Origin of the sequence: Rhizobium sp. GN54 (assembly GCF_021026345.1) — a bacterium.
In the GTDB taxonomy this organism is placed as follows: Bacteria; Pseudomonadota; Alphaproteobacteria; order Rhizobiales; family Rhizobiaceae; genus Mycoplana.
The window spans coordinates 1-114,776 of record NZ_JAJNCZ010000002.1 but is presented as its reverse complement, the minus strand read 5'-3'; the positions used below and the strand labels follow the sequence as shown (position 1 = coordinate 114,776).

98 protein-coding genes (1 of these 98 running past the window's edge) are annotated in these 114,776 nt (G+C 66.7%); 54 read left to right on the top strand and 44 right to left on the bottom strand.

The genetic code is table 11. From position 1 onward, the window contains the following. The 3 genes in view from LQK81_RS06605 to LQK81_RS06595 are tightly spaced (at most 15 nt apart) and all read right to left on the bottom strand, a layout consistent with a single transcriptional unit that may run on beyond the window. Positions 1–726 carry the 5' portion of a Zn-dependent hydrolase gene (locus tag LQK81_RS06605; protein WP_230804655.1) on the bottom strand. 585 nt of this gene lie to the left of the window's left edge, so 726 of the gene's 1,311 nt are visible here — the first part of the coding sequence; its start codon is at positions 724–726; the stop codon falls past the left edge of the window. Next, complete coding sequence (locus LQK81_RS06600) at positions 723–2,105, bottom strand: dihydroorotase (protein WP_230804653.1); 1,383 nt, start codon at positions 2,103–2,105, stop codon at positions 723–725. Before LQK81_RS06600 ends, LQK81_RS06605 begins: the two co-directional genes overlap by 4 nt. A 15-nt stretch (positions 2,106–2,120) precedes the next feature. Beyond that, a complete protein-coding gene (locus tag LQK81_RS06595; RefSeq protein WP_230804652.1) occupies positions 2,121–3,656 on the bottom strand; it encodes an aromatic amino acid lyase in 1,536 nt (511 codons plus the stop codon). 115 nt (positions 3,657–3,771) lie between these two features. Between LQK81_RS06595 and LQK81_RS06590 the strand changes: the two genes are divergently transcribed. After that, positions 3,772–5,046: a LysR family transcriptional regulator gene (locus LQK81_RS06590; RefSeq protein WP_230804651.1), complete on the top strand. Its 1,275-nt coding sequence runs from the start codon at positions 3,772–3,774 to the stop codon at positions 5,044–5,046. A 23-nt stretch (positions 5,047–5,069) separates the two neighbouring features. On the opposite strand, the gene LQK81_RS06585 is transcribed toward LQK81_RS06590, so the two are convergent. Continuing rightward, positions 5,070–6,272: an MFS transporter gene (locus LQK81_RS06585; RefSeq protein WP_230804649.1), complete on the bottom strand. Its 1,203-nt coding sequence runs from the start codon at positions 6,270–6,272 to the stop codon at positions 5,070–5,072. Between the two features lie 82 nt (positions 6,273–6,354). Here LQK81_RS06585 and LQK81_RS06580 point away from each other — a divergent pair, with 82 nt between their 5' ends. Next, positions 6,355–7,341, top strand: a complete 987-nt coding sequence (locus LQK81_RS06580) for an AraC family transcriptional regulator (RefSeq protein ID WP_230804647.1) — start codon at positions 6,355–6,357, stop codon at positions 7,339–7,341. A 58-nt stretch (positions 7,342–7,399) separates the two neighbouring features. On the opposite strand, the gene LQK81_RS06575 is transcribed toward LQK81_RS06580, so the two are convergent. Then, positions 7,400–8,374, bottom strand: coding sequence for a GlxA family transcriptional regulator (locus tag LQK81_RS06575; RefSeq protein ID WP_230804645.1), 975 nt, complete (start codon positions 8,372–8,374; stop codon positions 7,400–7,402). Positions 8,375–8,488: 114 nt separating this feature from the next. Between LQK81_RS06575 and LQK81_RS06570 the strand changes: the two genes are divergently transcribed. The 10 genes from LQK81_RS06570 (at position 8,489) to LQK81_RS06525 (ending at position 22,604) form a co-directional block, all read left to right on the top strand. Further along, positions 8,489–9,391, top strand: coding sequence for a 3-keto-5-aminohexanoate cleavage protein (locus LQK81_RS06570; protein WP_230804644.1), 903 nt, complete (start codon positions 8,489–8,491; stop codon positions 9,389–9,391). 186 nt (positions 9,392–9,577) lie between these two features. Next, a complete protein-coding gene (locus LQK81_RS06565; protein ID WP_230804643.1) occupies positions 9,578–11,068 on the top strand; it encodes a carnitine 3-dehydrogenase in 1,491 nt (496 codons plus the stop codon). A gap of 328 nt (positions 11,069–11,396) precedes the next feature. Next, positions 11,397–12,557: an acyl-CoA dehydrogenase family protein gene (locus LQK81_RS06560; protein ID WP_230804641.1), complete on the top strand. Its 1,161-nt coding sequence runs from the start codon at positions 11,397–11,399 to the stop codon at positions 12,555–12,557. A 312-nt stretch (positions 12,558–12,869) separates the two neighbouring features. Beyond that, positions 12,870–14,933 carry an acetate--CoA ligase family protein gene (locus LQK81_RS06555; RefSeq protein WP_230804639.1) on the top strand — a complete coding sequence of 688 codons (2,064 nt, stop codon included), beginning with the start codon at positions 12,870–12,872 and terminating at the stop codon, positions 14,931–14,933. A gap of 4 nt (positions 14,934–14,937) precedes the next feature. Beyond that, the gene (locus LQK81_RS06550) at positions 14,938–15,720 is read left to right on the top strand and encodes a carnitinyl-CoA dehydratase (RefSeq protein WP_230804637.1); all 783 of its coding nucleotides are present in this window, start codon (positions 14,938–14,940) and stop codon (positions 15,718–15,720) included. A 304-nt stretch (positions 15,721–16,024) separates the two neighbouring features. Further along, positions 16,025–17,614, top strand: coding sequence for an ABC transporter substrate-binding protein (locus tag LQK81_RS06545; RefSeq protein ID WP_230804636.1), 1,590 nt, complete (start codon positions 16,025–16,027; stop codon positions 17,612–17,614). Beyond that, positions 17,599–18,735 (top strand): ABC transporter permease, encoded by a 1,137-nt coding sequence (locus tag LQK81_RS06540; RefSeq protein ID WP_230805602.1) that lies wholly within the window; start codon positions 17,599–17,601, stop codon positions 18,733–18,735. Before LQK81_RS06545 ends, LQK81_RS06540 begins: the two co-directional genes overlap by 16 nt. Beyond that, complete coding sequence (locus LQK81_RS06535; RefSeq protein ID WP_230804634.1) at positions 18,732–19,559, top strand: ABC transporter permease; 828 nt, start codon at positions 18,732–18,734, stop codon at positions 19,557–19,559. The genes LQK81_RS06540 and LQK81_RS06535 overlap by 4 nt, the downstream gene beginning before the upstream one ends. Continuing rightward, positions 19,552–21,198 (top strand): ABC transporter ATP-binding protein, encoded by a 1,647-nt coding sequence (locus LQK81_RS06530; RefSeq protein ID WP_230804632.1) that lies wholly within the window; start codon positions 19,552–19,554, stop codon positions 21,196–21,198. Before LQK81_RS06535 ends, LQK81_RS06530 begins: the two co-directional genes overlap by 8 nt. A gap of 419 nt (positions 21,199–21,617) precedes the next feature. Next, entirely contained in the window at positions 21,618–22,604 is a 987-nt protein-coding gene (locus LQK81_RS06525) for a threo-3-hydroxy-L-aspartate ammonia-lyase (RefSeq protein ID WP_230804630.1), read from the top strand. 5 nt (positions 22,605–22,609) lie between these two features. Here the strand turns inward: LQK81_RS06525 and LQK81_RS06520 are convergent, their stop codons facing one another. Beyond that, positions 22,610–23,404, bottom strand: a complete 795-nt coding sequence (locus LQK81_RS06520; protein WP_230805600.1) for a helix-turn-helix domain-containing protein — start codon at positions 23,402–23,404, stop codon at positions 22,610–22,612. A gap of 126 nt (positions 23,405–23,530) precedes the next feature. On the opposite strand from LQK81_RS06520, the gene LQK81_RS06515 reads away from it, so the two are divergent. Beyond that, positions 23,531–25,120 carry an ABC transporter substrate-binding protein gene (locus LQK81_RS06515; protein ID WP_230804628.1) on the top strand — a complete coding sequence of 530 codons (1,590 nt, stop codon included), beginning with the start codon at positions 23,531–23,533 and terminating at the stop codon, positions 25,118–25,120. Positions 25,121–25,145: 25 nt separating this feature from the next. Next, positions 25,146–27,146 carry a CocE/NonD family hydrolase gene (locus tag LQK81_RS06510; protein ID WP_230804626.1) on the top strand — a complete coding sequence of 667 codons (2,001 nt, stop codon included), beginning with the start codon at positions 25,146–25,148 and terminating at the stop codon, positions 27,144–27,146. Between the two features lie 43 nt (positions 27,147–27,189). Here LQK81_RS06510 and LQK81_RS06505 read toward each other — a convergent pair whose 3' ends face one another. From LQK81_RS06505 to LQK81_RS06495, 3 genes are all read right to left on the bottom strand, one after another. After that, complete coding sequence (locus LQK81_RS06505) at positions 27,190–27,498, bottom strand: Atu4866 domain-containing protein (RefSeq protein ID WP_442967098.1); 309 nt, start codon at positions 27,496–27,498, stop codon at positions 27,190–27,192. Positions 27,499–27,556: 58 nt separating this feature from the next. Next, on the bottom strand, positions 27,557–27,964 hold the full coding sequence (locus LQK81_RS06500) for a carboxymuconolactone decarboxylase family protein (RefSeq protein WP_230805598.1): 408 nt from the start codon (positions 27,962–27,964) through the stop codon (positions 27,557–27,559). Between the two features lie 63 nt (positions 27,965–28,027). After that, the gene (locus LQK81_RS06495; protein WP_230804622.1) at positions 28,028–28,759 is read right to left on the bottom strand and encodes an SDR family oxidoreductase; all 732 of its coding nucleotides are present in this window, start codon (positions 28,757–28,759) and stop codon (positions 28,028–28,030) included. A gap of 171 nt (positions 28,760–28,930) precedes the next feature. On the opposite strand from LQK81_RS06495, the gene LQK81_RS06490 reads away from it, so the two are divergent. Further along, on the top strand, positions 28,931–29,839 hold the full coding sequence (locus LQK81_RS06490) for an AraC family transcriptional regulator (protein WP_230804620.1): 909 nt from the start codon (positions 28,931–28,933) through the stop codon (positions 29,837–29,839). Positions 29,840–30,320: 481 nt separating this feature from the next. Next, positions 30,321–30,788: an SRPBCC family protein gene (locus LQK81_RS06485; protein WP_230804618.1), complete on the top strand. Its 468-nt coding sequence runs from the start codon at positions 30,321–30,323 to the stop codon at positions 30,786–30,788. Positions 30,789–30,861: 73 nt separating this feature from the next. On the opposite strand, the gene LQK81_RS06480 is transcribed toward LQK81_RS06485, so the two are convergent. Further along, positions 30,862–31,788 carry an alpha/beta hydrolase gene (locus tag LQK81_RS06480; RefSeq protein ID WP_230804616.1) on the bottom strand — a complete coding sequence of 309 codons (927 nt, stop codon included), beginning with the start codon at positions 31,786–31,788 and terminating at the stop codon, positions 30,862–30,864. 105 nt (positions 31,789–31,893) lie between these two features. Between LQK81_RS06480 and LQK81_RS06475 the strand changes: the two genes are divergently transcribed. The 3 genes from LQK81_RS06475 to LQK81_RS06465 all read left to right on the top strand — a co-directional run bounded on the left by LQK81_RS06475 (position 31,894) and on the right by LQK81_RS06465 (position 34,579). After that, positions 31,894–32,802 carry a LysR family transcriptional regulator gene (locus LQK81_RS06475; protein ID WP_230804614.1) on the top strand — a complete coding sequence of 303 codons (909 nt, stop codon included), beginning with the start codon at positions 31,894–31,896 and terminating at the stop codon, positions 32,800–32,802. Positions 32,803–32,853: 51 nt separating this feature from the next. Beyond that, the gene (locus LQK81_RS06470) at positions 32,854–33,750 is read left to right on the top strand and encodes a LysR family transcriptional regulator (RefSeq protein ID WP_230804612.1); all 897 of its coding nucleotides are present in this window, start codon (positions 32,854–32,856) and stop codon (positions 33,748–33,750) included. A 211-nt stretch (positions 33,751–33,961) separates the two neighbouring features. After that, entirely contained in the window at positions 33,962–34,579 is a 618-nt protein-coding gene (locus LQK81_RS06465; RefSeq protein WP_230804606.1) for a pyridoxamine 5'-phosphate oxidase family protein, read from the top strand. A 30-nt stretch (positions 34,580–34,609) separates the two neighbouring features. Here the strand turns inward: LQK81_RS06465 and LQK81_RS06460 are convergent, their stop codons facing one another. Beyond that, positions 34,610–35,509: a LysR family transcriptional regulator ArgP gene (locus tag LQK81_RS06460; RefSeq protein WP_230804604.1), complete on the bottom strand. Its 900-nt coding sequence runs from the start codon at positions 35,507–35,509 to the stop codon at positions 34,610–34,612. A 105-nt stretch (positions 35,510–35,614) separates the two neighbouring features. Between LQK81_RS06460 and LQK81_RS06455 the strand changes: the two genes are divergently transcribed. From LQK81_RS06455 to LQK81_RS06405, 11 genes are all read left to right on the top strand, one after another. Then, positions 35,615–36,223: a LysE/ArgO family amino acid transporter gene (locus LQK81_RS06455; RefSeq protein WP_230804602.1), complete on the top strand. Its 609-nt coding sequence runs from the start codon at positions 35,615–35,617 to the stop codon at positions 36,221–36,223. Between the two features lie 140 nt (positions 36,224–36,363). After that, entirely contained in the window at positions 36,364–37,530 is a 1,167-nt protein-coding gene (locus LQK81_RS06450) for an ABC transporter substrate-binding protein (RefSeq protein WP_230804593.1), read from the top strand. Positions 37,531–37,868: 338 nt separating this feature from the next. After that, the gene (locus LQK81_RS06445; protein WP_230804591.1) at positions 37,869–38,885 is read left to right on the top strand and encodes an ABC transporter ATP-binding protein; all 1,017 of its coding nucleotides are present in this window, start codon (positions 37,869–37,871) and stop codon (positions 38,883–38,885) included. Next, complete coding sequence (locus LQK81_RS06440; RefSeq protein WP_230804589.1) at positions 38,882–39,832, top strand: ABC transporter permease; 951 nt, start codon at positions 38,882–38,884, stop codon at positions 39,830–39,832. The genes LQK81_RS06445 and LQK81_RS06440 overlap by 4 nt, the downstream gene beginning before the upstream one ends. Then, on the top strand, positions 39,822–40,637 hold the full coding sequence (locus LQK81_RS06435) for an ABC transporter permease (RefSeq protein WP_230804587.1): 816 nt from the start codon (positions 39,822–39,824) through the stop codon (positions 40,635–40,637). Before LQK81_RS06440 ends, LQK81_RS06435 begins: the two co-directional genes overlap by 11 nt. 31 nt (positions 40,638–40,668) lie before the next feature. Beyond that, positions 40,669–42,096 (top strand): gamma-aminobutyraldehyde dehydrogenase, encoded by a 1,428-nt coding sequence (locus tag LQK81_RS06430; protein ID WP_230804585.1) that lies wholly within the window; start codon positions 40,669–40,671, stop codon positions 42,094–42,096. 92 nt (positions 42,097–42,188) lie between these two features. Beyond that, positions 42,189–42,362, top strand: coding sequence for a DUF1328 domain-containing protein (locus tag LQK81_RS06425; protein WP_230804583.1), 174 nt, complete (start codon positions 42,189–42,191; stop codon positions 42,360–42,362). 175 nt (positions 42,363–42,537) lie between these two features. Beyond that, a complete protein-coding gene (locus LQK81_RS06420; RefSeq protein WP_230804580.1) occupies positions 42,538–44,724 on the top strand; it encodes a TonB-dependent siderophore receptor in 2,187 nt (728 codons plus the stop codon). A 101-nt stretch (positions 44,725–44,825) separates the two neighbouring features. Further along, on the top strand, positions 44,826–45,503 hold the full coding sequence (fhuF, locus tag LQK81_RS06415; protein ID WP_230805596.1) for a siderophore-iron reductase FhuF: 678 nt from the start codon (positions 44,826–44,828) through the stop codon (positions 45,501–45,503). A gap of 2 nt (positions 45,504–45,505) precedes the next feature. Further along, positions 45,506–46,606 (top strand): ABC transporter substrate-binding protein, encoded by a 1,101-nt coding sequence (locus tag LQK81_RS06410; protein WP_230804578.1) that lies wholly within the window; start codon positions 45,506–45,508, stop codon positions 46,604–46,606. A gap of 259 nt (positions 46,607–46,865) precedes the next feature. Next, a complete protein-coding gene (locus LQK81_RS06405) occupies positions 46,866–47,621 on the top strand; it encodes a class I SAM-dependent methyltransferase (protein ID WP_230804576.1) in 756 nt (251 codons plus the stop codon). Between the two features lie 49 nt (positions 47,622–47,670). On the opposite strand, the gene LQK81_RS06400 is transcribed toward LQK81_RS06405, so the two are convergent. Further along, complete coding sequence (locus LQK81_RS06400) at positions 47,671–48,069, bottom strand: hypothetical protein (protein WP_230804574.1); 399 nt, start codon at positions 48,067–48,069, stop codon at positions 47,671–47,673. Between LQK81_RS06400 and LQK81_RS06395 the strand changes: the two genes are divergently transcribed. Beyond that, complete coding sequence (locus LQK81_RS06395) at positions 48,047–48,568, top strand: hypothetical protein (RefSeq protein ID WP_230804572.1); 522 nt, start codon at positions 48,047–48,049, stop codon at positions 48,566–48,568. The genes LQK81_RS06400 and LQK81_RS06395 overlap by 23 nt on opposite strands. 38 nt (positions 48,569–48,606) lie before the next feature. Here LQK81_RS06395 and LQK81_RS06390 read toward each other — a convergent pair whose 3' ends face one another. From LQK81_RS06390 to LQK81_RS06370, 5 genes are all read right to left on the bottom strand, one after another. Next, positions 48,607–50,166 carry a trimethylamine methyltransferase family protein gene (locus LQK81_RS06390; protein ID WP_442967083.1) on the bottom strand — a complete coding sequence of 520 codons (1,560 nt, stop codon included), beginning with the start codon at positions 50,164–50,166 and terminating at the stop codon, positions 48,607–48,609. 314 nt (positions 50,167–50,480) lie between these two features. Beyond that, on the bottom strand, positions 50,481–51,710 hold the full coding sequence (locus LQK81_RS06385; RefSeq protein ID WP_230805592.1) for an aromatic ring-hydroxylating oxygenase subunit alpha: 1,230 nt from the start codon (positions 51,708–51,710) through the stop codon (positions 50,481–50,483). Between the two features lie 40 nt (positions 51,711–51,750). Beyond that, complete coding sequence (locus LQK81_RS06380) at positions 51,751–52,227, bottom strand: HXXEE domain-containing protein (RefSeq protein WP_230804571.1); 477 nt, start codon at positions 52,225–52,227, stop codon at positions 51,751–51,753. Positions 52,228–52,322: 95 nt separating this feature from the next. Beyond that, positions 52,323–54,770, bottom strand: a complete 2,448-nt coding sequence (locus LQK81_RS06375) for a GcvT family protein (protein ID WP_230804569.1) — start codon at positions 54,768–54,770, stop codon at positions 52,323–52,325. Beyond that, a complete protein-coding gene (locus LQK81_RS06370) occupies positions 54,767–57,217 on the bottom strand; it encodes a GcvT family protein (RefSeq protein WP_230804567.1) in 2,451 nt (816 codons plus the stop codon). Before LQK81_RS06370 ends, LQK81_RS06375 begins: the two co-directional genes overlap by 4 nt. Before the next feature lie 320 nt (positions 57,218–57,537). Here LQK81_RS06370 and LQK81_RS06365 point away from each other — a divergent pair, with 320 nt between their 5' ends. From LQK81_RS06365 to LQK81_RS06355, 3 genes are all read left to right on the top strand, one after another. Further along, positions 57,538–58,386 carry a LysR family transcriptional regulator gene (locus LQK81_RS06365; protein WP_230804561.1) on the top strand — a complete coding sequence of 283 codons (849 nt, stop codon included), beginning with the start codon at positions 57,538–57,540 and terminating at the stop codon, positions 58,384–58,386. A 108-nt stretch (positions 58,387–58,494) separates the two neighbouring features. Beyond that, positions 58,495–61,770: an adenylate/guanylate cyclase domain-containing protein gene (locus LQK81_RS06360; RefSeq protein WP_230804560.1), complete on the top strand. Its 3,276-nt coding sequence runs from the start codon at positions 58,495–58,497 to the stop codon at positions 61,768–61,770. 18 nt (positions 61,771–61,788) lie between these two features. After that, positions 61,789–62,469, top strand: a complete 681-nt coding sequence (locus tag LQK81_RS06355) for a redoxin family protein (RefSeq protein WP_230804559.1) — start codon at positions 61,789–61,791, stop codon at positions 62,467–62,469. A gap of 28 nt (positions 62,470–62,497) precedes the next feature. On the opposite strand, the gene LQK81_RS06350 is transcribed toward LQK81_RS06355, so the two are convergent. After that, on the bottom strand, positions 62,498–63,517 hold the full coding sequence (locus LQK81_RS06350) for a GlxA family transcriptional regulator (protein WP_230805590.1): 1,020 nt from the start codon (positions 63,515–63,517) through the stop codon (positions 62,498–62,500). A gap of 139 nt (positions 63,518–63,656) precedes the next feature. Here LQK81_RS06350 and LQK81_RS06345 point away from each other — a divergent pair, with 139 nt between their 5' ends. Next, positions 63,657–64,658 (top strand): alpha/beta fold hydrolase, encoded by a 1,002-nt coding sequence (locus LQK81_RS06345; RefSeq protein ID WP_230804553.1) that lies wholly within the window; start codon positions 63,657–63,659, stop codon positions 64,656–64,658. 178 nt (positions 64,659–64,836) lie between these two features. Beyond that, entirely contained in the window at positions 64,837–66,546 is a 1,710-nt protein-coding gene (locus LQK81_RS06340) for a glycoside hydrolase family 32 protein (RefSeq protein WP_230804551.1), read from the top strand. Between the two features lie 34 nt (positions 66,547–66,580). Here the strand turns inward: LQK81_RS06340 and LQK81_RS06335 are convergent, their stop codons facing one another. Then, positions 66,581–67,069, bottom strand: coding sequence for an anthrone oxygenase family protein (locus LQK81_RS06335; protein WP_230804549.1), 489 nt, complete (start codon positions 67,067–67,069; stop codon positions 66,581–66,583). Between the two features lie 229 nt (positions 67,070–67,298). On the opposite strand from LQK81_RS06335, the gene LQK81_RS06330 reads away from it, so the two are divergent. Then, entirely contained in the window at positions 67,299–68,096 is a 798-nt protein-coding gene (locus tag LQK81_RS06330; RefSeq protein WP_442967081.1) for a DUF1194 domain-containing protein, read from the top strand. Between the two features lie 170 nt (positions 68,097–68,266). Next, complete coding sequence (locus LQK81_RS06325) at positions 68,267–69,457, top strand: aromatic ring-hydroxylating oxygenase subunit alpha (protein WP_230804547.1); 1,191 nt, start codon at positions 68,267–68,269, stop codon at positions 69,455–69,457. 145 nt (positions 69,458–69,602) lie between these two features. Here the strand turns inward: LQK81_RS06325 and LQK81_RS06320 are convergent, their stop codons facing one another. Then, positions 69,603–71,027, bottom strand: a complete 1,425-nt coding sequence (locus LQK81_RS06320) for an aminotransferase (RefSeq protein ID WP_230804544.1) — start codon at positions 71,025–71,027, stop codon at positions 69,603–69,605. 254 nt (positions 71,028–71,281) lie between these two features. Between LQK81_RS06320 and LQK81_RS06315 the strand changes: the two genes are divergently transcribed. From LQK81_RS06315 to LQK81_RS06305, 3 genes are read left to right on the top strand one after another with little or no spacing between them, the layout of a single operon-like run. After that, positions 71,282–72,199 carry an ABC transporter permease gene (locus LQK81_RS06315; RefSeq protein ID WP_442967080.1) on the top strand — a complete coding sequence of 306 codons (918 nt, stop codon included), beginning with the start codon at positions 71,282–71,284 and terminating at the stop codon, positions 72,197–72,199. Beyond that, positions 72,199–73,014 (top strand): ABC transporter permease, encoded by an 816-nt coding sequence (locus LQK81_RS06310; protein WP_230804542.1) that lies wholly within the window; start codon positions 72,199–72,201, stop codon positions 73,012–73,014. Before LQK81_RS06315 ends, LQK81_RS06310 begins: the two co-directional genes overlap by 1 nt. Before the next feature lie 27 nt (positions 73,015–73,041). Then, positions 73,042–74,133 (top strand): ABC transporter ATP-binding protein, encoded by a 1,092-nt coding sequence (locus tag LQK81_RS06305; protein WP_230805584.1) that lies wholly within the window; start codon positions 73,042–73,044, stop codon positions 74,131–74,133. Between the two features lie 102 nt (positions 74,134–74,235). On the opposite strand, the gene LQK81_RS06300 is transcribed toward LQK81_RS06305, so the two are convergent. From LQK81_RS06300 to LQK81_RS06285, 4 genes are read right to left on the bottom strand one after another with little or no spacing between them, the layout of a single operon-like run. Further along, positions 74,236–75,498 (bottom strand): flavin monoamine oxidase family protein, encoded by a 1,263-nt coding sequence (locus tag LQK81_RS06300; protein ID WP_230804540.1) that lies wholly within the window; start codon positions 75,496–75,498, stop codon positions 74,236–74,238. After that, positions 75,498–76,577, bottom strand: coding sequence for an ABC transporter substrate-binding protein (locus LQK81_RS06295; protein WP_442967079.1), 1,080 nt, complete (start codon positions 76,575–76,577; stop codon positions 75,498–75,500). The genes LQK81_RS06300 and LQK81_RS06295 overlap by 1 nt, the downstream gene beginning before the upstream one ends. A gap of 25 nt (positions 76,578–76,602) precedes the next feature. Further along, positions 76,603–77,280 (bottom strand): TetR family transcriptional regulator C-terminal domain-containing protein, encoded by a 678-nt coding sequence (locus tag LQK81_RS06290; protein WP_230804538.1) that lies wholly within the window; start codon positions 77,278–77,280, stop codon positions 76,603–76,605. A gap of 23 nt (positions 77,281–77,303) precedes the next feature. Continuing rightward, the gene (locus LQK81_RS06285) at positions 77,304–78,119 is read right to left on the bottom strand and encodes a methyltransferase domain-containing protein (RefSeq protein ID WP_230804537.1); all 816 of its coding nucleotides are present in this window, start codon (positions 78,117–78,119) and stop codon (positions 77,304–77,306) included. Between the two features lie 159 nt (positions 78,120–78,278). On the opposite strand from LQK81_RS06285, the gene LQK81_RS06280 reads away from it, so the two are divergent. From LQK81_RS06280 to LQK81_RS06265, 4 genes are all read left to right on the top strand, one after another. Continuing rightward, positions 78,279–79,898 carry a phytoene desaturase family protein gene (locus LQK81_RS06280; protein WP_230804529.1) on the top strand — a complete coding sequence of 540 codons (1,620 nt, stop codon included), beginning with the start codon at positions 78,279–78,281 and terminating at the stop codon, positions 79,896–79,898. Then, on the top strand, positions 79,885–81,486 hold the full coding sequence (locus tag LQK81_RS06275) for a phytoene desaturase family protein (RefSeq protein ID WP_230804527.1): 1,602 nt from the start codon (positions 79,885–79,887) through the stop codon (positions 81,484–81,486). Before LQK81_RS06280 ends, LQK81_RS06275 begins: the two co-directional genes overlap by 14 nt. After that, positions 81,483–82,721, top strand: a complete 1,239-nt coding sequence (locus LQK81_RS06270; RefSeq protein WP_230804525.1) for an aminomethyltransferase family protein — start codon at positions 81,483–81,485, stop codon at positions 82,719–82,721. Before LQK81_RS06275 ends, LQK81_RS06270 begins: the two co-directional genes overlap by 4 nt. 101 nt (positions 82,722–82,822) lie before the next feature. Beyond that, positions 82,823–83,062 carry a hypothetical protein gene (locus LQK81_RS06265; RefSeq protein ID WP_230804523.1) on the top strand — a complete coding sequence of 80 codons (240 nt, stop codon included), beginning with the start codon at positions 82,823–82,825 and terminating at the stop codon, positions 83,060–83,062. A gap of 11 nt (positions 83,063–83,073) precedes the next feature. On the opposite strand, the gene LQK81_RS06260 is transcribed toward LQK81_RS06265, so the two are convergent. From LQK81_RS06260 to LQK81_RS06220, 9 genes are all read right to left on the bottom strand, one after another. Next, a complete protein-coding gene (locus tag LQK81_RS06260; protein ID WP_230804521.1) occupies positions 83,074–83,685 on the bottom strand; it encodes a TetR family transcriptional regulator in 612 nt (203 codons plus the stop codon). Between the two features lie 48 nt (positions 83,686–83,733). After that, positions 83,734–86,871, bottom strand: a complete 3,138-nt coding sequence (locus LQK81_RS06255; RefSeq protein ID WP_230804519.1) for an efflux RND transporter permease subunit — start codon at positions 86,869–86,871, stop codon at positions 83,734–83,736. Between the two features lie 11 nt (positions 86,872–86,882). Then, positions 86,883–88,109 (bottom strand): efflux RND transporter periplasmic adaptor subunit, encoded by a 1,227-nt coding sequence (locus tag LQK81_RS06250; RefSeq protein ID WP_269064714.1) that lies wholly within the window; start codon positions 88,107–88,109, stop codon positions 86,883–86,885. A 204-nt stretch (positions 88,110–88,313) separates the two neighbouring features. Then, a complete protein-coding gene (locus LQK81_RS06245; protein ID WP_230804506.1) occupies positions 88,314–89,315 on the bottom strand; it encodes an ABC transporter ATP-binding protein in 1,002 nt (333 codons plus the stop codon). A 14-nt stretch (positions 89,316–89,329) separates the two neighbouring features. Continuing rightward, positions 89,330–90,391, bottom strand: coding sequence for a Gfo/Idh/MocA family protein (locus LQK81_RS06240; RefSeq protein ID WP_230804504.1), 1,062 nt, complete (start codon positions 90,389–90,391; stop codon positions 89,330–89,332). 183 nt (positions 90,392–90,574) lie between these two features. Next, positions 90,575–91,414, bottom strand: a complete 840-nt coding sequence (locus LQK81_RS06235; RefSeq protein ID WP_230804503.1) for a carbohydrate ABC transporter permease — start codon at positions 91,412–91,414, stop codon at positions 90,575–90,577. 11 nt (positions 91,415–91,425) lie between these two features. Beyond that, a complete protein-coding gene (locus LQK81_RS06230) occupies positions 91,426–92,376 on the bottom strand; it encodes a carbohydrate ABC transporter permease (RefSeq protein ID WP_230804501.1) in 951 nt (316 codons plus the stop codon). 347 nt (positions 92,377–92,723) lie between these two features. Continuing rightward, entirely contained in the window at positions 92,724–93,983 is a 1,260-nt protein-coding gene (locus LQK81_RS06225) for an ABC transporter substrate-binding protein (protein ID WP_230804499.1), read from the bottom strand. A gap of 39 nt (positions 93,984–94,022) precedes the next feature. Continuing rightward, positions 94,023–94,916, bottom strand: a complete 894-nt coding sequence (locus LQK81_RS06220) for an N-acetylmuramic acid 6-phosphate etherase (RefSeq protein ID WP_230804497.1) — start codon at positions 94,914–94,916, stop codon at positions 94,023–94,025. A gap of 198 nt (positions 94,917–95,114) precedes the next feature. Between LQK81_RS06220 and LQK81_RS06215 the strand changes: the two genes are divergently transcribed. Genes LQK81_RS06215 through nagA form a run of 4 tightly spaced genes read left to right on the top strand, consistent with a single transcriptional unit; the run spans position 95,115 to position 98,987 of the window. Beyond that, positions 95,115–96,002 (top strand): N-acetylglucosamine kinase, encoded by an 888-nt coding sequence (locus tag LQK81_RS06215; RefSeq protein WP_230804495.1) that lies wholly within the window; start codon positions 95,115–95,117, stop codon positions 96,000–96,002. Next, a complete protein-coding gene (locus LQK81_RS06210; RefSeq protein WP_230804493.1) occupies positions 95,999–96,763 on the top strand; it encodes a GntR family transcriptional regulator in 765 nt (254 codons plus the stop codon). Before LQK81_RS06215 ends, LQK81_RS06210 begins: the two co-directional genes overlap by 4 nt. 29 nt (positions 96,764–96,792) lie before the next feature. Continuing rightward, positions 96,793–97,815 (top strand): SIS domain-containing protein, encoded by a 1,023-nt coding sequence (locus tag LQK81_RS06205; RefSeq protein ID WP_230804491.1) that lies wholly within the window; start codon positions 96,793–96,795, stop codon positions 97,813–97,815. After that, positions 97,812–98,987: an N-acetylglucosamine-6-phosphate deacetylase gene (nagA, locus tag LQK81_RS06200; RefSeq protein ID WP_230804489.1), complete on the top strand. Its 1,176-nt coding sequence runs from the start codon at positions 97,812–97,814 to the stop codon at positions 98,985–98,987. Before LQK81_RS06205 ends, nagA begins: the two co-directional genes overlap by 4 nt. 31 nt (positions 98,988–99,018) lie before the next feature. Here the strand turns inward: nagA and LQK81_RS06195 are convergent, their stop codons facing one another. Next, complete coding sequence (locus LQK81_RS06195; protein ID WP_230804479.1) at positions 99,019–100,998, bottom strand: calcium-binding protein; 1,980 nt, start codon at positions 100,996–100,998, stop codon at positions 99,019–99,021. Positions 100,999–101,460: 462 nt separating this feature from the next. Between LQK81_RS06195 and LQK81_RS06190 the strand changes: the two genes are divergently transcribed. Further along, positions 101,461–102,513, top strand: coding sequence for a dipeptidase (locus LQK81_RS06190; protein ID WP_230804477.1), 1,053 nt, complete (start codon positions 101,461–101,463; stop codon positions 102,511–102,513). A 30-nt stretch (positions 102,514–102,543) separates the two neighbouring features. Here LQK81_RS06190 and LQK81_RS06185 read toward each other — a convergent pair whose 3' ends face one another. The 3 genes from LQK81_RS06185 to LQK81_RS06175 form a co-directional block, all read right to left on the bottom strand. Then, a complete protein-coding gene (locus tag LQK81_RS06185; RefSeq protein ID WP_230804476.1) occupies positions 102,544–103,044 on the bottom strand; it encodes a heme-degrading domain-containing protein in 501 nt (166 codons plus the stop codon). Between the two features lie 90 nt (positions 103,045–103,134). After that, a complete protein-coding gene (locus tag LQK81_RS06180; RefSeq protein ID WP_269064713.1) occupies positions 103,135–104,103 on the bottom strand; it encodes a formylglycine-generating enzyme family protein in 969 nt (322 codons plus the stop codon). Between the two features lie 127 nt (positions 104,104–104,230). Next, positions 104,231–104,782: a LysE family translocator gene (locus LQK81_RS06175; protein WP_230804473.1), complete on the bottom strand. Its 552-nt coding sequence runs from the start codon at positions 104,780–104,782 to the stop codon at positions 104,231–104,233. A 368-nt stretch (positions 104,783–105,150) separates the two neighbouring features. Here LQK81_RS06175 and LQK81_RS06170 point away from each other — a divergent pair, with 368 nt between their 5' ends. Then, complete coding sequence (locus LQK81_RS06170; RefSeq protein ID WP_230804471.1) at positions 105,151–105,792, top strand: alpha/beta hydrolase family protein; 642 nt, start codon at positions 105,151–105,153, stop codon at positions 105,790–105,792. A gap of 40 nt (positions 105,793–105,832) precedes the next feature. Here LQK81_RS06170 and LQK81_RS06165 read toward each other — a convergent pair whose 3' ends face one another. Genes LQK81_RS06165 through LQK81_RS06155 form a run of 3 tightly spaced genes read right to left on the bottom strand, consistent with a single transcriptional unit; the run spans position 105,833 to position 108,044 of the window. Then, positions 105,833–106,450, bottom strand: a complete 618-nt coding sequence (locus tag LQK81_RS06165) for a hypothetical protein (protein WP_230804469.1) — start codon at positions 106,448–106,450, stop codon at positions 105,833–105,835. A gap of 37 nt (positions 106,451–106,487) precedes the next feature. After that, entirely contained in the window at positions 106,488–107,351 is an 864-nt protein-coding gene (locus LQK81_RS06160) for a 3-deoxy-manno-octulosonate cytidylyltransferase (RefSeq protein WP_442967078.1), read from the bottom strand. A gap of 3 nt (positions 107,352–107,354) precedes the next feature. Then, positions 107,355–108,044 carry a glycosyltransferase gene (locus tag LQK81_RS06155; protein ID WP_230804467.1) on the bottom strand — a complete coding sequence of 230 codons (690 nt, stop codon included), beginning with the start codon at positions 108,042–108,044 and terminating at the stop codon, positions 107,355–107,357. Between the two features lie 298 nt (positions 108,045–108,342). Here LQK81_RS06155 and LQK81_RS06150 point away from each other — a divergent pair, with 298 nt between their 5' ends. After that, on the top strand, positions 108,343–109,296 hold the full coding sequence (locus LQK81_RS06150; protein ID WP_230804465.1) for a glycosyltransferase family 92 protein: 954 nt from the start codon (positions 108,343–108,345) through the stop codon (positions 109,294–109,296). Between the two features lie 19 nt (positions 109,297–109,315). Here the strand turns inward: LQK81_RS06150 and LQK81_RS06145 are convergent, their stop codons facing one another. Then, positions 109,316–110,035 (bottom strand): membrane-anchored protein, encoded by a 720-nt coding sequence (locus tag LQK81_RS06145; protein ID WP_230804463.1) that lies wholly within the window; start codon positions 110,033–110,035, stop codon positions 109,316–109,318. A 61-nt stretch (positions 110,036–110,096) separates the two neighbouring features. After that, positions 110,097–110,612 carry an acyltransferase gene (locus LQK81_RS06140; protein ID WP_230804462.1) on the bottom strand — a complete coding sequence of 172 codons (516 nt, stop codon included), beginning with the start codon at positions 110,610–110,612 and terminating at the stop codon, positions 110,097–110,099. Between LQK81_RS06140 and LQK81_RS06135 the strand changes: the two genes are divergently transcribed. Both LQK81_RS06135 and LQK81_RS06130 read left to right on the top strand, forming a co-directional pair. Next, the gene (locus LQK81_RS06135) at positions 110,605–111,168 is read left to right on the top strand and encodes a hypothetical protein (RefSeq protein WP_230804460.1); all 564 of its coding nucleotides are present in this window, start codon (positions 110,605–110,607) and stop codon (positions 111,166–111,168) included. The genes LQK81_RS06140 and LQK81_RS06135 overlap by 8 nt on opposite strands. Further along, a complete protein-coding gene (locus LQK81_RS06130) occupies positions 111,165–111,716 on the top strand; it encodes a DUF1643 domain-containing protein (RefSeq protein WP_230804458.1) in 552 nt (183 codons plus the stop codon). Before LQK81_RS06135 ends, LQK81_RS06130 begins: the two co-directional genes overlap by 4 nt. On the opposite strand, the gene LQK81_RS06125 is transcribed toward LQK81_RS06130, so the two are convergent. Together LQK81_RS06125 and LQK81_RS06120 are read right to left on the bottom strand one after the other, a co-directional pair. Beyond that, positions 111,676–113,565, bottom strand: a complete 1,890-nt coding sequence (locus tag LQK81_RS06125) for a bifunctional sugar phosphate isomerase/epimerase/4-hydroxyphenylpyruvate dioxygenase family protein (RefSeq protein ID WP_230804456.1) — start codon at positions 113,563–113,565, stop codon at positions 111,676–111,678. The two genes, LQK81_RS06130 and LQK81_RS06125, sit on opposite strands and share 41 nt — an antisense overlap. Positions 113,566–114,259: 694 nt before the next feature. Continuing rightward, positions 114,260–114,776 (bottom strand): M10 family metallopeptidase C-terminal domain-containing protein (locus LQK81_RS06120; protein ID WP_230804454.1); only part of this gene is annotated, 517 nt, incomplete at its 5' end.

Sequence of the window (114,776 nt, the reverse complement as noted above, 5' to 3'; positions counted from 1 at the left end):
GAGCGCATCGACGCGGCCGCCCATCGGCGTCGTCCCCGCATGGTCCGCCCGCCCGTCCACCACGATCTCGATGCGCGTGATGCCGGCAATTGCGGTGACGACGCCGATGTCGAACTTCTCTTCCTCCAGCACCCGCCCCTGCTCGATGTGAAGCTCCATGAAGGCCCGGATGTCGGTGCGCGCGCCGGCTGCAAGCTGCGCCGGGTCGCCGCCTGCCTGCCGGATGCCATCGGCCAGCGTCAACTCCCCGCTCTGGCGCGAAAGCCACTCCTCCGGCAGGACGCCGGCCATGCCGCGGCTGCCGATGCAGGAGACGCCGAAGATCGACACTTCCTCGGCGAGGAAATCGACGATCTCCAGGTCGTGGTCGAGCGCGACGCCCCGATCGGCAAGCGACCGCGCCACCTCCAGCGCCGCCGCCACGCCGGCGATGCCGTCGAAGCGCCCGCCGTCGGGAACGGTGTCGGAATGCGAGCCGAGCATGATCGTGCCGAGCCCGGGAACCTTGCCCGGCCGCCGGCCGATCAGGTTGCCGCCGGCGTCGATGCGGGTCTCCAGCCCCGCCGCCTCGAAGCGCTCGCGCAGGAAACCGCGGCCGGCCGGATAGAGCGGCGAGAACGCCCGCCGCGTATAGGGCCGGCCCGGTTCGGTGATCGCCGCAAGCCCGTCGATCACGGCGGCGATCCGGGCCGGATCGACCGGCAGGTTGATGCCTGGCGCGCTCATTGTCCTGCCCCCCGTGTTACGCGTGTCGGCAGCGGCCGCACGAAGGCGCCGGTGCCCGGTTCGGCCAGCACCCGCCGGCCGTCGAAGGCGAGCTTCCCGCGCAGGAATGTGCCGGCCACCCGCCAGGGCAGCCGGATGCCGTTATAGGGCGACCAGCCGACAACGTTGTGGCCGCTTTCGGCGGCGTCGTAGGTCCAGGGCTCGGGCGTCAGCACGGTGATGTCGGCATCCTTGCCCGGTTCCAGCGCCCCCTTCACATGGTTGAGACGGAAATGCCGCGCCGGGTTCAGGCTCATCAGCTCGGCCGCGCGCGTCAGCGGGATGCCGCGCTCGAGCGCGCCCTTGACGAACAGCGGCACCATCACCTCCAGCCCCGGCACGCCCGACGCGTTCGCAAGCATGTCGGGATTGGTCTTGCGGTCTTCCGACCAGCTGACGTGATCGGTGGAGACCAGCGTGACGTTGCCCTCCGCCACGTGCCGCCACAGTTTCTCCACCTCGGCGCGCGGGCGGATCGGCGGGTTGATCTTCGCCTTGCCGCCGAGCCGGCGCACGTCGTTTTCCTCGTCCAGCGTGAGATAGTGGATGCAGCACTCGATCGTGGCGCGATGGCCCTGCGCGCGGTAGCTGGCCGCGATCTCGTAGCCGCGGCCGAGCGAGCAGTGGACGACATGGGCCGGGCAGCCGGTCGCAGCACCGGTCTCGTAGACCTGGTTCGTGGCGAGAAGCTCGGTCAGCGGCGGTCGCGACAGGCCGTGGGCGCGCCAGTCGATGATGCCGAGCGCCCGCACCTTGTCGATCGCCGCCCGCACCGCCTCGTCGTCCTCGTTGTGGACGCCGGCCGAAAGTCCGGTCGGCGCGATCGCGCGGAAGCAGTCTTCGAGCAGGGCGGCCGGGATGCGCGGAAAGCGCTTTGGATCGGTGCCGAAGGTGGAGAACTTGAAGGCGGCGACGCCCGCCTCGACCATCTCGCCGATGCGCGCCGGCCCCTCCTCCGGGTCGATCGTTCCATAGAGCGCGAAATCGACCCGCGCCTGCTTTTCCGCATGCGCGACCTTGCGTGCGACGGCCTCGGCCGAGCAGACGAGGTTGCCCTCGTCATAGGGCATGTCGACGATCGTGGTGACGCCGCCGGCGGCGGCCGAGCGCGTCGACCAGACGAAATCCTCCTGGTCCTTCTGCGACAGCGAATGCACCTGCGCGTCGATCGCGCCGGGCAGGATCAGGGCCCCCTTCAGGTCATGGCGCTCGCGGGCGGCCGGCATCGCCCCCTGCCCGACATGGACGACCTTGCCGTCGCGAACGGCCACATGGCCGCCCTCGACGATGCGGTCGGGCAGGACCACCGTTCCTTTTACCACCAGATCGAATTCGGCCATCGGCGTCCCCTCTCTTCACGCCAGCGCAAAGAACGCGTCGAAATCGTCCATCGGCGCCGCCGCCGCGAAGGAGGCGAGCGCATCGGGACAGGCGAGGTCGCGATCCAGCGCCTCGATCTCGGCGGAAAGCAGGCGGTCCTTGCGATAGAATTCCGTCACCGTCCGCACCCGCGCGTAGGCGACCGCGGCGACGCCCTCCGGAGTGTCGCCGGCAAGGTCGATCGCCTGCGCCGACAACATGCCCTCCAGTGCCGCGAGCTGGCGCAGGTCGCGCACCTGGCTCTCCATCCGCTCCACGATCAGCGGCAGGAACGTCGCCTCCTCCTCCAGCCCGCCGGCGACGACGATCGACTGGGCGGAGATCGGCAGCGCCAGCGACTGGATGCGCATGTAGAGCTCGACCGCGAGCTTGACCAGCGGACCGAAGCCGGTCGCAGCCTCCCCGGGGGCGACGAGGTTGACCGGCAGGTTGCGGCGCACGCCGTTGGAGAGCAGCACGCAGCGGTTCAGCACGTTGCGGGCGAGATGGGCGAAGCCGGTCTGCGCCGCCTCGACATAGAGCGCCGTCGACAGCGGCAGCGAGCCGCCGGACGCCATCACGTACTCGTCGATCACTACCGGGTTGTCGTCGGTCTGGGCGGTCGCCTCGACGATGCGCTCGGCGGCGTTCATCAGCGTATCGAGGCAGGCGCCGAACACCTGCGCCGTCATCCGCAGGCTGAGCGGATCGTGGATGGCCGACGGCTTCGGCCAGGCGCAGGAGGCGGCCTGCGCCGAAAACCAGCGTCCGGCCAGCGCCTCGCCATGGCCGGAAAGCCTTGCGGCCACCCGCCAGGGGTCGGACGAGGCGCCGAGCGCCAGCGACGAGAGCAGCCCCGTCACCATCAGGTTGCGGATCGCCTTGGCCGCCTCGCGGGTGACGTCGGCCGCCGCCGCATGGGCGATCGCGTTGACGCTGAGCGCGGCCAGCGCATCGCGCGGCTGCATGCGGAACGGCTGCAGCCCGGCGCGGGAAAGGGCGACCGCCGCCGGCAGCCGCTCGCCCTGGAAGTAGGCCTCGCCCTCGCCGGTCAGCACGGACGCCACCTGCCCCATCAGGCCGATATCGGCGCAGCCCATCGAGCCGTGCCGGCGCACCACGGGGACGACGTCGCGTTCGAGCAGCGCCAGAAAGGCGCCGACCAGTTCCGGGCTGCAGCCGGAATAGCCTGACAGTGCCGTGTTGATGCGGATCGCCATCGCCTTGCGCACGATCGGCAGCGAGAACGGCTCACCGGTGCCGAAATGATGCGCCCGGACGAGGTTGTGGTTGAACTCCATCAGGTCGTCGACCGTCCAGAGCTTGTCCTTCATCGAGCCGACGCCGGTATTGGAACCGTAGACCGGCAGGCCCGAGGCGAGACGGTCGGCGATCACCTTGCGCGCCGCACCGATGCGCCCCATGCCCATCTCGCAGGCCTTCGGCCGGGTCGCTGCGTGGCCGATGGCCTCCAGCGCGGCAAAGCCCAGCGGTTCTCCTGTCAGATAGAAGGTCTCGGCGTTTGCAAGCATTGTCGTTCCCCTGTGCGGACAACTCTATGCAAGGTGGAAAAATCGGATACATCCCAATATCCGTACGGTAGATGCCATTATCCGAACAATCATGGCCGGCATCGGGAGCGCGCGAATGGATCTTGCCACACTCTGCCTCGTCGAGGCGACGCTGCGAACCGGCAGCGTGCGCGCGGCCGCAAGGCTGGAAGGCCGGCCCGCCTCCAGCGCCAGCGCGGCGCTGCGGCGGCTGGAGGCGGCGATCTCCATGCCGCTCGTGCGCCGGGAAGGCGCGATGCTGGTACCGACGCTCGATGCGCAGGCGCGCATGGATCGGCTGGCGGAAATCGCAGCGGCGGCGAAGGAACTGCTTCTCCCCGGCGCCGAACGCGCCGCCCGCCCGGCCGTCCCCTTGCCGCAAACCCCGCCCCGGCCGGTCCGCCCGATGCCGCAGATCCCGCTCGAGACCCTCGCCCGCTTCAGCGCGACGGTCGGCGCCGGCAGCATCCGCAGGGCCGCCCGCATGCTCGGGCTCGGACAGCCGCAACTGACCCGGCAACTCGCCCGGCTGGAACGGGAGATCGGCTTCCCCCTGCTCGTCCGCTCGCGCGGCGGCGTCACCTGCACGGACGCAGGCGTCGCGGTCCTTGCGCTCGCCGAGCGCATCGGAAACATCTGGGCGAACCTGTCGCAGGCTTCCGACGAGCGCTTCCGCAAGAGCGCGCGGACGTGGCGGCTCGGCTCCGTCATTCCCTTCGGCCACGAGAGCGACATTGCCCGCATGCTGGCCACCCTCGCGGCCGGCTGGCAAGGTAAGCACCCCCGCCAGCCGCTCTTCATCGCCTCGACCACGGCTGACGAGCTGATCTCCGGCCTGCAGGCCCGCCGGTTCGACCTCGCCCTTCTCGACGTCGATCGTTTTCCGGCCGAATTCGACGGCGCCCTCGTCAGCCGTTCGCCGCTGGCGCTCGCCGTCTCGAGGTCGGTGGTGAAGGACGGCGAAGAGGTTGCGGACCTGCTGCGCAGGCTGCCGGTCGCCGTCCCGAGCGCCAGGAGCGGCCTGCGCCAGATGACCGACCTCTATATCGCAAGCACGCTGTCTGCTGCCGAGCGGGCGAGGCTGACGCTGGTGGAGGTCGATTCCATCCCCGTCATCGTCAATCTCGTGCGCGAGCACGGCTATCTGTCGATCCTGCCCGAACAATCCGTCTCCCGCCTTGCCGACCCGCCGGCGCTGATCCGCCTCGACGCCCGCTTCCGGCAGACCCTGAACCTCGTCTGGCCCCGGAACGCGCTGTCGCGCCAGACGGCGCAGGCGGTGATGGAGATCCTGTCCGCGGTCGAGGGCGACCCCGCCGCACCGCCGCCCGGCAAAACTGCGCCGGACAGGCACGCCGCCCCGCGCAGGTGACACGCGGGGCGCAGTCTCTCCGGTCAGGCGACGGAAACGGCCGGCCGCGGCTTCACTCCGAGGAGGATGCCGATGGCGGCGGCGGCCAGCACCAGCCCGCTTGCCGTGAACACGCCCGTGGCTCCGCTGGTATCGAAGATCACCCCGCCGACGGCTGCGCCCATGGCGATGGCGAACTGGATGGCGGCGACGAGCAAGCCGCCGGCGCTCTCCGCCTCGTCGGGCACGGTGCGCGCCAGCCAGGTCGACCAGGCGACCGGGACCGCGCCGAACAGCAGGCCCCAGAGCGTGATCACCGCGGCGTCGAGGATCAGCGACGGCGCGCTCGCCGTCAGGACGAAGGCGATCGCGGCCATCAGCAGCGGCATCAGCGTCAAGGTCAGCCGCAGGCTGCGGCCGATCAGCAGGCCGGCGACGAGGGTTCCGACGAAGTTGGCAAGCCCGAAGCCGAGCAGGATCGACGAGACGGTCTCGATGCCGGCACCGACATCGGCTTCCAGGAACGGGCGCAGATAGGTGAAGAAGGCGAAGTGACCGCCGAAGACCAGGGTGGCGGCCAGGATTCCGAGCCCGACGCTCGGCCGGACGAGAACCCTGAGCGACGCCTTGAGGCTCGTGGCGCCCGCAGGCGCCAGCCGCGGCAGGGTCAGGAACTGCATTGCGAGTGCTGCCGCGCCGAGGCCTGCCGCCAGCACGAAGACCGTCCGCCAGCCCGCAAGCGCGCCGAGATAGCTGCCGACCGGTGCGGCCACGATCGTCGCCGCCGACACGCCGCTGAAGATCATCGACAGCGCCCGCGGCACCGATGCCGGCGGGACGAGGCGCATGGTCACCGCCGTCGCCATCGCCCAGAAGCCGCCGAGCGCGACCCCGAGCAGCACCCTGCCGACAAGGAGCGTCGCCATGCCCGGCGCAAACGCCACCATCAGGTTCGAGACGATCAGGAGCAGCGAGAAGAACAGCAGGAGGTGGCGCCGGTCCGTCCGGCGGGCCAGCGATGTGATCAGCAGGCTCGCGACCATGCCGACCACCGCGGTCGCCGTCACCGCCTGCCCCGCCGCACCCTCGGTGATGGCCAGTTCGGCTGCGATCGGCGTCAGAAGGCTCGCCGGCAGGAATTCCGCCGTCACGAGCCCGAAGACGCCGAGCGCCATGGAGAACACGGCGCCCCAGGCGGGCCGGTCGACGGCATCGCCGGTTTCGGAGGAATGGAAGGTGGGGTTCATGGGTTTGCCCTTGATTGAAGAATGATGCACTGCACAAACCCTAGGCTGGACGCTTCGGACGATCTATGGCACAAACACCGCAATGCTTGATCGTAAGTCCGAAAACACCAGCCCTGCCTCGCGCGGCGCCGTCCATCCCGACCTCGTCAGCGAGCTGCTGATGGGCATGCGGCTCGTCGGCCTCGACTATCGCCGCATCGAGGTGACGCCGCCCTTCGGCCTGGCTTTCGGGGAAGTCGAGGGCCGCGCCCAGTTTCATTTCGTCGCCTGCGGCCCGGTCCACCTGCGCACGCCGGCCGGCACCTTCCACACGATGAACACCGGCGATGCGGTGCTTCTGCCGCGCGGCGGCGGCCATGCCCTTGTCTCGCGCCCCGACAGCCAGTGCCAGGACGTCCGCGCGCTTTCGGCAGCACCCATTTGTGCCTCCGTCAGCGCCATCAGCGCCTGCAAGGGCGGATCGGAATGCACCGACGAGCGCGCGATCGTCTTCAGCGGCTGCATGGAATTCGACCTCGGCGGCCTTCACCCGCTGGTTTCCCTGATGCCGGAGGTGATGCTGGTCGGCACGCTGGTCGAGCGCTATCCGGAGATCCTGCCGATGCTGGAGGCGATGGAGCGCGAGGCGAAGGGCGCCCGCGCCGGCTTTGCCGGCATTCTGGCGCGACTCGCCGACGTGGTGGCCGCCTTCATCGTCAGGGCGTGGGTGGAATGCGGATGCGGCGATGCCACCGGCTGGGTCGCAGCCCTCCGCGACCCGCGCCTCGGGCGCGTCATCGTCGCGCTCCACAACGCGCCGGGGCGCGAATGGACCGTGGCCGAACTGGCCGAGATCATGGGCGCCTCGCGCTCGGTCTTCGCCGAACGGTTCCTGGAGGTCACCGGTGTGACGCCCGTGCGCTACCTGACGGAACTGCGCATGCGGCTGGCGACGCAATGGCTGTCGAAGGAGCGGATGCCGATAGAGGCCGTGGCACTGAGGCTCGGATACGGCTCGCAGGCCGCTTTCAGCCGCGCCTTCAAGCGCATCACCGGCCATCCGCCGGGAAGCCATGCACGCCCGCAATAGCGGTCATGCCCTGAGCCCGAAGCCGACAGCGGCCTGCCGCCCGCCTTTTCCCCAGTCCTCACCCCTTCCCCGCCGTCCGCAGCCGCCGGCGTGTTTCCGTCGGGCTCTCGTGATAGTGCGCGCGGTAGCTGCGGGAGAAGGCAGACGAGGAATTGAAGCCGGTGGCGGCGGCGATGTCGGCGAATTCGTGCCTGGTCTCGATCACCTTGCGCCGGGCCGCGTTCAGCCTGAGCGCCAGATAGTGCTGGTGCGGCGCCACCCCCATCGTCTCCTGGAACAGGTCCTGCAGGTGGCGGGCGGAAATGCCGATCCGGCGGGCGAGCCGCGTCAGCGTCACCGGCGCCTCCACCGTCTCCTCCATCAGCCGCACCGCCTGGCTGACCCGCTGGTCGGCCACCCGCATATTGCCGAGCGCAGGCACCTGCAGCAGCCCGCCGGTGCGCTCGTGCTCGTAGATGAAGATCCTGGACACCTCCAGCGCCAGCGAATAGCCCTGCCGTCTCCGGATGATCTCGAGCATCAGGTCGAGCGTCGGCAGCGAGCCGCCGCTGGTGATGCGCTTGCCGTCGATGACATAGCGTTCCGTCAGCACGTTGACCTGCGGATAGGCGGCGGCGAAATCCTCGCGATCCTCCCAGTGGATCGTCACCGAGTGGCCGTCGAGCAGGCAAGCCTGCGCCAGGAGCCAGCTCCCCGATTCGATCCCCGCCATCATCGTGCGGTGCCGGGCCGTACGCGACAGTTGCCGCCTGAGCGCAGGCGTGGCGCTCGCCTGCCACTGGTAGCTCGACAGGATGAACAGCGGCACCGTCTCCTGCTCGGGCCGGAACGGTCCGTCGACGGGAACGGGAATGCGGCTGCGCGTCTCGATCGCCGCACCATCCGGCGAGAAGAGCCGCCAGCGGTAGAGGTCCTGCCCGGAGAGCCGGTTTGCGGCGCGCAAGGGCTCTATGACGGAGGCGACGAGGATCAGGTTCGTCTCCGGCAGCACGAGAATGTCCAGTTCGAGCGTGTCCGACGACGGTTCGAGCATCGGCGCAACTCCTTCGCAATCTTCCTGAAGTGTAAAGAATGCCGCCGAAATTGAAAAGCACGTTGCATCGGCTTGGCTCGTAATGGCCGCAACGAACAAATACGGGAGAACGAAATGCCCCTGACCATGAATCGCGACGTCTTCATCACCTGCGCCGTGACCGGCTCGGGCGACACCGTCGGCAAGTCGAAGCACGTGCCGATCACGCCGAAGCAGATCGCAGAGGCCGCTGTGGAGGCCGCCAAGGCCGGTGCTGCCGTCATCCACTGTCACGTCCGCGATCCCGAGACAGGCGCGCCCTCGCGCCGCAACGACCTCTACAAGGAAGTGACCGACCGCATCCGTCAGGCCGAGGTCGACATCGTGCTCAACCTCACCGCCGGCATGGGCGGCGACATGATCTTCGGCGACGTCGAGAAGCCGTTGCCGCTGAAGGAACAGGGCACCGACATGGCCGGCGCCACCGAGCGCGTCTCCCACGTCGCCGAGTGCCTGCCGGAGATCTGCACGCTCGACTGCGGCACGATGAACTTCTCGCTCGGCGACTACGTGATGACGAACACGCCGTCGATGCTGCGCGCCATGGCAAAGCAGATGACCGACCTCGGCGTCCGCCCCGAGATCGAGGCCTTCGACACCGGGCATCTGTGGTTCGCCAAGCAACTGGTCGAGGAAGGCCTGATCCAGGATCCGGTGCTGATCCAGCTCTGCATGGGCATTCCGTGGGGCGCGCCCGACGACCTCAACACCTACATGGCGATGGTCAACAATGTGCCCGCCAACTGGACCTTCTCGGCCTTTTCGATCGGCCGCAACGCCATGGCCTATCCGGCCGCCGCCGTGCTCGCCGGCGGCAACGTTCGCGTCGGGCTGGAGGACAATCTCTATGTCGGCAAGGGCCAGCTCGCGACGAATGCCCAGCTCGTGGAGAAGGCCGTCACCGTCGTCGAAAACATGGGCGCCCGCATCATCGGCCCGGCCGAGGTGCGCGAGAAGCTGAAGCTGACCAAGCGATAAGAAAACACCCCTCCCAACCCTCCCCACAAGGGGGAGGGCTTAACCCGTGGCGCCGCCGGCGACACACAGCAGAACTGCTTCCACCAATTCGGGCCATCGATGCGGGCAAAGCGGATCGGCAGGTTAAGCCCCTCCCCCTTGTGGGGAGGGGTTGGGGAGGGGTCTTAATTGAGAGGGAACGACCACATGACCAAGATCACCAAGGCAGCCTGCATCGGCGGCGGCGTTATCGGCGGGGCCTGGGCGGCGCGGTTTGCGCTCGCCGGCATCGACGTCGCGATCTTCGACCCGCACCCGGAAGCCGAACGCATCATCGGCGAGGTGATGGCGAACGCCGAGCGGGCCTATGGCATGCTGACCATGGCGCCGCTGCCGCCGAAGGGCAGGCTCACCTTCGTCAAGAGCATCGAGGAAGCCGTGCAAGGCGCTGACTGGATTCAGGAAAGCGTGCCCGAGCGCGTCGACCTGAAGCGCGGCGTCCTCACCCAGATCGACGCGGCAGCAGACCCGAAGGCGCTGATCGGCTCGTCCACCTCGGGCATCATGCCGACCGACCTGCAGCGCGACATGAAGCATCCCGAGCGCATGTTCGTCGCCCACCCCTACAACCCCGTCTATCTGCTGCCGCTCGCCGAACTCGTCGGCGGCGAGAAGACGGCGCGCGCGACGCTGGAGGACGCGAAGGCCAAGCTCGCCACCATCGGCATGAAGGGCGTGATCATCAACAAGGAGATCGAGGCCTTCGTCGGCGATCGCCTGCTGGAGGCCGTCTGGCGCGAGGGCCTGTGGCTGATCAAGGACGACATCTGCGACACCGAGACCCTCGACGACGTGATCCGCTACTCCTTCGGCATCCGCTGGGCGCAGATGGGCATGTTCGAGACCTACCGCATCGCCGGCGGCGAGGCCGGCATGCGCCACTTCCTCGCCCAGTTCGGCCCCTGCCTCTCCTGGCCGTGGACGAAGCTGATGGACGTGGTCGACCTGGACGACGAACTGGTCAACAAGATCGCCGACCAGTCCGACGCCCAGTCCGGCGCCCGCGGCATCCGCGAGCTGGAGCGCATCCGCGACCAGAACCTCGTCGGCATCATGCACGCGCTGAAGGCCGGCGACGACGGCCGCGGCTGGGGCGCGGGCAAGCTCCTGACCGAATTCGAGGACTATCTCTGGGCGAACGCGAAAAAGCCGGAGGTCGATCTCGGCGAGGTGAAGCCGCTGAAAATCCTCGACACCAAGGTCTCCGCCGCCTGGGTCGACTATAACGGCCACATGACCGAGCACCGCTACCTGCAGGTCTTCGGCGACACCTCCGACGGCGTGCTGCGCCTGATCGGCGTCGACCTGGACTATGTCCGCGACGGCCACAGCTACTACACCGTCGAGACCCACATCCGCCATCTCGGCGAGGCCAAACTCGGCGACGCGCTCTACACCACCTGCCAGATCCTGTCCTCGGACGACAAGCGCCTGCAGTTCTTCTCGACCATCTACAATGCCGAGACCAACGAACCCGTCGCCACCGCCGAACAACTGATGCTGCACGTGGATAGCAAGGCCGGCAAGGCCGTCGCCGCTCCGGCGCCCGTACTCGACAAGGTAAAGGCGCTGACCGAAGCCCATGCCCGCCTGCCGGTGCCGGAAGGCGCGGGGCGGCATGTGGGGCAGAAGCGCTAGCCTTTCGTCCCTCCCCTTTGTGGGGAGGGTGGCCCGCAGGGCCGGGAGGGGTTGCCCCTCATCCGCCTGCCGGCACCTTCTCCCCGTGAACGGGGAGAAGGAACAAGTGGCAAACGCCCGGCGCTTCACGGGAGAACGAAGCACCGGCGGAGAGATTGTATACCACCCGGACCGGCCGAGGCTCACATGCCCGGCCGGATGGGACCGGGCGGCAGAGGACGAGACGCCGCGGCAAATCCCTTCTCCCCGCCAGCGGGGAGAAGGTGCCGGCAGGCGGATGAGGGGCAGCCCAGCAGGCGCCGCCCCCGAACAAACGAGGGAGAACAGCATGAACTTCGCACTGACGGACGAGCAGCAGATGATCGTCGACACGGTCCGCAGCTTCGTCGAGACCGAAATCTATCCGCACGAAAACGAGGTGGAGCGCACGGGTTTCGTGCCGCCGGAACTGGGCCAGGACATCGCCCGGAAGTGCAAGGAGATCGGCTTCTTCGGCTGCAACTTCCCCGAGGAAGTCGGCGGCGCCGGGCTCGACCACACCTCGTTTACCCTGGTCGAGCGCGAACTCGGCCGCGGCTCGATGGCGCTGACGGTGTTCTTCGGCCGCCCCTCCGGCATCCTGATGGGTTGCAACGCCGAGCAGCGCGAGAAATATCTGATCCCGGCGGTGCGCGGCGACAAGTTCGATGCGCTGGCCATGACCGAACCGGACGCCGGCTCCGACGTGCGCGGCATGAAGTGCTTCGCCAAGAAGGACGGCGACGACTGGATCGTCAATGGCACCAAGCACTTCATCTCCCACGCCAACATCGCCGACTTCGTCATCGTCTTCATTGCGACAGGCGAGGAACAGACGCCGCGCGGGCCGAAGAAGCTGATCACGAGCTTCCTCGTCGACCGCGGCACGCCGGGCTTCGAGATCCGCGAGGGCTACAACTCCGTCTCCCACCGCGGCTATAAGAACTGCATACTCTCCTTCGACGACTGCCGCCTGCCGTCGTCTCAGATCCTCGGCGAGGTCCATCGCGGCTTCGACCTCGCCAACGACTGGCTGTACGCGACCCGCATCACCGTCGCCGCCACCTCTGTCGGCCGCGCCCGGCGCGTCTTCGACTACGCCCTGTCCTACGCGGCCGAGCGCAAGCAGTTCGGCAAGCCGATCGGGGCCAACCAGGGCGTCTCCTTCAAGCTCGCCGACATGATTACGGAAATCGATGCCGCCGACCTTTTGACCCTGTCGGCCGCCTGGCGCCTCGACCAGGGCCTGCCGGCCAACCGCGAGATCGCCTCGGCCAAGGTCTTCGCCACCGAAATGCTGGCGCGGGTCACCGACGAGACGATCCAGATCTATGGCGGCATGGGCCTGATGGACGACCTGCCGCTCGCCCGCTTCTGGCGCGACGCCCGCGTCGAGCGCATCTGGGACGGCACTTCCGAAATCCAGCGCCACATCATCAGCCGCGACCTGCTGCGGCCGCTGGGGGCTTGAGGCGATGAGGATTGTGGCCTTCACCCCCCTCTGCCCTGCCGGGCATCTCCCCCTCAAGGGGGGAGATCGGCCGGAAGCGCGCGCCGCGTTCGTAATTGCCCCGGCGGGACCTGCCGCCCTCGCTGCGACATTGACAAGAACATCAGCAGAGCAAGCCACGCAGTTCCACTCATCCATACGGGAGATGTCCGCTACGAGCGCCACTCCCGCCCCACAGCGACCGCTGACGGCCAGGCACCGGGCGAGACCCGGCCTCCTCCGATCTCCCCCCTTGAGGGGGAGATGCCCGGCAGGGCAGAGGGGGGTATCGGCATGACCAGCATGACCCGCTCCCTCGACCGCCTCATCCGGCCCCGCTCCATCGCCGTCTTCGGCGGCAAGGAGGCGGGGCGCGTCATCGAACAGTGCGACAAGATGGGCTTTGCCGGCGCGATCTGGCCGGTCCATCCGACCAGGGACGAGATCCACGGCCGCCGCTGCTACCGCTCCGTCGCAGACCTCCCCGAGGCTCCCGACGCCTCTTTCGTCGGCGTCAACCGCAACCTGACGATCGAGATCATCCGCGACCTCGCCGCCCGCGGCGCCGGCGGTGCCGTTTGCTACGCCTCGGGCTTCCGCGAGGCGGTGACCGAGCTTGCCGACGGCGACGACCTGCAGAAATCCCTCGTCGAAGCCGCCGGCGACATGCCGATCCTCGGCCCCAACTGCTACGGCTTCATCAACATGCTTGACGGCGCCCTGCTCTGGCCCGACCAGCACGGCATGGTCAGGATCGACAAGGGCGTCGCCGTCCTCACCCAGTCCTCCAACATTGCCTGCAACATCTCCATGCAGCAGCGCGGGCTACCGCTCGCCTATATCCTGACGGCCGGCAACCAGGCCCAGACGGGGCTCTGCGACCTCGCCTGCGCCGTGCTCGAGGACCCGCGCGTCACCGCCGTCGGCCTGCACATCGAGGGCTTCGACAGCATCGATGCGCTGGAACGGCTCGCCCGCCGCGCCCGCGAACTGAAGAAGCCGGTGGTGACGCTGAAGGTCGGCAAGTCCGAGCAGGCGCAGCTTGCCACCGTCTCGCACACTGCCTCGCTCGCCGGCAACGACGCCGTCTCCACCGCACTTCTCTCCCGCCTCGGCATCGGCCGCGTCGAGACGCTGCCGGAACTGCTGGAGACGCTGAAGCTCCTGCACCTGCACGGCCCGCTCGCAAGCTTCGATATCTCCTCGATGAGTTGCTCGGGCGGCGAGGCCTCGCTGATGGCCGATGCCGGGGTGAAGCGGAAGGTGGTCTACCGGGCGCTGCACGAAGAACAGCGAAAGCCGCTGCGCGAGGCGCTCGGCCAGATGGTGACGATCGCAAACCCGCTCGACTACCACACCTTCGTCTGGGGCAACCGCGAGAAGCAGACCGAAGCCTTCACCGCGATGATGCGGGGTGGCTATGCGCTGAACCTGATCGTGCTCGATTTTCCCCGCCTCGACCGCTGCGACGCGAGCGACTGGGTGACGACCTGCCATGCCGTCATCGACGCCTCGCGGGCGTCGGGCGCACTCGCCGGCATCGTCGCCAGCATGGGCGAAAACATGCCCGAGGAGACCGCGCTGATGCTGATGGAAAACGGCGTCGTGCCCTTCTACGGCATCGAGGAGGCGCTGGCGGCAGCCGAGGCCGCAGCCACGATCGGCGCCCTCTGGGAGAAGCCCCTGCCCGCGCCGCTGGTCAGGGCTGGTACAGCCGCAGGCGAGCCGGTGACACTGACGGAGCACGAGGCCAAGACGGCGCTGGCAGCATACGACCTTCCCGTCCCCGAGGGCCGCGTGGCGGAGAATGCGGCACAGGCGGCGGAAGCCGCCGAAGCACTCGGCTTCCCGGTCGTGCTCAAGGGCCTTGGCGTCGCCCACAAGACCGAGGCCGGGGCGGTGAAGCTCAACCTGCAGACGCGGGAGGCGGTGCTGGAAGCCGCCGCCGCCATGGCCGGCGTCGCGTCCGGCTATCTCGTCGAGAAGATGGTCGGCCGCCCCGTCGCCGAGGTCATCGTCGGCGCGATGCGCGATCCTGTCGCCGGTCCGGTGCTGACGGTCGGTGCGGGCGGAATCCTGGTGGAATTGCTGGAAGATTCGGCCATTCTGACGCTTCCGACCGATGACAGGGCAATCCGCGAGGCGATTTCCGGCCTGAAGATCGCAAAACTGCTTCAGGGCTATCGCGGTGGCCCGCCCGGCGACGTCGACGCGCTCGTCGCAGCCGTCGCATCGGCGGCATCCTATGTCGTTTCAAACGCTTCAATTGTCGATGAACTCGATATCAATCCTATCATGGTGCTTGCTGACGGCGACGGGGTTGTCGCGGCAGACGCCCTGATCCGTCTGAGGAAGTGAGCCCATGACCGGACCGATCCGCAAGCGCCGCGAAGGCGGCATCCTCGAAGTCACGATCGATCGCCCGAAAGCCAACGCGATCGATCTGGTGACGAGCCGCATCATGGGCGAAATCTTCCGCGATTTCCGCGACGACGACAGCCTGCGCGTCGCCATCGTCACCGGCGCGGGCGAGAAATTCTTCTGCCCCGGCTGGGACCTGAAGGCGGCGGCGGCGGGCGACGCGGTGGACGGCGACTACGGCATCGGCGGCTTCGGCGGCATGCAGGAACTGCGCGACTTGAACAAGCCGATCATCGCGGCCGTCAACGGCATCTGTTGCGGCGGCGGTCTCGAGATCGCGCTCTCGACCGACCTGATCCTCGCAGCCGAGCACGCCACCTTCGCCCTCCCCGAGATCCGTTCCGGCACCGTCGCCGACGCCGCCTCGATCAAGCTTCCGAAGCGCATTCCCTACCACATCGCCATGGACATGCTTCTGACCGGCCGCTGGCTCGACGTGCAGGAGGCGCATCGCTGGGGCTTCGTCAACGAGATCCTGCCGGCAGACAAGCTTCTGGACCGGGCCTGGGAACTGGCAAGGCTGCTGGAGAGCGGCCCGCCGCTGGTCTATGCTGCGATCAAGGAAGTGGTGCGCGCGGCCGAGGGCGAGACGTTCCAGACGACGATGAACAGGATCACCCGCCGCCAGTTTCCGACGGTGGACGTCCTCTATTCGAGCGAGGACCAGCTCGAAGGCGCCCGCGCCTTCGCCGAGAAGCGAGATCCGGTGTGGAAGGGCCGCTGAGCGGCCTTTTCATCCACACCGCCATGCCCTGAAAATGCGTGCTCGCGCTTGTCGCGGGCATTTGCGTAAGTGCCGTTTATACACAAGCGAGGAAATTTAAGACGTTACATTTGTGCCATTTTCAGTAATCTTATCAATCAGCAAGCGGCCGCAAGCGACCGTGTACATGAAGGAGACCATTGACCACGCATGAGGCGCCGCCGCGCGCCACCGCACAGCCGCCGTTGCGACAGGACAGGCGGCAGACCAGAAATTCTACCAGACACAAGAAGGCCGCAAGCGGTCTAACGAAGGGAACAGGGGAATGACGGACTATACCGATTATCTCGCGCGCCAGGTGCTGCTGGGCAAGATGAACCGCCGCGAATTCATGGGTCGCGCCGCCGCCTTCGGCGTCACGCTCGCCGCCGCCGGCACAATGTTCGACACCGCCGCCAGGGCGCAGGAGCCCAAGCGCGGCGGCCATCTCAAGCTCGGGCTTGAAGGCGCGGCCGCAACCGATTCAAAAGACCCGGCAAAATCGCTTTCTCAGTTCACCTTCGTCGCCGGCCGCTGCTGGGGCGACATGCTGGTCGAATCCGAGCCGCTGACGGGCGCTCCGGTTCCGGCGCTGGCTGAATCCTGGGAGCCGTCCGCCGACGCCGCCACCTGGACCTTCAACATCCGCAAGGGCGTCAAGTTCCATGACGGCAAGGAACTGACGATCGACGACGTCATCAAGACCCTGCAGCGCCACACCGACGAGAAGTCGGAATCCGGCGCGCTCGGCGTGATGAAGTCGATCAAGGAGATCAAGGCCGACGGCGACAAGCTCGTCCTCGTACTGACCGAAGGCAACGCCGACCTGCCGCTGCTCCTGACCGACTACCACCTGGTCATCCAGCCGAACGGCGGCCTCGACGATCCGAACGCGATGATCGGCACCGGCCCCTACAAGGTCGCAAGCTTCGAGCCCGGCGTGCGCGCCACCTTCGAGAAGAACGCCGACGACTGGCGCTCCGACCGCGGCTTCGTCGACAGCGTCGAACTGATCGCCATGAACGACGCCACCGCGCGTATCGCCGCCCTGTCGTCGGGCCAGGTGCACTACATCAACCGCGTCGACCCCAAGACCGTCGACCTTTTGAAGCGCGCCCCCACGGTCGAGATCCTGAACACCTCCGGCCGCGGCCACTACGTGTTCATCATGCACTGCAACACCGCGCCCTTCGACAACAACGACCTCCGCCTGGCACTGAAATACGCCATGGACCGCGAGACGATGGTGCAGAAGATCCTCGGCGGCTACGGCAAGATCGGCAACGACTTCCCGATCAACGAGACCTATGCGCTCTTCCCCGAGGGTATCGAGCAGCGCGCCTACGATCCCGACAAGGCCGCCTTCCACTACAAGAAGTCCGGCCATGACGGCACGGTGCTGTTGCGCACCTCCGACGTCGCCTTCCCGGGCGCGGTCGATGCCGCGGTCCTCTACCAGGAAAGCGCCAAGAAGGCCGGCATCAATGTCGAGGTCAAGCGCGAGCCGGGCGATGGCTACTGGTCCAATGTCTGGAACGTCCAGCCGTTCTCGACCTCCTACTGGGGCGGCCGCCCGACCCAGGACCAGATGTACTCGACCGCCTATCTGTCGACCGCCGACTGGAACGACACCCGCTTCCTGCGTCCGGACTTCGACAAGATCCTGCTCGAGGCCCGCTCCGAGCTGGACGAGGCCAAGCGCAAGGAGATGTACCACACCATGGGCATGATGGTGCGCGACGAGGGCGGCCTGATCCTTCCGATGTTCAACGACTTCGTCAACGCCGCTTCCAAGCAGGTCAAGGGCTATGTCCATGACATCGGCAACGACATGTCCAACGGCTATGTCGCAACGCGCGTCTGGCTGGAATCCTGATGCCTGGCGGACCGGCACAAGATCAGGGCCCGGCAATGACGGAGGCTGCGGGTGGAAACCCGCAGCTTTCCGGTCTGGCCGGATCGGGTCCCACCACGCAGTCCCCGCCCGCCGCATCCCCGAATGACCAGGGCTCGTTCTCGCCCTGGGGGGGCTTTTCCAGGAGAAGCCCGCTCGCAGCACTGATCCTGCAGCGCCTCGCTCTCAGCGTCGCCCTTCTCTTCGCCGTGTCGCTGATGATCTTCGGCGGCGTCGAAGCCCTGCCCGGCGATTTCGCCACCACCTATCTCGGCCAGTCCGCGACCCCGCAGGCCGTCGAGAACATCCGCAAGGACCTCGGCCTCGACCAGCCGGCGACGACGCGCTACTTCCAGTGGCTGGGCGGCGCGCTGCAAGGCGATTTCGGCACCTCCTGGGCCTCGCGCAACTCCGTCAGCGAGCAGATCGGCAAGCGGCTCGGCAACTCGCTGTTCCTCGCCTTCTTCGCGGCCCTGATATCGATCCCGCTCGCGATCGGCCTCGGCATGCTCGCCGTGCAGTTCCGCGACCGCCTGGCCGACAAGGTCATCAACGTCTTCTCGCTGGCGGCGATCTCGCTGCCGGAATTCTTCGTGGGCTACCTGCTGATCCTGTTCTTCGCCGTGCAGATGGGCATCGCCACCTTCCCGGCCACCGTCTATGACGGCATGGGCTTCACCCAGCGCCTCTCGGCGATCGCCCTGCCGACCGCGACGCTGGTGCTGGTCGTCCTCGCCCACATGATGCGCATGACGCGTGCGGCGATCCTCAACGTCATGTCCTCGGCCTATGTCGAGACGGCGGAACTGAAGGGCCTCAGCGGGCTCCGCATCATCGCCAGGCACGCCGCCCCCAACGCCGTCGCCCCGGTCATCAATGTGATTGCGCTGAACCTCGCCTATCTCGTCGTCGGCGTCGTCGTGGTCGAAGTCGTGTTCGTCTATCCCGGCATGGGCCAGTACATGGTCGACGCGGTGACGGTGCGCGACATGCCGGTGGTGCAGGCCTGCGGCCTGATCTTCGCCGCCTTCTACATCTTCCTCAACATGACGGCGGACATTCTCGCCATCATCGCCAATCCGAGACTGAGGCACCCGCGATGAGACTGCGCGCCATTCCCCTAAGCGCATGGATCGGCATCGCGGGCATCGCGCTTGCCCTGTTCTGCGCCATCTTCGCCCCCTTCATCGCCCCCTACGGCGAGAGCGAGATCGTCGGCGACATCTGGGCGCCGATGGGCGGCGACTTCCTGTTCGGCACCGACAATCTCGGCCGCGACCTGCTCTCCCGGCTGATCTACGGCGCCCGCACGACGATCTTCGTGGCCCTCGCCGCGACCATCCTGTCCTTCAGCCTCGGCATGCTGCTCTCCTTCGTCGCCGCCGTCACCGGCGGGCTTGTCGACCAGTTGTTCTCCCGCTTCAACGACCTGATGATGGCGATCCCGACACTGATCTTCGCCCTCGTCGTGCTTGCCGTCCTGCCGCAGCAATTGTGGATCCTGATCCTCGTCATGGCGATCCTCGACAGTACCCGCGTCTACCGCATCGGCCGCGCCGTCGCGCTCGACGTCGCGGTGATGGAGTTCGTCGAGGCGGCGCGCCTGCGCGGCGAAGGCACGGGCTGGATCATCTTCCGGGAGATCCTGCCGAACACGCTGTCGCCGCTGCTCGCCGAATTCGGCCTGCGCTTCGCCTTCTCCATCCTGTTCCTGTCCACCCTCTCCTTCCTCGGTCTCGGCATCCAGCCGCCGGCCGCCGACTGGGGCGGCATGGTCAAGGACAACAAGGACGGCATCATCTTCGGCATCTCCGCAGCCCTCATCCCCGGGGCCGCGATCGCGCTCCTGACCATCTGCATCAACCTCGTCGTCGACTGGCTGATGAAACGCACCTCGAGCCTGAAGGGAGGACGCGGCGATGCCTGAACCATCAACGGCCAACCTGCTCTCCGTCCGCAATCTCAAGATAGAGGCGACGAGCTATCCGCCGGGCGAGCCGCCGAAGACCGTCACCCTCGTCGAGGGCGTCAACTTCGACGTCCAGAAGGGCAAGGTGCTGGGCCTGATCGGCGAATCCGGCGCCGGCAAGTCGACGATCGGCCTGACCGCGCTCGCCTATGGCCGCGGCGGCGTCCGCATCACCGGCGGCGAGGTCCTTCTCGACGGGCAGGACCTGCTCAAGCTCGACCATGCCGGCATCCGCAAGGTGCGCGGCGCCAGGGTCTGCTATGTCGCGCAATCGGCGGCGGCCGCCTTCAACCCCGCCCACCGGCTCGGCGAACAGGTGATCGAGGCCTCGCTCAGGCATGGCATCATGAGCCGGGCGGAGGCGGAGAAGCGCGCCCTCCATCTATTCAACGTTCTCGGCCTCCCCAATCCCGAGACCTTCGGCCAGCGCTACCCGCACCAGGTCTCTGGCGGCCAGTTGCAGCGCGCGATGACCGCCATGGCGCTCTGCCCGAACCCCGACCTGATCGTCTTCGACGAGCCGACGACGGCGCTTGACGTGACCACCCAGATCGACGTGCTCGCCGCGATCAAGCACGCGATCGAGGAGACGCATACCGCCGCCATCTACATCACCCACGACCTCGCCGTCGTCGCCCAGATCACCGACGATATCCTCGTGCTGCGCCACGGCAAGATGGTGGAATACGGCACGGTCAAACAGATCATCGAGGCGCCGACGCAGGACTATACGAAGGCGCTGGTCAACGTCCGCGGCACCGGCCGCGAAGAGGCGAAGGACCAGTCGGACACGCTGCTGAAGGTCGACAACGTCACCGCCGGCTATTCCAACGGCTTCAAGGTGCTGCGCGATGTCTCGCTGCACCTGCCGAAGGGCCAGACCCTCGCCGTCGTCGGCGAGAGCGGCTCGGGCAAGTCGACGCTCGCGCGCGTCATCACCGGCCTTTTGCCGCCGCAGGAGGGCGCTGTCACCTTCGACGGCAAGCCGCTGCCCCCCGCGCTCAAGGGCCGCAAGAACGAGGAACTGCGCCGGATCCAGATGATCTACCAGATGGCCGATACCGCGATGAACCCGCGCCAGACGGTGCGCAACATCGTCGGCCGGCCGCTGACCTTCTACTATGGCCTGCACGGCAAGCAGAAGACGGAACGCGTGCGCGAACTGCTCGACCAGATCGAGATGGGCGACCGCTTCCTCGATCGCTACCCGGCCGAGCTTTCCGGCGGCCAGAAGCAGCGCGTGGCGATCGCGCGTGCGCTCGCCGCCCGGCCCGATCTGATCCTCTGCGACGAGCCGACCTCGGCGCTCGACCCGCTGGTGGCCGAGGGCATCCTCAAGCTGCTTCTCAAGCTGCAGGAGGAAACGCAGGTCTCCTACATGTTCATCACCCACGATATTGCCACCGTGCGTGCGATCGCCGACAGCGTCGCGGTCATGCACCGCGGCCGGCTGGTGCGCTTCGGCCCGAAGTCGAAGGTGCTCTCGCCGCCCTTCGACGACTATACCGACCTGCTCCTGAAATCCGTCCCTGAGATGGAGATCGGTTGGCTGGAGAAGGTGTTGAAGACACGGCGGATGGAGAGCGCGGGGAACTGAGCTTCCGAATCGCTGGCGAGAACATCGCCCCGCATGCAGATCAACCCCGATCCGGAGAAGGTCGTGGCGCCGCCAGGAAGGCGAACCCCATGAGAGGTCCCCACGAGGTTGAGGGCTTGACCCGGCGCCGGCGCACACCCATCCGTCATGCCGGACTTGATCCGGCATCCAGCGCGCGCAAGTCCTTGCGTGAAAAAGGTTTTTTGCGCCGCCGACGCGGCGCGGCTGGATCCCGGCTCGGGGGCCGGGATGACGGAGGGAGAGGTTCGCCACGGAACTTCCTTCCCCCCTTGTGGGGAGATGGCCGGCAGGCCAGAGCGGGACTTGCCGCATGCGATCGCCTTGCCTTTTCGCCTCCGGCACTTGCCGGCGCGCTTGCGCCCCGGCACACTCCCCATCCTGCCACATGCGAGGACCTGATGAACGACGGCACCGGCCAGACCCCGCTTCACATCCCCACCTTCGACGACGTGCGCACGGCACAGGCGCGCATCGCAGGCATCGCGCACCGCACGCCGGTGCTCACCTCGCGGACGGCCGACGCCGCGGCCGGCGCCACCCTGTTCTTCAAGGCCGAGAACCTGCAACGGATCGGCGCCTTCAAGTTCCGCGGCGCCTATAACGCCATCGCCGCCCTCGCCCCGGAGGTGCGCCGGCACGGCGTCATCGCCTATTCCTCCGGCAACCACGCCCAGGCCATCGCCTATGCCGCGCAGTTGCAGGGCACCCCAGCCACCATCGTCATGCCGAAGGACGCGCCGGCGATGAAGATGGCGGCGACCAGGGGCTACGGCGCGGACGTCGTTCTCTACGACCGCTACACGGAGGACCGGCAGGCGATCAGCGACCGGCTGGCCCGCGAGCGCGGCGCGACCCTGATCCCGCCCTATGACCATCCCGACGTGATCGCCGGTCAGGGGACCGCGGCCCTCGAACTGATCGAGGAGACCGGCGAACTCGACATGCTGGTCGCCCCCCTCGGCGGCGGCGGCCTGCTCGCCGGCTCGGCCCTGTCGGCAAGGGCGCTGTCGCCGGGCTGCGCGATCTTCGGTGTCGAGCCCGAGGCCGGCAATGACGGCCAGCAGTCGCTCGCAAAGGGCGAGGTCGTGCATATCCCCGTGCCGCGGTCGATCGCCGACGGCGCGCTCTCCACCCATGTCGGCTACCACAACTTCCCGATCCTGCAGCGGACGGTGGACGGCATCGTCACCGTCACCGATGCGCAACTGGTCGAGACGATGCGCTTCTTCGCCGAGCGCATGAAGATCGTCGTCGAACCGACCGGCTGCCTCGCGGCCGCAGCCGTGCTGAACGGCACGATCCCCTGCGCGGGAAAACGCGTCGGCATCATCCTCAGCGGCGGCAATGTGGATGTGAAGAGCCTTGGCGCCTTTCTGGCCGGCTGAACCCTTCAATAATCCGTCGGCACCGTCAGCACTTCCGCCTCCGGCGTGTCGAGAAAACTGCGGACGGTGGCCGGCAACTGCCGTGAGGTAAACGGCAGCACGCCGCAGCGCGACAGCATCTGCCGCAGGTCCGGCTCCATCCCGATATGCCGCCAGATCATCCGCGAGGCATAGGGCAGGTTCTCCTTGCGCCAGGAGACGCCCATTGTGGTGCCGCGCAGGTAGACGCGCTGGTGCACCTCGAACGGCATCAGGATCGTCTGCGACAGCATCGGCTGCTGGCCGACGCTGCGCTCGGCGATGAAGATGCGGTTGCGCCAGAAGGTGACGAGGCCGACATATTTCGAGAACTGGTGGATCTCGTTGGCCGCATCGTGGATGCGCTCGATCGATTTCACCCGGATCGCCCCGCCCTCCTCGAAAATCCGCGCGCAGGAACAGACGACCAGCCCCGGCCAGGAGGGCGAGATATGATAGGTCTGGTAGTAGCCGACATGGCGGCGGAGTGCCGCGATATCGCCGGGAAAGCCGTCGAGCAGCCGGCCGGCCGTCGTGCGGTCCCGGTCGGGCCGCGTCAGCCGCGCGGCAAACAGTTTCGGCGGCAGGTCGAAGTCCTGCGGCGTCACGCCGAAGAAGGCGGCGATGCGCGCCGCATTATGCGCCGACGGCCGCGCCTCGCCGGCGATATAGCGGTTGAACTGCTGCCGGTTTATGCTGATCTCCCGGCAGATCTCGGAGATCGAACGTCGCGTCGCGCAGGCGAAGCGCAGGTTCTCGGTAAAGGAAGGGGGATCAGCCAGGGCACACCTCTGTCGAACGTCAACCGGCAGCGTAAACCAGCGTCAGTTCGCGTCAAGTCGCGAAATTGTCTGCCGCAGGCGAAGCGATAGGTTTCGATAAAGACATCCTGAGCGAGGGAACCCCAAATGACCGACTACACCAAGCGCCCCGACGGCCTGATCGTGCCGACCGCCATCAACCGCCGCAGCTTCCTCGCCGGCACCGCGGCGCTGGGCATCGCCGCCGGCCTCGGCGGCACCTTCGCGGCCTCCGACGCCCGCGCCCAGGAGCCCGTCCGCGGCGGTCATCTCAAGCTCGGCCTCAAGGGCGGTGCGGCCACCGACGTGCTCGACCCGGCCACCTACAGCGCCTCCGTCCTCTTCGTCATCGGCCGCCTCTGGGGCGACACCTTGGTCGAGACCGACCCGAAGACCGGCGCCGCCCTGCCCTCGATTGCCTCCTCCTGGGAACCGTCCGCCGACGCCTCGGTCTGGACCTTCAAGATCCGAGACGACATTTCCTTCCACGACGGCAGCAAGATGACCGTGGCGGACGTGGTCGCGACCCTGAAGCGCCACTCCGACGAGGGCGCGAAATCCGGCGCGCTCGGCCTGATGAGCTCGATCAAGACGATCGAGGAGAAGGCCGGCGACCTGGTCGTGACGCTCGCCGAGGGCAATGCCGACCTGCCGCTGCTTCTGACCGACTACCACCTGATCATCCAGCCGAACGGTGGCCTCGACAATCCGGCCGCAGCCGTCGGCACCGGCCCCTACAAGCTCTCCAACTACGAGGCCGGCGTGCGCGCCACCTTCGAGAAGAACGCGGCCGACTGGCGCTCGGACCGCGGCTTCGTCGACAGTGTCGAGATCATCGTCATGAACGATGCGACCGCCCGCATCGCCGCCCTCTCCTCCGGCCAGGTCCACTTCGTCAACAACATCGACCCGAAGACCGTCCCGCTCCTGAAGCGGGCGCCGCGCGTCGAGATCATCCGCAGCGCCGGCAAGGGCTTCTACTCGTTCCTGATGCACTGCGACACCGCCCCCTTCGACAACAACGACCTGCGGCTGGCGCTGAAATACGCGGTCGACCGCCAGGCGATCCTCGACCGCGTGCTCGGCGGCTACGGCACGCTCGGCAACGACTACCCGGTCAATTCCAACTATGCGCTGGCGCCTGACGACATCGAGCAGCGCGCCTACGATCCCGACAAGGCCGCCTTCCACTTCAAGAAATCGGGCCATGACCGGCCGATCCTGCTGCGCACCTCGGATGCCGCCTTCGCCGGCGCGGTCGATGCCGCGGTCATCTTCCAGGAAAGCGCGAAGAAGGCCGGCATCGAGATCGAGGTCCGCCGCGAGCCGGAGGACGGCTACTGGACCAACGTCTGGAACGTCCAGCCCTTCTGCGCCTCCTACTGGGGCGGCCGGCCGACGCAGGATTCGCGCTACTCCACCTCCTACCTCTCAACGGCGGAATGGAACGACACCCGCTTCAAGCGCGAGGACTTCGACAAGCTCTTGCTGCAGGCCCGCTCCGAGCTCGACGAGACCAAGCGCAAGGACCTCTACCGCACCATGGCGCTGATGGTCCGCGACGAGGGCGGCCTGATCCTGCCTGTGTTCAACGACTACGTCATGGCCGCCTCCACCTCGGTGAAGGGCATCGTCGACGACATCGGCAACGACATGTCGAACGGCTATATCGGCAGCCGCGCCTGGATCGAAGCATAAGGGTTTGACGAAGCAGATGAATGCCATGACCGAACGAAGCTTCAAAGTCATCGAGAACGAGTGGATCACGCTCAAGGACGGCACGCGGCTCGCCGCGCGCATCTGGATGCCGGAGGGTGCGGAGAATGATCCCGTGCCCGCGGTGTTCGAGTTCCTGCCCTACCGGAAGCGCGACGGAACCTGCGCGCGCGACGAATCCACCTATCCGGTCTTCGCCAGCGCCGGCATCGCCGGCGTGCGCGTCGACATCCGCGGCTCGGGCGAATCCGACGGGGTGATCGACGGCGAGTACACGCCGCTGGAACTCGCCAATGCCTGCGAGCTGATCGCCTGGATCGCAGCCCAGCCCTGGTCCAATGGATCCGTGGGCATGATGGGCATCTCCTGGGGCGGCTTCAACTGCCTGCAGGTCGCGGCCCTCAAGCCGCCGGCACTGAAGGCGGTCATCTCGATCGCCTCCACCGTCGACCGCTACAACGACGACATCCACTACAAGAACGGCACGCATCTCTCCGCCCAGCTCTCCTGGGCTGCAACCATGCTCGCCTACCAGTCGCGCTCGCCCGATCCCGAGATCGTCGGCGACCGCTGGAAGACGATGTGGCTGGAGCGGCTGGAGAATGAGCTGTTCTTCATGGAGGAATGGCTGAAGCACCAGCGCCGCGACGCCTTCTGGGAACACGGCTCGATCTGCGAGGATTTCGACGGCTTCGAGGTCCCCGCACTCGTCATCGCTGGGTGGGCCGACGGCTACCGCAACACGCCGCTGAAGGCCGTCGAAGGGCTCGGGCCGAAGGCCAAGGCGCTGATCGGCCCGTGGATCCACAAATATCCGCATTTCGCCTGGCCGAAGCCGCGCATGGATTTCCACGCCGAGGCCATCCAGTGGTGGAACCGCTGGCTGCGCGGCGAGGAGAACGGCGCGGAGAACTGGCCGCAGGTGCGCGCCTATATCCAGGACGGGCCGAAGCCGTCGATCCGGCGCGAGTTCGACCCCGGCACCTGGGTCGCCAAGAGCGAATGGAGCGCGCCCGAGATGGAGTGCTTCTATGTCGAGCAGTACGGCACGCTGGCCCCCGGCATGCCGATCGCCGGCGCCAAGGATCACGACCACTACCTGCGCTCGCCGCTCGATACCGGCACCATGTCCGGCGAGTGGTTCACGCTGAAGCCGGATGCCGAGATGGCGCTCGACCAGCGCCTCGACGACGCCGGCTCGCTGGTGCTGGAGACCGCACCGCTCGCCGAGGCGCACGACTATCTCGGTCAGCCTGTTCTGGATGTCGTACTGTCCTGCGAGGCCGAGATCGCCAACCTCTGCGCCCGCATCGTCGACGTGCACCCCGACGGCACCGCCACCCGCGTCTCCTTCGGCGTGCTCAACCTTGCCCATCGTGACGACAATGCCGAGCCGAAGCCGATGCGGAAGGGCGAGAGGACGGAAATCCGCCTCGTGCTCGACGCGATGGGCTACCGTTTCGGCCCCGGCCACCGCATCCGCCTGTCCCTGTCGACCGCCTACTGGCCGATGATCCTGCCGCCACCGGCCGATCCGGGTCTCACCATCGACCTCGCCTCGCTCGGCCTGGCGCTGCCGAAGCTCGGTCGCCACGAGACGGTCGAACTCCCGGAACCGGCCAACAAGGATCCGCTGCCGAAATACAACGAGCTGGAACCGGGCGAGACCGCCCGCGGCGTCGAGCGTGACCTGACCAACGGCCTGACCGAGTACACGATCTACGAGGACACTGGGCTTTCCGAGCATCCCGGCACCGGGCTCGCCACGCGGCAGGTGCGCGACGAGCTCTGGTCGATTGCCGAGAACGATCCGCTCTCGGCCACCGGCACCGCCACCTGGACCTGCGATATGCAGCGCCCCGGCTGGTTCGTCCGCACGATCTCGACGGCAACGATCGGATGCACCGCCACCGACTGGCTGATCTCCGCCAGCGTCCGCGCCTTCGAGGGCGAAGAGCAGATCTTCGAGAAGACCTTCGAAAAGAAAGTTCCGCGCGACTTCATGTAGGCCCGGCAGCCGCCCCGAACGGCGGCAACCACGCACCCCGCCTCTACCGCGCCGGCGCCTTGCCGTCGCGGTAGAGGATCATGCCGCCGTGATGCAGCACGCCGTCGATGAAATCGCCGTCGGCGGTGAAGCCGGTGTCGTCCCAGTATTCGATGTGGTCACCGGTCACCTCGTAGCGTCCCCGATAGGCGCTCTCGCGACTGCCGCGCGCCTCGTCGTAGCGGCCGTTCGCCAGGAGTTCGTGGCGGACGTGGCCGTCGCGCGTGATCCACATGCCGACATAGGGATGGCTGTGCCTGGGATCGGGGTTTGCGGTCATCTGGGCCGATCCTTTCTGGCCTGAGGCGAGCATTTCCGAAAGCGCGATTGCGCCCGCAGCGAGGAACCGGACAGCTCTCATGGCCTCCTCCTCACGGCTGCGCCTGGCGGCGTTCGGCGAAGAGTTCGGACAGCGTCTGCGACGCCGCGATCGCCTTCGGGAAGCCCGCCGGCACCGTCACCATGTAGACGACCTCCTTCAGTTCCTCTTCCGACACGCCGATGTTGAGCGCATAACCGGCATGGACCCGCATGAAGGTCCGCTCGCCGATCGCGGCGAAGGCGGCGACTGCGGCAAGCTGCCGGGTACGGTTGTCGAGGCCCGGGCGCGACCAGACATCGCCCAGCGCATAGGCCTCGGTCGCCTCGGCGAGGAAGGGAAACTCCTGTCGCATCCGCTCGAGCGTCGGCTGCGTCTCGCCGTTGTTCAGGCTGCGGACGACGGCGTCGCCGCGCTGCAGCCGCTCCCCGGTCGTATCCGCCGCAGCGGCAAGCGGCATGGCGCAGGCGAGGACCGCGGCGAGGTATTCGGTTCGGTTAAAGAGGCGCATGAGAAACTCCCTTCAGTAGCCGCCGGTCGGGCGGACGACGATTTCGCTGGTGGAGACGTTGGCCGGCTGGTCGATCGCGTGACGGATGGCAGCCGCGATCGCTTCCGGCTTTAGGGCGTTACTGCGGAAGGACACCATCGCTTCGGCCGCGGCCGGGTCGGTGATCGTGTCGGCGAGCTCGGATTCGACCACGCCCGGATAGACGCAGGTGACCCGGATCTTGTCGTTCTCCTGCCTGAGCCCGTCCGAGATCGCCCGCACCGCATATTTCGTCGCGCAGTAGACGGCAGCCGTCGGCACCACGTACAGGCCGCCGACCGACGAGACGTTGATGATATGGCCGAAGCCCTGCCCGTTCATCACCGGCAGCACGGCAGCGATCCCGTGCAGCACGCCGCGGATGTTGACGTCGATCATCCGGTCCCATTCCTCGACCTTGAGCGAGTTCATCGGCGACAGCGGCATGACGCCGGCATTGTTGATGATCACGTCGATGCGGCCATAGGCATCGAGGGCGGCGCGGGCGAAATCCTCCACGTCCTGGCGGCGCGTCACGTCGAGCGCCCGGATTGCGACGGTGCCGCCCGAGGCTTCCACCTGTTCCTTGAGTTCGGCAAGGCGGTCGGTCCTGCGGGCGCCGATCATCAGCCGGGCGCCCGCCTTGCCGAGCTCGCTTGCGAGTGCTGCGCCGATGCCGCTGCTGGCGCCGGTGATCAGGATCACCTTTTCCGAAATGCTGGTCATGTCTTCATCCCTTCCGGTTACAGCCCCGCTGCATCTGCGCCGCGGGTCAGGCAGAGGATGACGAAGCCGAGACACGGTGCGGTAGCATGGAGTTCCGCATTTCTTGCACGATCCTCCGAAAGCGCCTGCAGCCGCCTTGGCAGGACGGCCCGGTTGCGCGAAGGTGTTCCCATGAAGAACCTGCCGAACCTTGCGGAACTGAAGCATCTGATCGCACGGCATGCCCGGGGCGACGGCATCCACGGCACCGCCGTGCCGGCCCTGTCGCTGATCCGCTCGTCTGCGATATCCGAGCCGATCCACACGCTCTACGAGCCCTCCGTCTGCCTCGTCGCCGCTGGTCGCAAGCGGGCGCGCATCGGCAGCCGCGAGATCGTCTACGAGACCGGCGGCTGCCTCGTCGTCGGCATCGACCTTCCGATCATCGGTGCGGTAACCGAGGCCACGCCCGACGATCCCTACCTCTGCCTGAAGATCGACCTGGACCGCGGCCTGCTCGCCGAACTGCTGCTGGGCGGCGCCTCAGGATCGGGCCTCGCCCCGCCCGCACCCGAGTGCATGGAGGCGGCCGGCATCCATGCCGCGACGCCCGATCTGGTCGACGCGTCCGCCCGCCTCCTGCGGCTGCTCGATGCGCCGCAGGACATCGCCGTGCTCGCGCCGCTGATCGTCCGCGAGATCCACTACCGGCTGATGACCGGGCCGCAAGGGGCGATCCTGCGCCAGATCGCCAGCGGCGAAAGCCGCCTCGCCCAGGTCGGCCGCGCCGTCGCCTATCTCTGCGAGAACTATGCCGAACCCTTCCGGATCGAGGATCTTGCCCGCATCGCCGGCATGAGCGCCTCCTCCTTCCACGCCCATTTCCGCACGGCGACGGCGATGAGCCCGTTGCAGTTCCGCACCCGCCTGCGCATGCACGAGGCGCGGCGACTGATGGTCGCGGAAGGGCTGACGGCGGCCGAGGCCGGCTTCCGCGTCGGCTACGACAGCCCCTCGCAGTTCAGCCGCGATCACGCCCGCATCTATGACCGCCCGCCCCGGCGCGACCTGTCGCGCATGCAGTCGGGGCAGGCCTACTGAGGGAGTTGTGCAGCCGGCCGCCGATCACGCAGCGGGCACGCGGCTTGCACGAATTCGTGTCCGGCTGCGACTGCGGCCGTGAGCAGCCCGCCGCCTCTTCGCCACTTTTGAGGATCAGTTTCCAGCCTGCATCGCTTCAGGCAAGAAAGGGAATCGAGGCGAAGTCGAAGGCGTGGAGAAAGCCTGGACACCGGACAGCCGTTGCAGGGCAGCGCGAGAAGTGGCCGGCAGGCCCCGGAAAGATATTTCTTCGAACCAGGCTGGAAACAGAACGCAAAATCATTATCTGAGACGTCCGTGGACCGGCCGGTTACCGATGGCGATTCGTTCGCCCGGCGACGCACCACGGCTGTTGTTACTTCCTGCGATCCTGGCGCCGCACCCGGAACGTCGCAGGCACACAGCGATATTTTTGATCTGCGCAAGCATCGAGGCGGGGACCGTTCGTCCCGGCATCCCGATGCTGCGCGAGGAGTGACCTATGACGATCCTGCAGCGCGTGGCAGCGCGGGCGGAAAACGCGCTCTACCTTGAGCGCCGCTTCGACGCCCCGCCGGCGGTGGTATTCCAGCTGTGGACGGCGCCCGAGCGCGTCGCCCTCTGGTGGGGTCCGCGCGACTTCACCACCCATTCGATCGAGATGGACTTCCGCCCCGGCGGCACCTGGAGCGCCGCCATCCGTTCGCCCTTCGGCGAGGACACGCCGATGCTGGCGGTCTACCGCGAGATCGTCACGGACCAGCGTATCGCCTTCACGCTGATCCCGGACGACGGACACAAGACCAATGTCGTTGTGACCTTTGAGGCCGTGAAAAGCACCACGCGGCTTGCGATCCGTCAGTCGCCGCTGGCCGGCTCCGCCGAAGTCGAGGCCTATACGGAAGGCTGGCACGAATATATCGACCGGCTCGAATCCTACCTGCTCCGCCGCCACTGGGACAATCGCTGAGCGGCACCCGCCGCCGTCAGCTATTGCCGCCCCTGCGCGATCGTCAGCAGCCAGCCGAGATCGGTGATCCCGCTCATCGTCCGCCCCGTGCCGCAAAGTCCGAAACGGCCCGGCAGAGCGCCGCAAATCCGGCAGCCGCACCGTCGCTCATGTGGCGGGCCCGCAGCCAGGCATGGATCATCTGCGGCTCTTCGCGAAACCACACCTCGACGCCCGCCTCCGCAAGCCGGGCCGCATATTGCCGCGCATCGTCGCGCAACGGGTCGAAGAAGGCGCCGGTGATGAAGGCGGGCGGCAGGCCCGACAGGTCGGCATGCGCCAGCGGAAAGGCGTAGGGGTTGTCCACGGGCGCCTGATAGACGTCCCGGTAATAGAGCACGTCGGCGGTGGAAAGGCCCGGCGCCTCGGCCATCTCGACATAGGAACCGGCCGAAGTGTCGCCTCCGAGCGCCGGATAGACGAGCGCCTGGCCGGCGATCCCGGGCAGCCCCTCGTCGCGCGCCTTGAGCACGAGCCCGGCTGCGAGGTTCGCCCCGGCGCTGTCGCCGATGATCACCACCGGTCCCTTGCCGCGCAGGAGATAGGTCAGCACCTCGAAACAGTCGTCGAAGGCGGCGGGCCAGACGTGCTCGGGCGCCAGCCGGTAGTCGACGGAGACAAGTTCCGCGCCCGCGGCCTCGGCGATTTCGGCGCAGATCGCATCGTGGCTCTGCAGCGAGCCGACCACGAAGCCGCCGCCATGGATGTAGTAGAGCCGCGTTTGCGTGGTCACGCCGGCCGGACGGTAGCGCCGGGTCGGGATGCGGCCGAGCACCAGCGCCTCCTCGCGGATCATGCCCGCCGGCGACGGCCGGTCGAATTCCGCACAGAGCGCATCGTACCATTGCCGCTGCTGGGCGATCGTCGCATGCACGGCATCGGCCGGGTAGAACGCCTCGCAGCGGCTATGGAAGGCAAGGATGCCGGCTTCGGTCGGGGCGGGCTTGGCAGGTGCAGTCATGGTCTCTCTTCCCGTATGCTCATGCGGTAAAGCGGCGGTGCAACAGATGCGCGAGGAATGCGACCACCCCTTGCCTGCCGTCAAGGCCCTATATTAACTGCCCCCATGGCCTTCACGCTCCGTCAGTTGCAATATTTCGTCGCCGTCGCCGAACAGGGCTCGGTGACGCGCGCCGCCCAGATCCTCTCGATCTCGCAATCCTCGATCACCGAGGCGGTGAAGGAACTGGAGAACGACCTCGGCGTCGAGCTGTTCGATCGCCACCCCCGCGGCCTGACGACCACCCATAACGGCCACCAGTTCCTGCGCCACGCCACCAAGATCCTGGCCGGCGTCTCCGATGCCCGACGCTCGTTCTCCGACGACCGGACGACGGAGAAAGGCCAGCTCAATCTCGGCGTCACCTCGCTGGTCGCAGGCTACGTGCTCTCCGACCTGCTCGCCCGCTACCGCCGCGCCTTCCCCGGCGTCGAGGTCAGCGCCATCGAGGACAACGGCTCCTATCTCGAGCATCTTTTGATCGGCGGCGAACTGGACGTCGCCGTCATGGTCATCTCCAACCTGCGCGACCGCATGGCGCTGCAGGCCGAGATCATCGAGACCTCGCCCTATCGCCTCTGGCTGCCGCTCGGCCATCCGCTCGTCGCCGCCGAGATCATCTCGGTCGGCGACATCGCGAAGGAGCCGCTGATCATGCTGACGGTGGACGAGATCGAGGAGAACACCGGCAAGCTTTTGTCGGCACTGGGCGCCCGCCCCCATGTCGCCTTCCGCACGCGTTCCGTCGAGGCCGTCCGCAGCCTCGTCGCCACCGGCGCCGGCATCGCGCTGCTGCCCGATCTCGTCTACCGCCCGTGGTCGCTGGAAGGCGACCGCATCGAAAGCCGCGACGTTTCCGGCGCGCTGCCCGTCGTGCAGGTCGGCATGGTCTGGCGCAAGGGCTCCAGCCTGCCGCAGTCGGCACGCGACTTCGTCGGCGTGGCGGAAGCGCTGCGGAGCGGCCGGGGACGATAGCCGGCCGGGCAAATCGCGCTGGAACGGCCTTACTTCGACAGGGGAACCGAGATGGATCGCTGGCAGGCCATGAGAGTGTTTGTGAAGGTGGCGGAGACGGGCGGCTTTGCTGCGGCGGCCCGCCAGTTGCACATGAGCCCGCCCGCGGTCACGAGAACGATATCCGCGCTCGAGGACACGATCGGCGTCCGGCTTCTCACCCGCACGACGCGCGCGGTCAAGACGACGGAGGCCGGCAGCCGCTACCTCGAGGATTGCCGGCGGATCCTTGCCGAGATCGCCGATGCCGAGGCGTCGGCGGCCGGCCTCCACGCCAACCCGTCGGGCGTCCTCAGCGTTACCGGACCGGCCCTGTTCGGCCAGATGCATATCCTGCCGATCCTGCTCGAATATCTCGACCAGTATCCGGCTGTGACCGTGCACAGCGTGTTCGTCGACCGCACCGTCAACCTCATCGACGAGGGGATGGACGTCGCGATCCGGATCGGAAACCTGCCGGCCTCGGGCCTGAGCGCCGTCAAGGTCGGATCGATCCGGCGCGTCGTCTGCGGTGCGCCGTCCTACTTCGAGCGATACGGCGTTCCGCAGGTCCCCTCCGATCTGGCGGATCACCGGATCATCGCGCCCACCGCCGCCTGGGCCTCTCTCGACTGGCAGTTCGGGCAGGGGGCAAAGACGAGCGTCACCGTTCATCCGCGCCTGTTGTGCAACACCAACGACGCCGCGATTGCCGCCGCCGAACGGGGCTGGGGCCTGACACGCGTCCTCTCCTACCAGATAGGGCCGGCTCTTGAGGAGGGACGCCTCCAGGCGGTGCTCTCCGACTACGAGGAGAGCCCGATACCGGTCCACGTCGTGCATGCCGAGGGCCGGCGCGCCTCGGCCAAGGTCCGGGCTTTCGTCGATCTCGCCGTCGACCGCCTGCGCGCCAACCGCCTGTTCAACTGATCCCTGCAAGCCCCACCTCTCCGCAGGCCGCTTCCCGCGGCCCTGGCCCGGCGATTGTTCCGCTATCTGCAAGAATGCCTTCCACGGTTTGCGGATTAACGATGGCAGCCAATGGGGATACTCGTGCCGGCAACGTCATTCACCGACGGGCCGGGTTCGCGACGCGCTTTGGCAGAACGGATCGGCCTCGCCGAGCCGAAGGAAAGAAGCCATGTCCGGCGACCACGCCACATTCTCGAGCGATATCGCCTTCACCCCGTCGGTGAAGGCGATCCAGGAGCGCAAGGGGTCACGGCACGCCTATGCCCGGATGGAGACGGGCGGCTCCTGGCAGACGGAAATCACCAAGGACCTCGCCGGCTTCATCGAGAGCCGGTCCAGCGTCTACTTGGCGACGGCCAGCGCCGACGGTCAGCCCTATATCCAGCACCGCGGCGGTCCGGCGGGCTTTCTCAAGGTCCTCGACAGCAAGACCATCGGCTTTGCCGACTTTGCCGGCAACCGGCAGTACATCACTCAGGGAAACCTTGCGGAAAACCCGAAGGCCCACCTCTTCCTGATGGACTACGCCCGTCGGCAGCGCGTCAAGATCTGGGGCGAGGCGAAGGTCGTCGAAGGCGACGACGAGCTTGCCGACCGCCTGTTTCCACCCGGATATCGCGCCCGCGTCGAGCAGGTCGTCCTCTTTACCGTCATGGCGTGGGACGCCAATTGCCCCCAGCACATACCGCAGATGTTCGAGGCCGCCGACGTGCAGGCAGCCCTGGCCGAAAGGGAAAGCAGGATCGCCGAGCTCGAAGCCGAGATCGCGCGGCTGACGGAAAAATGACGCGCGGCGGGCGGACGCCGCGCGGCGGCCTCACTGGCGAAGACGCGATTTGGCCGTCGCGACCACTTCGCTCGTCAGGTCCATCAGCCGGTCCGCGGCGAGGCGATTGATCTGCCAGAACAGCGGCACGTCGAGCGGGCTGTCCGGCACCAGTTCCACGAGCCGGCCGGAGCGCAGATGCTCCCCGACGAGCGGCGCCGGGTTCATGCACCATCCCATGCCGGCCAGGCTGCCCTCCAAAAAGCCCTGCGTCGAGGGCAGCCAATGCGTCGGGAAGGCGAGGTCCTGGCCGAACGTCTGGCGGATCCAGCGGTTCTGCAGCCGGTCCTTCTGGTTGAAGGTCAGGGCGGGCGCATGCCGGATCGCCTCCGTCGTGACGCCGTCGGCGAAATAGCGGGACATGAATTCCGGATTGGCCACCGCGTGATAGCGCAGCGTCCCGAGCGACGTCCGCCGGCAGCCGGCGATCGGCTTTTCGAGGCTGGTGACGGCTGCCAGCACCCGGCCCCGTTGCAGCCATTCGGCCGTATGGTCCTCGTCGTCGATGGCGATGTTCAGAAGATGCGGGGACCGCCCGGAAAAATTCGACATGGCCGTCAGGAACCAGGTGCCGAGGCTGTCTGCGCTCGTCGCAATGTGCAGCGTCACCCGCTGCCGCGGCTCTTCGGGATCGGCCAGTGCGGGGAGGTGCTCCATCAACTCGCCTTCCAGCATGCCGATGTTTTCCATGTGCCGGCACAGCCAGCCCCCCTTCTCGGTCGCCGTGCACGGATTGCCCCTGACGATCAGGACCGCGCCGAGACGTTCCTCGAGCTGCTTGACCCGCTGCGAGATGGCGGACGGCGTCACGTTCAGGGCGGCGGCCGCCTTTTCGAAGCTGCCGGTCTGCACGACTGCGGCAACCGCGCGAAGCGCCGGATAATCGATCATCTCATTAGCTTTGCTTAATTGGAATTACCGTATTTAACTATCTTAAATCGGCATCGCCCGCTACAGGATCGCTCATGTTTCTGCCTTCGGGAGCTTTCCGGCACCATGAATTTTCCGATCTACATCACCGGCATGATGATGGGGCTGAGCCTGATCGTCGCGATCGGCGCGCAGAATGCGTTCGTGCTCCGGCAGGGATTGCGGCGCGAACACGTCTTCGCCGTCTGCCTCACCTGCGGGCTGTCCGATGCCATCCTGATCCTGATCGGGGTCACAAGCCTCGGACAGATCACCGCCATGCTGCCCTGGATCGATCCCGCCATGCGGTTCGCAGGCGCGGCCTTCCTCGTCTGGTATGGTGCAAGGAGCCTCTATTCCGCGCTCCGCTCCACCGGAGCGCTGACGGTCGGAGGCGAGCACGCCCAGGGCTTCTGGCCGACACTTGCCACCTGCCTTGCGCTCACCTGGCTCAATCCGCACGTCTACCTCGATACCGTCGTCCTTCTCGGCACCGTCGCCACCCGCTTTCCCGGCGACGAGATGTTGTTCGCCGCCGGCGCCATGTCCGCCTCGTTCCTGTTCTTCTTCGCGCTCGGCTATGGCGCCACCTGGCTGCGCCCGGTCTTCGCCCGGCCGGCGGCCTGGCGTATTCTGGATCTCACGATTGCCGTCGTCATGTGGATGATCGCCGGCAAGCTCCTGGGCGGGATCTAGTCCGCCTCCGCTCGTCCCATACCTTTCGGAATTTCCGATATCGACTTTCTGTTTAATGGATTTGCGAAAGCGGCAAAAAGGGGGCACGCTTCGTTCCGGGAACAATACCGCGCACAAGGCGGACAAACCGGGAGACCATCATGAAGCGATTCCTGCATTCCTGCACCGCGCTGACCCTTTCCTTTGCCTTTGCCTTCACCACCGCCGCCGTCGCCCAGCAGCCACTGAAGGAGCTCGGCGCCGGCGAAGGCGAGATCTCGATCGTCGCCTGGGCCGGCTATATCGAGCGCGGCGAGACCGACAAGGCCTATGACTGGGTCACCGCTTTCGAGGAGAAAACCGGCTGCAAGGTCTCGGTGAAGACCGCCGCCACCTCCGACGAAATGGTCGCGCTGATGAACGAAGGCGGCTTCGACCTCGTCACCGCCTCCGGCGACGCGTCGCTGCGCCTGATCGCGGGAAACCGCGTCCAGCCGATCAACACCGACCTGATCCCGAGCTGGAGCACCGTCGACGAGCGCCTGCAGAGCGCCCCCTGGAATACCGTCAAGGACGTCCACTACGGCACCCCCTATCTCTGGGGCCCGAACGTGCTGATGTACAACACCGACGCCTTTAAGGGCGAGGCGCCGAAGAGCTGGAACGTCGTGTTCGAGGAAATGACGCTGCCGGACGGCAAGTCCAACAAGGGCCGCATTCAGGCCTATGACGGCCCGATCCATGTCGCCGACGCCGCGCTCTTCCTGATGGCGCACAAGCCCGAACTCGGCATCAAGGATCCCTACGAGCTGAACGAGGACCAGTACAAGGCGGCACTCGACGTGTTGCGCGTCCAGCGCACGCTCATCGGCCGCTACTGGCACGACGCCATGATCCAGATCGACGACTTCAAGAACGAGGGCGTCGTCGCCTCCGGCTCGTGGCCGTTCCAGGTCAACCTGCTGAAGGCCGAGAAGGCACCGATCGCCTCGACCTTCCCCGAGGAAGGCGTCACCGGCTGGTCCGACACCACCATGCTGCATATCGACAGCGAGCACCCGAACTGCGCCTATATGTGGATGGAACATTCGCTCTCGCCCAAGGTCCAGGGCGATGCCGCCGCCTGGTTCGGCGCCGTTCCCTCGGTCCCGGCCGCCTGCAAGGGCAACGAGCTTCTGGGCGACGAAGGCTGCTCTACCAACGGCTTCGACAATTTCGAGAAGATCCGCTTCTGGAAGACGCCGGTCTCCAAATGCGACAGCCAGGGCGAGTGCGTCCCCTATCACCGCTGGGTGTCGGACTACATCGGCGTGATCGGCGGGCGCTGAGGCCGCTTCCACCTCCCCCTTAAGGGGGGAGGTAGGGAAAACGGCGGGCGGCTTCTCGCCTCGCTTCCCCGCGGATTTCTTGGCGGCCAGTGGCAGGGCAGTGTCCGCTTTCGGACTTCCGCATGGCCCCTCACCCTGCCCTCTCCCCGCACGCGGGGAGAGGGAACGAGGACGGTCGCGCTGCCCCGCACTCGAAGCCTGCAAAGAGATCGGGACGCCATCACGGATTTCCTTCTCCCCGCTTGCGGGGAGAAGGTGGCCGGCAGGCCGGGTGAGGGGCAGCCCGAACGTCCGCGTGCCGCGCCCCGGCCAAATGACAAGAGACAGGAGCATCCCCCATGACCACCGCCGTGCTGTTCGACAAGGTCTCCCGCCACTTCGGCCCCGTGCGTGCCGTCGACGGCGTGGACCTGGCCGTGGTGGAGGGCGAGTTCTTTGCGATGCTCGGTCCGTCCGGTTCGGGCAAGACAACCTGCCTGCGGCTGATGGCCGGCTTCGAGCAGCCGACCGGCGGCCATATCGAGATCTTCGGCGAGACGGCCGAGGGCGTGCCGCCCTACCGGCGCAACGTCAACACCGTCTTCCAGGACTACGCCCTGTTCCCGCATCTCTCCATTCTCGAGAACGTCGCCTACGGGCTGATGGTCAAGGGCGTCGGCAGGGAGGAGCGGCTGAAGGCGGCGGAGAATGCGCTGGCCATGGTCAAGCTTCCCGGCTACGGCACGCGCCGGCCCGGCCAGCTCTCCGGCGGCCAGCGCCAGCGTGTGGCGCTGGCCCGCGCGCTCGTCAACCGCCCGCGCGTGCTGCTCCTCGACGAACCGCTCGGCGCACTCGACCTGAAGCTGCGCGAACAGATGCAGGAGGAACTGAAGACGCTGCAGAAGTCGCTCGGCATCACCTTCGTCTTCGTCACCCATGACCAGGGCGAGGCGCTGTCGATGGCCGACCGCATCGCCGTGTTCAACGACGGCCGCATCCAGCAGCTCGGCACGCCCGAAGAGGTCTACAAGCGCCCGCAGACCCGCTTCGTCGCCGATTTCGTCGGCTCGTCCAACGTACTCGCGCCCGCCTTCGTCGAAAGCCTCGGCTACCCCGCCCGCTATGCGAGCCTGCGCCCCGAGGCGCTGTCGCTCGGCGACGGCACAGGCAGCGTCACGGGCGACCGCAAGCGCGTGACCGGCACGGTGGTCGCCACCGGCTTCCTCGGTGCGGCCAACCGGGTGACGGTCGAGGCCGGCTGCGGCACCCGCATCGCCGCCATGGTGCCCGCTTCCCAGGCGCTCCCCGAACAGGGCAGCGGCGTCACCCTCTCCTTCGCCGCCCGCGACCTGCACCTGATGGACGAAGCGGCATGAGCGCGATCACGCAGACCAGCATCATGGAAGGCCGCAGCGGCACCTTTGGCCGCCTGTCGGACTTCTTCTGGCGCAACCCGAAGATCCTGCTCTTCCTGATGCTCGCCCCGCCGCTGCTCTGGCTCGGCATCATCTATCTCGGCTCGCTGTTCGCGCTGCTCTTGCAGAGCTTCTTCTCGATCGACGAGTTTTCGGGCCTGATCAACTACGAGTTCACGCTCGCCACGTACCGGCAACTGCTGATCCCCTCGAATTTCGACATCATCCTGCGCACCGTCGTCATGGCGGCGCTGGTGACACTGGCCGCTGCCGTCATCGCCTTCCCGATCGCCTACTATGCCGCCCGCTATGCGAAGGGAAAATGGAAGGCGCTGTTCTATCTCGGCGTGATGCTGCCGCTCTGGTCGAGCTATCTCGTCAAGGTCTACGCCTGGAAGCTGATCCTCGCCAAGGAAGGCATCCTCACCTGGGTCTTCGCCAGGCTGCACCTGACCTGGCTGCTCGACGCCTGGCTGTCGCTGCCGATCGTCGGCGGAAACTCGCTGTCGATCAGCTATACCGGCACCTTCATCGTCTTCGTCTATGTCTGGCTGCCCTTCATGATCCTGCCGGTCCAGGCGGCATTGGAGCGCGTGCCCGGTAACCTGATCGAGGCCTCCGCCGATCTCGGCGGCCATCCGGCGCAGACCTTCCGCCACGTGCTGTTTCCCCTGGCGCTTCCCGGCATCATCGCCGGCTCCATCTTCACCTTCTCGCTGACGCTCGGCGACTACATCATCCCCCAGATCATCGGCTCGTCGCGGCTGTTCATCGGCCAGGCCGTCTACGCCCAGCAGGGCACGGCCGGCAACATCCCGCTCGCAGCAGCCTTCACCGTCGTCCCGATCGTCATCATGGGCTTCTACCTGTGGATGGCCAAGAAGCAGGGGGCCTTCGATGCGCTCTGACCGTTCCGCCGCAGCCCCCCTCGGCCTGAAGATCGCCGCCGCCGCCGGCCTTCTGTTCCTGCACGTGCCGATCCTGCTGATCTTCCTCTATGCCTTCACGACGGAGGAGAAGAGCTACCAGTTCCCGCCGCCGGGCTATACGCTGCAATGGCTCGCCGTCGCCTGGAACCGTCCCGACGTCTGGCAGGCGCTCGGCCTCTCGGTCCGGGTCGCCTCGATCGCGACCGCGGTCGCACTCGTGCTCGGTACGCTCTGCGCCGCCGCCGTCAGTCAGACGAAGTTCTTCGGCCGCGAGACGATCTCGCTGCTCGTCATCCTGCCGATCGCCCTGCCCGGCATCATCACCGGCATCGCGCTGCGCTCTGCCTTCTCCTTTGCCGAGATCCCGTTCTCCTTCTGGACGATCGTGCTCGGCCACGCCACCTTCTGCGTCGTGGTGGTCTACAACAATGCGGTGGCCCGCTTCCGCCGCGTCTCCGGCTCGCTGATCGAGGCCTCGATGGATCTCGGCGCCGATGGCTTCCAGACCTTCCGGTACGTGATCCTGCCCAATATCGGCACCGCCCTTCTCGCCGGCGGCATGCTCGCCTTTGCGCTGTCTTTCGATGAAGTGATCGTAACGACGTTCACCGCCGGCCAGCAGCAGACGCTGCCGATCTGGATGCTGGAGGAACTGGTGCGCCCGCGCCAGCGGCCGGTGACCAACGTGGTCGCCATGCTGGTGGTGCTCGTCACGCTGCTGCCGATCCTGGCGGCCTACTACCTCACCCGCGACGGTGACCAGGTCGCGGGCGCCGGCAAATAGAACAACGAACGGAGATCAAGGGAGAATCCTGATGGACACGCAGATGCTGATCGGCGGACGCTTCGAGGCCGGCACGGAGAGCGAGGAGCACATTCTCGACCCGAAGACCGGCGAGACGGTGGCCGACCTCCCGGAAGCCTCGCACACGCAGATCGACGCTGCCGTCGATGCCGCCGAGAAGGCCTATCTCGCCTGGTCGATGACCACCCCCGGCGAGCGCTCCGGCTATCTCCTGAAGATCGCCGACGCGATCGAGGCCGACGCAGACGGCTTCGCAGCCCTCGAGGCGCTGAACTGCGGCAAGCCGATCAATGCCGTCAAAAACGACGAGATCCCCGCGATCGTCGACTGCTGGCGCTTCTTCGCCGGCGCCGTCCGTTCGATGACGGCGACCGTTGCCGGCGAATACCTGCCCGGCCACACCTCGATGATCCGCCGCGATCCGATCGGCATCATCGGCTCGATCGCGCCGTGGAACTATCCGCTGATGATGATGGCCTGGAAGCTGGCGCCGGCGATCGCCGGCGGCAACACCGTCGTCTTCAAGCCCTCCGAGCAGACGCCGCTGACGGCGCTGAAGATGGCGACGCTCCTGGCCGGCATCCTGCCCGAAGGCGTCGTCAACGTCGTGCTCGGCCGCGGCGAGACCGTCGGCAACGCGCTGATCAACCATCCGAAGATCAACATGGTCTCGATCACCGGCGACGTCGCCACCGGCAAGAAGGTGCTGGCGGCAGCAGCGAAATCGGTCAAGCGCACCCATCTGGAGCTCGGCGGCAAGGCGCCGGTGATCGTCTATGACGACGCCGATCTCGAAGCTGTCGTGAACGGCATCCGCGCCTTCGGCTACTACAATGCCGGCCAGGACTGCACGGCCGCCTGCCGAATCTACGCGGAAAAGGGCATCTACGACAAGTTCGTCGCCGAGCTTTCCGCCGCCGTCGCCACCATCCGCTACAACCAGCCCGACGACACCGAGAACGAGATCGGCCCGCTGATCTCCAGGCGCCAGCGCGACCGCGTGGCGAGCTTCGTCGAGCGCGCCGCGGACGTGAAGCACATCGAGATCGTCACCGGCGGCGCACCCGGCAGCGACAAGGGCTTCTTCTTCCAGCCGACCGTGGTCGCCGGCGCCACGCAGGAGGACGAGATCGTCCGCCGCGAGGTGTTCGGCCCCGTCGTCTCCGTCACCCGCTTTGCCGGCGAGGAGCAGGCGATCGGCTGGGCCAACGACAGCGACTACGGCCTCGCCTCCTCTGTCTGGACGAAGGACATCTCCAGGGCGATGCGCGCCGCGGCCAGGCTCCAGTACGGCTGCACCTGGATCAACACGCACTTCATGCTGTGCAACGAGATGCCCCATGGCGGCGTCAAGCAATCTGGCTACGGCAAGGACATGTCGGTCTATGCGCTGGAGGACTACACCGCCGTTCGCCACGTCATGATCGCCCACGGCTGATCGTCTTGTGCGCCCGGTGGCCCTTCCACCGGGCGCAGGAACAAATCCCGTCTTCGCGCGTCTTATCTCCGGTTCAAGAGAGGACACTGCACATGCTGAAATGGGCCCTTATCTTCCTCGTCATTTCCCTGATCGCCGGTTTTCTCGGCTTTCGCGGCGTCTCCTCGGCAGCCGCCACGGTCGCCAAGGTGCTTTTCGCCATCGCCCTGATTCTGTTCCTCATTTTCCTCGTCCTTGCCCTGATGGCGGGCAGTGCCGTGGTCTAGCGGAGCACTGCCTATTGGCGAAACGGAATGGCCGCCACCACCATGGCGGCCATTTTTCGTTGCACGAGGGCAACACTGCCATAAACATGACATTATTTATCATATAAACCTTGCGCATCGCGAAAACATGATGAGAACAGTCATCTTATTGACCCAGTAACATCACGAGACCTCGATGCCCCAGACCTCTTCGCCGCTCCGCCGCACGCTCGTCCTCGCCCTTGCCGGAACCTCGCTGCTCGCCCTGTCGCTCACGGCGCACGCGCAAGACCAGGCCGCGGCGACCTCCACCGAGGGCGCGACGACACTGGAAGAGATCATCGTCGACGGCGGAAGCGGCGGCGTCATCACCGCCGATGGTTATGTCGGCAGGAGCAGCGCGACGGGCGCCAAGGTCGATACGCCCTTCCTGCAGACCCCGCAGTCGGTCTCCTCGGTCACCGCGCAACAGCTGAAGGACCGCAATCCGCAGACGCTGCTGGATGTGCTGGCCTACACGCCCAGCACCCGCACGACCGCCTACGGCTTCGACCCGCGCTTCGATTCCTTCACCGTGCGCGGCTTCGACGTGACCTATAACGGCGTCTTCCGCGACAACCTGCGCCAGCCGGGCGCCGGCTCCTCGCTGTTCAAGACCGAGCCCTACGGGCTCGAGGGCGTCTCGATCCTGCGCGGCCCTTCCTCCGCCCTCTACGGCGCCTCCGGTGCCGGTGGCCTCTACAACCTGATCACCAAGCGCCCGACCGAGGAGACGCTGCGCGAGGTCGAGCTGCAGTACGGCACCGACAACCGCTACCAGGGCCAGTTCGATTTCTCCGGCGCGGTCAACGACACCGATCCCTTCTACTATCGCCTGACCGGTCTGGCCCGCAGCGCCGACACCGAGCAGCCCGGCCTTCCCAACGACCGCCTCTACATCGCCCCGGCCTTCACCTGGAAGCCGGACGAGGACACGCGGCTGACCATTCTCGGCGAATATTCGCGCACCAAGACCGGCGGCACCGCGGCCTATTACTTCGACACCACCACCGGCAAGGTCACCGACTTCTTCGCCGGCAACCCGGCCTTCAACGATTCCGTCCAGAACCAGGGCCGCATCGGCTACGAGTTCGAGCACCGCTTCAACGAGACCTTCACCTTCCGCCAGAACGTCCGCGCCTCGACGCTGGACATCGAGGCCGACTGGGCCTTTGCCTATGCGCCGAACGCCGTCGATCCGACGCTGATCGATCGCAGCGCCGGCTCCTTCGAGGAGCGGCTTTCGGCCATCGTGATCGACAACCAGCTGGTCTCCGAGTTCGACACCGGCGCCTTCAGCCACACGCTCCTGACCGGCCTCGACCTGATGAAGCTGCGCTACAGGTCGTTCAACGGCTACGGCGTCTCGCCGCCGCTCGACACCAACGACCCGACCCGCGGCGATCCGATGGATCGCATTCCCTACACCGAGCGCGTCGACCAGGACCAGTGGCAGGTCGGCACCTATATCCAGGACCAGATCCGCTACGACGCCTGGACCCTGACGCTCGGCGGCCGCTATGACTGGGTCTCCACCGACACCGACACCACCGATCTCGTCGGCGGCACGGTCACCTCGCTCGACCAGAGCGACCGCGCCTTCTCCAAGCGCATCGGCCTGACCTACGAGTTCGACTTCGGCCTCGCGCCCTATGCCAGCTACTCGACCGCCTTTTCGCCGAACGCCGGCTACAACCAGGAGACCGGCGCCCCCTTCAAGCCGACCGAGAGCGAGCAGGAGGAGATCGGCGTGAAGTATCTCCTGCCCAACAGCAACACCATGCTGTCGGCTGCGATGTTCAACATCGACCAGGAGAACGGCCTCTACTACGAAGTGGTCGACCTGCCGACCGGCCCGGCCAACATCCAGGTCCAGCGCGGCAAGCTGCGCTCGCGCGGCTTCGAGTTCGAGGCCAATACCAGCCTCGACAACGGCCTGTCGCTGACCGCCTCCTACTCCTACACCCAGATGAAGATCGTCGAAGGCCCCGTCGGCACGGTCGACAACGACGTCTCCTCGGTGCCCCGCCACCAGGCCGCCCTCTGGGCCTTCTACACCATGCCCGAGGACACGTTCGCCGATGGTCTCGGCGTCGGCGCCGGCGCGCGCTTCATCGGCTCCAGCTACGGCAACGACGAGAACACGATGGAGAACGGCTCGCGCGTCCTCTTCGACGCCGCCCTGCGCTACGACTTCGCCGCGATCGACAAGAAGATGGAGGGCCTGGCCCTGCAGGTGAACGCCACCAACATCTTCGACCGCCGCGACCCCGTCTGCTCGGCCGGCTTCTGCTACAAGGACCAGGGCCGCACGGTCATCGGTTCGCTGAAATACACGTGGTGACGCAATTGGACGCAATCCCTCCCAGGGCTGACGAGACCGTCTTCGGGCCGCAAGGCCTGAAGGCGGTCTTTTCGGGCGAGCATGCCTGGTGCGGCGAGAAGATGATGCTCTCGTCGGACCTCGACCATGCCATGCCGATCCGCGACTTCTTCGAGAGCGGCACCTTTGCGACCGGCCTCGATACCTATGCGCAGAACCACGGGGTCGACCGCCGGGCGGTGGCGTCCTACTGGTCGCTCTATTATTTCTCCGCCCTGTCGATCCCCTATATCGTCGCGCGCAGGGCGGACCTCGCCTTGCCGATCGCCGTCGACGACATGACGATCGCGCTTGCCGACGACGGCCTGCCGCGCGCCTTCGGCCTGCCGCATGCCGGCGACTGGTGCGAGGGCGATGCTCCGCTCGATCTGGTCAGGCCGCTCGTCAGCGCCCATCTGGCCGAAGTGGTGGCTCACCTGAAGCGCTTCGGCGGCATGGCCCCGAAGCTCGGCTGGAACAACGCCGCCGTCTATATCGACTACGCGATCAACGCGACGGAGACCGCTCCCGCAGTCACCGCAAATGGCCGGGACGGCGACGATCACTGGTCGGCGCGCATGCTGTTCGAGGAGAAGACCTTCTCCGACGGCACCGCCAATCCTTTCCACGGCTGCCTGCGCCATGAGATGGCCGGGGCCGAGATTCAGTGTCGCCGCAAGGTCTGCTGCCTGCGCTACATGCTGCCGGGCATCCCGAGCTGCGGCGAGCTCTGCGCCCTGCCCGAACAGAGGAAGCACTGACCGTGTTGCGCATTCTCACCCTTCTTGTCGGCCTGCTAGTGTCTGCCGGCGCCTGTCTTGCCGAGGGACGTTTTCCGCTGACGGTGACCGACGCACTCGGCCGGGAGGTCACGATCCCGAGGAAGCCCGAGGCGATCCTGCTCGGCAGCGGCTTCAATCTGATCGCCCTCTCGCTCGTCCATCCCGATCCCGTCAGCCTTCTGGCCGGCTGGGCCGGCGACATGAAGGGCGACAATCCGGCGATCTACGAGGCGTTCCGCGAGAAGTTCCCCAAGATCGCCGACGTGCCGCTGATCGGCGACGGCACCGGCGACGGCTTCTCCTTCGAGACCATCCTGTCCCTGAAGGCCGATCTCGCCATCCTCGCCAACTGGCAGGCCGACACCGATCTCGGCCGCCAGGCGATCGCCTACCTCGAACAGATCGACGTCCCGGTGATCGTGGTCGACTTCAACAGCGATCCGCTGAAGAACACGCCCGACAACATGCGCCTGCTCGGCCGCGTGCTGGAGCGCGACGAGCAGGCGGAAGCCTTCGCGCGCTTCTACGAGGAGCACCTCCAGGTGATCCGCGAGCGCGTGGCGGCGACGCCGGAACCCGGCCCGACCGTGCTTATGGACGCGTTTCCGAACGACCAGGGCTGCTGCTACGCCTATGGCGTCGGCGGGCTCGGCGAATTCATCGGCCTGACCGGCAGCCGCAACATCGCGGCCGACCTGCCCCGCCAGGGCGGCATCGTCAGCATCGAATACCTCGTCGCCGCCAATCCGGAAGCCTATATCGCCACCGCCTCCCCGGGCGGCACCTACAGCGCCTTCTCCATCGGCCCCGGCGTCCCCGCCGAGGAGGCACGGCAGACGCTGCGCAACGCCACCGGGCGGCCGATCCTCGCCGATCTCGCCGCCATCCGGAACGGCCGCGTATACGGCCTGTGGAACTTCTTCAACGCCGTGCCCCTGAACATCCTCGCCGCCGAGGCCTTCGCCCACTGGCTGCGTCCGGACGTCTTCCCCGACATCGATCCGGAAAAAACGCTGGCCGAGATCAACACCCGCTTCGCCGCCGTCCCCTTCGAGGGCGCCTACTGGATCAGCCTGAAATAGCGGCCGGCGTCGCACCCGAAATTCCGATCACGCCAAGCTTACCATCAGCGATCGGCAGTCCGGCAACCGCATTGCAACGCTCGGACGGCCGGACGTTTTCGTGCCAGGCCAAGGAGAAGAGATAGCATTATTCAAATAACTCCACCGCGCCCCGGAGACCTATACTCCAAATTTGGTATGCCGCCCCGCGATCAAGCTGAATAGACACTTTGAATAATTCCTCGATAATCGACCGCGGCACCCGTCGGGAGGTTGTATGATGGCAACCATTGGCAGTCGCACCTCAAGCATAGCGTCGGACTGGAAATCCAACAGTTACTATCTGGCGGCAGAACAGGAGCGCTGGGTAGACGTGTTCTGGAATGCGGCCACGCCGTTCCGTCGGCTGTTCGATCATCTGGATGTGAGAAAAGTTGTTGACCTCGCCTGTGGCCATGGACGCCAGTCGGCTCGAATGCTCAGCCTGGAAAGCGTCGCTCCTGCGATCGAGAAAGTATATCTCCTCGACGTGAATCAGGAAAACATCGACGCCTGCACAGAGCGATTCCGAAATAGCGCCAATAATAGCAGAATCGAGATGAAGAAAATCTCCGGGGCTGACTTCCGGCCGCTCGAGGATTCTTCAATAACTGCAATATTTTGCTATGACGCAATGGTGCATTTCGAATACGACGCCGTTCTTTCCTACATCAACGATGCGGCGCGTATCCTTCAGCCGGGCGGGCGCGCTCTATTTCATCATTCCAACTTTGTCTCGGCACCCGGCGCCGACTACAAAGAGAACCCTCATTGGCGCAACTACATGAGCAAATCCCTCTTCGCACATGCCGCAAACAGGGCCGGGTTGAGCGTCCTGGACCAGGTGACAATCGAGTGGGACGGGGAACGTAATCTTGACTGCCTGTCCTTGCTTGAAAGGCCGAAAGACACAGACCGGATCCAGACGGCGCGACGGGAACGAAACCGCGACCTCTATGGGAAGATACGTCGGAAGCTGATGTCTCTTCGGAGGTGAAGCGGGAGCACAACGCGACACAGCCCTTACCCTTTGACGTCTGTCGCTGTCAGTTGGCCCGGCGCTCCATGACGCATTGCTGACATCCTTCATCGGCGATGCCGGGTTGACGGTGGTGCGCAGTAATCGCAGATGCCACCGGCGTCGTTACCTTCCACGAAGACCTGCCCGACCAAAGCCACACCAAACCTTGCGGTTCGACCCGTCGCCTCGCTGCTTCATCAACAGCTGTCATCTGCCAATACGAAGGCTTGACGCGGGTCGTCTTCCCCTCCTTCCGATCACAATCCTGCGAGAAAAGCTGCGCAACCGCCGCAAGTGCCGCGAATGTCGCGCTTGCCTCCTCCCCATCCCCAAGTGAATGGTTGCGAAGGCCTTTTGGCTTCACCCGCGTCACGCTATAGGAGATGACGAGGAGGATCTTGATGGTCTGGGCATTCGCTGTCATCGCTGTCGCCACGCTCTATCTCGCCTTGCGCTTCAAGCGCTTCCAGAGCTGGGTCGAGCCGGTGCTGACGATCACCGTCGCGATCGGCCTGGCCGCAGCAGCCCTCATCTGGCTGACCGACAGCCGCAGCGTCGTGCCGGAGCCGGTCGTTCCCCGCAACATGATCGCGCCCGAGGAGATCGTGCTCTCCGACATGCAGTTCGCCGTCGGCCAGCCGGTGACGAGCTACCGGGTCACCGGCACCATCACCAACAACAGCACCGCCACGCTCCAGTCGATGCTCCTGACGATCACGCTTGCCAACTGCCCCGGCGGCGCCTGCGTGCCGGTCGGCACCGACAGCGGCCTGGTCGTCGTCCGCGTGCTGCCGGGCCAGAGCAAGCCCTTCACCACCTTTGCCGTCTTCACCGGCAGCGACCTGCTGCAGATCACCGACCCGGAATGGACATGGACGGTCAGCGACGTACGGGCACTTCCGCGATCTGTCCCGGCCCAATGAGGCCGGGGGCATGAGCGGTCGAACCGGGGGCGTCCCGCTCAGAAATGGATCCTGAACTTCTCGCGCACCGCCCGGTCCACCTCCGCGTCGAACAGCGGCCCGCCGGCTTCGGCAAGGATGCGGTTCTTCCGCTCGATCGCCTTCGCGATCAGATCCGGTCTGCCGATCTCGGCCCATTCCTTCGGGCTCGTGCGGTCGGCGACAACAGGATAGATGTATTCGGTCTGCATCAGCGACAGGGTCTGCGGGTCACCGAGATAGTGCCCGGGTCCGCCGAGGCAGACCGAACGCATCGTCTCCAGCGAAACCGTGTCCTCGGTGACGTCGATGCCGCGGATGCAGCGCTGCACCTGGCCGAGCAGGTCGTCGCCGAGCACCAAGCTTTCCAGGCAGAAGCCGAGCAGCGAAGCATGCATGCCGACCGCCTCGTAGACCATGTTCAGCCCCGACAGCCCCGCCATGACGTTCGAGATCGCCTGCTCCCAGCCGGCCTGCATGTCGGGCAGCTTGGAATCGGCGATGCCGGCGGCGGCCCCGCCCGGCAGGCCGTAGAACTGGTGCATCTGCGCGCAGCCGGCCGTGAGCAGCGCCTGCTCGCCCGAGCCGCCGGACATGGCGCCGGTGCGCAGGTCCGAGACGAACGGCCAGGTGCCGAAGATCGCCGGATGGCCGGGCGCCATGGCGTTGACATAGACGACGCCCGCGAGGCACTCGGCGACTGCCTGCACGATCGCGGTCGCAAGCGGCGCCGGCGCCGTCGCACCCGCCTGCCCCGCCGACAGCAGCAGGATCGGCATGCCGGCCCGGATGCAGGCCTCCATGGTGATGCAGCTCTCCTCGGCGAACTTCATCGGCGGCACGACGAAGCAGTTGGAGTTGGAGACGAACGGCCGCGCCCGCCACTTGTCCTCCCCGCCGGCCATCATGTGGATCAGGTCGAAGCAGCCCTCGACATGCGAGGGATCGGAGAAGCTGGTGCCGACGTGCTTGGAAGTGCCCGCACAGCAGCCGTAGAGCGTGTTGATGTCCATCAGGAAATTGTCGGCCACGTCCCGGCACACCATCGCCCGCTGGAAGAAATGCACGTTGTCGAGGTGGTGGACGAGCTGGGCGGCGTTGAAGAGATCCTTTGCGGTGGACTCGCGATACTCCCGCTTTTCCACGTCGACGATGTGCACCGCAGCTCCCGCGGTGCCGTAGTAGACGCGCGTGCCGGTCAGTTCGAGATCGAATTTCGGGTCGCGGCCATAAAGCGTGATGTTGCGCGCGGCGACCGAGAGCATGTCCTCCACCAGCGCGCGCGGAAAGCGGATGCGCCCGTCCTCGCCGAGGACCGCGCCCGCGCCGGTCATGATCTCGACGCCGGACTTCGGCGCGTTGGCCAGCCCGATATTCTCCAGCGCATCAAGTGCTGCCTCGTGGATGCGGCGCACCCCCGCCTCGCTCAGCGGCCTGTACTGCCCGCCGGAAAGACCGGGGCGAACGGGGCGGACATTTTCCGCCAGCGGCGCCGCCCGCATGGCGACACGCGCGGCGCGACCGCCGGCCCGCCGGGACGCCGGCACTTCTGACGTCTTCGTTTCTTCGACCATGCTCATTGCGCCCTCCACATGCTGCGGCTTTGCGCGACCGAGGGGCGCGAAAGCGGATTCAGAACTTCAATTTCCCTGCGTAGTCCTTTGAATCGATTCCATTTCCCGAAGCGCATGACGCACTCCTGCTGCCTCCACCTCCGTCACCCCGGACTTGATCCGGGGTCCAGCCACGCCGCGTCTGCGGCGTGAGGAGGTGCACTTTCCGCGCGCAAGGACTTGCGCGCGCTGGATGCCGGATCAAGTCCGGCATGACGGTGGCTGAGGAGGCTGCCCGAGCTACAATCCACGAGCTTCTCATCACCCACAAAGCCCTCCCCTCACGCCCGGCTGATCTCGTCCAGATACCAGTCGATGTAGCGCAGCTCGTTCTGTTCCATCGGCGCGATCGGGCCGGGTTCGAAGTAGTGCGAGCGCACGCCGCGGGCAGTGTGCTCGATGATCGCCTTGTCCTCGTCGGTGGTGACCTTCCACAGCCAGGTCAGCCGGTCGAGGTCGTAGTCGCGCCCCGCCTCGGCCTTGCCGTCCACCAGCCAGATCAGCTCCATCTCGCAGGTCCCGGCCGTCTTCGGGATGAAGCGGTAGATCATGCCGTGGTCGGGGTAGCAGACGAGGAAAGTGGTGCCGCCGAGGTGGATCGAGGTGACCCCGCCGTCGAAATCGGTGAAGCGGCCCATCAGCGGCGCCACCGCGCCGCCGTCCTCGCTGCCGCTTTTTACCCCTTCATAGAGCGCGTAGCGGAAGGCGTGGATCGCCTCCTTGCCGTCCCCGGACGTCTGCCAGTGGTTGCCCGAGCCGACCTCGATGCCGAGCGAGCAGGTGCGCTGCTCCATCGCTAGGTTCATCGCCTCGATCATGTGCAGCGGCTGCTCCAGCGCATGGGTCTGCGAATATTCCGGATGCGCCGGGCCGCAATGGTAGCACTCGACGTAGTTTTCGACCGCGAGCTTCCAGTTGGCGTTGACGGCATAGCTCTTCCGGTGCGCGACCTTCGCGTTTGCCCAGCCGTACTGGCCGCAGGTCGCATGCAGCAGGTGCTCGACCTCGGTGAAATCAAGCGGCTCGGCCGCGAACGAGATGAACACGAGCCCCTCGACCACCCGCACGTGCAGCTTCTTCAGCCCGTGGTCCTCGCGCTTGAACTCCTTCGGCATCAGCCGCGCGGCGCGCAGGGCCCCGTCGTTGGAATAGGTCCAGGCATGATAGGGGCAGACGAAGACCCGGGCGTTGCCCTTGTCCTTCGTGCACACCTCGGCGCCACGGTGGCGGCAGACGTTGAGCAGCGCATGGATCGAGCCGTCGGCATGGCGCGTCAGGATCACCTGCTCGTCGGCGATGCGGAACAGCTCGAAATCATTGGCGTTCGCAATCACGCTCTCATGGGCGATGCAGTGCCAGTGGCGGCGGAAGACCCGTTCGAGATCCCGCTCGTAGATGTCCTGGTCGTGGTAGAAGGCGCGCGCCAGGCCATGGCCCGGCCGGTGCTCGGCCACGAGGCGGTCGATCCGGTCGCCGGAGGGCGTGTTGAGGTCCTTGAGATCGGTAACGATCACCTGAAAGCTCCATGAAGCGAGAAAGAGGAAGTCACTGTCATTTTTCAGCCTGCTGGAAATAGGCTCGCGCCTTCAGGTGCAGCATCACCACCGGATAGGCCATCAGCAGCGCCCCGCCGAGGAAGGCCGAGAGGCCCGTCGCGACATCGAGGTGCCCCTCCTCCGCCGCCTTCATGAAGATCGCCGTCCCGAGCGGCAGGAACAGCACCACCGCAGTGGCGAGCCCCGGCGAGAAGCGCCCCTTCGTCCGGATCACCGGCAGGATGTGGAAGAAGACGGCGTTGATCAGCATCAGCGCTGCGAAGATCAGGGGAATCAGCGGCACGGTGGGCGCCAGTTGCGCCTGGGCGATGCCGACCGCGATGACCACCGCATTGGTGACGTAGAAATCCGTCCATTCGACCGGCAACCCGATGACGCCCCGCGCCCAGTTGCGCCAGTCGAACGTGTGTTCCTCCATGATGTGGATGGCATAGGCCGCCATCGCCAGCCAGGCGAGATCCTGCAAGCTCATCGAAACCTCCAGTCAGGCCGCGTGCGGGCGGCAACCAAAATCGAAAATTTCCGTCTGCTGTCCTGAATGCCTGTCTGCCGTCTCGAACTCCTGCTCTACATGCGTACCCGCGCTGCCTTGGGGTCGTACATCGGCGCAAGCGACGCCTCCGCCTTCACCCGCACGCCGGCGATCTCGATCTCGTAGTCCGACGCCAGCACCTCGTCCTCGCTCTCGCCCTCGCAGGGCACGTAGCCCATGCCGACAGCGCCGCCGAGGAAATGGCCGTAATTGCCGGACGTGATCGTCGAGACGATCCTGCCGTCGCGCACCAGCGCCTCGTTGTGGAAGAGCAGCGGCTCCGGATCGGCGAGCCTGAACTGCACCATCCGGCGATTGAGCCCCTTGTCCTGCCGGCGCAATACCGCCTCGCGGCCGATGAAATCGCCCTTGCCCGTGCGCACCGCAAAGCCGAGCCCGGCCTCCAGCACATGGTCCTCGTCGGTGATGTCGTGGCCGAAATGGCGGAAGGCCTTCTCGATGCGGCAGCTGTCGAGCGTGTGCAGGCCGCAGAGCTTGAGGCCCACATCCGCACCCGCCGCCTCGAGCGCCTCGAACACATGCGCCGTCTGGTCGGTCGAGACGTAGAGCTCCCAGCCGAGTTCGCCGACATAGGTGACGCGGTGGGCGCGGGCGAGACCCATGCCGATCTCGATCTCGCGGGCGGTGCCGAACGGATGGCCGGCGTTGGAAAGGTCGTTCGGGCTGACCTGGCCCATCAGTTCGCGCGCCTTCGGCCCCATCACGCAGAGCACGCTCTCCGCCGCCGTCACGTCAGTGACGACGACGAACTCGTCCTTGAGGTGCTTGCGCAGCCAGGCGAGGTCGCGCTGCAGGGTCGCGCCGGGAACGACGAGCAGGAAGGCCGTCTCCGAAAGCCGCGTGACCGTCAGGTCGCTCTCGATGCCGCCGCGATCGTTCAGCATCTGGGTGTAGACGATCCGGCCGGCCGCCACGTCCATCTGGTTGGCGCACATCCGCTGCAGGAAGGCGAGCGCATCGCGCCCCTCCACACGAATCTTGCCAAAGGAGGTCATGTCGAACAGGCCGACGCCCTCGCGCACGGCCATGTGCTCCTCGCGCTGGTTTTCGAACCAGTTCTGCCGCTTCCAGCTGTACCTGTATTCCCGCTCCTGACCGTCTCTCGCAAACCAGTTGGCGCGCTCCCAGCCGGCGACCTCGCCGAAGACGGCACCGCGGGCCTTGAGGTGCTCGTGGATCGGCGAGCGGCGCACGCCGCGCGCGGTCGCCATCTGGCGATAGGGGAAATGGTCGGCATAGAGCAGGCCGAGCGTCTCCGATACACGATCCTTCAGATAGGCGCGATTTCGCTGGAACGGCTGCGCCCGGCGGATGTCGACTTCCCACAGGTCGAACGGCGGCTCGCCATCGTTCATCCATTGCGCCAGCGCCATGCCGGCGCCGCCGGAGGAGACGATCCCGATCGAATTGTAGCCGGCCGCCACCCAGTATCCCTTGATCTGCGGCGCTTCGCCCAGATAGTAGCGGTCGTCAGGCGTAAAGCTTTCCGGCCCGTTGAAGAAGGTGTGGATGCCGGCCGTTTCCAGCATCGGCATGCGGTTGACCGCCATCTCCAGGATCGGCTGGAAGTGGTCGAAATCCTCCGGCAGCTGGTCGAAGCAGAAGTCCTCGCGGATGCCGTCCATGCCCCAGGGCTTGGCCTTCAGCTCGAAGGCGCCGATCAGCATCTTGCCGGCGTCCTCCTTGTAGTAGGTGCATTCGTCCGGCACGCGCAGCACCGGAAGCTGCTTCAGCCCATCGATCGGCTCGGTGACGATGTAGAAGTGCTCGCAGGCATGCAGCGGCAGCGACACGCCCGACATGTCGGCGAGCGTCCGTCCCCACATGCCCGCCGCATTGACGACGTTCTCCGTCTCGATGGTGAAGCTCTCGCCGTCCCGCTCGCAGGTGACGCCCGCTACCCGGCCGTCCTTCGTGACCACGGAGGTCACCTTCACGCCCTCGATCACGGTCGCGCCGTTCTGGCGCGCGCCCTTCGCCAGCGCCATGGCGATGTTGGCCGGGTCGCACTGGCCGTCGAGCGGAAGATGCACCGCCGCCTTGATGTCGGCGGTGTTGAGGTGCGGATACATCGCCTTGACCTCGTCGACCGAGATCTCCCGCACATCGACGTCGAACGCGCGCGCCAGCGAGGCCTGGCGGTAGATCTCCTCCTTGCGCTCCTCGGTCAGCGCCACCGTCATCGAGCCGTTCTGGCGCATGCCGGTGCCGATGCCGGTCTCGGCCTCGAGCTTGACGTAGAGGTCGGCGGAGTACTTCGCCAGCCGCGTCATGTTCTGCGAGGCGCGCAGCTGGCCGATCAGGCCTGCCGCATGCCAGGTGGTGCCGCAGGTCAGCTGCTTGCGCTCCAGGAGAACGACGTCGGTCCAGCCGAGCTTGGCGAGATGATAGGCGACCGAGCAGCCGGAGACGCCGCCGCCGATGATGACCGCGCGGGCTTTGGTGGGGATGGGCTTGGTCATGCGCGCAGTCTTTCATTGCTGGGATCGAAGAGCGGGCCGTCCGGCTGGACGATGGCCTTGAAGCGGTCGCCGTAGATCTCGACCTCGATTTCGGTGCCGGGTTCAGCGAGGTCGGCGCGCAGCATACCGAGCGCGATCGACTTGCCGGTGCGGTAACCCCAGTTGCCCGACGTGGTCTCGCCTACCACCTTGCCGCCATGCCAGAGCGTCGACATGTAGGGCGCATCGCATTCGCCGGCGTCCACGGTGAGCAGCACGAAGCGCTTGGAAACACCCTGCTGCTTCTCCCGCTCCAGCGCCGCCTTGCCCTTGAAGTCGGGCTTGGACCAGTCGACGAAGCGTTCCAGCCCGCCCTGCAGCACGGTGTAATCGGTCGAGAGGTCGCCCTTCCAGGCGCGGTAGCCCTTCTCGATGCGTAAGGAGTCCAGCGCCTCCATGCCGAACGGCTTCAGCCCGTGCGCCTGCCCCGCCGCCCAGACGGCGTCGAAGATGGTCGCCGTATCCTCCACCTTGGTGTGGATCTCCCAGCCGAGTTCGCCGGGGAAGGAGACCCGCACCAGCTGGCACCAGCGGCCGGCGATCTGGCAGCTCTGATGCGTCAGCCAGCCCTTCGCAAGGTCGGCATCCGAGACCTCGGCGAGGATCGCCCGCGAATTCGGACCGGACAGGATCTGGCAGGAGAAATTGTCGGTGACGTCGTCGATGGTGAACGCCGCATCGCCGGGCAGGTGCTTCTTCAGCCATTCGAGATCGTGCCATTGCGCGGTCGCCGCCGTGATCAGGAAGAAGAAGTCCTCGTCCAGCATCATCACCGACATCTCGGTGACGATCCGTCCCTTGTCGTCGGCGAAGTAGGCGAGGCCGATGCGGCCAGGTTTCGGGACGCGGCCCGTAATGAGCGAGGACAGCCACGCCGTCGCTCCCTCGCCCTTGACCCGGTAGCGCGAGAAGCCGGGGAGGTCGAGGATGCCGGCGGCCTCGGTGACGGCACGGCATTCCGCCTCGATCCGCGGCCGCCAAGGGCCCTCGCGGTTCCAGGTCTGCGTCGCCTCCTCGGAGGTATCGTCGCCGGGGGCCGCATACCAGTTGGCGCGTTCCCAGCCGTTATAGGGCTTGAACTGGGCGCCGAGGGCCGCAATCCGGTCGTGGATCGGCGAGAGCTTGCGGTTGCGGCCGGCCGGCCAGGCGTGCTTCGGAAAATGCATCGCATATTCGTGGCCGTAGATCTCCATGCCCTTTTCGATGCAGTAGTCCTCAGCCGAAGCGAAGCTCGTGTAGCGGCGCGGGTCGCAGGACCACATATCCCATTCCGTCTCGCCCTCGGTGATCCATTCGGCCAGCACCTTGCCCGCGCCGCCCGCCTGGCAGATGCCGAAGGTGAAGACGCAGGCCTCGAACGCGTTCGGCACGCCCGGCATCGGTCCGATCAGCGGGTTTCCATCGGGCGCATAGGGGATCGGCCCGTTGATCATCCGCGACAGGCCGGCGGTGCCGAGGATCGGCACACGCTCGCAGGCATCGTTGAGATACCATTCCAGCCGGTCGAGATCGTCCGGAAACAGCTGGAACGAGAAATCGTCCGGCATCGGATCGTCCGGCGTTACCCAGTGCGCCTTGCAGTTCTTCTCGTAGGGACCGAGGTTCATCCCGGTCTTTTCCTGGCGCAGATAGTAGGAGCTGTCGACGTCGCGGAGCAGCGGCAGCTTGTGCCCGGCCTCCTTCGACCAGGCGGCGAGCTCGGGGATCTCCTCGAACAGGATGTACTGGTGGCTCATCACCATCATCGGCACGTCGCGGCCGAACCATTTGCCGACCTCGCGGGCATAGTAGCCGGCAGCGTTGACGACGACCTCGCAGCGGATCTCGCCCTGCGCGGTCGAGATCACCCATTCCTCGTTCTCGCGCCGTGCGCCGGTCGCCGGACAGAAACGGAAGATCTTCGCGCCTAGGTCGCGGGCCCCCTTCGCCAAGGCCTGCGTCAACTGCGCGGGGTCGATGTCGCCGTCATAGGGATCGTAGAGCGCGCCGGTCAGTTCGTGCGTCTCGAGGAAGGGATACCTGCCGCGCATCTCGTCGGGCGAAAGGATATCGAGGTCCATGCCCTGGTAGCGGCCCATGCCGACGACGCGCTTGAACTCCTGCAGCCGCTCCTTCGAATGCCCGAGCCGGATCGAGCCGGTGACGTGGTAGTTCATCGGATAGTCGACGAGACCGCCGAGCTCGCGGTAGAGCGAGGCCGAATAGCGCTGCATGTTCATGATCGACCAGGAGGACGAGAAGGTCGGCACGTTGCCGGCCGCATGCCAGGTCGAGCCGGCGGTCAGTTCGTTCTTTTCCAGGAGCACGCAGTCGGTCCATCCGGCCCGCGCCAGATGGTAGAGCGCCGACGCTCCGACTGCCCCTCCCCCGATGATCACGACACGCGCATGCGACGGCAGGTTCGACATTCTCTTCCCCTTGATTGCCAGCGATTTGTGGCAACCAAATCGACGCCCGGCAAGCGGCCAGAATCCGCTTTATTGATCGAAGAATTCGATTAGTGTCGGCGCTAGGAATTCACTTCGAATTTGGGGCGTGCCCCTCATCCGCCTGCCGGCACCTTCTCCCCGTGAACGGGGAGAAGGCCGCAAGTTGCGCGGCCGCTTCCCGAGGCAGCGTCAATGGCCGGGCGAGGCGTCGCGACAGCGTCCCTTCTCCCCGCCTGCGGGGAGAAGGTGCCGGCAGGCGGATGAGGGGCAAACTCCAGGGCAAGGCGCGGGCACAACCCATGCAGATCGAACTCATCGAGACCTATCTCGACCTGATGGAGAGCCGCAGCTTCAACCGCACCGCCGAGCGGCTGAACCTGACGCAATCCACCGTCTCACACCGGATGAAGGCGCTGGAGGCGGTGCTGGGCCGGCCGCTTTTCGCCCGCAACAAGGGCGGCACCCAGCCGACGGCTGCGGGCCTGCGCTTCCACGACCACGCCAAGGCGATCCAGCACCAGTGGCGCGAGGCGGCGCGTGCGGTGGAGAGCGCCGGCGCCTACGAGCGCTCGATGCGCATCGGCCTGCAGCACGACCTCGCCGCCCACTATGCCGGCGACTGGCTGGCGGCCATCCGCAAGGAACTGCCGGGCACCTCGATCTATCTCGAAATCGACTATTCCAAGCAGATGAACGGCGACCTCGCCGCCGGCGACCTGGACCTTGCGATCCTCTACACCCCCCACCATCTCCCGGACCTGCATTACGAGCGCATCGGCGAGGTGAACTACGAACTCGTCTCCAGCAAGGTGACGACACTCGCTGACGTGCGCCCGGAAGACTATATCCAGGCGGTCTATTCGCCGGCCTTCGACCGCCTGCACCGGCAGGCGCTGCCGCATCTTTCCACAGCACCGATCGCCAGCGGCGAGACGACGGCGATCATCGCACTCCTGACCAAGCTCGGCGGCTCCGCTTTCGTCATGGCGCCGGATGCGCGGCGGCTGACGCGGACAGGCGCGGTCAGCCGCGTCCAGGACGCCGAGCCGATCCCGCAGACCGTCCATGCCGCCGTCAACGTCCGCACCCGCCACGCCCACCAGCACCGCCGCATCATCGGCCTGCTGCAGGCACTCCTGAAAGACTGAGGCCGGGACGACCCGAAAGCCGCCCGATGCAATTGCAACGCCGCGCCCGCAGGCGCATGATCCGGTTGTCGGGATCACCGGTCCCGGCATTGCGACGGGGCGCGTGCGATGAATTGCCCGGCATGCGGTTTCAAGGTCGAGGGCGGCTTTGCCTTCTGCCCGAAATGCGGGGCGCCGCAGCAGAGGCGATGCACCTCCTGCGGCCAGGCCTGCCCGCCCGACTATGCCTTCTGCCCCAAATGCGGGACGGCCCTTGCCCCCGCGGCCCGGAATGCGGGGGCACCCGCCGACCGCCGCCAGGGTGGCAAGCCTGCCCGCCGGCCGGCAGCGCAGGACCAGCCCCCGCCTCGCCCGGATGCAGAAGCCGAGGCCGACCGGCGCATTGTCACCGCCCTCTTCGCCGATCTCTGTGGCTACACCACGCTTGGCGAGACGATCGATCCGGAAGTGCTGCAGGCGCTGCAGAACGAGATCTTCGAGGAACTGAGCGCTGCCGTCGCGGCCGAAGGCGGCTTTGTCGACAAGTTCGTCGGCGATGCCTTGCTGGCCCTGTTCGGCGCGCCCGTCGCCCACGAGCGCGACCCGGAGCGGGCGCTGCTGGCCGCCCTCGACATGCGGGCGCGGATGGGGCGCATCGCCGAACGCTGGCAGGCGCGCCTCGGCCAGCCGCTGGCGTTGCACATCGGCGTCAACACCGGTCCCGTCGTCGCCGGCGCGGTGGGCGCGGGCGGCAGCAAGTCCTATTCCGTCACCGGCGACACGGTGAACACCGCCCAGCGCCTGCAGGCCATGGCCGGCACCGGCGAAATATTGGTCGGCGCGCTCACCTGCCGGCTGACGCAGCACGCCTTCACCTTCGCAGCCCTCGGCACCATGCCGCTGCGCGGCAAGGCCGGCGAGACGCCGGTGTTCCGGCTGGAGGCGTCCCTCGACGCCCCGCCGCCGGCGCGCGGGCTTTCGAGCTTCGGCATCGACATCGCCATGATCGGCCGCGACGCCGAGCTTGCCGCCCTGCTGCGCTGCCTCGAGTCCGTCCGCGCCGGAGCGACCCAGCTGGTCCGCGTCGCCGGCGACGCCGGCATCGGCAAGACCCGCCTGGTCGAGACCTTCCTCGATCGCGTCCGCACCGGGCAGCCGGACATCACCATCCGGCAGACCGCCTGCTCCTCGCTCGGAGAACCGTCCTACGGCACGCTGGCGGCAGCCCTTCGCCGCGCCTACCAGATCGACCCGGCTGCCAGTCTGGAGCACACCCGCCCGCTTCTGCTCGCCGGGCTGAACGGGCTCGGCCTCTCCGGCGAGGAGATCGGGCGGCTGGAGCCCCTGTTCCTGTTCCTCCTCGGCTTCGGCGATCCGGACGAGGCGCTGCGGCACCTGGAGCCGGACCAGCTGCGCCGGCAGATCTTCCATGCCATGCGGATGCTGTTCGAGCGCCGGATGGAGCAGGCGCCGCTTCTGGTGGTGATCGAGGACCTCCACTGGGCCGACAGCGTCTCGATCGACGCGCTGCGCTTCATCATGGACCGGATCGAGAGCCGCCGGCTGATGCTCCTGGTCACCCATCGCCCCGGCTTCGAGACGGAAATGCTGAGTTCCGCCCGCGCCAGCCAGACGATGCTGCGGCTCAGGCCGCTGGCGCTCGAGGAGGCAAAGGCCCTGCTTAAGCAGGCGCTGGGCGGCGATGTCCTGCCCCACGGGCTGCGCGAGCGCATCGTCGAGCGGGCCGAGGGCAATCCGTTCTTCATCGAGGAGATCCTGCGCACGCTGATCGAGACCGGCGTGCTGCATCGGGAGGCCGCGGGCTGGGAGGTGACGACGTCAGCCGACGAGACCGGGACGCCGCTCGGCATCCAGGCAATGATGCTGGCCCGCATCGATCGCCTCCCCGCCGATGCCCGGCGTCTGGCCCAGGTCGCGGCCGTCATCGGCCACAGCTTCGACCTGGCACTCCTGAAGGCGCTGCCCTGTGGCGTCCACCACATCAGCGCAAGCCTGCGCCAGCTCGGCGAGGCCGACATCGTCGAGGAACTGGCGGACATTCCCTCCCAGACGGCACCGCGCTACGCCTTCCGCCAGAAGCTGCTGCAGGAGGTTTTCTACGACAACCTTCTGCTGCGCCGCCGCACCGAGCTGCACGGGGCGATCGGCGCCGTGCTCGAGAGCCGCTATGGCCCTTCGCCGGAACACATGAACCAGCTGATCGAGCTCGGCCATCACTTTGCCGCCTCGCCCGAAAAGGAAAAGGGCGTGCGCTACCTCACCGCCGCCGGCGACCTCGCCCGCATGGCCAACGCCAATGCCGATGCGCTGCGCCTCTATGCCCGCGCCCTTTCGGCCGCCGAGGCCGCAGGCGGCGACGGCTGGCGGGCGCCGGGCGAGCGCTATGCCGACCTCTGCCACCCGACCGGGCGGAGCGAGGAGGCGCGGCACCTCTACGACGAGCTTCTGGCCGCAGCCCGCGACAAGGGCGAGGTGACCACGGTGGCACGCCTGACGCGCAAGCTCGGGCAGCTCGCCTTCGATACCGGCGACCGCGAGCGGGCGACCGCCTGCTTTGCCGAGGCGGCGGGCCTTCTCGAAGGCGTCGACGCACCGATCGAGCTCGCCCACCTGATGCAGCGCCAGGGCCACCTTGCCTTCCGCGCCGGGGACTACAGGCGCGCAATGCTATGGGCCGACCGGGCGCTGGAATGCGCCAATCATCTCTCCTCGCATCCGGGCCCCGCGGAGAAGGCGGAGATCGCCCTCGCCATCGCTCGCGCCTTCAACACCAAGGGCGTCGCCCTCGCCCGCCTCGGCCAGACCCGCGACGCCGTGCAGATGGTCGAACGCAGCGTCGAGATTTCGCTGGCCGCAAGCCACCTCAACACCGCCTGCCGTGGCTATACGAACCTCGGGGCGCTCTACACCACCATCGATCCCGCCCGCGCGATCGACGTCTGCCGGCGCGGCTACGACATGGCGCAGCAGATCGGCGATCTCGGCCACCAGGCCCGCCTGCTCACCAACCTCGCCGTCGCCTATTGCACCTTCACCGACCGCTGCCTGAGCGAGGGCCTGCCGGCGATCGAGGAAGCGCTTTCGATCGACCGTGCGCTCGGCCTGCGCGACCACCTGCCGGTGCCGCTCCTGGTCCTCGGCCAGATCCGCCAGTGCCACGGCGCGACCGCAGCCGCCCGCGGTCATTACCTCGAGGCGCTGGACCTCGCGCGCGACAGCGCGGAGGCGCAGCTGTTGTTTCCGTGCTATGATGGACTGGCGACGCTCTGCCTCGATCTCAACGAATTGGGCGAGGCCGAACGGTATTTCGAGCTGGCGCGGCAGGTCTGCGCCAGACACGGCCTCGACCCTGACGCGCTCATCGTCCTGCCGTTTCTCGACTAGCCAGAGAGGAGCATAGCAATGGCAGAGCATGCAATGGAACGGCCGCTTCGCCCGGGGGATCGCGCTCCCAACGTCGTGCTCGACGCGATCAACCACGGGGGCAAGGTCGCACTCGAGGATTTCCGCGGACAATCGGCAGTGCTGGTGGGGCTCTATCGCGGGCTGCAATGTCCCTTCTGCCGCCGGCACATTGCCGCCACGGCCGAACTCGCCTCGTCGCTGCACGAGAAGGGCATCGACAGCCTGACCGTCGTCAACACCCCGATAGAGCGTGCACGGCTCTATTTCCGCTACCATCCGCTTCCCGGCGTGATCGCCGCGTCGGATCCCGACAGCATCGCCCATCGTGCCTTCGGCCTGCCCAACGCGCAGTACACCGAGGACGAGGACCAGTGGCCCTACAAGATCTCGATCCCGACGGTGATGGCGATGCGCGTGGAGATGCCCGGCGAACTGCCCGGGCCGATGAACCCCTTCGACGCCTCGACCTACCTCAACCGGCGCGACGGCTACGAGATGACGCCCGAGGACGACAGGACCGACGAGCGGGCGGGCGGGCAACTGGTGGGAGAATTCCTGCTTGACCGCGACGGCATCGTCCGCTGGTCCTTCACCGAAGTGGAGGGCGACGGGTCGAGCATGTTCGCAATCCCGAAGGCAGACGAACTGATGTCGGCGGCCTCACAGCTTCCCCACTAAAGCCCTTTCCTGACGCCCTGCCCGCCCTTCAGGCCGAAACCGTCTCCGCAGGTCCAGGCGGACGCTGTCCGCCTGCGATGGAGAACCGCATGCGGTACTCGCTCGGCGAGATCCCGAGGATCTTGCGGAAGATCTTGCGATAGGCGTTGCTGTCGTCGTAGCCGCTCTGCCAGGCCACCTGCTCGATGGAGAGATAGGAGCGCTCGAGCAGTTCGCGCGATTTCGCGATCCGGAGCCGCTGGGAATATTCGGTCGGGTTGATGCCGGTCGCCTTGTGGAAGCGGCGCAGGAACGTCCGCTCGCCGAGCCCCGCCTTCTCCGCCATCATCTGCAGAGTGATGCCCTTGGTGTTCGCGCCATGCAGCCAGTGCTGGATCTTCAGGATCACCTGGTCGCCATGGTCCATGCGCGGGGCGAACACGCTGTAGTAGCTCTGCTCGCGCGCACCCGGATCGACCACCATGAAGCGCGCCGTCTCCAGCATCACGGTGGAGCCCATGAAGCGGTCGACCAGCTTCAGCCCGAGGTTGATCCACGCCATCATGCCGCCGGTGGTGATGATGTCGCCCTCGTCGATCATCAGCTTGTCGGTATCGACATGCACCTGGGGAAAGCGCCGGGCGATCTGCTCGGCATGCGACCAGTGCGTCGTCAGCGCCCGTCCCTCGACCAGGCCGGATTCGGCCAGCAGGTAGGCGCCGCCGCAGACGGAGCTCATCACGGTCCCCTCGGCGTGCCGCTGCCGCAGCCACTCCGATATCTGCGAGAGGTCCCGCTTCACCTGCATCTCGATCTTCAGCGTCGGCGGCAGGATCAACGCCGAAAGCTGGCCTGGCGGCAGTTCCGGATGGCTGTCGAAGCCCCGCGTCACCGATCCGTCCAGACCGAGCTTCCAGTGGCTGGCGCGGATCTGCGGCGCATTCGTCTCGTGCTGTTCCCGGCTCTTCAGGTTGGCCACGTTGAACATGTCGGTCAGCCCGTAGACGGCCGACATCAGCGCCTCCTCGTGCACGACGATGCCGATCTCGGCCGGGTCCATGGCCGTCACGTTTGTCAATTCTGCCCCCATCGTTGTCAGCTTTGCCGGTCGAGCGGTTCGGCGAGCGGTTGTATCTATTCAAGCACAGCTTCGGAACGGAAGCCAAGAGTTGAAACAAAACAACGACCTGCTTGAAAGGAACGCAGTTATGGCAAAGGCAACCGCAACCACCGCAACAGCCACCGTTTCCCGCCGCAACATCCTCGCCGGCGCATTCGGGGCAGCCGCAACCGCCGCCGCGATCGGCGCAATCCAGTCTCCTGCAAAGGCAGCCGACACTGCCGCAACCGGGACGAAATCAGAAGGAGCAAGGACCATGGGCAGCACCATCATCACCCGCGACGGCGTCGAGATCTACTACAAGGACTGGGGCCCGAAGGACGGCCCGGTCGTCGTCCTCGCCCATGGCTGGCCGCTGTCGTCCGACAGCTGGGAGGCGCAGGCCTTCCACCTCGCCAGCAATGGCTTCCGCGTCATCACCCATGACCGCCGCGGTCACGGCCGCTCCAGCCAGCCCTGGGACGGCAACGACATGGACCATTATGCCGACGACCTGGCCGACGTGATCGAACAGCTGGACCTGAACGACATCTTCCTGGTCGGCTTCTCCACCGGCGGCGGCGAGATCACCCGCTACATCGGCCGCCACGGCACGGGCCGTGTCAAGAAGCTTGGCCTGATCTCAGCGGTGCCGCCGCTGATGGTCAAGACCGACAAGAACCCCGGCGGCCTGCCGAAGGAGGTGTTCGACGGCCTGCAGGCGGCGAGCCTCAAGGACCGCTCGCAGCTTTACAGGGACATCGCCTCGGGTCCGTTCTTCGGCTTCAACCGGCCGGGCGCCACCCCTTCGCAGGGCATGATCGACAGCTTCTGGCTGCAGGGCATGACGGGCGGCCACAAGAACACCTATGACAGCATCGTCGCCTTCTCGCAGACCGACTTCACCGAGGACCTGAAGAAGTTCGACGTGCCGACCATCATCATCCACGGCGAGGACGACCAGATCGTGCCGATCGACGCCGCCGGCCGCGCTTCCAAGAAACTGGTGCCGCAGGCGATCCTGAAGGTCTATCCGGGCGCCCCGCACGGCCTGACCGACACCCACAAGGACCAGTTGAACGCCGACCTTCTGGAGTTCGCCCGGTCCTGAAGACCAGGTCCCGACCGGTTGCCCGGGCACCCATGGATCCTTGACAGCCGACGCCGCCCGACCGGGCGGCGTTTCTGCGTGAACGGACCCGGTCGCAGCCCGCCCTGCCGGCTTCGGGGTTTCCGTTTCGCCTTGCGCTTCTATGTCTTGTCCCATGAACCAGACGAGAGAGAATGCGATGAACGACCGGACACCCGCCGAAACCGACACCATCCGCACCCTTGCGGTCGACCTTCCGGTCAACGCCACCTTCCACATCTGGCTGAAGGCCGTCGAGCCGGGCGGCATGGGCTCGGTCTCCTTCTCCAATACGCGCGGCAAGTTCGGCGAGGTGGCGAGCGCGAACGCCGAGGAATATGGCCTCAGGCTCTACCAGGTCTTCGGCGGTGGCCCGGTGGAGGTGAGTTACGACACGGCGACGACGGCCGTCTCGGTGATCTACTGGTTCACCGCCGCCGACGTGCTGGAGACCGGCATCACCGTCGTCCATACCAGCAAGAACAACGCCCCTCCGGACCTTCCCGGCGGCTATCACTTCCGCCCGCCCTTCGGCTGGATGAACGACCCGAACGGCTTTGGCCGCTTCGACGGCCGGCCGCATCTCTTCTACCAGCACTATTCGCACGGGTTGCGCTGGAACACGATGCACTGGGGCCATGCGGTCTCTTCCGACTACCTGCGCTGGCGCCACCTGCCGATCTTCCTCTTTCCCTCCGAGGACCTGATGGTCCGGCCCGACAAGCGCGGCGGCGCCTTTTCCGGCACCACCATCCCGCTGGTCGACGGCCCCGGCATCCGCGTCTTCTTCACCGAGCAGGTGGCCGACCGCCAGCCCGAGCAGCAGATCCAGCTGACGGCCACTTCCTCCGACCTGATCACCGCCGGACAGGCCGAGGTGATCCTGCCGAGCCGGCCGACCGGCCAGGGGCTGACGCTCGATTTCCGCGACCCCTATGTCTTCCGCGGACCGGACGGCTTGTGGAAGATGCTGCTCGGCAGCCAGAGCGACGACGGCGGCGTGATCCTGCTCTACGAGACGCACGACCCGACCGCCGCGGCCGGCTGGACCTATCTCGGCAAGCTGCTGGTGGAGGAGCGCTATCGCACCACCGCAATCGAATGCCCCTGCCTGCTGCCCCTGGACGGACCGGCGACCAGCCCCTCGACCCGCTGGGTGCTGATCTACGGGCTGATGCACAGCCGCGACGAGGCGACCGGCCGGCAGAACCTGACGATGGCCGACGTCGGCTGGTTCGACGGCCGCCACTTCTCCAAGGAGTTCGGCCAGGAACTCGACTTCGGCACCGACAATTACGCCTTCCAGGCCTTCCTCGACGGCGACCGCGTGGTGGGAATCGGCTGGCTCGCCAACTGGGCCGACGCGGACCCGGACATCGACTTCCCGACCGCCATGACCTTGCCGCGCGCGCTGCACCTCGTCGACGGCAAGCTGCTGACGCCGCCGATCGGCGCGGCCGAAAGCCTGCGCGCGCGCATCCTCGACCGGACGCGGCTTTCGGCCGGCGAAACGGTGACCTTCGACGGCGGCGCCGTCGAGATCCTGTTCGATCTCGCCGAGCCGGGCACGGCGTTCGAGCTGGCGCTCGACCATCCCGACGCCGAGATCGCCGTGTTCCGCGACCAGCACGGTCTCGGCATCCGCTACGAACGGCCGGGGCAGCCGCCGTCGCCGCACTACGTCGCCCGCGGCGCAAACCCGCGCCGGGTGCGCATCTTTCTCGACTACGGTTCGATCGAGGTCTTCGCCGACCGCGGCCGCTGGACCGGCACCAAGCGCATCGACGGCTTCAAGCCGATCCGTTCGGCCCGGATGACGGCGGCCGCAGGCGCCGTCGCGCAGGCGACGGTCTGGGCGCTCAAGCCTTGAGGCGGTGGCAACTGTTCTCGCATCCGGCCGGCTGTCAGGCGCCCGCCATCCGTCCGTAGGCGAGCACGAACAGAACGAGGCTTGCGAGCGAGGTCGCCGTGCGCACGTGGTTCCAGGCGGTCCAGGTCGCAAGGTAGCCGCCCCAGAGCGCGGCCGCCTCGGCGCTCTCCGGCGCTGCGGCGGCCAACGCATCGTTCATCGGCACATTCACGACGATCGTCACACCGATCGTGCCCGCGAGGAAGACGAGCGCCGCCGCCATGGCGAGCCCGCTTCCCGGCGTGCCCTGCAGGAAGGCGATGACGATGACGGCGAGCGCCACGACCGCCGTGCCGAGGAAGACGATGAAGAACAGCGGGCTCTGGATGACCTCGTTGATCGCGTTCATGGCCGTGATGCCGTCCGGCACCGGCAGGCGCGCGAGTGCGGCCATGATGCAGACGGAGAAGATGAAGAACAGGCCGGCGTTCAGGCCGGCGCCGACCGACGCGATCAGGACGAGATAGATCAGTACCGATGCCATTGGCGTCTCCTCGTTTCGGCTTGCGGGTCCGCGCGGCGAACCGTCGGTTCCGGCGCATAGGGATCGCATCACCGAGAGTTGAACGCAATTGCGATTCTGCCGGGACACCGGGCCGTGTTACAGTTCCGCAAGATATGGCTGACGCAGGACGATGTGTCGCGCATTTCCTGCCGGTTTCGTTTTCGCCCCACCGGGCGCCTGCGAACACGTCCGAAGGAGGGAATGCTGCATGCTGGCTGCCGCACTCGCCACGCTCCTGAGCATCACCGCCTATGGCGAGCCGACCGGCGTCGCCGCCGAAGCCGGCACCAGTGTCGATCTCGAACTGGTCCTCGCCGTCGACGTGTCCGGCTCGATGGACCTGGAGGAGGCGCAGATCCAGCGCGCCGGCTACGTGTCGGCGCTGATGCACCCGGAATTTTTGTCCGCGGTCCGCGAGGGATTCCAAGGGCGCATCGCTATCAGCTATTTCGAATGGGGCGGCACGATCAGCAAGAATTCCCAGATGCCGTGGATGCTGATCGAGACGGCGGCCGACGCCGAGCGCTTTGCCCGGATGATCAAGGAACGGCCCTTCGCCTCCATGCGCGGCACTTCCCTCTCGGCGGCCATCGCCTATGGCTCGACCCTCTTCGCCGGCAACGGCTATGCCGGCACCCGCCGGGTGATCGACGTGTCCGGAGACGGTCCGAACAATTACGGCGCCCCCGTCACGCCGGCGCGCGACGCCGCGACCGCGCTCGGCATCGTCGTCAACGGGCTCGCGATCATGATCCGCCCATCGGCCGCCTACGGCCCGCTCGACCGCTACTATGCCGATTGCGTCATCGGCGGCCCCGGCGCCTTCGTCGTCTCGGTGCAGGAGCCCGAGGATTTCGCGATCGCGATCCGCCGCAAGCTGATCCTCGAGGTCAGCGGCAACCGGCCGCCGGCAACCGTCATCCCCGTCGCCGGCGATGCCGATTGCATGATCGGCGAGAAGCTCCGGCCCGGCTTCGACCGCACCTATCCCGAACTCGACCGGTAGGGACTCGCCGGGTCCGCCGGGCGCACGGACAGGCGCCGGCAGGCCCCGGCCGGCCGGGCCACGACCTGCCGCATCGGCCGGAAATTCCTCCGAGAGGCCCGCAACCTATTCCTCTGCTTATGAAAACGTGCTTTAATTGAATGAACGTTCAGCAAAATATGGGGAAGACCATGAACGAGGTGATCCGTGACATCTCCATTCCGAACGACTGGGATCGCAGCGGACTGCCCGGCTGGTGCTACCACAGCGCCGCCCTGCTGGAGCTGGAAAAGCAGCATGTCTTCCGCGAGCACTGGCAGATCGCCTGCCACGTCTCCGACATTCCGGAGGCCGGCAACTACATCACCCTCGACATCGTCGGCGAGCGGGCTCTGGTCCTGCGCGACCAGGAAGGCGCGGTGAAGGCCTTCCACAATATCTGCCGCCACCGCGGCTCGCGGCTCGTCGCCGACGGGAGCGGCACCTGTCGCAACGCGCTCGTCTGTCCCTTCCACGGCTGGGTCTACAATCTTGACGGAACGCTTAGGGGCGCTGCCCGCCCCCGCTCCTTCCCGCCGATGGACAAGAACGAATTCGCGCTGAAGACGATCGAATGCGAGGTGTGGCAGGGCTTCGTCTTCATCCGCTTCGCCCCCGGGCCGCAGCCCTCCGTCGCCGAGATGATGCGCCCGTTCGAGGCCGAACTCTCCCACTACCGCCCGGCCGAAATGGTGCCGGTCGGGGAGATCCACACGCAGGAGACGCCGGTCAACTGGAAATCGGTGCGCGACGTCGACAACGAAGGCTACCACGTGGCCATGGCCCATCCGGCGCTGCAGGATCTCTACGGCTCAACCTACTACGACGAGCCCTTCGTCGACGGGCTCTGCCGGTCCTTCGCGACCTTCAACCCGCATGCCGGCCGCCGCTGGAGCGTCGGACGCTACGTCAAGATCGCGCCCGAAAACACCGCCCTGCCCGCGCACCTGCGCAAGGCGTGGATCTATTTCGGCCTGTTCCCGAACGCGGTGATTGCGGTGACGCCGGAGAGCCTGCAGTTCTACCAGGAATTCCCGCTCGCGGTCGGCCGCACCATGCTGCGCGGCGCCGTCTACCGCTACCGCGACGAGACCCGCGAGCAGGCCGCCGCCCGCTACCTCGCCGCCCGCATCGATCGCGACACCCAGGCCGAGGACGTGCAACTGACGATCTGGTCCAACGAGGCAATGACGTCTGCCGCCTTCGCCGGCTTCTACCTCTCCGACCTCGAATACGGCGTGCGCACCCACCACGATCACCTGCGCAAGGTCCTGCCGGTGATGACCCTTGCCGAGGCCCCGGAGGAAGGCGGCATGGCGGCGGTGAATGCCGGGATGCGGTGAGCGGCAACGATCGCCGCTTCGAGCGAGCGGGGCGCGGACGGCGCAGCAAGTCCACCCGGACAGACAACGGGAGCGGGCGACGACATGGCCTTGCGGCCAGGACGCCTGATCCGAGGATCATCGCCCGCCCCCGGAGGCCCCCGCCTCAACCCTTCCAGAGCCGCTCCCGCACAAGATCGTCCATCGTCAGTTCGATGCCGCGGCGCAGGATGTCGGCCATGTCGTCGATCTGGGCCTGCGTGATCGTCAGCGGCGGCGACATCACGCACATGTTGATCAGCGGCCGCACCAGCAGCCCCAGTTCCTGGCAGTGCCCGTCGATGCGCTTGCCCACCTCCAGGTCGAGCGTCAGCGGATTGTTGCTGACCCGGTCGGCCACGCATTCGACGCAGGCCATCAGCCCCATGCCGCGCACCTCGCCGACGAGCGGCAGGTCCTCCAGCGCCTTCAGCCGCGACTGGAAGTGGGCGGAGACGGCGCGGGCATGCTCCAGCAGGCCATCTTCGAGGATGTCGAGGTTCTTCAGGGCCACCGCGCAGCCGACCGGATGGCTGGAATAGGTCAGCCCGTGCGCGAACATCGCCTCGGAGTGGTTGGAGCGGCGCAGTTCCTCCAGGAGCCGCCCTGCGATCATCACCCCGCCGAGCGGGAAGTAGCCCGAGGTGACGCCCTTGGCGAAGGTGATCATGTCCGGGTCGAGCCCGAACACGTCTTCGGAGGCGAACACCTGCCCGAGCCGCCCGAAGGCCGTCACCACCTCGTCGGCGATGAAGAGGATATCGTGTTCCCGGCAGAGTTCGCGCATCCGCAAGAGATAGCCGTCCGGCGGCACGATGACGCCGCCCGAGGCCATGACCGGTTCGGCGACGAAGGCGCCGATGCGCTCGGCCCCGGCCGTCTCGATGAGAGTGCGGAACTCGGCGACGAGATAGTCGCAGAACTCCGCCGCCCCGACGCCGTCGGGCCGGCGGAACGGGTTCGGGCAGGTGAGCTTGACCACCTGCTCGCCGGCGCTGTCCATCCAGTCGTGGTCGCGCGGACGGCCGTTCAGCGAGGCCGACAGATAGGTCGAGCCATGATAGCCGCCCTGGCGGGAGACGATCAGCTTCTTCTCCCCCCGTCCCTTGACGTTGTTGGCGAACTGCATGAAGCGCAGCGCCGTCTCGACGGCCGACGAGCCGCCGGTCGTGTAGAACACGTGGTCGACGCCCTGCGGCGCATGATCGGCGAGCCGCTTCGACAGGATCGCAGAGGGCGCGTTCGTCGTGTACCAGGGCGAGTTGTAGGAGAGCTCCATCGCCTGCGCGGCCATGACGTCGGCGAGTTCCCGGCGCCGGTGGCCGGCATTGACGCACCACATGCCCGCCGGTCCGTCGATCAGCCTGCGGCCCGCCGCGTCGGTGACGTAGATCCCCTCGCCGGCCTCGAGCCGCCCGCGCGCTTCCGCCCCGATCGATCCCGATACCGGCCAGGGCTGCACGAGGTGCCCCTCGGCAAGGCGGGTCAGTTCGTCCTTTGCCTCTTCGCCTGCAGAGCCGGCTTCCAGGATCGTCTTCGGTATCGCAGCCATTCCCCACTCCGGACCAATATTGACAGTATACTCAGGCATTCAACATATTGAAACAAAACGAGTTTCAATAATATATTGAATGTTCGTTCAATCAATATCTCAGAAAAACCGCTTGATTTCAATGCCGGTTTGCGCTCATCTTCAATCCGGGAACAGCAACGAGCCGAAAAGGCGGTCGCGATGTCGCAAATGCAGGGGAGCGGGCGCTGTCCCGCACCGGTTCGCCACGATCAGCGCGCGAAACGAGCGAAACCATGAGTTCCGTGGCGATCGACTCGTCGCCGGGAGCGGTCAAGCCTGCGGCTCGCGGCCGGTGGATGCGCAGCGAGGAGGCCCGCGGTCTGGCGATGATCTCGCCGACCCTCCTCTATGCGCTCGCGCTGCTGCTCGTCCCGGTCACGCTCGTCGTCGCCTACAGTTTCTGGACGCAGAACTACCTCGAAATCGACCGCTCCTTCACCCTGGAGAACTATCGCCAGGCCCTGACCGAGCCGATCTACCGCGACCTGTTCATCCGCTCGCTGTGGATCTCGCTCGCAACCAGCGCGATCACCGTCGGCTTCTCCTATCCGGTCGCCTGGTTCATCTCCTTCCATGGCGGGGCGCACAGGAACCTCTGGCTCTTCCTGGTCACCATTCCCTGCTGGACCAGCTACCTGCTGCGCGTCATGTCGTGGAAGGTGATCCTCGGCTACGGCGGCGTGCTCAACACCGGCCTGATGTCGGCCGGCCTGATCGACCAGCCGATCACCTCGCTTCTCTACAACGCCAATGCCGTCGTCATCACCCTCGTCCACAGCTGGGCGGCCTTCGCCATCCTGCCGATCTACGTCTCCCTGCAGAAGATCGACCGCTCGCTGATCGAGGCGGCGCGCGATCTCGGCGACGGGCCGATGCGCGCCTTTCTGCGCGTCACCCTGCCGCTGTCCATGCCCGGTGTCGTCTCCGCCTTCCTGATCGTGATGATCCCCACCGTCGGCGACTATGTCACGCCCAAGCTGGTCGGCGGCAAGGACGGGGTGATGATCGCGACCGCCATCCAGGCGCAGTTCGGCAAGGGCGCCAACTGGCCGCTGGGCGCAGCACTCTCGGTCACCACCATGGTGCTCGTCTCCCTCGTCGCGGCCGCCGTCGTGCTGGCCCTGCGCCTCGTCGTCCGGAGGATCCGCTGATGCTGCTGCACAGGCTCCGCCTCCTCCCCTTCCTGCCCGTCTATGTGGCGGTCTATTTCCTCTTCCTCTACCTGCCGATCCTGCTCCTGCCGGTGTTCTCCTTCAACGACGCGGCCACCACGACGTTGCCGCTCGCCGGCTTCACGACCAAGTGGTACGCCTCGCTCTGGGGCAACACGGTGCTCCTGCAGGCGGCGCGCAACAGCCTGATCGTCGGCGTCTGCGTCTCGCTGATCAGCACCATCCTCGGCATCTGCGCCGCCCGCGCCATCACCCGCTACCGCTTCCGCGGCCAGCGCCCCGCCACGGGCCTGATCATGGCGTCGCTGTTCTTGCCCGAGATCATCGTCGCCGTGTCGCTCCTGATGATCGTTCTGCAGATGGGGCTGGAACTGTCGCTCGTGACCGTCATCCTCGGTCAGGTCGTCTTCTGCATCCCCTATTCCATGTCCGTGCTCGTCTCCGGATTCGAGGGCTTCGACCGCAGCCTCGAGGAAGCCTCCTACGACCTCGGCGAGACGGCGATCGGCACCTTCCGGCGCGTCACCCTGCCGGTCGTGGCGCCGGCGATCGTCTCCAGCCTGCTCGTCACCTTCACGATCTCGCTCGACGAGTTCATCCTCGCCTTCTTCCTTTCCGGCACCGAGCCGACGCTGCCGGTCTATATCTGGGGCCAGCTCCGCTTCGCCGCGAAGCTGCCCGGCGTGCTCGCGCTCGGCAGCCTGATGATCCTCGCCTCCGTCCTCCTTCTCACCGCAGCCGAGGTCATGCGCCGGCGGGCGGAGCGACGCACGCAAGCCACCCCCGCGCCCTGACAGGAGCCCGCCATGCCGGACCGCCCGATGATCTCGATCGAAAACGTCTCGCGATACTATGGCAGCTACCGCGCGCTCGACGACGTATCGCTGGAAATCGGCGCCGGCGAGTTCTTCTCGCTGCTCGGCCCCTCCGGCTGCGGCAAGACCACGCTGCTGCGCTCGATCGCGGGCTTCGACGTGCCGACGGCCGGCGAGATCAGGATCGACGGCACGCCGAGCACGCTCCTGCCCGCCAACAGGCGCCCCACCAACATGGTCTTCCAGAACTACGCGATCTTCCCCCATCTCGACGTCGGCGAGAACGTCGCCTACGGGCTGAAGCGGCTGAAGCTCGACGCCGCCGAGGAGCGCCGTCGCGTCGCCGACGCGCTCGACCAGGTCCGGCTGACGGGGCTCGACCGGCGCAAGGCGAACGAACTGTCCGGCGGCCAGCGCCAGCGCGTCGCGCTTGCCCGCGCGCTCGTCATGCGGCCGAAGGTGCTGCTTCTCGACGAGCCGCTGTCGGCACTGGACAAGAAGCTGCGCGAGCAGATGCAGGTGGAACTGCGCAGCCTGCAGAAGGCGGTCGGCATCACCTTCATCCTCGTCACCCACGACCAGTACGAGGCGCTGGCGCTGTCGGACCGCATCGCCGTGATGTTCGGCGGCAGGATCGCCCAGGTCGCCACCCCGAAGGAGATCTACCAGCGCCCCCGCACCCGCAGGGTCGCCGACTTCCTCGGCGGCATGAACTTCCTGCAGGCGAAGCTCACCTCCGAACGCAGCGACAGCGTCAGCGTCGAGACCGCCCGCTTCGGCACGATCAGGCTGGAGCGGCCGAAGGGCTTCGCACCCACCAACGGCCACGTCACAGTCGGCATCCGCCCGGAACGCCTGCGCCTGCTGTGGGACGACGAACGCGCGCCGCACGAACTCGTCGGCCGCGTCGAGAATCGCGCCTATTTCGGCGAGGTGACGCACCTGACGATCGGCGTCGACGGGCTGGAGCAGCCGCTCTCCATGATCGAGACCAACGACTACGGCGCCGACGACCTGCCGCTCGGCGCCGACATCAGGCTGGCCTACGATCCGGAGGCGTTCGTGCTGCTGGCGGAGGAAGGAGGCAGTAGGCAATAGGCAATAGGCAATAGGCAATAGGCAATAGGCAATAGATTGTCCGCGATTCCCGGAGTGCCAATGCTGCGGAACAACGGCGCTCTACTGCCCACTGCCTATTGGCTACTGCCTGCAACTCATCGCCTCCACCGCAGCCCTCCCCGCCACGATCGCTCCCTCGACATAGCAGGGAAACGACGGCGACAGTTCCGCGCAGGCGAAACGGATCGGGCCGAAGCCGGCGCGAAGGATGTCCTCGGCGTCCCGGGCCTGCATGTCGAAGATCGTGTCGCCATAGCCGCCGCCGCACCAGAGGTCGTCGGTCCAGTCGCGGACGATCAGATCAACGGCGTTTCCAGCCTCCGCGCCGAGGGCGGCGGCGAGTTTCTCAAGGATCGTTTCCCGCAATTGCGCTTCCGGCCCCTGCCGCCAGGACTGCGCCAGTGGTCCGGCGATGAAGACGACGAGGGTCGCACCCGGCCCGTCGCGGCTAACGTCGCAGGAGAACAGGCCGACCGGATCGCGCCAGGCCACCAGCCCGCTGAGCCCTTCGTCGCGCCAGAACGGCCTGCGGTAGCGGACGAGCGCCTTGATCACCGTGCCGCTGCGCCAGGCGCCGAGCGCGGCCGAGAGTTTCGGCGGCAGGCCGGGTTCGTAGGCGATGCGCGAGGCCATCACCGGCGGCACGGCGACGATCGCCTGCCGGGCGAAAATGCTTGCGCCGGCGGCACTGGCCTCGACGCCGTCCGGCCCGGTCGCGATCCGCGTCACCGGATGGCCGGTCCGCAGGCGGCTGCCGAGAGCGGCGGCCATGTCCTCGGCCAGCGAATGGATGGTCTCCCCGACGAAATACTCGATCTCGGTCTGCCGGTTGGTGATGCGCCGGTCGTTCGAGACCAGATACCAGAGCGGCAGTTCGCCGATCGGCCGACACCACAGGCCCTCGACGGTCGAGCGGAAGGCGAGTGCTGTGTCCGGGCTGACGGACTGCGCCGCCAGCCAGTCGGCGACCGTCAGCCCGGCGAGCGCCGGATCGGCCGGATTGAGCCCGCGCAGTTGCAGCCGCAGGGCGCGCGAGCGCGCATAGGCCTCGTCATCATCACGCCCGGGCGGCTGAACGACGCTTTCGCCCGCCATCGGCGTGTGCACCAGCGTCTTGCCGTAGCGGGCGAGGAGCGCGATGACGTTTTCCATGTCGTCGCAGACGAACTGCGCGCCGGTGTCGACGCGGGTCCCGTCATTGAACACGGCGGACTCGACCCGCCCGCCGACGCGAGCCGCAGCTTCCAGCACCACCACGTCCATGCCCCTGTCGAGCAGCGAGGCCACGGCCGAAAGGCCGGCAAAGCCGGCCCCGACGACAAGGACGTCATGACGCTGCGACATCAGTATCCCGATTTGATCTTCTCGAACTCGGCGATCATCTTCTGGCGCAACGCGTTCGGCAAGGGGGACTGGAACAGCGTATCGGCCATGAAGGCCTCGACGTCGCCGTAGCCCTTCTGCTTCAGGATGGCCGGATCGACGGACGCCATGCCCTTGGCGTTGGCGTGGCCGTAGCCCCAGGTCTCGACCATGTAGGGCGCGATGGCCGGATCGGTCAGCGCGTTGAGATAGTCGTAGGCCTGGTCGGCACTTCCCGTCCCCCCCTTCAGCCGCACGTAGCCGCACACCCAGGTGGACAGCCCCTCGACCGTGTCGCGCCTGATGTCGACCGGCACGCTTTCCGACTGCAGCGTCGCCGCCGTCTCGTTCCAGGCCCAGGCGAGGTCGATCTCGCCGGCCGCCATCGCCTGGCTCACCTCGGTGTTGTCGGTCCAGTAGAGCCTGACGTTCTGGTGCACCTCGCGCAGGAAATCGGAAGCCGCCTGGAACTGCTCGTCGGTCATCTTCGACCAATCCTTCAGCCCGATCGCGAGCGCCGCCAGCGCATAGGCATCGTCGACATTGTCGCCGATCGACACGCGATCCTTGAACTTCGGATCGGCAAAGGCCTTCAGCGAGGCCACCTCCTCCGGCTTGACGGTGTCGGTACGGTAGGTGAGCACGGTATTGCCCCATTCGAACGGGATCAGCCAGGCGGTGCCGTCATCGGAGGTCATCAGGCCCTTCATCGCCTTGAAGCCCGGCAGGACATCGTCCCAGTGGCTCAGCCTCGAGGTGTCCAGCGGTTCCAGCAGCCCAGCGTCGCGCCATTTCGCCACGCTCTGCGAACAGGGATGGGCGACATCGGCCTTGAAGCCGGCCCGCAGCTTCTGGAACGCCTCTTCCTCGTCGCCGAAGAAGGCGAAATCCGGCGGGCTTCCGTATTTCTCCATATAGGCGGGAAAGAAGGCCGGATCCTCGTAGCCCGACCAGTCGAACACCGTCAGCCCGTCGGCTGCGGCTGGCGGGGCGGTCGAGAGGGACAACGCCGCGGCCATGACGGCCGCGAGAAAAGCTCCGGCCCTGTTCGAGTTGCTCATGCGCATTCCCCCTTTTTCTGGTTGGCTATTTCGGTCCGTTTCTGGCGATGTGCTTCGGAAACAGCGCGACGATCGCCTCGATCGCCGCCTCGTGCGCCTGCTCGCGGGTGAGGCCGTTGCCCATCATCAGGCGCAGCCACAGCCCTTCCAGCATGCTGGAGACGGAAAGCGCCATCGGCTCGGCCGCATAGTCGTAGCCGCCCTCCGCCTTCAGCGCGGCGCAGAGCGAGATCACCATCTCCTGGTACTTGACGTCGCGCGCGCCGCAGAGCGCCTGGTAGGTCGGCCGCGACTTGGCCTCGCCCCAGAAGGCGCACCAGGCGGCCAGCTTGCGCTTGGTGCAGATCCGCCGGTCGAAATCGGCGGCGACGAGCGCCCAGAGCTGTTCGGCCGGCCGCGGCCCCGCCTTCTCCAGCGCCGAGTTCCAGTGGTTGGCATATTCGTCCGCCATCGCCTGCAGCGTGGCAACGAGCAGCTTTTCCTTGCTCTCGAAGTGGAAATTGACGATGCCGCGCGACAGCCCGGCCCCGTCGGCGACATCGGCCAGCGTCGTCTCGGCATAGCCGCGCCGGGCGAGCGAATCGATCGTCGCCTCGATCAGTTGCAGCCGCCTCGCCTCCTTGGAGGCCTTGCGGCCCTTCTTCTCGATGTCAGTCACGTCCTTCTGCGCCGCATTCGCCCGCATCTTCACCGCCGTTCTCATTTTGGGATTTCGCAGCGCCTCGTTCACGGAAGATCACCGGCCGGCTTGCTGCCGAAAAGATGAGTGGGGCAATGTTCGCCGCTGTCAAGCACCTTCTGCATGGCGATCCAGGTGCGGATATTCTTTGCGACATAGGCCTCGCCGACAGCGGCGACGGCAGCGGCATGCAAAGCGCCCTGCAGCCGCTCCAGCTCGGTGCGCGCCACCTCGCGGTACCAGCCGTTGCGATCGGTGGTCGAGACGTCGGCAAAGCCGGCCGCACCCATCGCCTGCAGGTAATGCGACGGAGAGGCCATGCCGAAGCTCAGCCCCTCGGCTTCGATATAGTCCTTCATCTCCTGCGACGGCTCGCCGTCATGGGAAATCAGCCAGTCGGAGGCGGCAAGCCTGCCGCCGGGCTTCAGCACGCGGAAGAGCTCGGCAAAGAGCGCCGCCTTGTCGGGCACATGCACCATCGCATCCTTGGAAAAGACGAGGTCGAACTCACAGTCGTCGAAGGGCAGCCGGCTGGGCGGCGTGGCGATGAAGCGGACCTGCGCCGTCAGCCCCTCGCGCACCGCTGCCGCCCGCGCCCGGTCGACCACCGGCTGCTCGACGTCGTAGCCGACGATCTCCGCCGGCCCGTGCGCCTTGGCGATGTGCAGCGTGACGCCGCCCGCGCCGCAGCCGAAATCGAGCACCGACTTCCCCGAAAGATCGATGCCCGCGAGCACGCGGTCCACCTCCTGCGAACCGCCGGGCGACAGATACCCCTCGCCCCATACGACCGCGAGGAAACGGATCGCCTCGTCGTCGTATTCCGGCTCGTGCTCCTGCCCGGCCTCGCCGTTCGCCGCCATGATCTCCCCTCGCAAGACCGTCCCGCGCCCTGTCATTCCCGACGCGAAATTCTAGCGCATTATCAGGCGATTGCAACATACTTGCTGAATATTCATTCAAAATATCTGGACAAGTTTTTGCGTTTGATGCAGCCTTTCGATCAATGAGGGAGAACGCGGATGCAACGATATGACGTCCTCGTGGTGGGCGGCGGCCACAACGGCCTGGTGACCGCCGGCTACCTGCAGCGCGCCGGCCTGAAGGTCGCAGTGCTGGAGAAGAACGGCTGGGTCGGCGGGGCTGCCACCAGCCGGGAGCTGACGCCGGGCTTCCTCTATTCCAACTGTTCCTATGTCTGCTCGCTGTTCCGCCCCGAGATCATGCGCGACCTCGACCTGCCGCGGCACGGCCTGCAGGTCGTCGCCTACGAGGGCGGCGCGGTGCTGACGCGCGACGGCGACTACCTCGCCTCCTACCGCGACCACGACAGCCACCGCCGCGAATTCGCCCGCTATTCGAAGCGCGACGCCGAGGCCTATGAGCGCTATGCCCGCGACGTCACCCGCCAGTGCCGCTTCATCCAGCCGCTTCTGATGCGCACCGCCCCCGATCCCTTCGGTTTTCGCCCGCGCGACATCGCCGAACTCGTTTACCTCGCAAGGAAATTCGGCGAGTTCAGCCCGGCCGAGATGGCGCAGACGCTGCGCTTCTGGACCATGTCGATCTCCGACTTCCTCGACGAATATTTCGAGACCGACGTGATCAAGGCCTATCTGGCGATCTCCGGCATCATCGGCACCGCTCTCGGCCCCATGTCTCCGGGCACCGCCTATGTGCTGCTGCATCACTACATGGGCGAGGTGGACGGCTCGGTCGGTGCCTGGGGCTATGCCCGTGGCGGCATGGGCGCGGTGACGCAGGCGCTGGCAAGTTCCTTCCTCGCCGCCGGCGGCACGATCCGCACCGACGCCGAGGTCGCAAGGATCTTCTCGCGCGGCGGCCGCACGACAGGCGTCGTTCTGGACAGCGGCGAAGAGATCCGCGCCAACCTCGTCGTCTCCAATGCCGACGTGAAACGCACCTTTCTGAAACTGGTCGACGAGGCCGACCTGCCCGAAGACTTCGTCCACCGGGTCAAGCACTTCAAGATGCGCGGCTCGTCCGGCAAGGTGAACATCGCGCTCGACAGCCTGCCGGAGTTCCCTGCCCTGCCGGAGGGCTCGTCCTGCATCCGCGGCGACCTGCATTTCACCGACAGCATCGAGCGCATGGAGCGCGCCTATGACGACTGGAAGGCAGGGCGCTGGTCGGCCGATCCCATGCTCGACACGATGATCCCGACGACGCTCGACCCGACCATGACCTCGCCCGGCAGGCACTTCATGAGTTGCTTCGTGCAGTACTGCCCGCCGAAGGTCGAGGGCCGCGACTGGACGGACGCCGACCGCACAGCCTTCGCCGAGACCGTCGTCGGCCAGATCGCCGACTATTCGCCCGGCTTCCGCGACCGCATTGTCCACATGGAGGTGCGCACCCCGCGCGAACTGGAGGCCGAGGTCGGGCTGACAGAGGGCAATATCTTCCAGGGCGAACTGACCTTCGACCAGCTCCTGTTCAACCGCCCGGTGCCCGGCTACGCGCAATACCGCAGCCCGATCGCCGGCCTCTATATCTGCGGCTCCTCCACCCACCCGGGCGGCGGCGTCATGGGCGCGCCCGGACGCAACGCCGCGATGGAGATCCTCCGCGACCTCAAGCGCAGCCCCGAGACGATGAGCAACGCCCATGACGTCATCTGACGCACCGCCGAGTTCCCCGAAAACCGCCGCGCAGAGCTATGACGCGATCGTCATCGGCGCCGGCCACAACGGCCTCGCCGCCGCCGCCAAGCTCGGCCGCAGCGGCCGCAGGGTTCTGGTGCTGGAGGCGGCGAATGCGCCGGGCGGCGCAATGCGCGGGCGCGAATTCGCCCCCGGCTTCCGCTCCGCCGGCCTCGCCCACCTCGTCAACCGGCTCGATCCAGAAGTCGCCCGCGACCTCGGGATCGCGCTTGCGGCGACGCCCGGCCCCGCCATGCCCACCGCCGTCCTCGACGGCGAGCGCGAGCCGGCGGTGCTCCGCGGCGCCTATGGCGAAACGATCGACGGCGTGACGGCGGACGAGGCGGCGGCCTTCTCCCGCCTGCGCGACAAGCTCACCTTCCAGGCCGGCATCCTCAAGCGTTTCCTGCGCCGCGCCCCGCCGCAACTCGGCGCGATCGGCATCGGCGACATCTCGACGTTGATGGCCGCCGGCTTCGGCGTCATCCGCAAGGGCCGCGCCGAGGGTCGCGATTTCCTGCGCATGCTCCTGATGAACGTCGCCGACGTCGCCGACGAATACCTCGAAGACGACCGGCTGAAGGGCCTGCTCGCCTTCGACGCCACGCTCGGCATTCACCTCGGGCCGCGCTCGCCGACATCGTTGCTCGGCCTCTACTATCGCCTCACCGGTGAAGCGGACGGCAAGGCGGGCGGCCAGTTCATCCCGCAGGGCGGCATGGCCGCGGTCGCTCCCGCTTTCCTCAAGGCGGCGGAGACGGCCGGCGTCACCATCCGCTGCGGCGCCCGCGTCGGCCGCATCCTCGCCGATCGCGGCAAGGCCGGCGGCGTCGTGCTGGCAGACGGCTCGGAGCTGTCCGCCCCGGTGGTCGTCTCGGCCATCCACCCGCAGGCGACGTTCCTGCAACTCGTCGATGCCGCAGAGACCGGCACAGGCTTCCTGCGCGCCATCCGCCACGTCCGCTCCGCCGGCAACGTCGCCAAGCTCGACCTGGCGCTCTCGCGCATGCCGAGCTTCGCCGGCCTCTCCGGCCGCGACCACGCCGGCCGCATCGTCATCGCCCGCTCGATGACCCATGTCGAAAACGCCTTCAACCCGGCCAAGTACGGCGAGTTCTCGCCCGATCCGGTGATGGAGATCGTGCTGCCGAGCCTGGCAGACAGCACGCTCGCGCCGGACGGCGCCTGCACGCTCTCGGCGCTGGTGCAATACGCACCCTACAAGCTCAAGGCGGGCTGGGAGACCGGCAAGCCCGCCTTCCTGCGGATCGTGATCGACATCCTCGAGCGCCACGCGCCGGGCCTCTCGGACACGATCCTCGCTGCCGAGCTTTCCACGCCCGCAGACATCGAGGCGGAATACAATCTTCCCGGCGGCCATTGGCATCATGGCGAATTGCAGGCCGACCAGTTGCTGGTCAACCGGCCGACGGGGGCGGCCTCCGGCTATGCCACGCCGATCGAGGGCCTGTATCTCGCCAGTGCCGGCGCCCACCCCGGCGGCGGCATCTCCGGCCTCGCCGGCTGGAACGCCGCCCGCCATATCCTTGCCGGAGACCGCCGATGAACGCCCTGACCAAGCCTGCAAACGCGGCCGAGGCGCGCCGCGCGGCGCGCGACCATATCGCCACCCCGCGGCTGGAAACGCCCTTCCATCCGCGGCTTTCCGCCCTCGACGCGGTCAACGACTGGTACAACTGGGCAGGCTGCAAGGCCCCGCATGCGCTCTTCGACGAGGAGCTCGAATATTTCGCAATCCGCTCGACGGCAGCGCTCTTCGACATCTCGCCGATGGTGAAATACCGGATCGACGGCCCTGACGCCGAACGCTATCTCAACCGGCTGACGCTGCGCGACGTGCGCAAGCTCGGCGTCGGCCGCGTGCACTACACCGCCTGGTGCGACGACGACGGCCACGTGCTGGACGACGGCACGCTGTTCCGGCTCGGCGACCAGGACTTCCGCCTCTGCTGCCAGGAGCGCCACCTGCCCTGGCTGCTCGACAGCGCCTTCGGCCTTGCCGTGGACATCCGCGAAGAGACCGAGGAAATCGCCGGCGTCGCCCTGCAGGGGCCGACGAGCTATGCCGTGCTCGCCAAAGCCGGCTTTTCCGGTGCCGAACGGCTGAAGCCCTTCGACATCGGAAGCTTTGCCCATGACGGAGGGACCGTCACGGTCTCGCGCACGGGCTTCACCGGCGACCTCGGCTACGAGCTGTTCGTCCCGCGCCAGGCCGCCCTGCCGCTCTGGGACCGTCTCTGGACGGCCGGCGCCGACCACGGCATCCGCGCCATCGGCTACGCCGCGCTCAATCGCACGCGCATCGAGGCCGGCTTCATCGTCGCCAATGCCGACTTCGTCACCGCCGAGGCAGCGCTTCGCGCCGACCGCGTGCGCCTGCCCGACGAGATCGGCCTCGACTGGCTGGTCGATCCGGACAAGCCGAACTTCAACGGCCGCCGCGCCATTCTCGACGCGCGCCGGAATCAAACTCTGAAGCATGTCCTCGTGGGCCTTGAAATCGAAGGGAATATTCCGGCCGAGCATGCTTTCGTCTATCACCGCGGCAAGCGCGAGGCGGGCCTCGTCACCGCCGCCATCTGGTCGCCCACCGCCAAGCGCAACGTCGCGATTGCCAGTCTCGACCGACCCTATGGCACGCGGTTCGTCGACGACCTCTGGGTGGAAATCTATGCGATGCGCGAACTGAAGTACCAGAAGATGATGAAGCGTGCGAAGATCGTCCCGCGACCCTTCGTGAAGCTGGCGCGACGCACGGCCACGCCGCCGGGACTGCGATAGCGTTTGGAAGGGCTGAAAGCGGAACGCCCCTCATCCGCCTGCGGGGTGAGGGGCAATCCTGTTGCAGCCCATCGGCCGAAGGCAAGGCAGGGACGACACCGATGGACGAAGAGACCCGCCACCACTGGAACCTCATCCGCACCGCGACAGGCATCGACTGGTCCGGGCGGACCCGCTATGCGGCGGCCATGTATTTCCACCAGAAGGGCGAGATGAGCGCTGAGGTGCTGGAGATCTACCGCATCTGCTCGCGGCTTGACGCGGAAGATCCGCTATCCGTCCTAAGGCGTTGGAATATCGGCAAGGAGTGGATCGACAGGATGACGGGTGAAGACGGCTGATACGAAGCGGATCAGGCCGCCCGCAGGCCGCGAATGAAGCGCGAAAGGCCGTCGCGGCCTTCGGCGGCGAGGTCGAAGCGGCGGCCGAACAGCAGCCATTCGACGCAAAGCCCCTTCATCATCCAGCAGAAGGAAGAGGCGAGCGCGCGCGGCGTCCAGCAGCGGTCGAGCTTGCCCATCTCGGCTGCCCGGGCGAAGGCCTTCTCAAGGATGCGCACATGCTCGTCGAAGACCTGCTGCTGCTGCGCCAGCACCGGCGCCAGTTCGCCGCCATAGTCGCAGCGCAGCAGGATCGACAGGATCCGCTGGCGCTGCTCGTCCTTCGCCAGCACCTCGAGCCATTCCGCCGCCATGCGCTCGATCACCGCGAACACGTCAACGCCTTCCACCTCGAGCTCGCGGGCGATCATGTCCTCCTGCGGCAGCGGCACGGACTTGTAGAGCTCCATGAAGAGATCGGACTTGTTGGCGAAATGCCAGTAGATGGCGCCGCGGGTCACGCCGGCGGCAAGCGCCACCTCTTCCATCGAGGCGTTGGAGACGCCCTTTTCGAAGAACACACGCTCCGCTGCATGGAGTATCTGCTGGCGCGTGGCTTCGGCGTGAGCTTTGGTCCTGCGCATGGTCCCCCCGTAGCCGGGAGCGCCCGCCTTGCGGCGGGCACTCGTTTCTCACTCGCCGGGCGCCGGCATTGGTTCCGCCGCCGGCTTTTCTTCCTTCGGCTTGCGGCCGAAGAGGTTCATGACGAACACGAAGAACACCGGGACGAAGAAGATGGCGAGAACGGTTGCCGAGATCATGCCGCCCATCACGCCCGTGCCGATCGCGTTCTGGCTGGCGGCGCTGGCGCCAGAGGCGATCGCCATCGGCAGCACGCCGAGGGTGAAGGCCAGCGAGGTCATCAGGATCGGGCGGAAACGCAGCCGGCAGGCCTCGATCGTCGCCTCGAGCAGGGGCTTGCCCTCCGCTCGCAGGTCCTTGGCGAACTCGATGATCAGGATCGCGTTCTTCGCCGACAGGCCGATGATGGTGATCAGGCCGACGAGGAAGTACACGTCGTTCGGCATGCCCCGCCAGGTCACCGCCAGCACCGAGCCGATGACGCCGAGCGGCACGACCAGCATGACCGACAGCGGGATCGACCAGCTTTCATAGAGCGCGGACAGAAGCAGGAACACGAACAGGATCGACAGCGCGATCAGCGCCGGCGCCTGCGAGCCGGACTGGATCTCCTGCAGCGACTGGCCCGTCCATTCGTAGCCGAAGCCGGTCGGCAGTTCGCCTGCCAGCCGCTCCATCTCGGCGATCGCGTCACCGGAGGAATAGCCGGGTGCGGCCTGGCCCGCGATGCGGATCGAGGGATAGCCGTTGTAGCCGACGATCTGCTGCGGCCCGCGGATCCACTCGACGGTGGCGAAGGACGACAGCGGCACCATGCCGCCGCTGGCGTTGCGGACGTTGAGGTTCAGGAGGTCGGCGGTCTGCATGCGCTTTTCCGCCCCCGCCTGCACCGTCACGCGCTGCATGCGGCCGGCATTCGGGAAATCGTTGACGTAGGACGAGCCGAGGTTCGCCGAGATCGTCGAGTTGATGTCGGCGAAGGTCACCCCGAAGGTGTTGGCCTTCTCGCGGTCGATCAGCAGGTTGACCTGCGCCGCGTCCGGCATGCCCTCGATGCGCAGGCCGGTCACGACCGGGCTCTTCGCGGCCGCGGCCATCAGCTGGTCGCGTGCGGCAGACAGCGCAGCCTGTCCCATACCGCCGCGGTCCTGCAGGCGGAAGGTGAAGCCGGTCGAGTTGCCAAGCCCCTGGATCGGCGGCGGCGACAGCGAGAACGTCAGCGCGTCCTTGATGCCGAAGAGCTGCATGTTGGCGCGGCCGGCAATCGCCTCGGCCGAATCTTCCGGCCCGCGTTCGGACCAGTCCTTCAGCGGAACGAAGGCAAGGCCGGCGTTCTGGCCGGTGCCGGAGAAGCTGTAGCCGGAGATGGCCACGATATCGGCGACTGCCTTCTCACCCAGGAAGATCTTCTCGACCTGCTGGATGACCTCGGCGGTCCGCGTGCCGCTCGCCTCGGACGGAGCCTGCATGTCGACGATCAGGTAGCCCTGGTCCTCGTTGGGAAGGAACGAGGTCGGAAGCTGCAGATAGGCATAGGCGAGACCGACGAGCAGCGCGAGATACACGACCATCAGCCGGCCGGAACGCCGCACGACCTTGCCGACCACGCCGGAATAGCCATGCGCGGTCCTGTCGAAGCCGCGGTTGAACCAGCCGAAGAAGCCGCGCTTCTCGTGGTGTCCCTGCGGGATCGGCTTGAGGAAGGTCGCGCACAGCGCCGGCGTCAGCGACAGCGCCAGGAAGCCCGAGAACAGGATCGACACCACCATGGTCAGACTGAACTGCTGGTAGATGATGCCGACGGCGCCCGGGAAGAACGCCATGGGAATGAACACAGCCGAAAGCACCAGCGTGATGCCGACGACGGCGCCGGTGATCTGGCCCATCGCCTTCTTCGTGGCTTCCTTCGGCGACAGCCCCTCCTCGGCCATGATGCGCTCGACGTTCTCGACCACGACGATCGCGTCGTCGACGAGGATGCCGATCGCGAGCACCATGGCGAACATGGTCAACACGTTGATCGAGAAGCCCGAGACGTACATCGCGGCACAGGTTCCGAGCAGCGCCACCGGCACCACGAGCGTCGGGATGATCGTGTAGCGGATGTTCTGCAGGAACAGGAACATCACGATGAACACCAGCCCGATCGCCTCGATCAGCGTGTGGATGACCTTCTCGATCGACACTTCGACGAAGGGCGTCGTGTCGTAGGGGATGCTGTATTCGACGCCGGCCGGGAAGAACTTCGCCAGCTCCTCCATCTTTGCGCGCACGCCGGCGGCCGTGGACATGGCGTTGCCCGTCGGCGACAGCTGCACGCCGATGGCGGCGGTGGGATTGCCGCTCAGGCGCGTCGAAAAGTTGTAGTCTTCACCGCCGACCTCGATGGCGGCGACGTCGCGCAGCCGCACCGACGAGCCGTCCGGATTGGCGCGCAGCACGATCGAGCCGAATTCCTCCGGCGAGGTCAGCTGGCCGCGGACGAGGACGGTCGCGGAGATCTGCTGGCCGATCGGGTTCGGCTGCGCACCGATCCGTCCCGCCGAGACCTGGGCGTTCTGCACCGAGATCGCGTTGTTGACGTCATCGACCGTCAGGTTGAGGCCGACCATCTTGTCGGGATCGAGCCAGACGCGCATCGAGCGCTGGGTGGAGAACAGCGTCGCACTGCCCACACCGGGGACGCGGCGGATTTCGCCCAGCACGTTGCGGCTCAGATAGTCTCCGAGGCCGATCGCGTCAGTGTTGCCGTCGGTCGACGACAGCGCCACCACCATGAGGAAGGATGTGCTGGCCTGCTCGACGCGCATGCCCTGCTGGGTCACGGCCTGCGGCAGACGCGGCTCGACGCGGGCGATGCGGTTCTGCACCTCGACCTGCGCCTCGCCGATATCCGTTCCCGGCGCGAACGTCACATTGATGGAGATACGGCCGGACGATTCCGAGGTCGATTCGAAGTAGATCAGCCCGGGCACGCCGTTCAGCTCTTCCTCGATCGGCCGCGTCACCGACTGGTAGATGTCCTCGGGCGACGCGCCCGGATAGTTGGTCGAGATCGAGATCTGCGGCGGCGCCACGTTCGGATACTGCGCCACCGGCAGCATCGGGATCGTGATCACGCCGGCCAGCATGATGAAAATGGCGACGACCCAGGCGAAGATCGGCCTGTCGATGAAAAATCTAGGCATTGTTCAGGACCTCAGTTCGCTTTCGCAGCCGGCTCTGCCGCCTCGCCGGCGGCCGCAGGGGCCTCGGCGGCCTCGGCCGGCTTCTCTGCCGGTGCCTGACCGGCCGGTTGCCAGTCGGCGGGTGCGACGGTGGCGCCGGGGCCGATCTTCTGGAAACCCTCGACCACGACCTTCTCGCCTGGCTGCAGCCCGCTCGTCACGATGAAACGCTGGTCGACCGCGCGACCGACATTGACGCGCCGGACCTCCAGGACATTCTCCGCATTGACGACGTAGAGCTGGGCCTGCCCGGCCGTGTCGCGCTGGACGGCCTGCTGCGGCACGAGGATCGCGTTCCTCTGGATGCCCTGCTGGATCTGGACGCGAACATACATGCCCGGCAGCAGATCGTTGTCGGGGTTCGGGAACTCGCCGCGCAGCGTCACCTGGCCGGTCGTCTCGTCGACGGCGGCTTCGGAGAACAGCAGCTTGCCGATATGGCCATAGGCGGTGCCGTCGTCGAACAGCAGCGTAACATCAGCAGAATCGTCGTTCATCAAGTCGCCGTCCTGAAGCGCCTTTCGCAGGCGGATCAGATCGGTGGCCGACTGGGTGAAGTCGGCGTAGACCGGGTCGAGCTGCTGGATCGTCGCCAGCGCCTCGCTGCTGCTGCTGCTGACGAGTGCGCCCTCGGTGATCAGCGCCCGGCCGATGCGGCCGGTGATCGGCGCCTTCACCTCGGAATATTCGAGGTTCAGCTTTGCCGTCGCAAGGCCGGCCTCGGCGATGGCGACGTCGGCGTCCGCCGCGGCAAGCTGCGCCACCGCGTCGTCGAACTGCTGCGCGGAGGCGACGTTCGACTTCTTCAACTGCTCCTGCCGGTCGGCCGCCTGCTTGGCCTGCAACTGCACGGCCTTCGCCCGCCGGAGCGTGCCCTCGGCGCTGTCGACCTGGACACGGAAAGGCTCCGGATCGATGCGGTAGAGCACCTCGCCCTCGGTGACGATCGATCCCTGCTCGAACACGCGCTCGACGACGATGCCGGAGATGCGCGGGCGGACCTCGGCGATGCGGGTCGCGGCGATGCGGCCCGGCAGCTCGTTCATGATCGGCGCTTCCTCGGACTTGGTGGTGACGACTGCGACCGGCGTCGGCGGCATCGCCGGCGCAGCGGCCTGCTTGTCCTCCTCCTTCTGGCATCCGGCCAAAAACAGCAGGCTGCCCAGTGTCGCAATTGCAATCGGTCTGATGATGCGCATCGGTTTTTCCACGAAACGAGGGAAGGCCAGCGGCCTCGAAAATGGTCAGGTCAAGGCCGGAAGGCCTTGAAAAGAATCGATGCGGAGAACCGTAAGTCCCCCGCATCGCCGTTATACAAACAGTTCTGTATGTTAATTCCTGTCCAAGCGCAATCCGATTTCGCACTGCACAATGGACCAATCACGAAATTGTGATGAGGGACCTCATCGTATCACTTTACCGTCAACCCCGAAACGATGGAGCTGCCCGGCATTGGCCGTGGCATGCACGATCTCGTCCGGCTCGTAGTGGTGTTCGCCGAACAGCCGCACGGTCAAGAGCCCGGCCTTGTCGCTGTCGAGATAGACGATCGTGTCGGCGCCAAGGTGCTCGACATGGACGATCCTGCCGCTCCACTCGCCGCTCTCGCGCGACAGCGCCATGTGTTCCGGGCGGATGCCGATCGTGGTCGCGTCGCTGCGTCCGAGCCTCGAAGCGTCGATGAAATTCATCGCCGGCGAGCCGATGAAACCGGCGACGAACAGGTTGGCCGGCTTGTTGTAGAGCTCCATCGGCGAACCGACCTGCTGGATGACGCCGCCGTCGAGGACGACGATCTTGTCGGCCAGCGTCATCGCCTCCACCTGGTCGTGGGTGACGTAGATCATCGTCGCCTTCAGTTCGCGGTGCAGCCGCGCGATCTCGAGGCGCGTATTGACGCGCAGGGCCGCGTCGAGGTTGGAGAGCGGCTCGTCGAACAGGAACAGCTTCGGCTCGCGCACGATGGCGCGCCCGATCGCCACGCGCTGGCGCTGCCCGCCCGAAAGCTCGGCCGGGCGCCGGTCGAGGTACTTCTCCAGCGACAGCATGGAAGACGCCTTCTTCGTCCGCGCCTCGATCTCCGCCTTCGGCGCGCCGGCCTGCTTGAGGCCGAGGCCCATATTGTCCTTCACGCTCAGATGCGGATAGAGCGCATAGGACTGAAACACCATGGCGATGCCGCGCCTGGCCGGCGGCACCGCGCCGACTTCCGCGCCGTCGATCAGGATATTGCCCGACGTCGCATCGTCGAGGCCGGCAATGATGCGCAGGAGCGTCGATTTTCCGCAGCCCGACGGTCCGACGAAGATGACGAACTCGCCATCGGCAACGTCGAGATCGATGCCCTTCAGCACATCGACCGGCCCGAAGGACTTGCGCACGGATTTCAGTTGCAGGGAGCCCATCGTCGTTCCTTCTTTTATAGTTTCACCGGCCGGCCGGTGCGCACGCTTTCATCGGCGGCAAGGCAGATCCTGAGCGACTGCACCGCATCGTCCATGTGCCGGCTCAGGTCGATGTCCTCGCGGATCGCCTTCAGCACATAGGCCTGCTCGCGGTCGCAGAGCTCCTGGTGGCCCGGCTCGCCGGCCATCTTCAGGTCCTCGTCGGCCTTCAGGAAGCGGCCGTCCGGCCCGGTCTCGGCATTGTGCAGGCGGATCACCGCCGTCTTGGTGTGCGTGTCGATATCGTCGGACTTGGCGTTCGGGTCCATGACGATCGATACCGACCCCTTCGGCGACATCACGTCTTTGACGAAGAAGGCCGTCTCCGAGATCATCGGCCCCCAGCCGGCCTCGTACCAGCCGAGCGAACCGTCGTCGTAGAGCACCTGCAGGTGGCCGTAGTTGTACATGTCCGGCGCGATCTCGTCGGAGAGCCTTAAGCCCATGCCGCGCACCTCGACCGGCCTCGCGTCGGTGATCTGGCACATGACATCCACATAATGCACCCCGCAATCGACGATCGGCGGCGTCGTCTGCATCAGCGCCTTGTGCGTCTCCCAGGTCGGGCCGCTCGACTGCTGGTTCAGGTTCATGCGGAACACGTAGGGGCCACCGAGTTTTCGCGCCTCGGCGATCAGCCGCATCCAGGAAGGATGATGGCGCAGGATATAGCCGACGACGAGCTTGCGGCCGTTAGCCCTGGCACAGGCGACGACGCGCTCGGCATCGGCCACCGTCGTCGCCAGCGGCTTCTCGACGAACACATGCGCGCCGGCCTCCATCGCCATCACCGCAAAATCGGCATGGCTGTCGGAATAGGTGTTGATCGAGCAGAGCTCGGGTTTCAGCGCCTTCAACGCCTCGGGGAACGACGGCAGGATCTCATAGCCGGAAAGTGCCTCCGGCAGCTCCACCTTCGAACGGTTGACGAGGCCCGCGATCTGGAAGCCCGGATTCTCGTGATAGGCGAGCGCATGGCTGCGCCCCATATTGCCGAGGCCGGCGGAAAGGACGCGGATGGGAGAAGTGGAGCACATACATTTATTCCTTCGCAAGAGACGTCGGCGCAGGCGCCCCCTCACCCGGCCTCCGCTGCGCTCGGCCACCCTCTCCCCGAGGGAAGAGGAGGATCGGAAGCGTTGCGGCGATCTCCCTCTTCTCCCCATCGGGGAGAAGGTTCACGAAGGGCGGATGAGGGGGAAGCTCCGGTCGGCAAACATTCATTTCACCGCTCCCGACGTGATGCCGCGGATCAGCTGCCGCGAGAAGGCGAGATAGAGGACGAGGACCGGCAGGATCGCCAGCGACAGGGCGGCCAGCACCGCGTTCCAATTGGTGACGAACTGGCCGATGAAGATCTGCGAGCCGAGCGTGACCGTTTTGTTCGCCTCGCCGGGCGCAAGGATCAGCGGGAACCACAGGTCGTTCCAGATCGGGATCATGGTGAAGACGGCCACCGTCGCCATGGCGGGCCGCACCAGCGGCAGCACCAGCCGGAAGAAGATGGAATACTCCGAAAGCCCGTCGATCCGCCCGGCATTCTTCAGGTCGTCGGAGACGGTGCGCATGAATTCCGACAGGATGAACACGGCGAGCGGCAGCCCCTGCGCGGTATAGACGAGGATCAGCGCCGTCAGCGTGTTGACGAGCCCGGTCGCCACCATCCCCTGCAGGATCGCCACCGTGCCAAGCCGGATCGGGATCATGATGCCGAGCGCAAGATAGAGCCCCATCAGCGTATTGCCGCGGAAACGATACTCCGACAGCGCAAACGCCGCCATCGCGCCGAACAGCAGTACGAGAAAGATCGAGACGATCGTGACGATCAGGCTGTTCTGGAAGTAGAGCGCGAAATCCCCCTGCCCCAGCACCGTGTGGTAGCCGACGAGATCGAAGGTCGCGGGCGTCGGGACCTGCATCGGGTTGCGGAAGATCGCGTTGCGGTTCTTGAACGAGTTGATGATCGTCAGGAACACCGGGAAGACCGCGATCAGCGTATAGGCGATCAGGGCGGCGTGGACGAAGGCGGTACGGGACAGCGAGGTGCGTGCCTTGGACATGGTCGGCTCCCTCAGAACTGGTAGCGGCGGATGCGCCGCTGGATGACGAAGAGATAGAGCGAGACGCCGGCGAGGATGATCAGGAACATCACCGTCGCGATCGTCGCCCCCATCGAACGGTCTCCCAGTTGCAGCTGGAAACCGAAGAAGGTGCGGTAGAGCAGCGTGCCGAGAATGTCCGTCGAGCCGTCCGGCCCGGCGAGAGCCCCCTGCACGGTGTAGACCAGGTCGAAGGCGTTGAAATTGCCGACGAAGGTCAGGATCGAGATGATGCCGATCGCCGGCAGGATCAACGGCAGCTTGATCTTGAAGAACTGCGCCCAGCCGGTGACCCCGTCGCATTCGGCCGCCTCGATCACCTCTTCCGGAATGCTGAGCAGCGCCGCATAGATCAGCATCATCGGAATGCCGACATATTGCCAGACCGAGATCAGCGAGACCGCGATCAGCGCCGAGCCGGGCCTTCCGAGCCATGGCGCGAACAGGGACTTCAGCCCGACGACGTCCATCAGATAGGGCGACACGCCCCAGATCGGCGACAGGATCAGCTTCCAGATGAAGCCGACGATGACGAAGGAGAGCAGTGTCGGCAGGAAAATGGCGGTGCGGTAGAAGGCGGCGCCGCGCAGCTTCGGCACCGACAGCAGGGCTGCGAGCGCGATCCCGATCGGGTTCTGCACCAGCATGTGGATGGCAAAGAAGATGAAGTTGTTCTTCAGTGCATTCCAGAAATCAGACGCCCAGCGGGCATCGCCGAACAGCGTCTTGAAGTTGGCGAGGCCGACGAAGGTGGACTGCCCGTCGACGGTGTTGAACAGCGAGAGCCTGAGCGTCTCGAACAGCGGCAGGATCATCACCGCGCTGTAGACGACGAGCGCCGGCAGCAGGAAGACGGCGATATGCCAGCGCCGCGGCCGGCGGACGGCTTCCAATTCGGCTTCTGAAACTGTGGCGTCCGTCATGGTTCCTGCCCGCTTGTCGACCGGTGGTTCGATGCGTTGCCCGCAACAGGCGGACGGACCTCACGCAGCCGGTCCCGCCGCGCGATGCCATGCCGGAAGCCCGGCAGATGACGTTCAGCTTACACGTTTTGGCGCGGATGGCGCGGCGTCCGGCCGCAATCGACAGCGAGCGAATTGCCCCTCATCCGCCTGCCGGCACCTTCTCCCCGCGAGCGGGGAGAAGGACGGTTGCCGCACGGTCCTCCGGTGATGGTCACGAAGGGATCGGCAATCGCTGAGCAAGTCCCCTCTCCCCGCTTGCGGGGAGAGGGCCAGGGTGAGGGGGCAAACCTGGCCCCGAACCACACTCACTTCGCCGGCTTGTACCAGCTGTCGAGGCCCTTCTGCAGCTTCTCGCCGGCCACTTCCGGCGTGTCGGTGCCGTTGATGACGTTGGCCGATTCCGTCCAGGTCTCGTTTTCCAGGTTCGGCGTGCCGCGCGACAGGATCTGGTAGGTCGAGCGGATCGTCGGCTTGCACTTCTCGCGCCAGGAGACGAATTCCTGCGCCAGCGGATCGGCCATCTTCACCGCCGTCGAGTTCAGGCTGAAGAAGCCCGGCAGCGAGTTGGCATAGATGTCGGCAAATTCCGGCGAGGCGACGAAGGTCAGGAACTTCTTCGCGGCATCCGCATTGGCGCTCTTGGCGTTCAGGCCGATGCCGATGTCGTTGTGGTCGGAGATGTAGCAGGTGTCGCCGGCAGCCTTCACCGGCGGCGGGAATGCGCCCATCTTGAACTGTGCCTGGGTGTTGAACAGGCCGATCTCCCAGGAACCGGCCGGGAAGATCGCGGCACGGCCGAGCGTGAACAGGTTCTGGCTGTCCGGATAGGTCTGTGCCTCGAAGCCGTCGCCGAGATAGTCCTTCCACTTGGCGAGCACGCGGTACGGCTCGACCCAGGGCTCGTCGGTCAGCTTCTGCTCGCCCTTGATCAGCGCCGCGCGGCCTTCCTCGCCCTTCCAGTAGGTCGGGCCAATGTTCTGGTAGCCCATGGTCGCGGCTTCCCAGAGGTCCTTCGTGCCCATGGCCATCGGGATGTAGTTGCCGTCGGCCTTGATCTTGTCAAGCACTGCGAAGAACTCGGCCTCCGTCGTCGGCACGGCGATGCCGAGCTGGTCGAAGGCGTCCTTGTTGTAGATGAAGCCGTGGATGACCGAGGCCATCGGCACGCAGAAGGTGGTGGCGCCGTCGTCGGTGGTCCAGGCGGACTTGGCGACGTCGGAGAAGTTCTCCATGCCGGAAAGATCGTTCAGGGCGGCCAGATGCCCCTTGTTGAACAGTTCCAGCGAGGCGTCGAACGGACGGCAGGTGATCAGGTCGCCGGCCGAGCCCGCGTCGAGCTTGGCGTTCAGCGCAGCGTTGTATTCGGTCGGCGCGGTCGGCGAAAACACCACCTTGATGCCCGGGTTCTTCGCCTCGAAGGCCGGGATGATCTTTTCCTGCCAGATCGCCAGGTCGTCGTTGCGCCAGCTCTCGATCGTCAACGTGGCGTCCTGTGCCTGGGCGAGGCCCGCCGTGCCGAGGACGCTCGTGGCAAGGAGCAGCCCCTTGATCAGATTGCGTGTCATGACATTCTCCCTTTTGTGCGCCTGTTTGGCGCGTTCCCGTTATTGGAAGGTCTTCAGGGCGCGCCGCAGGCTTTGCCCGGAATGATTGAGCGCGGCGTCGGCCGCGGCCTTGTCTTTTGCGCCGGCGGCGATCAGCACAGCCACCTTGACGGATCCTTCGGACTGTTCCAGCAACAGCCCCGCCGTCTCGACGTCGACACCGGCGATACCGGCGACGATGCGCGCCGCGCGGTCCTTCAGCTTGATGTTGTCCGCCTTGAGGTTGACCATGTAGCCGTCGTGCACATGGCCGAGCTGGATGCCGACGAGCGTCGAGAACATGTTGAAGGCGATCTTCTGCGCCGTCCCCGCCCCCATGCGCGTCGAGCCGGAAATCACTTCTGGCGGCGTCTGCAGCAGGATCGAGATGTCGGCATAGGCAAACAGCGGCGCGCCGGGATTGTTGGCGAGCGCGATCACCTTGGCATCGTGCTCGCGGGCGTGGTCGGCAATGGCGATCGCATAGGGCGTCGTGCCGCTGGCGGTGACGCAGATCACGCAGTCCCCCTTGCCGAGCCCCGCCTTTTCGGCGTCGGCGAGCGCAAGCGCCTCGTCATCCTCGTAGCCGCCGGCAAGATCCTCGAGGCTGGCGGCACCGCCGGCCAGCAGGATGACGATCCGGTCGCGCGCGATGCCGTAGGTGCCCGGAAGCTCCAGCGCGTCCGCCATTGCCATCAGCCCGGAACTGCCGGCGCCGACATAGACGAGCCGCCCGCCGGAACGCAGGGCGTCCGCCGCAAGCTTCGCCGCCTCGGCAATGTCCTCGATCGCCGCATCGACGGCGCCTGCGGCCTGCCGCTGGGCCGAAGACAGCACCTTGAGCACCTCGACCGGGCTGCGCTCGTCGAGGCCCTCCGCCTGTTCATGCCTGGCTTCGGTTCTGGCTGATGCCATGAAGTGTTCTCCCTTGGCGGGAATTTAAGGCCAAAAACATACCAATTGTCCATAGGAAATTAACGACCGCCGGTGGAAAAGTCGCGATTTATGATTTTATCATTTTATTTCAATCGCATAAAACACAACCAGGCAGACCCGACCGATTCCCCCTTGGTTAATGGTATTTTTTTGGTATTGTCAGCTTCGGAGGTCCCCATGGCAGATTTCATCATCGGCATAGATGGCGGCGGCACCAGTTGCCGCGCGGCGGTCGCAGATCCGCAGGGAAAGATCCTCGGCCGCGGCAAGAGCGGCTCCGCCAACATCCTGACCGATCCGAACAGCGCCATCCAGAGCATCACCGAGGCGGCGCAGGCGGCCTTCCGCGATGCGAAGCTGCCTATGGACGGGGTGAAGGAGGCCGCAGCCTTCCTCGGCCTCGCCGGCACCAATGTCGGTAACCTCACGCAATATGTGCGCGAGCGCCTGCCCTTCCGCCACACCGACATCGATTCCGACGGCCTGATCGCCCTGCAGGGCGCGATCGGCGATGCCGAGGGCTCCGTCGCGATCCTCGGCACCGGCACCATCTTCATGGCCCGCAAGGCCGGCAAGGTCCACTATATCGGCGGCTGGGGCTTCACCATCGGCGACCTCGGCGGTGGCGCCCGCCTCGGCCATGCGCTGCTGCAGGAGGCGCTGCTGGCCCATGACGGCATCCGCCCGGGCTCGGCCGTCACCGACGCCGTCCTCAACGAATTCCGCCACGACCCGACCGCCATGGTCGAGTTCGCCCGCCATTCCAAGCCCGGCGATTTCGGCCGCTACGCCCCCCTCGTCTTCCAGCATGCGGAGCAGGAGGACCCCGGTGCGCTGGCGCTGCTCGGCCAGGCGGCGCGCTCCGTCAACGAGGCGCTCGACGCGATCACCCGCATCGGCGGCCACGAGCGGCTCTGCCTGCTCGGCGGCCTCGCCCCCCTCTATCCGGCCTGGCTGGAACCCCGCCACCGCAAGATCCTGGTTGAGCCCCAGGCCGATGCCCTTTCCGGCGCCGTAGCACTCGCGGCCAAGCGCCACCGGACGAGAGCCGGAGGCGCCGCATGACGGCATTGCTGGCCGCGATCCTGTCGCCCGAGCGCCTGCAGGCCGGCGGATCCGGCCCGCTGTACCTGAAGCTGCGCCAGACGCTGGAGGATGCGATCCAGTCCGGCAAGCTCAACCATGGCGATGCGCTGCCGCCCGAGCGCGATCTCGCCGACTATGCCAACATCAGCCGGGTGACCGTCCGCAAGGCGGTCGACGACCTCGTCAGGGACGGACTGCTGGTGCGCCGGCACGGTTCGGGCACCTTCGTCGTCAAGCCGGTCTCCAAAGTGGAGCAGTCGCTGTCGCGGCTGACCTCGTTTACCGAGGACATGGCCCGGCGCGGCCTGACGACGCGGGCGCAATGGCTGGACCGCGGCCTGTTCCACCCCTCGCCCGACGAGATGATGATCCTCGGCCTGCCGGCGGACGCGCTGGTGGCGCGGCTCGGCCGCCTGCGCATCGCCGACGACATGCCGCTTGCGATCGAGCGCGCCTGCATCTCGTCGGAGTTCCTGCCCGATCCGGTGCAGGTAACCGGCTCGCTCTATGCCGCGCTCGGGCAGCGCGGATTCCGCCCGGTCCGCGCGGTGCAGCGCATATCGGCCTATAATATCAAGGAGCCCGACGCGGCTCTGCTCGGCGTCACGGCCGGCGTTGCCGGCCTGTCGATCGAACGCGTCTCCTACCTTGCCTCCGGCAGGGTCGTGGAATTCACCCGCTCGCTCTACCGGGGCGATGCCTATGACTTCGTGGCGGAGCTGACGCTCTCGGATACGTGAGCGCGCCGCACAGACCGAAAGACAGGACCATGCAGACCAATATGCGCCGTGAAGTCAACGAGATCCCGGAGGCCGCAGCCCGCCTGCTGTCCGATCAGAAGGATGCGATCGCGCGCGCCGGAAGCGCACTCAGGGCCGCCGATCCGCGATTCGTCGTCACCGTCGCGCGCGGCTCCTCCGACCACGCCGCCCTCTTCCTCAAATATGCGATCGAGTTGACCGCCGGCCGGCCCGTCGCCTCGCTCGGCCCCTCGCTCGCCTCCATCTACGGCGCGAAGCTGAAGCTCGACGGCGGCGCGGCCATCGCGATTTCTCAGTCCGGCAAGAGCCCCGACATCGTCGCCATGGCGAAGGCTGCGACCGATGCCGGGGCGATCTCGATGGCGCTGACCAATACGCTCCCCTCGCCGCTCGCCGATGCCTGCAGCCATCCGCTCGACATCTGCGCCGGGCCGGAAGTCAGCGTCGCCGCCACCAAGTCCTACGTGAACTCGATCGTGGCGGGCCTCGCCATTCTCGCCGAATGGACCGGCGACGCCGCGCTGAAGACGGCCGTCGCCGCCCTGCCCGACCAGTTCGCAAAGGCGATCGCGCTCGACTGGAGCGGGCTGATCGAAGACCTCGCCGCCGCGCAGTCGCTCTACGTGCTCGGCCGCGGCCCCGGCCTTGCGATCGCCAGCGAGGCGGCGCTGAAATTCAAGGAGACCTCCGGTCTGCATGCGGAAGCCTATTCCTCCGCCGAGGTCCTGCATGGCCCCGTCGCCCTCGTCGGCCCCTCCTTCCCGGTGATCGCGCTCGCCGCCCGCGACGCCGCCGAGCAATCGGTCACGGGCATGGCCGACGGGCTGGCTGAGAAAGGCGCCTACGCCTGCGTCACCTCGGCAGGCGCGAGCACGGCGAAGCCGCTGCCCTTCGTCGCCACCGGCCATCCGATCACCGACGCCCTGGCGCTGATCGTGCCCTTCTACGGCTTCGTCGAGGCCTGGTCGCGCGCCCGCGGCCTGGACCCGGACAAGCCCGTCAACCTCAAGAAAGTGACGGAGACGAGATGAGCGCGCTCACCGCATTCACCGGCGCCCGGATATTCGACGGCGACCTCTGGCATGAGGCTGCGGCCCTGCTGGTCGAGGACGGCAAGGTCGAAGCCATCGCCACGGCCGGGGACATTCCGGCCGGCGCCGCACATATCCCGCTCGACGGCGCCAGCATCGTGCCGGGCTTCGTCGATCTGCAGGTCAATGGTGGCGGCGGCGTGCTCCTGAACGAGCAGCCCGACGTCGACGGCATCCGCACGATCTGCGCCGCCCACGCCCGCTTCGGCACCACGGCACTCCTGCCGACGCTGATCACCGATACCCCCGAAGTCACCGCCCGCACGGTCGCCGCCGGCATCGCCGCCAAGGCCGAAAACGTACCGGGCTTCCTTGGCCTGCATCTCGAGGGCCCGCATCTGTCGATCGCCCGCAAGGGCGCACACGATCCGAAACTGATCCGCCGGATGGAGGCGGACGACCTCGAACGCATCGCCACGGCACGCGGAAAGCTCGATGCGCTGCTGGCGACGGTGGCGCCGGAAAGCGTCGACAACGACCAGATCACAGCCCTCGCCAAAGCCGGCGTCACCGTCAGCCTCGGCCACTCCGACAGCGGCTACAGGGCGGTGTCGGACGCGGTTGCGGCCGGCGCCAGCATGATGACCCATCTCTTCAACGCCATGAGCCCGCTCGGCCACCGCGAGCCGGGCATGGTGGGCGCCGCCCTCGACCTCGGCCACCTCAACGCCGGCCTGATCGCCGACGGCTTCCATGTCGATCCCGTCTCGATCGGCGTGGCGCTCCGCGCCAAGAAGGGCCCGGGCCGCATCTTCCTCGTCACCGACGCCATGTCGACGATCGGCACGGACATGACCGGCTTCACCCTCAACGGCCGCGAGATCTTCCGCAAGGACGGTCGGCTGACGCTCGCCGACGGAACGCTCGCCGGCGCCGACATCGACATGATCGCCTGCGTCCGCTTCATGCATGCACAGGCCGGCCTCGACCTGGAGGAGGCGCTGCGCATGGCCTCGCTCTACCCGGCCGAAGCCATCGGCATGACCGGGCGCAAGGGCCGCCTCACGCGCGGCCACGATGCCGATTTCGCCGTGCTCGACGACGACCTCGCCGTGCGCGCGACCTTCATCGGAGGAGCACAGGCCTACGGCATCGACCGCACGGGCAAGTGACGGATCGCGCCCGGGTCAGGCTAGCCCGGGGTCAGGCGAGAATGTCGAAGTCGCCGGCGGTCATCTTCAGCTTCTTGTCGAGGGTGGCGAAAAGGATCGCGTCGGACGAACCGGTTCCGTCGCGGTCATACCAGAGCTTGCCGTTCTTGCTGTCGTAGATGACGCGGTCGTCCTTGTCGTGCGCCCTGGCGCCAATGTGAAACGCCTTGGAGGCGAGATCGCCGACCTTGCCGGCCCGGGTGAAGACATCGTTGTCGAGCCAGATCACGTCGTCCTTGACCGAGAAATCGTCGATCCGGTCCACGTTCTTCGAACCCGGCTTGGTGTTGAAGACGAACTTGTCCTTGCCGGAATCGCCGATCAGGACGTCCTTGCCAGGGCCGCCGTAGATCTTGTCGTTTCCCGAGCCGCCGGAGATCCTGTTGGCGCCCTTGTCGCCGGTCAGCGTGTCGGAATGGCTCGACCCGGTGAGGTTCTCGATCGAGGAATAGCTGTCCCCTTTCGCCTCCCGGGTGTTCGTCGACGGCTTCGCCAGGCTCGCCACCACGCCCTTGCTCGCCCCGGCGTAAGAAGCGGTATCGGTGCCGGAGCCGCCGGAAAGCTTGTCCGCACCGGTGCCGCCGATCAGTTCGTCCGCCCCCTTCTTGCCGAGCAGCGTATCGTCACCGCGGCCGCCCGACAGGATATTGGCACGTCCGTCGCCCCTCAGCCGATCGTCGCCGTCCAGCCCCGAAAGCATGCCGGTCGCGTCGACGGTGCGGTCGTCGGCACCGGCCGTGCCGCGGCCGAAGATCATCCCCGCAATGCCCTCGTCGTCGATGTCGATCGAATCGGACGTGTAGGTGATGACGAAGCCGCCGCCCGACAGCGCCGCGACGGACACGTCCTGCTGATCGTCGTAGCGATCGGCATCGATTCCGACCTCGAACACCTTGCTGAGCGGCTTGCCGCTCGCCGACAGGATCAGGCCATAGGCGTCGTCGCCAATGTCGCTCGCGACCAGCGAATCCTGGGTCCAGGTCACGACATACTGCCCGGTCGTCAGCCGTGCCATCTCGAGGTCGCCGACGACGGTTCCCTTCTCGAAGATGGGGGTGGCTGCCGTCACTTTCCTGCCCCGGTCGTCATAGGCGGAGAAATAGAGCGACAGCGAGCCGGCGTCGTCATCGTCCGATTTCGTCCAGTCCAGATTGACGACGGCGAAACCGCCGCCGGCACGGGCCGCGACGGAATAGCCATAGTTCTCGCTGTCGCTCCAGAAGCCGCCGGCGCCGCCCTTGTGCGGTGTCAGCGCGAAGTCGGATTTGATCACCCTGCCCTTCTCGTCCAGCAGGCTGGCACGCAACTGGTTGCGGCCGTCATTGGTGCCGTCGTTGATCGCCGCCTCGGAGTTCCAGATGATCACGCTGTTGCCGTTGGTCAGCGCCGTGGACTTGGTCAACAGTTCGTCGAAGTCGTATGACTTGGTGTTCAGGACCTTGTCCCGACCCTGCGCCTGGCCGCTGGCGGTATAGGCGCGCGAATAGACCTCGTCGAACCGGGATTGCGACCTGTCGAGGCCAAAGGACACGACGAACCCGCCGTCGCCGGTCGCGACCACGTCCGGCGCGAGCGCCTCGAAGGACGAAACGGTATCGACCTGAAACGCGCCGGTGACCCTTCCGCCCTTGGTGTCGAAGATCTGCGCCATGATATGGGCGCCGTTCGAGAAGATCGCGTCATCCAGCGCCTCGGCCCAGGTCACGACGATGTTGCCGTTCTTCAGTTGCGTGGCCTGCGGCGAGCCCGAATGCGCGCCAATGATGCCCCGCATCACCGTTTCACCGCCCGAAGGCCGGCCGCTGGCATCGTAGAACTGCCCGGCGACATAGGTGGCGACCGAATCGGAATCGTCGTACTCGTTGAGATAACTCGACCAGGTCACCAGGAAGCCGCCGCTTCGAAGTGCCAGGACGTTCGAATCGTCCTGCCAGTTGCCCTGATAGCTGTTGACCCGGAATTCCACTGCCATCACATGCCTCCCGCGCTAACTGAGCGGGCCACACTAGAAGCTGTCTGTGACAGTTGTAAATCTTGCAGGCGACCTGCTTTTGCGCGCAGCCGGTCGGCCGCCGCGGTGAGCCGGACGCAAACGACCGCATGCAGCACGAACGCCTGCGGGGTTTTCCCGGGCGAGAACGCGGCATCGAAGACCCGCAGCCGCCCACCGGCATGGCTGATCGCTCCCCTCGCTTGGCCCGCGTTCCCGTATGGATTGAACGCCGGAAACGACCCGCCGCAGGCCCACGCCGTCCATATATTAGAAATACCTGTTAATCCGATGTAAATCGCTTCGCCACCCGTCCCTTGCGGCCCGTCCGTTCCGGCTCTAGGTTGCAGGCCGGCAACCACGTCCCCGGTTCGGGACGGCGGCCTCAACGACGTGCACGCGCTCCGCCGGCACGGCATCCGGGCGGAGCAGACAGGAAACGACATGGAACTGGTCTTCGACGGACACAACGACGTCTTGCTGCGGCTGCTCGTCAACATGCAGGGCGGCGGCGATCCGGTCGCGGAGTTCCGGGACGGCACCGACCAGGGGCATATCGACGGCCCGCGGGCCCGCACAGGCGGCCTCGCCGGCGGCATGTGCGCCATCTACGTCTCGTCCGGCCGCTTCGAACTGCGCCGGCCCGATGCCGACGGCCACTACGACACCCCGATGGAGCCGCCGCTCGAACGCCAGCCGTCGCTGGATACCGCCCTTGCCATGGCCGCGATCGCCTTCCAGCTCGACCGCGCCGGCGCCTGGCGCCTGTGCCGCTCGACCGCGGAGATCCGCGACGCGATGGAGGAAGGCATCTTCGCCGCCGTCCTGCACATGGAGGGCTGCGAGGCGATCGACCGGGACCTTGCCGCCCTCGAGGTCTTCCATGCCGCCGGCCTGCGCTCGCTCGGGCCGGTCTGGAGCCGCAACAATATCTTCGGCCACGGCGTCCCCTTCGCCTTTCCATCGTCGCCCGACACCGGCCCCGGCCTCACCGACGCCGGCTTCGACTTGGTGCGCGCCTGCAACCGGCTCGGCATCATGATCGACCTGTCGCACATCACCGAAAAGGGCTTCTGGGACGTGGCCAGGACCACGGACCAACCATTGGTCGCCACCCATTCGAACGCCCATGCACTGACCCCGGTCGCCCGCAACCTCACCGACAGGCAGATGGACGCGATCCGCGAGAGCCGCGGCGTCGTCGGGCTGAACTATGCGACCACGATGCTGCGCCCGGACGGCCGCGAAAGCGCCGGCACGCCGCTCTTCGACATGGTCCGCCACATCGACTACATGGTCGAGCGGATGGGCATCGACTGCGTCGCGCTGGGCTCGGATTTCGACGGCGCGATGATCCCCGCCACGATCGCCGACGCGGCCGGAAACCAGAATCTCGTCTCCGCGCTTTCGGCCGCCGGCTACGATGCCGACAGCCTCAGGAAGATCTGCCGCAGGAACTGGCTGCGCGTGCTCGGCGAGGCCTGGCACGAGCACTGACCGCGATCGGCCGCACCTTGCCCCTGCCAGTCACTCCGGCAGGCGCGCATCCTTGAGATCCACGCCGAGCAACCGGGCGAGGCCGTCGGCCACGATCGCGTGGTCGATGCGCTGTGGCACGCCGGAGACCGTGACCGCGCCGACGCAGCCGATCCCGTCCAGCAGGATCGGGAAGCCGCCGCCATGGGTGGCGAAATCGGAGAGCGGCAGGTTGTGCGCTTCCTCCTGGCCGCGATGGGCGAGCGCCAGCCGGCGCCCGACGAGATAGGACGAATTCCACAGCCGCAGCACGGTGTTGCGCTTGCGACGGATCCATTCGCCGTTATCCGTCGACGTGCCGTCGAGGACGGTGTGGAAGAGGATGCGATCCCGCAGGGATATGTCGATCGCGATGGCGGCGCGCCGCTCGATCGCGATCTCCCGCAGGATGCCGCCGAGCGTCCACGCCGTATCCGGGTCGAAGCGGGAAAAACGCAGGATCTGCTCCTGCTGCTCGAGCCGGGCGATATCGCCCTTCAGGTCTTCCGTCATCATGTCCTCCTCGCGCCGGGCGTCGCCCCTGCCTAACCCGCCCGGGCCGACGGCACAAGTGAGGGCGCTGCCGAAGCGGGCCGCAGGCCGTCAGCCGCGCGATATGCAGCGAAAGCCGATATGGGTCGTCGCCGCGTTCTCCTCGTGCGGATGCCGGGCGGCGGGGCGGTAGCGGCGGCAGTAGTTGGGCGCGCACAGGTGCGATCCGCCCTTGACCACGCGGCGCGCGATCAAGACGTCGGGCAGGCGCGGATCCCGGCTGGCCTCCGCCATCCCGCCGCGCGGATTGGCCGGTACGCAGCAGGGCGACGGCGCGGGATCGGGATGGCGCACGGACCAGTAGTCGCTCGTCCATTCCCAGACGTTGCCGATCATGTCGAGCAGCCCGTAGCCATTCGCCGGAAAGCGGCCGACCGGCGAGGTCCGCTCATAGCCGTCGGGCTTGCGGTTTTCCGTCGGGAACTGCCCGTGCCAGGTGTTCGCCATGAACCGACCGTCGGGCACGAGCTCGTCGCCCCAGGCAAACTCGGCTCCCTCCAGCCCGCCCTTGGCGGCGAACTCCCATTCCGCCTCCGTCGGCAGGTCGCGCCCGGCCCATTGCGCATAGGCAACCGCATCCTCGAACGATACCTGCACGACCGGATGGTCGTACTTGCCGCGGATGTTGCTCTGCCCGCCATAGGGGCGGCGCCAATCCGCCCCGAACTTGTAGTTCCACCATTGCGAGGGATCGGTTCCGGATAGCCGCTTCGGCGGGTCGAAGATGACCGAGCCCGGACGGAGCATGTGCGGCTTCGCGCCCGGATAGTCCTCAACCCTCGGCGGCCGCTCGGCGACGGTCACGTAGCCGGTCGCCTCGACGAAGGCCATGAACTGGCGGTTGGTCACCGGCGTCACGTCGATCCAAAAACCGTCGACCCGCACCGGATGCGCCGGCGCCTCCTCCGGATAGTGGACGTCCGAGCCCATGAGGAAGGTGCCGCCCTCGATCCAGATCTGGCGCGAAGGCGCGGCGGGATCACCGCCTGCCTCGGCCCTCTGCGGAACACGCTCGTCCATGGCGCAGCCCTTTCCTCCCCACGGCAGGACCGTCTGCCGATCAACCGGGCCAAAGCCCTGAAGCGGAAGGTTGGACCAATCCGCCGGGCAGATCAAGGGCAGCTTCCGGCGACGCGGAAAGGACGCCTCAGGCGAGCGCGCTCGTCAGCGCGTAGAGCGAAAAGCCGCCCAGCACGAAGGCCGCGCCCTTATAGGAATGGCGGCGGATACCGCCGGGCAGTGCTGCCCCCAGCGCGACCCAGCCGAGGCCTGCGAGCGACGACAGCGCGATGAAGATCGAAATCCGCCACACCATCTCGTCCGGGTTCGGCTGCGGGATCATCATCATGCCCACGATCATCGCCTTCGGATTGACCAGCGTGGTCAGGAAGACGCGAGCGAAGGCGCCCCGGCGCATTGCCCCCTTCATCTCCAGCGACGTGATCCAGAGCCGGATGGCGGAATAGGCCAGCCAGCAGGCGGCGACGATCTTCAGCGACGGCAGCGCCCACCACAGGTCCGCCACCAGCGCGGCGAAGACGGCGAAGAAGGAAATCGCCAGCGCGTAGCCGGCAGCTTCGGCCAGCGGCAGCAGGCGCGCCCAGGAAAGCCCGAAGGCGGCGCCGGAAGCGGCCAGCACCGTGTTCGTCGGCCCGGGTGTCAGGAGGATGACAAAAGAGGTCAGGACAAAGGCGATCATGTCGGATACGGCTCTGGCGGTTTGTCTCCGCTGCAGCTTTCGCCGATCCGGGACAGCCGCGCAAGCCGCGCCCCGACGCCAAGCCCGCCCCGCGCCCATCCGCCGCAGCCTGCAGAAATCCATGACCCCGACAGCAAAAAGGGCGCTCGACCCTTTCGGGGAGCGCCCTTATCCTGTCGGGCACGAAACGGCTCGGCTAACGCCAACGCCATTTCCGTCCGTTTTTCAGGCAGACCGGTGATATGAGGACGGCGCCGGCGGATTTCAAGGGCACTCGTGCGCAAACCCCGAGATGCCGGATAGCGGGCGAGGCTTTACCTCCGGCGCGAATGCCCGCATGGTCCTGCCCCTGGACAAAGGGACCCGCCATGACCGACCGCTTCCTCTTCGACGGCCTCGACGATGCGCCGATCACGATCCTGCTGGCCCACGGCGCCGGCGCGCCGATGGATTCCGCCTCCATGACGGCCGCCGCGCACGCGCTGGCCACCGAAGGTCTTCGCGTCGCCCGCTTCGAGTTCGCCTACATGGCGGCCAGGCGCACGGACGGCGCCCGCAAGCCGCCGCCCCGCGCCGAGACGCTGAAGCCCGAATATTGCGACGCCGTGCGGGCGCTCGGTGCGTCCGGCCCGCTCGTCATCGGCGGAAAGTCGATGGGCGGGCGTGTCGCGAGCATGATCGCCGACGATCTGCACGCAGCCGGCACGGTCGCGGGCCTGCTCTGCCTCGGATACCCCTTCCATCCGCCCGGGAAGCCTGAAACCCTCCGTACCGCCCATCTGACCGGCCTGCAGACGCCCGCCATGATCTGCCAGGGCACCCGCGACGAATTCGGCACCCGCGCCGAAGTCGAGACCTACCCGCTCTCCGAGCGGATCAGGCTGCTCTGGCTGGAAGACGGCGATCACGACCTGAAGCCGCGCAAGAAGCTCTCCGGCTTCTCCGCAGCCGACCACCTGCGCACCATGGCCGCGACGGTGAAGGACTGGGCGGAAGGGCTCGACCGCTGATGCCCCCCACGCAACCGGCCAGTATCAGCGCAGGTTGGCGTCAGTCGAAGGCCGTGGGATGCAGTACCGGCCGGTAGCCGGCGGCAAGGGCGGCAAGCGTCGAGGGCGGCGTCAGCAGGCCGTCGACGGGACCGGACAGGCTCGCGCGCCGGTACCCCTCCGGCCGCCACAGCAGGGTCTCGCCGTCCCGGACGAGATAGGCGTCCCCCTGTGCGGCAAGAAAGGCCCCGTCGGGCAGCGCGTCGAGCGGTCCGGTGAGCGGATGCAGCCGCTTGCCGCTGCGCTCCAGCCGTTCGGCGTGCAGGCGCAGGTCCATGTCCGGCGCCTTCGGCAGAGCGACCCGGTTGCCGGCGCTCCAGTTTTCCCGGAACGAACGCGCCTCCGCCCGCCGGCAGAGGAAGCACGGGCGGTGCCCGGCGGAAAGGGCGGTCGCCTCGTCGAGGAAGAACAGCTCCGTCCAGCTGCGCTGCGCCATCACCGCGCGCCGGACGTTCTTGTAGTCGCACCGGCAGACGATCCACGCCCGCGTCGTCCACCGCCGTCCGGTCAGCCTGCGCGTGGCGGGATCGTGGATGATGCCGCGATTTCCGGTGAAAAGGCCGCGCGCGCTGACGGCGACGATATCGCCGAAGGGCGTGACCCGGTTCTGCAGCGGCATGGGCTCCTCCTGGCCGCGGCAACGGCCGCGGCCGTCCTCAGGACCGCCGGCGTCGCCTGAGCGCGGACGGCTTGAGCCGGCGCAGGAAATTGTCGGCGGCGCGGATGAAATTGGTCAGCGAGATCAGCTTGTCGACTTCCCCGTCGGTGTTGGAAAGCCGCTCCGACAGGACCTCGGATGCCGCCAGCGCGATCTCCGAGGGCGGGATTTCCGGGAAGCGCTCGGCGAGCCTGGCATAGGCATTGGTGCCGGCACCGCCATGGATCGCGATCTTGCCGAGCCTTGCGAACAGCCGCAGGAAGACCTGCTCGAAGCTCCAGTCGTGGACCGAGACGACCCGCCACTTCTCGCTGCGCCGGGCGGAGAACCCGGCCAGCGTGATCGTGCCCGGAAGCCGCAACTCGCTCAGCCACAGCGCCATGGCAAAGCCGCTCGTCGGCACCTTGCCCTCAGTATAGAGCGGATCGAAATGACCGCGCAGGTCCAAGTGTCCCGTCGGCGCGTCGTGGAAATCCGCCGACGTGTTCGGCTTTTCCTCCTCGGCGAGGCGGATGTTCATGATGCCGAGGAAATGCGCCTTATCGAAGAAGGACAGGACCTCGTCGACCTCTCCGCGATAGACGATGCCCGCCCCGCGCGGCTGCCCGCGCGTGACGAGGATGGCATGCCCCTCGAAGGGCTGGTCGAGGACCTTGAAGACCTTATTGAAGAAGACGAAGAGCGCATCCCGCGGATACTGCGCGCGCAGGGCGGCGACATCAGAGGCCGTGCTGTTGGCGACAAGCACGATATCCGAATAGCGCGCAAACAGCGCCCGCCAGTCGTCCGCAGCCGCAAGCCCGGCGGCTGCGGCCCGCGGCGGCAGGTCGCCTTCCGCGGGCCTGTCGGGGACCTGCGTCAAGGCTCAGGCCTTCTGCTGCACCGAGACGACCTGCTCGCGCATCGCAAACCACTCCTCGGCGTAGTCGTCGTTCTTGTATTCCTCGAAATACGGGCCGCCGTCGGTGAAGTGGACGAGCTTGGCGTCGTCGCGATAGTCGTACTCGTTGACGAGATAGTTCCAGACCACCGGCACCTCGCCGATCTGGTCGTCGCTGTCCAGCCACTTGAACTGGTGCAGTTGCAGGCCGGTGGCGGTGTTGACGAATTCCTTGCTCAGCGCCGTGCACTTGGCGTTGTTGAACAGGATCATGCTCGACCAGTTCTTCTTCTCGTACTTGGTCTGCGTCTGGCCGAGGAATTTCGTCTCGATCTTCGGCACGTAGTCGTGCTTGACGCACATGGCGGCATACCTGTCGTCGCGCAGCGCCCAGAGTTCGGCGATGTCGGCGCGGGCCAGCATGTCGCAATCCATGAAGATGCTCCAGCCCTCGAAATTGCTGAGGTAGGGCACCAGGAAGCGCGAGAACGAGAACTCCGTCGACTGCAACGCGTTACGTTCCCGGTAGAACATCGGACCCAGGTTGTTTAGAACGATTGGAGAAAACACCACCGGAATGGAGGAGCGCTCAATAATGCTCTGGCAAAGGACGTGATAGGCAACAACTTCCTTGGAATCGAAACCTACGAAAATACGTGCAACGTCATCTCTCATACCGATACCTTCCGCTTTTCATCCCGCATTGCGGGCTATTCAGCTTGTCTTTTGGCAAATCTCGATTTGACGCCGCGCCGCTCGATTTGGCGCCGGCGACTTCGGGTATCGTGTGCATGAGGACAGAAGCGATGTCAATGCGCCAGAACGCTCCGTTAAGCAGCCCCCGGACGCCCGGCCGGACGGCGTGGACCGGGGATCGCGGCCGATACCACTGGAATGCCCGCGCGCGCATCCCTATAGTGCCCGCCGGCCGGGGCGAAGGCGTCCCGGCGCACGAATTTGACCCGGAGTTGGAATGCGCTGGTTCGCCAACAGGAAGAGCGGAATCAAGGCCCTGTCGATCACCCCGCCGGAGCCGGCGCCGGACCGGCACGGCATTGCGATCGCGCTGTGCGTGAAGAACGAGGCGGCCTATATCGAGGAATGGCTGCGCTTCCACCTGGCCATCGGCGTCCGTCACTTCATCGTCTACGACAACGGCTCGACGGACGCGACCTGCGACGTCGTCAGAAGCGTGCTCGCGCCGGCCGAACTGACGCTGGTGCCGTGGGCCGGCAAGGTCGCCTCCAGCAAGACGGAGCAACTGATCGACGGGCAGGTGCTCGCCTTCGCCCATGCCATCCTCAATTTCGGCAGCCGCTTCCGCCGCATGGCCTTCATCGACGCCGACGAATTCCTGCTGCCGAAGACGGGCGCGACCCTTGAGGAGGCACTTGCGGCGACCGGCGACTTCCCCAACGTCTCGTTGCCCTGGCACATGTTCGGCACGAGCGGCCACAAGAAGAGGCCGGCCGGGCCGGTCACCCGGGCCTATACGAAGCGCGGCTCCGATCCGCTCGGCCCGCAGGAACACTCCACCAATTTCAAGTGCATCGTCGATCCCTGCGAGGTCGTGGAAGTCACGATCCACCAGTTCAGGACGAAGGCCCACGGCGACCTGACCGTCAACGATGCCGGCTACCGCACCAGCCGCAACGGCCGCAAGGACCGGCGCTTCTACTCCAACGCGCACCTGCAGCTGAACCACTATTACAGCAAGTCCGAGGAAGAGATGCTGGCGAAGATGGCGCGCGGCTCGAACTATGCCGTCTCGGCGGAGAAGCTGGAGGAGAAGATGCGGATCACGCTGGCCAATATCCAGCGGTCCGAGGTCGAGGATCGCGCCATGGTGGACTTCATCGCCGACAACGACATCCGCCTCGCAAAGGACGAAGGCGCTGCCCGGCGCGAGGGCACCGCCGCCGGCTGATACCAACCTGCGCCGGCGCTCAGGCCCGGCCCGTCCACAATGGCAGGCCCGAGCTTTCCGCCACCCCGGGATCGGCGGTGAAGACCGGATAGTTCCTGTCGCGCAGCGTCTGCAGCACCTTCTGGTCCATGTCGCGATGGAACCGCGCCAGGTTCTCCTGGTTGTAGACATGCCCGGTCGATTGCGGATTGATGCCGGACAGGATCACCGCCGGCGCGCCGTTATAGAGAGAGAACAGCGCCGCATTGATGCCGTTGGAGCATTTGCTCTCCGCGTCCAGCTCGTCGCTCTTGAAGCCGCAGACGCGGTCCAGCAGCGCCATGCGCTGGTAGCGGTCGACGATTTCGAGCGTTTCGTAGCGATAGTCGAACGCCTTCAGGCCGTCCACGAGCGAGGGCAGCCCGTCCCGCCAGAGCAGCATGTAGAGCGCGCCGGTCCGCTGGCCGGCCAGCACCCGCCGGACCTCGACGGCATTGGTGTTGATGCCGCGGATCTGGTTGAACATCATGAAGGTGATGTCGGGCGCCTCGATCCCCCAGCGCTGCGTCACCGTCTGCGCGCCGTTGATGGTGACCACCCGGTAACTGCCGTCGAACCCGGTCGGCAGGTGCGACACCGGCGCGGAGCCGACGACCAGCACGGGACCGTCGAGCGGAACGACCGAGGCAGGCGGCCTGGGTCGCGTCAGCTTGTATTTGATACGTCGGTAGAGGCGCTGCTTGGTTTCGGAAAAGGACACTCTGTTGCCGCCCATCTGCATTCGGGAATCGCCGCGATAAAATCCGCGGACCCGGCAACTGTCAATCCACGGCGCCGCCACGGCCACGTCTGGCCCGGGCATCGGCGAGCGCCACCGTCCGCGCCGGGGCCGCGTCGCCCCGCATCTTGATAAGCCGTGCCGGCACGCCGGCATAGACGCCATAGGGCACGGTCCTGCCCTTCACCACACTGTTGGCGCCGATCACGCAACCGCGGGCGATATGCGAACCGCCGAGAACCTTCGCCCCCGCACCGATCCAGACGTCGTCCTCGACGACGATCGGCTTCTTGACGTTCGCCTGCTTGCGGATCGGTATGTCGACCTCGTCATAACCGTGATCGAAGGAGGCCATCACGACATGGGCGGCCACGCGGACGTCGTCGCCGATGCGGATGCCGCCATGGCCGAGAAGCACGGTGTAGTCGTTGAGGGAGACGTCGTTGCCGATCTCGATCGCGCCGCTTTGCGCATTGATGACCACGCCGCTGCGCATCGAGATCCGGTCGCCGATCGTGATCGTTCCCTTTCCCCAGCGGAACCGCGGCAGATTGGGCATCTTGGGCCGTTTGCCGATCTTCAGGGATCCGCCGGAGAAGAACGCCCGCAGTTTCGCCAGGGGCCCGAAATTCCACATCGAAGTCGTCCTTGATTTCACAGGCGCTCGCAAGCGCCGGTCCGCCACCTCGCAGCCGTGGCACGTTGCCTCCGGAGCCGGCGCGGACAATGGCTTCCAGATAAGAAGTATCGCCGCCGACGCAAGGGCCTTGCGCGCCGGTAGACCCGTCAACCACGGCGATATTTTGCCCGTCCCTCAGAATTCCGTGATTGGCGCGCAGAATATGGCATCGGGACAACGAACGGAGGCCGGCGCGATGGGCGCGAAGGACGGGCTGCTCGCCATGCTGCTGACAACCCTCGTCTCCTGCTCCGCCGGCGACGCTCTCCGCAGCGACGCCCCGGAGACGGAGAAGCCCGAGCCGCGATCCGTCGAATGGCTGAGGCAGCGCTGTCCGGACTGCATCGATGGCGGCCCGAGATACATTGGCCCCGCAGATGTTGATCCGAGGAACGCCGGTCCGGGAAATGCCACCCCGAAAGGCGCCGGCAAATGAGCAGCCAGACCCCGCACGCCTGCACCGGCGAGGCCGTCTTCTCCGCCTGCGGCCAGTACCGCTACCGGCTGGATCGCCGCTGGTCCGCCGGGGGTGGCAACGTCGTCTGGATCATGCTGAATCCGTCCCGGGCGGATGCGGGCACGGACGATCCGACCATCCGCCGCTGCATCGCCTTTTCGCGCCTTTGGGGCTATGGCGGCATGGTGGTCGTCAATCTCTTTGCGCTCCGTGCCACCCATCCGGCTGCCCTCTGCGGGACGCCCGATCCGGTCGGCCCGGAAAACGACGCCCATATCGCCGCGGTCTTGCGCGGCACGGCCGGCGCGGCATCCGCCGGGTCCGACATCGTCGCGGCCTGGGGCGCACATCCGCTCGCGGCAGGCCGCAGCGCCCTTGTGCTCGCGGCGGCCGGCGGCAACGTCTTCTGCCTCGGCACCACCCGGGCCGGCCACCCCCGCCACCCGCTCTATGTCGCGGCCGGTCAGCCGCGGATGAACCTCGTTCCTAAAGCCTCGGCAGCCCGTCCGGCCGCAGGTGTTTCTTGAGCGCGGCAATGCGGAAGATCGCGTTCACCGCGCCGTAGCCGCCATAGGCGCGGCGCTCCACGATCTCGAAGAAGAAGCCCTCGCCATAGGTGGGACTGTAGAGCTGGAAGTATTCTCCCTGCTCGTCGCGGTCATAGAGGATGTTCTCCGCCCGCAGCCTCTCGGTCAGCTCCGGCTCCAGGCCGAAGCGGGCCTCGACGTCGTCATAATAGTTCGGCGAGATCGCAAGCGGCCGGAAGCCGTTCCTGCGCAAGGCTGCGGCGGTCGCGAAGATGTCGTCGGTGTGGAAGGCGAGATGCTGCACGCCCGAGCCGAATGTCTCGGCGATGAAGTGGCCGGCCAGCGTGCGGCGGTTTTCCGCGCCGTTCAGGGTGATGCGCAGCGAGCCGGACGCGTTCTGCACCACCTGGCTGCGGACCACGCCGGCCGGGTCGATGATGTCGACCACCGGCGTCTTCGCCGCCTCGAAGATCGAGGTGTAGAACAGCACCCAGGTCAGCATCTCCTCGTAGCCGACCGTCTGGGCGATGTGGTCGACGAAGCGAAGTCCCGCCGGCACAGCCTCTCGGTCATCGGCACAGGGCTCGAAATCGATGTCCCAGATCCGGCCGAGATCGCCCTTCCCGTCGAGCAGGTAGACGAGCCCGCCGCCGACGCCGCGGATCGCCGGCACCTCGACCTCGCCGGCCGCCACCGGCTGGCTGAACGGCTCGGCATCGAGCGCGCGCGCGCGTTCCATCGCCCGCGCCGCATCGTCGACGACGAGCGCGATCGCATAGGCCGAACTGCCGTGCACCGCATAGGACGCGCCGGCGAACCCGCCCGCCTCCATGTTGACGAGGATGCGGATGTCGCCCTGCCGGTAGACGTCGACCTTCTTCGAGCGATGGGTGTCGGTCTTGCGAAAGCCGAGCGCCCGCAGGATCGTCACCAGCTCCGCCGCCTCGTCCTCGGCGACCGTGAATTCGACGAAGCCGATCCCCTCGACTGTGGCGCGCTCCGGCATCGGCGTCACGCTCAGGGAAGCGGCGTTCGGATGGCGGCGCACCTGGTCGCCGAGATAGATCAGCGAACGATGGCCGTCGGCGGCGATCGGCTTGGCCGCCCCGCCGCGGAACTGGTCGTTGAAGATCTCCAGCGAGAAATATCCGTCATAGCCGGTCTCCGCGATCGCGCGGGTGAACTCCGTGACCGGCAGGTCGCCTTCGCCCGGCATGTTGCGGAAGTGCCGGCTCCAGTAGAGCAGGTCCATGTCGATCAGCGGGGCATCGGCAAGCTGGACGATGAAGATCTTCTCCTTCGGGATCGAGCGGATCGAATTGATGTCGATCTTGCGCGAGAGCGTGTGGAAGCTGTCGAGGATCAGGCCGATATTGTCGTGGCCGGCGCGGCGCACGATCTCCCACGCATCGCGGTGGTCCCAGATGTGCCGCCCCCAGGCGAGCGCCTCGTAGCCGACGCGCAGGCCGCGTTTCGCCGCCCGCTCGCCGAGTTCGTGAAAGTCCGCGGCCGCCCGGTCGATGCCGCCGAGCGAGATCGGCGAGACGTTGGAGCAGACGAGCACGAGGTCGGTCCCGAGCTGCTGCATGACGTCGAACTTGCGCTCCGCCCGGTCGAAGGTGCGGCTGCGGTGCGGCTCGGGCATGCCCTCGAAATCGCGGAACGGCTGGAACAGCGTGATCTCCAGCCCATGGTCGCGCACCATCCGCCCGACATCGGCGGGACTGCCGTCGAAGGCGAGGAAATCGTTCTCGAAGATCTCGACGCCGTCGAAGCCCGCAGCCGCGATCGCCGCAAGCTTGTCGGGCAGCTCGCCGCTGATCGAAACGGTCGCGATCGAAGTCTTCATCCGCCCTCTCCTCCTTCTCCCCGAAAGGCGCGTCGCAGCGTCGGCCCCTCACGAAGCCGACCGCACAGGCCGCCTCCGACCGCTCCGCCCCGGGCCTTAGGCCTCACACCTCAGCCCGCAGAACACATCAGTCCCCGGCCCCGGAACGAGCCTCCTGCCCCGCTTCACCCGCGCTCGCCGTCGGTTTACCGATAATGTACTAACCAGTACGTAACTGCAAATGGCATTTTGGATGCGAATCATAACCGGAACCGGCCGTCGGCCCCGGTCCGCCGGCCGGCGATCGCGGAAAGCGGATCAGGCGCGCACGAAAGAGAGAGAGAGAGAGAGAGAGAGAGTGTGTGTGTGTGTGTGAGTGTGTCGCCATCCGGCCATTGGGGACGGCCGCGGACAGGAGAGAGCCTCCCGGCACGATGCAGGACAGGAAGGGCCGGAGAGAGGGTGCGCGACAGCGGTGGTGAGAGAAAGTACGGCATCCGCCAACCGGGGAAATGCGCGGAGCCTCCGGGGCACATCTGCGCCGCTCCTGCCCCGATCGGAACGAGGCGCGAGACACTCAGCCCCCGGCGATCCGGGATCGAGCCGGCCCACCTGTCCGCAAAGGAGCCTCGAATGCGTTATCGAACCGCAGCCTTGCGCTGCTGCGGTCCGCGTTCGCGGCAAGTCCTGTGGGGTCAAGTCACCCCGCCGCGCCTCACAGCAGGAAGTCTCCCTTGTCGAGGGTGACGAGCTTGTCGATATGGAGGGCGAAGTCTGCCTTGCCGTCGCCGTTGGTGTCGGCGGTGACGTAGGTATCCTTGCCGCTCTTCGAATAGCGCAGTTCGCCGGCCTTGTCGGAGAAGGCGTCCGTGCCGATGAAGCTGAAGGCCTGGTTGCCCGACTTCGTCGTGTTGGCGTCGATCGCCTTCAGGTCGATGATGTCGCCCGAGCCGAAGTCGAAGATCGTGTCGCGGGCCGACTTGGTCGAATCCGATACCGCCTTGAACACGAACACATCCTTGCCGCCGCCGCCATAGAGGTCGTCGGCACCCTTGCCGCCGTAGAGCGTGTCCTTGCCAGTCCCGCCCTTGAGCACATCGGCCCCCGAACCGCCGACCAGCGTGTCGTTGCCGCCGCCGCCCGAAAGCACGTCGTTGCCGTTGCCCCCGGTCAGCACGTTGGCGCTGCCGTTGCCGGTCAGCTTGTCGGCATGGCTGGTGCCCGTCAGGTTC

Excerpts from the sequence above, each read along its gene's own strand:
- LQK81_RS06600 (WP_230804653.1), bottom strand. The coding sequence starts at position 2,105 with ATGGCCGAATTCGATCTGGTGGTAAAAGGAACGGTGGTCCTGCCCGAC.
- LQK81_RS06595 (WP_230804652.1), bottom strand. The coding sequence starts at position 3,656 with ATGCTTGCAAACGCCGAGACCTTCTATCTGACAGGAGAACCGCTGGGC.
- LQK81_RS06590 (WP_230804651.1), top strand. The coding sequence starts at position 3,772 with ATGGATCTTGCCACACTCTGCCTCGTCGAGGCGACGCTGCGAACCGGC.
- LQK81_RS06585 (WP_230804649.1), bottom strand. The coding sequence starts at position 6,272 with ATGAACCCCACCTTCCATTCCTCCGAAACCGGCGATGCCGTCGACCGG.
- LQK81_RS06580 (WP_230804647.1), top strand. The coding sequence starts at position 6,355 with ATGCTTGATCGTAAGTCCGAAAACACCAGCCCTGCCTCGCGCGGCGCC.
- LQK81_RS06575 (WP_230804645.1), bottom strand. The coding sequence starts at position 8,374 with ATGCTCGAACCGTCGTCGGACACGCTCGAACTGGACATTCTCGTGCTG.
- LQK81_RS06570 (WP_230804644.1), top strand. The coding sequence starts at position 8,489 with ATGCCCCTGACCATGAATCGCGACGTCTTCATCACCTGCGCCGTGACC.
- LQK81_RS06565 (WP_230804643.1), top strand. The coding sequence starts at position 9,578 with ATGACCAAGATCACCAAGGCAGCCTGCATCGGCGGCGGCGTTATCGGC.
- LQK81_RS06560 (WP_230804641.1), top strand. The coding sequence starts at position 11,397 with ATGAACTTCGCACTGACGGACGAGCAGCAGATGATCGTCGACACGGTC.
- LQK81_RS06555 (WP_230804639.1), top strand. The coding sequence starts at position 12,870 with ATGACCAGCATGACCCGCTCCCTCGACCGCCTCATCCGGCCCCGCTCC.
- LQK81_RS06550 (WP_230804637.1), top strand. The coding sequence starts at position 14,938 with ATGACCGGACCGATCCGCAAGCGCCGCGAAGGCGGCATCCTCGAAGTC.
- LQK81_RS06545 (WP_230804636.1), top strand. The coding sequence starts at position 16,025 with ATGACGGACTATACCGATTATCTCGCGCGCCAGGTGCTGCTGGGCAAG.
- LQK81_RS06535 (WP_230804634.1), top strand. The coding sequence starts at position 18,732 with ATGAGACTGCGCGCCATTCCCCTAAGCGCATGGATCGGCATCGCGGGC.
- LQK81_RS06530 (WP_230804632.1), top strand. The coding sequence starts at position 19,552 with ATGCCTGAACCATCAACGGCCAACCTGCTCTCCGTCCGCAATCTCAAG.
- LQK81_RS06525 (WP_230804630.1), top strand. The coding sequence starts at position 21,618 with ATGAACGACGGCACCGGCCAGACCCCGCTTCACATCCCCACCTTCGAC.
- LQK81_RS06515 (WP_230804628.1), top strand. The coding sequence starts at position 23,531 with ATGACCGACTACACCAAGCGCCCCGACGGCCTGATCGTGCCGACCGCC.
- LQK81_RS06510 (WP_230804626.1), top strand. The coding sequence starts at position 25,146 with ATGACCGAACGAAGCTTCAAAGTCATCGAGAACGAGTGGATCACGCTC.
- LQK81_RS06505 (WP_442967098.1), bottom strand. The coding sequence starts at position 27,498 with ATGCTCGCCTCAGGCCAGAAAGGATCGGCCCAGATGACCGCAAACCCC.
- LQK81_RS06500 (WP_230805598.1), bottom strand. The coding sequence starts at position 27,964 with ATGCCGCTTGCCGCTGCGGCGGATACGACCGGGGAGCGGCTGCAGCGC.
- LQK81_RS06495 (WP_230804622.1), bottom strand. The coding sequence starts at position 28,759 with ATGACCAGCATTTCGGAAAAGGTGATCCTGATCACCGGCGCCAGCAGC.
- LQK81_RS06490 (WP_230804620.1), top strand. The coding sequence starts at position 28,931 with ATGAAGAACCTGCCGAACCTTGCGGAACTGAAGCATCTGATCGCACGG.
- LQK81_RS06485 (WP_230804618.1), top strand. The coding sequence starts at position 30,321 with ATGACGATCCTGCAGCGCGTGGCAGCGCGGGCGGAAAACGCGCTCTAC.
- LQK81_RS06480 (WP_230804616.1), bottom strand. The coding sequence starts at position 31,788 with ATGACTGCACCTGCCAAGCCCGCCCCGACCGAAGCCGGCATCCTTGCC.
- LQK81_RS06475 (WP_230804614.1), top strand. The coding sequence starts at position 31,894 with ATGGCCTTCACGCTCCGTCAGTTGCAATATTTCGTCGCCGTCGCCGAA.
- LQK81_RS06470 (WP_230804612.1), top strand. The coding sequence starts at position 32,854 with ATGGATCGCTGGCAGGCCATGAGAGTGTTTGTGAAGGTGGCGGAGACG.
- LQK81_RS06465 (WP_230804606.1), top strand. The coding sequence starts at position 33,962 with ATGTCCGGCGACCACGCCACATTCTCGAGCGATATCGCCTTCACCCCG.
- LQK81_RS06460 (WP_230804604.1), bottom strand. The coding sequence starts at position 35,509 with ATGATCGATTATCCGGCGCTTCGCGCGGTTGCCGCAGTCGTGCAGACC.
- LQK81_RS06455 (WP_230804602.1), top strand. The coding sequence starts at position 35,615 with ATGAATTTTCCGATCTACATCACCGGCATGATGATGGGGCTGAGCCTG.
- LQK81_RS06450 (WP_230804593.1), top strand. The coding sequence starts at position 36,364 with ATGAAGCGATTCCTGCATTCCTGCACCGCGCTGACCCTTTCCTTTGCC.
- LQK81_RS06445 (WP_230804591.1), top strand. The coding sequence starts at position 37,869 with ATGACCACCGCCGTGCTGTTCGACAAGGTCTCCCGCCACTTCGGCCCC.
- LQK81_RS06440 (WP_230804589.1), top strand. The coding sequence starts at position 38,882 with ATGAGCGCGATCACGCAGACCAGCATCATGGAAGGCCGCAGCGGCACC.
- LQK81_RS06435 (WP_230804587.1), top strand. The coding sequence starts at position 39,822 with ATGCGCTCTGACCGTTCCGCCGCAGCCCCCCTCGGCCTGAAGATCGCC.
- LQK81_RS06430 (WP_230804585.1), top strand. The coding sequence starts at position 40,669 with ATGGACACGCAGATGCTGATCGGCGGACGCTTCGAGGCCGGCACGGAG.
- LQK81_RS06425 (WP_230804583.1), top strand. The coding sequence starts at position 42,189 with ATGCTGAAATGGGCCCTTATCTTCCTCGTCATTTCCCTGATCGCCGGT.
- LQK81_RS06420 (WP_230804580.1), top strand. The coding sequence starts at position 42,538 with ATGCCCCAGACCTCTTCGCCGCTCCGCCGCACGCTCGTCCTCGCCCTT.
- fhuF (WP_230805596.1), top strand. The coding sequence starts at position 44,826 with ATGATGCTCTCGTCGGACCTCGACCATGCCATGCCGATCCGCGACTTC.
- LQK81_RS06405 (WP_230804576.1), top strand. The coding sequence starts at position 46,866 with ATGGCAACCATTGGCAGTCGCACCTCAAGCATAGCGTCGGACTGGAAA.
- LQK81_RS06395 (WP_230804572.1), top strand. The coding sequence starts at position 48,047 with ATGGTCTGGGCATTCGCTGTCATCGCTGTCGCCACGCTCTATCTCGCC.
- LQK81_RS06400 (WP_230804574.1), bottom strand. The coding sequence starts at position 48,069 with ATGACAGCGAATGCCCAGACCATCAAGATCCTCCTCGTCATCTCCTAT.
- LQK81_RS06390 (WP_442967083.1), bottom strand. The coding sequence starts at position 50,166 with ATGAGCATGGTCGAAGAAACGAAGACGTCAGAAGTGCCGGCGTCCCGG.
- LQK81_RS06380 (WP_230804571.1), bottom strand. The coding sequence starts at position 52,227 with ATGAGCTTGCAGGATCTCGCCTGGCTGGCGATGGCGGCCTATGCCATC.
- LQK81_RS06375 (WP_230804569.1), bottom strand. The coding sequence starts at position 54,770 with ATGACCAAGCCCATCCCCACCAAAGCCCGCGCGGTCATCATCGGCGGC.
- LQK81_RS06370 (WP_230804567.1), bottom strand. The coding sequence starts at position 57,217 with ATGTCGAACCTGCCGTCGCATGCGCGTGTCGTGATCATCGGGGGAGGG.
- LQK81_RS06365 (WP_230804561.1), top strand. The coding sequence starts at position 57,538 with ATGCAGATCGAACTCATCGAGACCTATCTCGACCTGATGGAGAGCCGC.
- LQK81_RS06360 (WP_230804560.1), top strand. The coding sequence starts at position 58,495 with ATGAATTGCCCGGCATGCGGTTTCAAGGTCGAGGGCGGCTTTGCCTTC.
- LQK81_RS06355 (WP_230804559.1), top strand. The coding sequence starts at position 61,789 with ATGGCAGAGCATGCAATGGAACGGCCGCTTCGCCCGGGGGATCGCGCT.
- LQK81_RS06345 (WP_230804553.1), top strand. The coding sequence starts at position 63,657 with ATGGCAAAGGCAACCGCAACCACCGCAACAGCCACCGTTTCCCGCCGC.
- LQK81_RS06340 (WP_230804551.1), top strand. The coding sequence starts at position 64,837 with ATGAACGACCGGACACCCGCCGAAACCGACACCATCCGCACCCTTGCG.
- LQK81_RS06335 (WP_230804549.1), bottom strand. The coding sequence starts at position 67,069 with ATGGCATCGGTACTGATCTATCTCGTCCTGATCGCGTCGGTCGGCGCC.
- LQK81_RS06330 (WP_442967081.1), top strand. The coding sequence starts at position 67,299 with ATGCTGGCTGCCGCACTCGCCACGCTCCTGAGCATCACCGCCTATGGC.
- LQK81_RS06325 (WP_230804547.1), top strand. The coding sequence starts at position 68,267 with ATGAACGAGGTGATCCGTGACATCTCCATTCCGAACGACTGGGATCGC.
- LQK81_RS06320 (WP_230804544.1), bottom strand. The coding sequence starts at position 71,027 with ATGGCTGCGATACCGAAGACGATCCTGGAAGCCGGCTCTGCAGGCGAA.
- LQK81_RS06315 (WP_442967080.1), top strand. The coding sequence starts at position 71,282 with ATGAGTTCCGTGGCGATCGACTCGTCGCCGGGAGCGGTCAAGCCTGCG.
- LQK81_RS06310 (WP_230804542.1), top strand. The coding sequence starts at position 72,199 with ATGCTGCTGCACAGGCTCCGCCTCCTCCCCTTCCTGCCCGTCTATGTG.
- LQK81_RS06305 (WP_230805584.1), top strand. The coding sequence starts at position 73,042 with ATGATCTCGATCGAAAACGTCTCGCGATACTATGGCAGCTACCGCGCG.
- LQK81_RS06300 (WP_230804540.1), bottom strand. The coding sequence starts at position 75,498 with ATGTCGCAGCGTCATGACGTCCTTGTCGTCGGGGCCGGCTTTGCCGGC.
- LQK81_RS06295 (WP_442967079.1), bottom strand. The coding sequence starts at position 76,577 with ATGAGCAACTCGAACAGGGCCGGAGCTTTTCTCGCGGCCGTCATGGCC.
- LQK81_RS06290 (WP_230804538.1), bottom strand. The coding sequence starts at position 77,280 with ATGAGAACGGCGGTGAAGATGCGGGCGAATGCGGCGCAGAAGGACGTG.
- LQK81_RS06285 (WP_230804537.1), bottom strand. The coding sequence starts at position 78,119 with ATGGCGGCGAACGGCGAGGCCGGGCAGGAGCACGAGCCGGAATACGAC.
- LQK81_RS06280 (WP_230804529.1), top strand. The coding sequence starts at position 78,279 with ATGCAACGATATGACGTCCTCGTGGTGGGCGGCGGCCACAACGGCCTG.
- LQK81_RS06275 (WP_230804527.1), top strand. The coding sequence starts at position 79,885 with ATGACGTCATCTGACGCACCGCCGAGTTCCCCGAAAACCGCCGCGCAG.
- LQK81_RS06270 (WP_230804525.1), top strand. The coding sequence starts at position 81,483 with ATGAACGCCCTGACCAAGCCTGCAAACGCGGCCGAGGCGCGCCGCGCG.
- LQK81_RS06265 (WP_230804523.1), top strand. The coding sequence starts at position 82,823 with ATGGACGAAGAGACCCGCCACCACTGGAACCTCATCCGCACCGCGACA.
- LQK81_RS06260 (WP_230804521.1), bottom strand. The coding sequence starts at position 83,685 with ATGCGCAGGACCAAAGCTCACGCCGAAGCCACGCGCCAGCAGATACTC.
- LQK81_RS06255 (WP_230804519.1), bottom strand. The coding sequence starts at position 86,871 with ATGCCTAGATTTTTCATCGACAGGCCGATCTTCGCCTGGGTCGTCGCC.
- LQK81_RS06250 (WP_269064714.1), bottom strand. The coding sequence starts at position 88,109 with ATGCGCATCATCAGACCGATTGCAATTGCGACACTGGGCAGCCTGCTG.
- LQK81_RS06245 (WP_230804506.1), bottom strand. The coding sequence starts at position 89,315 with ATGGGCTCCCTGCAACTGAAATCCGTGCGCAAGTCCTTCGGGCCGGTC.
- LQK81_RS06240 (WP_230804504.1), bottom strand. The coding sequence starts at position 90,391 with ATGTGCTCCACTTCTCCCATCCGCGTCCTTTCCGCCGGCCTCGGCAAT.
- LQK81_RS06235 (WP_230804503.1), bottom strand. The coding sequence starts at position 91,414 with ATGTCCAAGGCACGCACCTCGCTGTCCCGTACCGCCTTCGTCCACGCC.
- LQK81_RS06230 (WP_230804501.1), bottom strand. The coding sequence starts at position 92,376 with ATGACGGACGCCACAGTTTCAGAAGCCGAATTGGAAGCCGTCCGCCGG.
- LQK81_RS06225 (WP_230804499.1), bottom strand. The coding sequence starts at position 93,983 with ATGACACGCAATCTGATCAAGGGGCTGCTCCTTGCCACGAGCGTCCTC.
- LQK81_RS06220 (WP_230804497.1), bottom strand. The coding sequence starts at position 94,916 with ATGGCATCAGCCAGAACCGAAGCCAGGCATGAACAGGCGGAGGGCCTC.
- LQK81_RS06215 (WP_230804495.1), top strand. The coding sequence starts at position 95,115 with ATGGCAGATTTCATCATCGGCATAGATGGCGGCGGCACCAGTTGCCGC.
- LQK81_RS06210 (WP_230804493.1), top strand. The coding sequence starts at position 95,999 with ATGACGGCATTGCTGGCCGCGATCCTGTCGCCCGAGCGCCTGCAGGCC.
- LQK81_RS06205 (WP_230804491.1), top strand. The coding sequence starts at position 96,793 with ATGCAGACCAATATGCGCCGTGAAGTCAACGAGATCCCGGAGGCCGCA.
- nagA (WP_230804489.1), top strand. The coding sequence starts at position 97,812 with ATGAGCGCGCTCACCGCATTCACCGGCGCCCGGATATTCGACGGCGAC.
- LQK81_RS06195 (WP_230804479.1), bottom strand. The coding sequence starts at position 100,998 with ATGGCAGTGGAATTCCGGGTCAACAGCTATCAGGGCAACTGGCAGGAC.
- LQK81_RS06190 (WP_230804477.1), top strand. The coding sequence starts at position 101,461 with ATGGAACTGGTCTTCGACGGACACAACGACGTCTTGCTGCGGCTGCTC.
- LQK81_RS06185 (WP_230804476.1), bottom strand. The coding sequence starts at position 103,044 with ATGACGGAAGACCTGAAGGGCGATATCGCCCGGCTCGAGCAGCAGGAG.
- LQK81_RS06180 (WP_269064713.1), bottom strand. The coding sequence starts at position 104,103 with ATGGACGAGCGTGTTCCGCAGAGGGCCGAGGCAGGCGGTGATCCCGCC.
- LQK81_RS06175 (WP_230804473.1), bottom strand. The coding sequence starts at position 104,782 with ATGATCGCCTTTGTCCTGACCTCTTTTGTCATCCTCCTGACACCCGGG.
- LQK81_RS06170 (WP_230804471.1), top strand. The coding sequence starts at position 105,151 with ATGACCGACCGCTTCCTCTTCGACGGCCTCGACGATGCGCCGATCACG.
- LQK81_RS06165 (WP_230804469.1), bottom strand. The coding sequence starts at position 106,450 with ATGCCGCTGCAGAACCGGGTCACGCCCTTCGGCGATATCGTCGCCGTC.
- LQK81_RS06155 (WP_230804467.1), bottom strand. The coding sequence starts at position 108,044 with ATGAGAGATGACGTTGCACGTATTTTCGTAGGTTTCGATTCCAAGGAA.
- LQK81_RS06150 (WP_230804465.1), top strand. The coding sequence starts at position 108,343 with ATGCGCTGGTTCGCCAACAGGAAGAGCGGAATCAAGGCCCTGTCGATC.
- LQK81_RS06140 (WP_230804462.1), bottom strand. The coding sequence starts at position 110,612 with ATGCCCAATCTGCCGCGGTTCCGCTGGGGAAAGGGAACGATCACGATC.
- LQK81_RS06130 (WP_230804458.1), top strand. The coding sequence starts at position 111,165 with ATGAGCAGCCAGACCCCGCACGCCTGCACCGGCGAGGCCGTCTTCTCC.
- LQK81_RS06125 (WP_230804456.1), bottom strand. The coding sequence starts at position 113,565 with ATGAAGACTTCGATCGCGACCGTTTCGATCAGCGGCGAGCTGCCCGAC.